The following is a 114,572-nucleotide window of genomic DNA, read 5'->3' on the forward strand; positions in this document are numbered from 1 at the left end:
ATTGTCGCCAGCGTCACTGGTTTGCCAGATTCCGCCGAAAGTCGGTCGTTGTTTCACGAAGTCTGCACATGGTTGACTTGACGATGGCTCTTTTTGCCAGGTTTCATGTGAATGGAACTCTGGATGATATTAAAACGTTATTTAGTTAATAGTCTATTTGGGCGTTGCGCCGGAGATTGTGCGGATTGAACCGGGGGATGGCGCTACGGAAGTCGTCGGCAGCGAATCTTGACGCTTTCGTGAAGCGGCCCGCGAGCATCCCTTTTCCGAGCGGGCTGAAGGGCACGAAGCCGATGCCCGGATCGGCGGCTGGCATCCCCCGCCCCTGCGCGAACCGTGCGTGGGCGGGATGCGTCGTTCGGGCGGCGCTACCTGGCGGCGGGCGTATTGTGCTTGTCGCGCAGCTCGACGGGCACGGCCTCCAGCAGCACGCGCTCCGCGATCATATCCTTTGTAGTGTGGAAATACTTCTGGAAATGAGGTGTATCGCGGTGGGTTTGATAGGCGGCCTCATCCACATACATCTCAAAGAAGGTCCATTTTGTGGGATCGTCCTTTTCCGCTACGGCATAGAGGGCCACTACGCCGGGCTCAAGGCGCAGGGCCGCCTCCATCTCTTCCTTCACGGCGGCGGTGAACGCCTCCAGCTGGTCGGGCTTGATGCGCAGATGGGCCATGCGGATGGAGGTTGCGTCGGCGGCGTGGGCCGTTCCCAGGGCGGGGAAGGCTGCAAGAGCCGCCAACAGGGCGGAGCAAAGGAAATGACGGATGGTCATGGGGGTCTCCTTTGGGCGCAAAAATTGTTTTTCCGCGCCGTTTTTTATGTTTTTCCGCTGCAAAAAGCGCGGGCTACAGGCTCTCTCCCAGGGCCTTCGCCGCCCGGGGATAGGCCGTGCCTTCGATGTCCTTGCGGGCGAAGACGTTCCTGGCGAGCACCACGCCCTGATCCTCCCACGGGAGGTAGCGCAGCAGTACCTTGTAATGGGCCATGATCGCGTCCATGTTCCAGTCCGTATCGCTCCCGCAGGTGACGAGCATGGCGGATTTCACGGGGCGCCTGCGCAGGGCCTCGCGCTGCGGCATCAGGCGGTCCAGAACGGTTTTCAGTTGGGCCGTCATGCCGAAGTAATAGAGCGGCGTGACCAGCACGATCATATCCGCCGACAGGATTTCCGGCAGAATCTTTTGCATGGCGTCTTTCTGGACACATTCCCCGTTGTGCTTGTCGCAATAATAGCAGGCGCGGCAGGGGCCGACCTGCTCAAAGGCCGTATCGAAACGGACGATGGTATGTCCCCTGGACGTCGCCCCGGCGATGAATTCGTCGGCCAGCAGCGCCGACGTTCCCTGACGGTGGGGGCTGCCGGTGAGAACGATGATTTTCATGGGTATTCCTCCAGTGTCGCCCGCCAGAACGTCGGCGGGGGAAATCAGGCGGGGCAGAAGGTTCAGGGCCAGCGCGCCCCCGGCCATTTTCAGCAGGCAGCGGCGCGTCATCATGCTGGCTTTCGTATTTCTCGCACTGTCCATGCGCGGTTCCTCATCTGGTGATCCATGCTCGTTTTCATAAACGGCATTTCAGGGAAGTTGGCTGTAGTCCGCCTCGCTGACGGTTTCGAGCCATTCGTTCCGGGCGTTTTCTCCCGGAACCTCCACGGCCAGATGGACGAACCAGCTGTCCCTGGCCGCGCCGTGCCAATGCTTGACCCCGGCGGGAATGTTCACCACGTCGCCGGGGCGCAGTTCCCGGGCGGGCCTGCCCCATTCCTGATACCAGCCGCGCCCGGCGGTGCAGAGCAGAATCTGCCCGCCGCCCCTGGCGGCATGGTGGATGTGCCAGTTGTTGCGGCAGCCGGGCTCGAAGGTCACGTTGCCGATGACCACGCCTTCCGTGGACAGCATGTTCAGATAGCTGTTGCCCACGAAGTATTGGGCATAGGCCGTATTCGCCCCGCCCCGCGGGAAGAGTTCCTTGATTTCGTTCATGCTTGCCTCCTTGCGTGTTGCATCGTTCATGGGGCGGGCATCCCCGAACGCCTTTTTGACTTCCCCGGCCACAGCCTTGCCCAGCGCGGCGTGGTTTTCCGGCGTGAGATGGATTTCATCCGGTTCTTCGGCGAAGGGGACCACGCTTGCCGCATCGAAAAAGGCGGCTCCGGCGGCTTCGGCCAGCGGGCGGAGGAGGCCGGGGAGGGCTTCGCTTTTGGCGAGGGAACCTTCAAAAAAGGTTTTATAGGCGCTTTGTTGAATATCCAGCTTTGGCGGGCAGATTACGAGCGCCCGGGGAGCGGGAAAGCGCGTGCGCTGCTGCCACTCGCCCCCGGTGACGATGGCGGCGAGCGCCGCCACGCCTGACGCGATGTCCGCGGCGCTGCGATTGCGATCCTTGCGCAGGTCATTGGTCCCCAACATGATGATGACCATATCAAGCGGCATATGCGAAGAGAGCGCCGCCGGAAGATATGCGGCCCCGTTCATGCCCGCGCCCGGAATGACGCCCGTGCCGGATCGCGCGGGGCTGTCGAGGGCGGTGGTGCGCCCGCTCAGCCCCTCGACCACCACCTCGTACTCAGGCCCCAGCCGTTCGGCCATCCTGCCGGGCCAGGTCACATGCAGAGGCAAACGCCCCACCACTCCCTGCGCGTCCTCGAAATAGAGCATTTTGCTTTTGAAATTATTCAATTTCAAAAGCGGCGCTGCCATCATTTCGCCTGAAAAACGCGGTTTTCAGGCTCATTCGGCGCGGGCGTCCGCTCCCGCGGCCGCCAGAGCGGTTGCCGTTTCCAACAGCAAACCGCTCTAGCCGAACGTGTTGGAATCGCCGAATACCAGAATGCGCTTCTTCGCGTCGGCGGCGACGGCGACGGCGGCGGCGCATCCTGCAAAGAGGACAAGCCACATTGCGGCCATCAGTTTTGCCCGTGTTATCATCTCTCCCCGTCATATCGTTGAAAGTTGCCTGAATCTGCATCCCCGCCTTGCTTCAGGAGATGGATATTTTCAATCAAAAAATGCTCCAGGGACGATGCTCACTTCATCCGATATGGTTTGAGCTCAGGAATCCTGCAGGACGGCGTTGACGCAGCCGAGGGCGTTCAGGGTGCGGGGGAAGCCGATGTAGGGCAGCATCTGGGCCAGCGCATCAATGAGGTTCTGTTTGCTGTTGCCCATATTCACATTGCCCTGCACATGGGCCTTGACCTGCGCCTCGCAGCCGCCCAATGCGCTGATGATGGAAAAGGTCAGCAGTTCGCGGGTTTTCAGATCAAGCGCCTTGCGCGTGTAGATGTCCCCGAAGCAGAAGGCGGAAAGGTAATTCACCTTGATGTCCTTCTGTCCTGCGGGAGCCGTTGCGTGCATCTTGTCGATAACGTCTCCGAAGATGGCTTTCTGAGTGGCCAGCCCGTCCTGAAAGCGGCTCGCTTCCGTCACCGTGGCCTGGCTCTCCACCGGAAGGGTGATGCCTTTTTCGCTAAAAACGTCATTGACCAGACGCACCGCGCTTTCCGTTTTGGGAAAACCGACGTAGGGCGCGCACTGATAGAGCGCCTCCTTGATTTCCGCCGGGCTGACGCCGACGCGAAGCGCGGCCTCCGTGTGCGCCCTGATGTCGGCAAGGGTCTGGCTGGCGGTCAGCGTCACCAGAGTGATGAGCATCCGCTGCCGGTCGTCGAGCGTGCCGCGTTCCGCGATTTCGCCATAGACGAAACGGTCGCGCATGGCGGCGAGATCGGGATCGCTCTTCGTCAGAGCGGACGGCGTGTTACCCAAAAATTTTTGCCTGTTTTTTTCCGCCGTCAGCGATCTGTCCATAGCCTGAACTCCCTTTTCGGGCTGGGATTGGGCGGCCCACGCCGAAGGCGCGTTCCCCAGGAAAGAAAGCGCCGTCAGGGCCGCAAGGAAAAAAACTGAAAACGTAAGATGTGATCACCCTTCGCCATGAAACACCTCCCGAATCGCGGGGAATTCCTTTAGAGCGGTTTGCTGTTGAAAACGGCAACCGCTCTGGCGGCCGCGGGAGCGGACGCCCGCGCCGAATGAGCCTGAAAACCACGCTTTTCAGGCGAAATGATGGCAGCGCCGCTTTTGAAATTGAATAATTTCAAAAGCAAAATGCTCTATTCCGGTTTGGAAATGGAAAACGGCCACGCCGCATAAATGCAGAATAAGCCGGGCACGTCATGGATGACAGATATGTTTCTCGCAATTTATTGCCCAAAATTCCCAAAGGGCTTCCCGAAGAAAAAAGTTGTGGCAGGGTTTTCCCAAACAGAGATTGTATTCCAGCAGACAGGCAGGAGGTCAGACACGATGACGGCTGTTGCTGACGACGAAAGGGAACGAATACGCGAGGAACTGAAAGAAATGTTTGAAGGCTTGACACTCTCGCGGCGTCAGGAGATCAACAAGGCCGACAGTTGCTTCGGCAAACCGTCAGTGGCGTTGGTTGTACAGGGAAGCAAATGCGCCGTGATCGGAGAGCGGGAATATCGGTACGCGGAAGGGCAGTATTGCAGGGGTGGATTTGCCGAGCGCGTTCCAGAGCGTTTTGCTCATGAAATGAGCTGAACGCTCTGGCGACAGCGTTAGAGCATTTTTTCTTTGAAAATGCTCTGCTGACGCGAAAGCGGCAGCCGCCGCAACGCGGCGTACATTCAGGCGAAAACCGCGTTTTTCGCCTGAATGCCACCTTTGACTTTCATAAAAAGTCAAAGGTAATCTGCTCTAGGTAACTTCATAAGCAAAACGCTCTAAAACATGTCCTGCATGCCGTAAAGCCTGCCGGGTTTGCGCGTCGCCAACCAGGCGGCGGCCCGCAGAGCGCCCTGGGCAAAGGTTTCGCGCGAGTGGGCCTGATGGCTGACCTCAATGCGCTCGCCCGGCCCCATGAAGTAGACGGTATGCACGCCCACCACGTCCCCGCCGCGCACAGCCTGGATGCCGATCTGCGCCCTGGGGCGTTCGCCGATAATGCCATCCCGGCCGGAGCAGCGCACATCCCCAAGCTCCCAGCCTCGCGCCCTGGCCAGACATTCGCCCAGGGTCAGAGCCGTGCCGCTGGGCGCATCCTTTTTGCGGTTATGGTGCAGCTCAACCATTTCAATATCATAGCTCTCGCCCAGGGCGCGCGTCAGCTCCGGCAGAATTTTCAGGAGCACATTGACGCCGATGCTCATGTTGGAAGACCAGAAAAGCGGCGATTTGGCAGCTAAGGCGCGCAATTCTCCCATCTGGGCTTCAGTGAAACCGGTCGTGCCGATGACCAAAGCATGACCGGCGCGGGCCGCGCTGCGGGCCGACTCCAGGCTCACGGCAGGAGCTGTAAAGTCGATGATCACCGCGCCCGGAGCCTGCGGAAGAATTTCCTCCAGCGTGGCGGCAACAGGACAATCCGCCCCGGCCAGACCAGCCAGATGATCCTTGTCGTCCACCAGACCGGCCAGCCTGTAAGCCGGATCTGCGGCCGCCAGAGTGCTGATGGTCCTGCCCATGCGTCCGGCGGCCCCCACCACGATGATGGCTGTGCTCATTGTCTTACTCGCTTGTGTCCAATGTTATTCCCGAAGCGGCCAGCAGTTCGGCGAAGGCAGCCTCGTCCAGAACCGTAATGCCCAGAGCCTGCGCCCTGGCCAGTTTGCTGCCCGGCTTGTCCCCCGCCACCAGATAATCCAGTTTCCTGTTGACGCTGCCCGCCGGGATTGCCCCGGCAGCCTCGGCCAGCCGCTGGGCCTGAGCGCGCGGCATGGAAAGGGAACCGGTAAAAAGCACGTTTTTGCCGGCCAGCGGCCCGCGCGCGACTTCCGTACCGCTCATTGCAGAAGAACGGGCGGATACTTCCTCGGACGAGGACACGATTTCGCGGGAGACAGGCCAAAGCCCCAGTTCGCGAAAGCGGGCCAGCAAGGCCCGGTTGGCCGGGCTTTCAAAAAAGTTGTGGATGGAAGCCGCCACCTCCGGCCCCACATCCGGCAGGGCCTGCAAGGTTGCAACATCAGCCTGGCCCAGCGCGTCAAGATCGTGAAAGCGGCCTGCCAGCAGGCGCGCAGTCTGCTCGCCCACATGGCGGATGCCCAGGGCGCTGATCAGACGCCCCAGGGGGGCGGTATGCCGGGCCTGATCCAGCGCGTCCACGAATTTTTGCGCCAGCACTTCGCCCATGCGCTCAAAGCCCAGCAGATCCGCAATGTTGAGCGTAAACAGATCCGCCGGGGATTGCACGCGGCCCGAACCCACCAGTTGCGTAATCCATTTCTGGCCCACGCCCTGAATATCCAGCCCCGCCTTGGAGACAAAATGGCTGATGGCGCGCAGACGCACCGCCGGGCAGGAAAGGTTGCCGCAACGCCAGGCAGCCTCGCCGGGCTCGCGGCGCGCAGGTTCGCCGCAGGCCGGGCAGACATGCGGGAAAACAAATTCCACGGCCTCGGCCGGCCGCCGGGCAAGCACCGGCCCCACCACTTCGGGAATCACATCCCCGGCGCGTTGCACAATGACCGTGTCGCCCACGCGCACGTCGCGGGCCCGGATTTCATCCTCATTATGCAGGGTGGCCCGCGAAACCATCACCCCGCCCACGGCCACGGGCCGCAGAACAGCCACAGGCGTGAGCACGCCGGTGCGGCCCACCTGAATGTCAATGCCCGTGAGCAGGGTTTGGGCCTGCATGGCCGGAAACTTGAAGGCCACGGCGAATCGCGGCGCGCGGGCCGTGAAACCCAAAGCCTCCTGGGCTTCCAGATTATCCTGCTTGGCTACAGCCCCGTCGATTTCCATGGGAAAATCCTGACGCTGCCCGCGCACCCCTTGCACATAGTTTTCCACTTCCGCGGGATCACGGCACAACTTGCCCTGCGGCGGAGTCAGAAAGCCATAGGCCCGCAGGCGTTCCATCAAAACATGCTGAAAACCGCACGGCGGGGCCGGCGGCCAATGCGCCTGACCCAGGCTGTAGGCCAGAAAACGCAGGGGCCGGGATTCGGTCACTGAAAGATCCAACTGGCGCAGGGTTCCGGCCGCGGCATTGCGCGGGTTGGCAAAGGTCTTCTGCCCCAAGGCCTCCTGCCTGGCATTGAGCGCAAGAAAATCCTCTTTGAACAGAACCACTTCGCCGCGCACTTCGAGCAAGGCGGGAAACGGCCCATCCCCCAGCAGGCGCAGGGGCACGGTGCGGATGGTGCGCACGGCCTCGGTGACCACTTCGCCCACCTCGCCGTCGCCCCTGGTCAAAGCTTCCTTCAGCACGCCGTTTTCGTAGATGATTTCCAGGGCCAGACCGTCCAGCTTGGGATCACACCAAAAAGCGCGCGGCAGCGGGCCATTGGCCTCCTCATCCCAGGCGCGCTGCATGCGCTCCACAAAATCGCGCCACTCCTCGCCGGAAAAAACATTGTCCAGGCCGTACATCCGGCGGCTGTGTCTTTTTTTGGCCAGGCCGTCCAGCAGCCTGCCGCCCACGCGCAAGGTCGGGGAATGCGGGCTGCGCAACTGGGGCCAGCGTTCCTCCAGATCCGCCAGTTCGCGGAACAGGGCGTCGTAGTGATCGTCGCTGATTTCCGGGGCGTCCAAACTGTGATACAGGTAATTGTGGCGCTCAAGCTCGGCGGCCAGCCATTGCGCGCGGCTCCGCTCCCCGGCAGTGGGCTGCGGGGAGAGAAGCGAATGTTGATCCGCAGTGTCTGCGGGTTTGCGGTGCTGGGACATGAAGAGCCTTTAGAGAGTGTAGAAAAAACCTTGACCAGAATTTCTTATTCGGGCAGGGCCATGAGCCGGGCGCGCAGGCTGCGGATGCGATCGCGCAGCTCCGCGGCTTGCTCAAACTCCAGATCGCGCGCGGCCTGACGCATTTCCTTTTCCAGTTTGAGCACCAGGGCAGCGGCAGCCTCGGCCGTCAGGGGCATGGCCTCCTCGCCGTCGGCTTTTGCTTTACCCTTGCCGCGGCCTTTGCCGCGGCCATGACCGGCCTCATTCTCCACATACAGCGTATCCAGCGGAGATTCAAGGCTTTTCCGCGTGCTGCGGGGCGTGATGCCATGCTCTTGATTAAAGGCCGACTGTTTGGCCCTGCGGCGGGCCGTCTCGTCCATGGCCGCCTTCATGGAAGCCGTGATCGTGTCCGCATACAGAATCACCTTGCCCTGGACATTGCGCGCCGCCCTGCCAAAGGTCTGGATCAGCGAGCCCGTGGAGCGCAAAAAGCCCTCCTTGTCCGCGTCCAGGATGCAGACCAGGGAGACTTCAGGAATATCCAGACCTTCCCGCAAGAGGTTGATGCCAACCAGCACGTCAAATTCGCCCAGACGCAGGGCGCGGATGATCTGCAGGCGTTCCAGCGTGTCAATATCCGAATGCAGGTAGCGGGCCTTGACGCCCATGTTGCAGCAATATTCGGTCAAATCCTCGGCCATGCGCTTGGTCAGGGTGGTCACGAGCACGCGCTCGCCGCGCGTGATCCGGGCCCGGCATTCGCCCAGAAGATCTTCCATCTGGCCTTTTGTGGGGCGCACTTCCACTTCCGGATCCACCAGGCCCGTGGGCCGGATGATCTGCTCGGCCACGACGCCCTGGGCCTGATCCAGCTCATAGCGGCCGGGCGTGGCCGAAACATAGACCACCTGATTGAGCAGGGCCGTAAACTCGTTGAACTGCAAAGGGCGGTTGTCCAGCGCCGAGGGCAGGCGGAAGCCGTACTCCACGAGGGTCAGCTTGCGCGAGCGATCTCCTTTGTACATGCCGCCTATCTGCGGCACGGTGATGTGCGACTCATCCACAAACAAAATAAAATCACGCGGGAAATAGTTGAGCAGGCAGGAGGGCGGCTGGCCCGGCTTGCGGCCGTCCAGATGGCGCGTGTAGTTCTCAATACCGTTGCAGTAGCCCAGTTCCTCAATCATCTCCAGGTCAAGCTGGGTGCGTTGCTCCAGGCGCTGGGCCTCCACAAGCTTGCCGTGCTCTTTAAAGTATGTGAGCCGTTGGGCCAGCTCGCTGCGGATGTCCGAGGCCGCGCGCTTCAGATTGTCCTGTGCCGAGACAAAGTGACTGGCCGGATACAGCACGGTTTTGCTCATCTCGGCCAGCACTTCGCCGGTGAGCGGGTCCACGTCGCGGATGGCGTCAATGTCGTCCCCGAAAAAGTCCACGCGCAGGGCGCGCTCATGGCGGTAGGCCGGAATGATTTCCAGAGCGTCGCCGCGTACCCGGAACGTGCCGCGATGAAAGTCATAGTCATTGCGCTCATAGTGCACCTCCACCAGGCGGCTGATCAGCTCGTCCATGGGCAGGCGCTGCCCCACCTCCACGGGAATGACCATTTTGGCGTAGAATTCCGGCGAGCCGAGACCGTAAATGCAGGATACCGAAGCCACAATGATCACGTCGCGCCGCGTCAACAGGGCGTGCGTGGCCGCATGGCGCAATTTGTCAATATTGTCGTTGATGGCGGAATCTTTTTCAATATATGTGTCCGAGGCAGGCACATAGGCCTCAGGCTGGTAGTAATCATAATAGCTCACGAAGTACTCAACGGCATTGCGCGGGAACAACTCGCGAAATTCGTTGTAGAGCTGCGCTGCCAGGGTTTTATTGGGCGCGAGCACCAGGGCCGGACGATTGCAGCGGGCGATCACGTTGGCCATGCTGAAGGTTTTTCCCGATCCGGTCACGCCGAGCAGCACCTGGGCGGGCACCCCCGCCCGGAGGTTCTCGGTCAGGGCGGCAATGGCGGCGGGCTGATCGCCCGTGGGCGTATAGCCGGTCTGGAGAAGAAAAGGAGAGCTTTCGAGGTCTTCCATAGGTTCTGCTTTTCGGTTATAAAGCGGTAAATCCGTCAACTGTCGTCAACAGGAAAAAACATGGAAAAAAACTTTCTTGCCGCGCCGCCGGATGCCCCTCTGCAAAGAATTTACATCATGGTCGCTACCCTGCGGGCCTTTAAAGGCCGCCGCCATGTGGACGTGCATATCTTCCGCCACGGGGCAACGGAAGAGGAGCTGGCCGCGCTTGAAAGCCTGGCTCCGGTAGGCGCGCCCGACCCCTCCGTGCCGCCGGAGGCCTTGCAGGGCGCGACGCGGGAAGCCGCGCTGCGCTGCGTGCTGGAAGCCTTTACCGCTGAAGAAAGCCGGGCCTTGCTGGACTATCTTGAGCAACGCTACGCCGGGCACATTGAAAAGATCACGGTCTGCCCCCTGGATCTGCCCGTGCCTCTGGGCGTGGCGCCCCTGGGAGACATACCCGAAGGCAAGAGCACGGGATTCATCCGCTTTGACGCGGCGCCCGGTTATCCGCTTGCTTTCACGGCACGGGGCTTTTACGATCTGGCCGTCCACGAGCCCTTGCTCACGGAGTAGACGTAAGCCGTTTCCCAGGGCCTCCACGGAAAAGCCGCAGCGTCCGACCCGTGCGGATCCCTGCCCGCAAACGCGCGCGCAGGCTCCAGAGCGTGCGCGAGCTGCGCGAGAAAGACCGCGCGCGGCAACAACAGACCGCCCATGCGCATGATGTGCGGCGTTTCCTGCTGGCAATCCAGCAACAGAGCGCCGCGCAGACGCAAAAGGGCCACCAGACCGGCCAGGGCCGCGCGCGAGGCCTCGGCCCGCACATGAAACATGGACTCGCCGAAAAAGGCCCGCCCCAGCGCCACGCCGTACAGGCCGCCTGCCAGACGCCCGTCTTGCCAGGCCTCCACGGAATGGGCAAAGCCCAGCACATGCAGTTTTTCGTAAGCCGCGATCATTTCCGGGCTGAGCCATGTGCCGGGCCCTGTGCTGCGGGGTGCGGCACAAGCCCGTATCACCTCATTGAAAGCCGCGTCCAGCGTGAGCTCAAAGGGATGCCGGCGCAGGGCGCGGGCGCTGCGCCGCGGCAGCCTGAAACCGTCCAGCGGCAACACGCAACGCGGGTCCGGCGACCACCAGAGGATGGGCAGGCCCTGCTCATACCAGGGGAAAATGCCCCGGCTGTAGGCAGCCAAAAGGCGCTCTGGCCGCAAATCCCCGCCCATGCAGAGCAGCCCGTCGGCACGCGCCGCCTGTGGCGGCGGAAATTGCGCGGCCAGGCTTGTGAATGTCCGGAGCATCCCGGCTCTGCCGTTCACACCCGCGCAAGTTCCGGCGCGGCTTTGGCCGGGGCGCGCGGGGAAAGCACGGGCCCCGCCGGCTCAAGGGCCAGGGCGTCGCCCTTGAGCGTCAGGCGCGCCGCGCCGCCTTTTTTCAATGAGCCGAACAAGAGCTCATGGGCCAGGCGATCCTCCAGCTCGTTGCGCAGCAGGCGGCGCAACGGCCGCGCGCCCATGGCCGGATCAAAGCCCTTGTCGGCCAGCCATTGCCGCGCCTTGTCGCTCACGCTCAGTCTGACGTTGCGTTGCGCAAGGGTTTTCCGGATTTGCGCCGTGAACTTGTCCACAATGCGCAGCATCATTTCCCGCGACAGGCTCTGGAAGGGCACCAGCGCGTCCAGACGGTTGCGGAACTCGGGGGTGAAAAGGTTTTCCACGGCCCTGAGGCCCTTGCGGGCCGCGTCCTGAGGCGCGGCGTCGGCAAAGCCCATAGCTTGACGGGACATTTCAAAGGCCCCGGCATTGGAGGTCATGATCAGGATGACATGCGAAAAGTCGGTTTTGCGCCCGGTGTTGTCCGTCAGGGTCGCGTAATCCATGACTTGCAGCAGCACATTGAAGATGTCCGGGTGGGCTTTTTCCACCTCGTCGAGCAAGACCACGGAATAGGGAGCCTTGCGCACGGCCTCGGTGAGCAGACCGCCCTGATCAAAGCCCACATAGCCCGGAGGCGCGCCGATCAGCCGGGAAACCGCGTGCTTTTCCATGTATTCGCTCATGTCGTAGCGCAGAAATTCCACCCCCAGGCTCTGCGCCAGGCTGCGCGCCACCTCTGTTTTGCCAACGCCTGTGGGGCCGTAGAATAAAAAGGCCCCGGCCGGGCGCTGTTCCTGCCCAAGCCCTGCCCTGGCGCGCAGAATGGCCCGCACGGTCAGCTCAATGGCCTGATCCTGGCCAAAGACCATGTTTTTCAATTCCTTTTCCAGACCGGCCAGCCTGGTCCGCTCCCGCCCGGAAACAGTGCGCAGCGGAATGCCCGCCATGCGGGCCACTACCCGCTCCACATCCGCCATGCTCACGGCCGGGCGCGCGTTTTTGCCGGCAGTCGGGACGCGCTTGCCGTCACTGTATCTGAGACGCACGGCCGCCCCGGCTTCATCCATGACGTCAATGGCTTTGTCCGGCAAAAGGCGATCCCGCACATGGCGGGCCGAAAGTTCCACCATGGCTTTCAGCGTCGGCTGGCTGTAGCGTACCTTGTGGTGATCGGCATAGCGCTCTTCCAGACCCTGCAGGATGGCCACACATTCGTCTATGCTCGGCTCGTGCAGATCAATGCGCTGAAAACGGCGGGCCAGGGCGCGATCTTTTTCGAGGTTATTGCGGAATTCTTCATAGGTGGTGGAGCCGATGCACCGCAGCTCGCCGCTTGCCAGCACGGGCTTGAGCAGATTGGAAGCATCCATGGAACCGCCGGAGGTGGAGCCGGCTCCCACGATGGTATGGATCTCGTCAATGAACAAAATGGCGTCCGGCAAGGCTTTCAGGGCCTGGACAATGGCCTTGAGCCGTCCTTCAAAATCGCCCCTGTAGCGGGTGCCTGCAAGCACCAGCCCCATATCCAGGGCAAAGAGCCGGGTCTTGGCAAAGAGTTCGGGCACCCGGCCCTGGGCTATGCGCAGTGCCAGGCCCTCGGCCAGAGCCGTTTTGCCCACGCCCGGATCGCCCACAAAAAGCGGGTTGTTCTTGCGGCGACGGCAGAGCACCTCAATGGCGCGATCCAGTTCCTGCTCACGCCCCACCAGAGGATCGATTTTCCCTTCCCGGGCGCGCTCCGTGAGATCAACGGCATACTGCTTCAAAGGGTCGCCCTTGGCCGCGCGTTCATCACTGTTTTCTTTTTCCACGCCGCGAGAGCCGCCGCCCTCTTCCAGGCCGTGCGAGACAAAGGTCAGCACATCCAGGCGTTCCACGCCCTGCTTGTGCAGATAAAAAACCGCGTAGCTTTCGTCCTCGTCCATGATCGAAATCAGCAGGTCTCCGAGTTCCACGGAGTCTCGGCCCGCCGAGCGAATATGGTTGAGCGCCCGTTCCAGCACGCGCTGCACGCCTTCGGTCTGGGTGACTTCAGGATTGGCCGCGCGCTCCACAGGCTCCAGCTCGGTGCGGAAAAAACCCTCCAGCTGTTCACGCAGCACGGCCACGCTGACCCCGCTGCCTTCCAGGATAATCCGCCCTTTCATGCTGTTGGTCAGCGCGTAAAGCACATGCTCCACAGTGAGCAGATCGTGCCTGCGCCGCTGCACTTCCATGAGCGCATCCCTGAGGACTCCCTGTACATTTTTACTCAGCATATCTTTTTCTCAATGGATCTTTTCCATAGTGCATTTAAGGGGAAAACCGGCAGCCCGTGCCTGCCGGTGGACCCGGCTGACCTTGGCTTCGGCTACTTCATGGGTAAAGACGCCGCACTCGCCCACGCCGCGCTGATGCACGGCCAGGGTGATGGCTGCGGCTTCCTGCGGGGATTTATGAAAAATCCCGCAGAGAACGTCGACCACAAAATCCATGCTGGTGTAGTCGTCATTATGCAGCAATACAAGATAGCGATCCGGCTCTTTGAGCTTTTTTTCGACGATGATCCGGATTTCTCCGTCGGACTCGCCCGAAGTATGCAAAGGCATGGGATGCTTCTCCTCACTGATGATCCGCGTCTTGATCAGGGCAAAGGCTCCTCTCCCGGCTGCGGGGCTGCCTTGTATGTCAGGCCCAGCCTTTGCCGCCAGAGCTGATTCTGCTCCTTGTCAAAGACAAAGGAAAGGGCCGGCGGCAGGCTGTATCGGAGGCGCCAGTCCTGATGCAACTGATGATAAGTTTTGATGCTTATTTGCGCATTGTCAAGGCCCAGTCGCTGCTGGACGCTGGAGATGCGCCCGGCCGGGCCTTCCATTTCCACTACATTTGCAAAAGGCAGGATATCCAGTTCCACTTCCACGTCTTCCAGCCGCCAGGGCTCGCGGATTTTTTCGTAGCGCGCGGCCACGCCGTAGCCCATGCCCTCCAGCAGGTTCTGCATGGCGGTCTTGTCCGCGATTTCCAGTTCATGCTCCTCACGCACCTTGAAATGCTCGCTGTGCGGCACAGGCAGCTTGAGCGTGAGCAGATGGCGGATCCTGCCCGGCCATTCCCGGGTGCGCAGGCGCAGAAGCCGGCGATTTGCACGCAACTGCCCCGCCGCGGTGTCGAAAATCAGATTGCTTTCAAAATGCGCTCCGGCACTTTCCGCCCCCTGTTCCTGAAGGCTGCGGCGCAGAAGTTCAAAATCCACATTGAGATATTTTCGCTCCACTTCCAATGGCATGACCGGCTCCGAATACTATGCGCCTCTGTGGAACAGGCGTTGCTGGAGGGCCGCAATGGCGGCAATGCCGCCCTGATCCGCGCCGGGGTGCACAATGGGCGTAAAGCCCAGCCGCCGGGCCTGGGAAAGGCGCAAATCATGCGCGGCCACATGCCGGACCTGGCCGTTGAGATCCACCTCGCCCCAGAACACGCATTTTTCCGGCAGGGGCACGTCATAGTAGGAGGAAAGCACGGCGGCAACCAGCGCCAGATCCAGGCCCGGCTCCTGCAGGCGCATGCCGCCCCCGACCTTGGCATAGATATCGACCTGCCCGAAATTGAGCTTGAGCCGTTTTTCGAGCACGGCCAGCAGCAGATGCAGGCGATTGGCGTCAAAGCCCAGGGCCGCGCGGCGCGGGATGCTCAAAAAGGTGCGCGCCACCAGGGCCTGCACTTCCACGGCCAGGGGCCGCTGCCCGTCCACAGCCATGACCACGGCCGTGCCGGAAAGCGATGCGTCGCGCGCGCCCAGAAAAAAGGTGGAGGGATCATCCACAATCTGCATGCCGCTCTCGGCCATGCGAAAGACCAGCAATTCTTCATTGGGGCCGAAACGGTTCTTGAAGACGCGCAAAAGCCGGAACATCTGGCGGCGATCCCCTTCCAGGGAAATCACCGTGTCCACCATGTGCTCCAGCAGGCGCGGCCCGGCCAGCACGCCGTCCTTGGTCACATGCCCCACCAGAATCAGGGTGCAGCCCAGCCGGCGGCAGGCCTCCAGCAGGGCCGTGGCCACGGCGCGCACCTGGCTGACGTTGCCGGGCAGGCCTTCGGCCTCAAGGCTGGTCAGGGTCTGCACCGAATCCACCACCACCAGGGCGGGCGGCGCGGCGTTCAGGGCTTCCAGCACGTCTTCCACCCGTGAGGTGGCCATTGCCAGCAAATTGGGATCGAGCATGTCAAGCCGCTCGGCGCGGGCCTTGATCTGCGGCAGGGATTCCTCGCCGCTGGCATAGAGCACGGGCCGCCCCTGGGCCGCCACCAGACCGGCCACCTGCAAAAGCAGGGTGGATTTGCCAATGCCCGGCTCGCCGCCCAGCAAAATGGCCGCGCCCGGCATCAGGCCTTTGCCCAGCACTCTGTCCAGGGCCTTGAGCCCGCTGCCGTAAGGCGTATGCCCGGCATCGGCCACGTCACGCAACGGCACAGGGCGATCGGCCGCCGCCCCGGCAACAGCCCCGGCGCGCTGCCGCCCGGCAGGTTGCCGGGCCTGGCTCACGGCCTGAAGCGTGTTCCATTCGCGGCACTTGGGGCACTGGCCGCGCCACTGGGGGGTCTGGGCCCCGCAGGCCGAGCAGATAAACACTTCACGCGCCTTTGACATGCCTGAAAACTACGGAAAAAAAAGGGCGGAAGCAAGCTTCGGCTCACTCTGTCTGACGCGAGCGGCCTTTTGCCCTGGAGGCCGGTCGCCGGGCCTGAAGCTTGCGGAAGATCGTGCTGCGATTGACTTGAAAAAAATCCGCGACCTTTTGCACGGAACCGTGCACCTGTACAGCCTTCAGCAGAAAATCCCGTTCCATGTCGGCCATGATTTCCTTCAGGGGCCGCCGGGCCGCGAAAATCTCCTCGTCATACAGGGAAACGTCACGATCCGCTCCGGAAATCTGCGCGGGCAGATCTCTTGGCGAAATCAAGGGGCCGTTGAGGGTGATCACCAGGCTGTGGATCAGGTTCTGAAGCTCGCGCACGTTGCCGGGCCAGGCATACCCGCTGAGCAACTCCAGGGTCACGTCCATGAAAGCCATACATTTTCGGTACTTGGCCGTATACTGGCGCAGAAAGTGCTCGGCCAGGGGGCGCACGTCCTCCGGGCGCTCGCGCAAAGGCGGAATCCGCACTGTGGCCACGTTCAGGCGATAATACAAATCACGTCGAAAGGTCCCGGCCTCCACGCTTTCGGCCAGATCGCGATTGGTGGCGGCAATGACACGCACGTCCACCTTGCGCGGCGCGGACGAGCCCACCCTCACTATTTCCCCGTCCTGCAGCACACGCAGCAAACGTGTCTGCATGGCCAGCGGCAACTCGCCCACTTCATCCAAAAAAATAGTGCTGCCGTCGGCGATCTCGAAGTATCCGGCCTTGCCCTTGAGCGAGGCTCCGGTGAACGCGCCGGGCATATAGCCGAACAGCTCGGATTCGGTCAGCGTCTCGGAAATGCCGCCGCAATCCACTTTGAGCAGGACTTTATCCTTGCGCGGGCTCAGGCTGTGGGTCAGGCGGGCAAAAACCTCTTTGCCCGCGCCGGTCTCTCCCAGAATCAGCACTGTGGCGTCGGTGGCGGCAAAGCGCGTCAGCAGCGACACAACCTCGTTCATGGCCTGACCGGCGAAGACCGGCTCGCCGGCACGGGCCTCATGGGCCATATACGCCAATTGATCATTGATTTGATCAATGAGGCGGCACTGCCCGGCTACCTGATCCTGAAGCTGGGCAAGCACGGTGATGTCCCGCGCGAAGGTGACCACCAGGCAGAGCTCCCCGGCCTCGTCAAAAACCGGAAAGCCCGAAAGCACCAGCTTTTTGCCGTTTTTGAGCTGCTGCACATGTGTGACCGGCCTGCCGGTGCGCACTATTTCCGGATTCAGGATGCGATCAAACACGCCCTCTTCCACCAGGGCGCGCACATTCCTGCCCTGCACGTTTTCCTGTTTCAGGCCGGTCAACTGCTCATACATGCGGTTGATGCGCAGGGCCGTGCCCGATGTGTCGGAAATGAACACCCCGTCGGAAAGGGCATCAAGAATGTGTTCAAAGTATTTGGAAAGAAGCTCCGCGGAGCGGCCGGTCATGGCAGTATCCGGATTGAAGTGTCGCCTAGCGCGGAATTTGCACCCGCTCGCCCAGAATGTCCAGTGCGACGCGTTGCAGCCGGGGCAGAACGCCTTCCGCCAATGTGACATCCCCCATGGGCGGTTGGCGATCCAGAAAATGATATTTCTGCGTGCCCAGGCGATGATACGGGAGGAGCTCGTAGGTGACCCGCTCAAAAGGCCGCAGGAAGGAAGCTATGGCGCGGATGGCTTCCTCATTATCGTTAAAGCCGGGAATCACCGGCGTGCGCGCCAGAATGGGCAGATCAGGGAACTCCCCGGCCAGGATGCGGAAATTTTCCAGAATGCGCGCATTGGGCCGGCCGGTCTGGGCCTCATGCACGGCGCTGTCCGGATGTTTGATGTCGAAAAGCGCGTAACTGAGCCAGGGCCCGGCAGCCCGCACGGTTTCCGGCGCGACCATGCCGCAGGTTTCCACCGCGGTTTTGATCCTTCTGCGACGCGCCTCGCGCAGCAGGGCCACGGCAAACTCGCCCTGCAGCAAGGGTTCGCCGCCGGAAAGAGTCATGCCGCCGCTGGAGCGAGTATAAAAGGCGGCATCCTGCTCCACCGCGGCCAGCACGTCCTCAACGCTCCGCTTTTTCCCGTACACCAGAAGGCTCTGGGCCGGACAGGCTTCGGCACAGGGCATGTCGCAGCCCTCGCAACGAGAGCGGTCAATGCGCAGTTTGCCGTCCTCTCCACACGTCAGGGCTTCGCGTGGGCAGGCCGCCAGACAACGCGTGCACTTCTCCAGCGTCAGGCAACGCCCGGCATTGTATGCCAGTTCGGGGCGCGCATTCTGGGATTCGGGATTGCTGCACCAGCGACAGGCGAGCGCGCAGCCCTTGAGAAAAACAATGGTCCGGATGCCCGGCCCGTCATGCACCGAATATTTCTGAATATTGAATACAACGCCTTGCCGTTTACCGTCTTCCTGGCACATACGCCTTCCTTTCCATATGGGGGTATGGCGCGGGAAGAGGGCTGCCCCCCTCCCGCGCCCGGGAACCTCCAGAACCTTTTCCGACTGGAATTATCGCATTGTAATCGGAATCCGCGCCGCTCGCGACCGGGTGGCGACCCGCAGAACCCCTTCAGCCGTTTGAGAGCATTTTGCCAATGAAATCAGCTAGAGCAGATTACCTTTGACTTTTTATGAAAGTCAAAGGTGGCCGCTTTCGCGTCAGCAGAGCATTTTCAAAGAGAAAATGCTCTAAAAGCAATATGCTCCAAGGATAGCTGTGCTGGCTTCATCCCTGACGGCGAAGCCGTCAGGGATGAAGCCAAGGGGCAGCGCTACGCAGGCAAAAGAACCAATGCAGAGACAGCCTCTAGAGAGATCCATGCTCGGTACGAGCGATCAGGTCATTTTGCAGATCCGGCGAAAGATCCACAAAATAGGCGCTGTACCCGGCAATACGCACAATCAGGTTGCGGTATTTCTGCGGATCTTTCTGAGCTGCGAGCAAGGTTTCACGGTTGATCACGTTGAACTGCACATGCCAGAGCTTGAGATCGCAGAACGTACGGATAAAGGAAACCAGCTTTTCCGTGCCCTGCTCCCCTTCCAGGCATTTGGGCGTAAACTTGATGTTCAACATGCGCGCCGCACGGTCGCGCATGCCCATATTCTTGGTATTGTAGTTGGAGAGCAGCACAGCCGTGGGGCCGTTGACGTCCGCGCCGTGCGAGGCGGAAGAGCCATCGGAAAGCGAAAACCACTCGGCGCGGCCGTTGGGCGTGGCGGAAACCACCTTGCCGAAAGGCACATGCGAGGTAAAGGGCACATAGCGCACGTCATTGTGCATGCCCAGATCCTTCATGGCGTATTTGCCGCCGTATTCCACGGAGATTTTGTCAATTTCGCGGCCGATGGCGTCGGCATACTCGTCGTTGTTGCCGTAGCACGGCGCCGAGCGCAACAGAGCGCGTACATCCTCATACCCTTCAAAGTTGGCGTCAAGGGCCTCGATCAACTGCGCCATGCTCAGTTTCTTTTCTTCAAATACCAGTTTTTTGACCGCGGCCAGTGAATCCACCACCGTGCCCAGGCCCATATATTCAAAGTAGCCCAGGTTGATGCCCTCGGGGATCTGCTCCTGATGCAGATCCATGCAGTGCTTCATGCAGAGATCATGCATGGCCGAGCCCATGGGCTGAGCAAAATGCTTGGCGCGCAGCTTGTTGATGATGTACTGCTGGGTGAAGGCTGTTTTCAAAAACAGCACATGCTGCTGCACATAGGCGTTCCAGAACTCTTCCCAGGTTTTGAAGGTGCAAGGGTCGCCGGTTTCCACGCCCAGCACGCGGTCGCCATACTTTTTCATGCGGCCGTTGCGCAAGACCATTTCCACAGCCGCCGCAAAGTTGATGTAGGCGCCGCCCGATGTATAGGTGTCGCGATTGGGCATGCGCGCCTCGGTGCAGCCGGACACCGCATAGTCCAGGGCTTCCTCGAACGTGGCGCCCTTGGAGACATAGAGCGGTATCACTTCCTCATCGTTGATCAGTTTGGGGAAACCGGAGCCGTCCTTGATGGTCTCGGCCACATCCCACAGATAACGCTCGGGCGCGCGGGCATGGATGCGCGCGGCCAGATCCGGATAGTGCAGGGGGAATTCGCGCTTGGACTTGAGAATCAGATAGGTCAGCTCATTGGACGCGTCGCGCCCGTCCGGGGTCTGGCCGCCCACGGTCACGGCTTCCCAATGGGCGTAGCCCTCATTGAAGGCCCCGCCGGTGGGGGAAATGTACATGTCGATGAATTCGGCCATGCCGACCCACATGCATTCCAGAAGCTCAATGGCCTGCTGGTCCGTGATTTTGCCTGCGGCGCGATCCTGTTGATAGTAAGGATAGAAATACTGGTCCATGCGGCCGTTGGAGATGGTGGTGCCGGTCTTCTGCTCCAGGCGGGAGAACATCTGGGTGAACCACTGGCTCTGGCAGGCTTCGTAAAAATCCCTGGCCGGTTCGCCGGGCACGCGTTCGGCATTCTCGGCCATGCGCAGCAATTCAGCCTTGCGTTGCGGGTTCTTTTCCGTGGCGGCCATCTCGCGGGCCAGGACAGCGTGACGCTTGGCCCAGAGCACAATGGCTTCGCAGACGATCACCACGGCTTCCAGGAAGGGCTTTTTCTCGCAAGTGTCTTTGGCGCTCAGGGGATCAAGAGCGGCCAGCTTTTCCTGAGCCTCTTTTTTTATGCCGTTAAAACCGCGTTTGAGGATCTTGGCGTAATCATGCACCCACTGGATGGAAGAGCGAAAGGATGAAGTCTCGTTAACGATGAAGCGGGAAACAAGCCCCTGGGGATCGTCATAGGTCAGCTTGTGCACTTCCGGCGGCAGGGCCGCGTTGAGCGCTTCGTGATAGGTCTTGCCTTTCCAGTACGGAGCTATTTCCTCAATGACGCGTTTGGCGTCTTCCGGCGTGATGGTGGCCGGCGAGGTCTGGCGGGTGGGCAGATCCCGCACCGCGATATCCAGAAAATCACCGTCGAGCTCAGGATACAAAATGCCATAACGGCCGTCGCAACCCGCGCGCCCCAGCAAAAGCTGGTCTTCCTGCACATACACGGTGATGTTTTTTGCGATGTGCATCAAGGCCTTCGCCCAGCGCAACACCAGGGGCTGCCCCTGGGTTTCTTTCATGGATTGGGTGAAGTACAGGGCCCGCTCAATATCAATGCGCGGCTTCTGGCCGTCAAAGCGTTCCAGCAGGCGAAAAACGCGCGCATGCGTTTTCCGAAACCTGTCTTCCTTGCCTTCAATTCTGTCATACAGGCGCTGTTCCTGGGGGGACCGACATTCGCACGTTGTCATGGTCATGGGCTTGGACTCCTCGCGCTGGAAAAGTTTATCCATCTTGCCTTGCGGCATTTCCTCACTTGCCTGCCCTGTGCATGGGCCATGCCAGAACGTGCCTGCCTGTGATTTTAAAGCGTGGTAACGTGACAATGCTCTCACGCCGCACACGCTGCGGCGCGCCGCAACACGGCGTAGATTCTACCGAAAATTGCGTTTTTCGGCAGAACGGAACATTGAGAGGCACTGCGTTTCAAAGGTAATCTGCCCCGGTGAAAAATATCCTGCTGACGGCGCTCCCATGTGTCCTTTGTAGGTTATGCGGCGCATAGTCGCAAATTTGCATCTTCGACGACGTGTTTCGCAGGCTTCAGCGCAAAAACAGGCGCAAAATTGCGACCACCAGGCAAAAACCCTCCAGGCGCAGCCTCCTGGGATGATGCAGGCTGCCTTCATCCGCCCGGCGCACCTGGTTTCTTTTTTCACAAGCATTCCCGCCAAGCACAAAAAGAATTATTCCCAGTTGGTGCAATTTTGCGACTAGCGTTTCCTGTCTTCGCGTGTGCCGCACTTCATATTCCTAATAATACATTGAAATAATACAAGTATTTTTACCATAGCCTACGAGATTTTTCCTGGCGGCATGGCATGCATCTTGAAAAAAGAAAAATATCACACGAATAGTGCAATGCTGCGATGTCGAGCAAGGCACAGTGCGCGGCAAGGAGAAGCAACTTTTACGCAAAGAGTCTGCCTGTAAAGCGCTCGACCGGAAAATACGGCGAACCTTGCCGAGAGCGTTTTGCTAATGAAATTAGCTAAACGCTCTGGCGGCCGCGGGAGCGGACGCCCGCGCCGAATGAGCGTCCAGACCGCGTTCTGGACGCGAAATGATGGCAGCGAAGTGATTGAAAATGAATATTTTCAATCAAAAATTGCCTAGGGTCAGCCGAGCGAAAAAACATACTGTGCCAGGGCTGCCGCATACGATGCGGCAGCCCTGGCGGCGATGCGCCAGCATCGCCCGACACCGCAGGCTTCGTGGGAGCGCAGTACGGCCCCGCCGCCGAAGCGGCTCTCCCAGCGTTTATGGTAACATAGCAAAATTATTGCGTTTACTATTTAGATGTGTCTGCCCTGCATACTATGCAAGTTTCGGAACCGGCCTGCCGAAGCGGGCGGAATACTCAAGGCCAGCCAGGAGAATGTCGCATGAAGATCATTGATTTCCGTTTCCGACCCAACACGCCGGAGATTGTCAACGGCATTAAAAACAGCGCCATGTTCAAGGCAGCCTGCAAGGCTATCGGCTTTGAGCAACGCAAAGCGCAAACCCTGCCGGAGATTGTGGCAGATCTGGATCGCCTCGGCGTGGAACTGGCCGTGATCACCGGCCGGGACTGCGAGACGACCTATGCCTCTCCGGCCAACAACGCCTCTGTGCTGGAATTCTGCCGGGCCTATCCCGAAAAATTTGTGGGGTTCTGGGGCATTGATCCGCACAAAAAAATGGCGGCGGTGCGTGAAATTGAGCGTGCTGTCACAGAGTACGGCATGAAAGGCATGGCCGTTGATCCCTATCTGGCGCATATCCCGGCTTCCGAGGCGCGGTTTTATCCGCTCTACGCCAAGTGCTGCGAACTGGACGTGCCTGTGTTCATTACGATGGCTCCGCCGCCGCAAGTCCCGGGCGCAATCCTGGAATATGCCCATCCGCAGGATGTGGACAAGGTGGCGCGCGACTTTCCGGAGCTGACCCTGATTATGAGCCACGGCGGCTATCCCTTCGTCAATGAAGCCATCTATACCTGCCTGCGCAATGCCAACGTGTACATGGACATCTCCGAATATGAACGCGCGCCCATGATCGACGTCTATGTGCGGGCCATGAACAGCAGCATCGGCGACAAGGTGCTTTTTGCCAGCGCGCATCCTTTCATTGAGCTGGCTGACGCGCTTGAGGCCTATGCGGATTTTGAACTCGGCCCGGATGTCCGCAATAAAATCATGTACGAAAACGCGCGGCGCGTCTTGCGCCTGGCCTGAAAGGACAGGGCTGACGCAGAAGATGCGTCAGCCCTGCCTGAAAAGAGAAGCCGCAGTCAGCGCGTGGAGAGCCTTCCAGAGCAATTTCACTTGAAATTGTTCCAGGGGCTGTCGCCAGAGCGTGTAGCTATTTCCATTAGCAAAACGCTCTAAAGCAAGAACCAATGCAGAGCCAGCCCCTGGCGACACGCAGCCAGGGCCCGACAGCTCCCGCGTGGCCGCGTGAGCGAGCGCAGCCTGAAACTGAATCCCGGCAGTCCGGCAGGTCGGTGCGGCATGATCAAGAAGCGCAACGCCTGCCAAGCAGACGCTGCGCCGGGAAAAGCCCAACCAGACGCCCAAAGCGCCCCCGGTGCGAGCATGCTGCCGCGCTGGGGGCGCGCTTTTCAAGGCAGGAGTAAAAACTATTCTTTTGGAGACGGTATGTCTTGCACATCCGCAATTTTCACGCCGAATTCAGCCACACCCTCAGGCGGCGCATAAAAGAGCACCATAAAGGGCACTTCGCCGCCGTGCGGCACATTGGTATTGTTGGAAAGAATTTCCACCTTGTTATTCAGGAAGGATTCCATCTCCTTCTCACTCAGCACCTGCAACTGAAAAAGCGAAAGCTGGGTGCCGGCCAATTGCTTTTTGACGGCCAGAGGTTTTTTGTCCTTGTCATAGATGGCGGCCTCCACGGCAATCAGCTCCTTGGGCTGCGGGAACTCGTTGACCACCTGCCCTTCAATCACAAAGACCTTGCCCACCTTCTCATTGTCCACATAATACTGGCGCACGTTGCGCATGGTGAGCAATTCCACCTTCTTGGCAAGCTCCTGCTCGGTAAGCGGGCTGGCCGCTTCCCTGGCGGCAAAATACCAGTACGCGCCGCCGCCGATGCAGAGCAGCAACAGGGCCGCGAGCCAGAGTCTGGGACGGCCGGAACGCTGTTTTTTCCGGGCGGGCGGCATTTCGTCGCTTCCCGGAAGTTCGTCGCCGGATACGCGGGGTTCCGGCTGAAAAGGAAAGACAGTCTTGCAGACAGAGCAACGCAGTTTGGCGCCCGCTTTTGCAAGACCGTCGGGCAGGTTGAACCTGCTTGAACACTGAGGACATTTTACTTCCATGCCGCAACTCCACAAACAACAACCGGCCTCAGGCCGGAATGGCTATTCCGGTATAATTTCGCAGATCCCTGGCAAGCCGCGATAGCGCTCAGCGTAGTCCATGCCGTACCCCACGATAAAGCCCCTGCTCAGCTTGAACCCCGCAAAATCCACTTTTACCTCGGCCTCCCGACGCTCATGCTTGTCCACCAGAGCGGCCAGCCGCAGGCTGCGCGGCTTGCGGGCGGCAAACTGATCCAGAAGAAAACGCATGCTGTGCCCGCTGTCCACCACATCTTCCACAATGAGGACATGCTTGTCGCGGATGTCGACTTCCACATCCTTGCTGAAAATCACATGTCCCGAACCGGATGCGTTTTTGCCGTAACTGGAGAGCCGGATGAAATCCAACTCCAGATTATCATTACGCAAAAACCGTACCAGGTCGCTGAAGAAAAGAAAACCGCCTTTCAGCACGCAGACCGCGACCAGGGGTTCCCGGCCGTAAAGCCCGTTGATTTCCCTGGCCAGCGCGCGCACGCGGCTTGCAATCTGCTCCGCGCTGAATACCGGCTTGAGTTCCTTGACCGTGATGGCGTCAGACATGTTCCCCTCGGCTTTTCAAGATGCAGCGGATCGGATGGACCACATGCCGCGCTCATGCTGTGCGGGCCTCTCCCAGATGCAGGAAAACGGCGGTTTCGTCGCAGTCCGGATATTTGGGGCAATGCACGCAGTCGGCCCAGATTTTTTGCGGCAGAATGCTTTTCTCGACCACCTCAAAACCTGAACGGGTAAAAAAGCCTTCCTGATAGGTCAGGGCAAAAATTTTTTGCAGATGCAGCTCCCGGCACTCGCCGAGACAGGCCTGAACGAGACTGCGGCCAATCCCCCGGCGGCGCATATCATCGCGCACCACAAGGGAGCAGATTTCGCCCAGGTCTTCCCAGACCGGCGCAAGGGCGCAGCAGCCCGCCAGCTCGCCGCCCGGCATCTCGGCCACAAAAAAGTTGCGGATATGGCCGTAAAGATAAATCAAGGCGCGCGGCAGCAGCAATCCCTTTTGCGCACAGTGCAGCAAAAGGCCGTGCATGGCTTTGACGTCGTCCAGATGCGCCTTGCGGATCACATACTCCACGGTCATTATTTCTGGCTCAAGAGTTTGTCGATGACCATCTTCAACATGCTTTCGTCAGCCATGCCCGGCTCGGAAAGAACCAACTGGCCGTCTTTGCTGTAAAAAGCGTTATGCGGAATGCTGCTTACCCGGTAGGCCAGCGTTATATCGCGATCGGCCAGATACACGGGATACTCCATACCCATTTTTTTGACAAAAGGCGCCACGGGCCCTGCATCTTCATCCACTGCCAGGCTGATGATCAGCACGCCCTTGTCGGCGTATTCCTTGCTGGTCCTGATCAACTCCGGGATTTCCACGCGGCAGGGAGGGCACCAGGTGGCAAAGAAATTGAGCAGCACCACTTTGCCCCTGTTGCTGGCCAAAAGCTCGGTCAGCCCGGCCAGATTCAGACGAGGCAAAGACCCGGCCAGGGCGGCGCAGGGCAGAAGCAGGCACACCAGCAAGGGCAAAAGTATTTTTTTCATGGCACGATCCGAAGAAAAGTTAAGGGAAAGGGCAGGTCTGAAATAAACATTGTTATCGCGAAAACAAACAGCAGGCCCGCCGCGGAGCCGTTCCCGACAGCAGTAGAGAGCCCCCGGCGCGCAGCCCCACGCCGTTTACAAGAAATTTTTCGCGGCGCGCACCGCGCCCACGGCATCCGCGCAATAGGCATCCGCGCCTATGACATCCGCAAAAGCCTGGGTCACGGCCGCGCCGCCGACCATGACTTTAATGGGCAGCTTTTGCTCCCTGATAATCCGGATAGTGTCTTCCATGCGGATCATGGTTGTGGTCATCAGCGCCGACAGGCCAATGATACGCGCGTTATGCTTCAGGGCGCAAGCCACAATGGCTTGGGCAGGCACGTCTTTGCCCGCGTCAACCACGTCAAAGCCGTGATTGCCGAGCAAAAGGGCCACAATATTTTTGCCGATGTCATGAATATCGCCTTCAACCGTTGCCATGACCACCACCGGGCGCTTTTCCGGCCCCCGTCCGGCCTCCAGGAGCGGCTTGAGCGCGGCGAAAGCCGTCTGCATGGTCTCGGCGGCGCGGATCAACTGGGGCAGAAAGTATTCGCGCCGCTCATAGCGCGCGCCTACCTCGGTAATGGCCGGGATCAGCGTGTCCTGCACCAGGCCGAAGGGCTCGGCCCCGGCGTCCAGTTCCGCCTGCAACAGGCCCAGCACATTTTCCTTGTCCCCTGTGAGCACGGCTTCGCCGAGCGTGGCGGCGGCCCCGGCCTTGCCGCCCTGTACGCCGACGCTGCCGCCCGCGGGCTTCCATTCCGCATACGAGGCGATAAAGGATTCCGCGTGCGGATCATGATCGCAGAGCACATTGAGCGCATCCCTGGCCTCGCGCAAGCGCACGGCAGCGGGATTGGCTATGCAGGAGGTCAGGCCCGCGCCCACGGCCGCGGACAAAAACGTGGCGTTGAGCAGTTCGCGGGCAGGCAGTCCAAAAGAAATATTGGACAGCCCCAAGGTGGTGGGCAGGCCCTGGCTCCGGCACCAGCGGGCCATTTCCAGACATTGCCGGCCGCCTTCCGCCTTGGAGGAGACCGCCAGAGCCAGAATGTCGACCATCATCAGACGCCGCGGAATGCCCAGGTTTTCGGCCTGAAGCAGCAGGTTTTCCACAATGCGGATGCGCTCCGCGGCCTTTACCGGCAGCCTGGCGCCCTGCAGCGGCAGCAGAATAAAGGGCGCGCCGAAATCCCGGCAGAGCGGGCCGAGTTGCGCCATGCGCTCCGCCTCGCCGCTCACGGAATTGACCAGAAACGAGCCCGGACAATACGGCAGCGCCCGCGCAATGGCCTCGGCATTGGAAGAATCCAGGGAGAGCGGCGTTGTCAGCCGCGCCGCCAGGCGCTGCACCAGCTCGGGCAGCAACAGGGCCTCATCCACCAGCGAAGCGCCCACATTCACGTCCAGCACTGCGGCGCCGGCCTCCACCTGCCGGTCAGCCAGTTGCAGAGCCTCGTCGAAACGGCCCTCCTGCAATTCGCGGGTCAGCGTTTTTTTGCCGGTGGGATTAATGCGCTCCCCGATGATGACCAGGGGCTCTTCAGGGCCGATGCGCACCAGTTCCGCGCGGCTGGTCAGGCAGATGCCCTCACGGTGAACGGGTTTTGCGGCCGTGAAAGCCGAGCCGCGCAACACCCGGCAGAGCGCCGCCAGATGCTGCGGCGTCGTGCCGCAGCAACCGCCCAGAATGCGAGCGCCCAGGGCGGCAAAGGCCGCTGTTTTCCGCGCAAATTCCTCTGGTCCCAGGGGAAAAACCGTGGCGCTGCCGCGCAATTCCGGCAGCCCCGCATTGGGTTCGGCCATGACCGGGCAGGCGCAGACGTCAAGCAACCCCTCAACGACCGGCAACATTTGCTCCGGCCCGAGGCTGCAATTGGTGCCCACCACGTCCACGCCGAGATTTTGCATGGTTTCGGCAAAAACAGCCGGCGAGGAGCCTGTCAGGCTCACGCCCTGTTCAAAGGTCATGGAGACCATGATCGGCAGGTCGCACTCCTGGCGGGCGGCCGCCACCGCGGCGCGGGCCTCGGCCAGATCAAACTGGGTTTCAATGAAGATCAGATCCGCGCCCCCGGCCGCCAGGCCGCGGATCTGGGCGGCAAAAGCGGCTATCAGGTCTCGCGGCTCAACCGATCCCAACGGCTTGGCAAACTGGCCGCTGGGCCCCACGTTGCCGGCCACAAAGACCGGACGCCCGGCATCCTCGGCAGCCGCGCGGGCCACTTGGGCCATGCGCTTGTTGAATGCGTGGACATCCATATTTTTCGGCAGCTTGAAGGCATTGCCGCCAAAAGTGCAGGAAGTGAGGATATCCGCCCCGGCATCCACATAGGCTTTATGGATGCCCCGCAACACGTCCGGGCATTCCATGCAGTATTGTTCCGGGCTCATGCCCACCGGCAGCCCGGAGGCTTGCAGCATGGTGCCCATTGCTCCGTCCAGAAGAAGCGGCCGCTCAAGGCCGAGTGCCTGTCTGAAGGTCATCCGAGCCGTCTCCTTCGCTGTATTGTTGTTGGGTGGTCCATCGGCGCGGACCGCGTCGCCTCACGCCCTGCCCGCGCCCTTTGCTCTTGGGTCCGATACCTGTATAGTGGGGATACGGGGACAACAGCCGCCGGCTCACAGCCCTTTGGGCGCGGATACGCCCCTGAAAACGGCAGCCCGGCCGCGGCTGGATTTTTACTACTGAAAAATATTGAAAAGGACAAACCAAAACTATAGCATGACATATTGCCGCACGTTCCGAGCGGCAGTGTTTGAGTATTAATAAAATGAAAAAAAATAGCAAGATAGCGGCTTCTGCGCCGTCTAATGGCGAAAAAAAGAAAACGGCTCTGCGAAAAAGAAAACCTGAAATCGAAGTGCTGAACGTCCCGCAGGAGGCCGAAAAAGAGGAAGAAGATCACGCCCTTGAGTCGCTGGATCTTTTGGACGATGACGCCCTGACTGCCACGGCGGTTCTTGATCTGGACGAGGAAAAGGATGCCGTGCTTGCGGAGCCTGCTTTGGCTTCTGAAGACGGGAACGGCGACGCCCTGCCCGCGCCTGCGGCTCCGCGTCTTCCCTCCCCTGCCGGGAGCCGGGACAGCCTGTATCTTTATCTGCGGGAGGTGAGCCGGTTCCCCATGCTCAAGCCTGACGAAGAGCATGAACTGGCTTTGCGCGTGCGCGATCACAATGATCCCGATGCGGCTTTCCGTCTGGTTTCCTCGCATCTTCGCCTGGTGGTGCGCATTGCCATGGATTTTCAGCGCCGCTGGATGCAGAATGTGCTGGATCTTGTGCAGGAGGGCAATGTGGGCCTGATGCGCGCCGTCAACAAATTCGATCCGGACAAGGGGATCAAGTTTTCCTACTATGCGTCCTTCTGGATCAAGGCGTATATACTCAAGTTCATCATGGACAACTGGCGGATGGTCAAGATAGGCACCACCCAGGTCCAGCGCAAACTGTTCTACAATCTGAACCGCGAACGCCAGAAACTCATTGCCCAGGGCTATGATCCTGACGCGGCCATGCTTTCGGAGCGTCTGGGCGTCACGGAGGAACAAATCAATGAGATGGATCAGCGTCTGGCGTCCACGGATCTTTCGCTGAACATGCAGGTAGGGGAGGATCCGGGCGGAGCCAGCCGCATGGACTTTCTGCCCGCTCTGGGGCCGGGCATTGAAGACACGCTGGCCACAGACGAAATCGCCACTCTGCTGCGCTCACGCTTGAAAAGCATCATGCCCAAACTGAATGAGAAAGAAATCTATATCCTGCAAAACCGCCTGCTCACTGACGAGCCGGTCACCTTGCGCGAGATAGGCGAACGGTATAACGTCACGCGGGAGCGCGTCCGCCAGTTGGAGGCCCGGCTGCTGGAAAAAATCCGCCAGCATCTGTCGTTGGACATCAAGGACTTTTCAGATGCATGGATACAATCGTAAATGAAACAAAATACTATAGCGTTGCTTTGCGCTCTGGCGTTCATTGCAATCGCGTCCTTCTCTCTTCTCGGTTGCGGCGGCTGTGCCGGCGGCAAACCCGGCGCAAGGCAGGATGCCGGGAGCCCGGATGCGCCCCTGGAGGCGGTGCCCCGGAATCCGCAGCCCTCTCCCCTGCAGGACGTGGCCGTGCGCCCGGTGGAATCCGCGCTCTCGCCCGATGCCCAGTGCACCTTTGCCTATCTGATCTATATCCAGGCGCTGACCGACGAGGATGAAGACGCGCTGATCCTGGCGGCGGCACAACTCAAAAAGGCGCGCGTTCCAGCCAGGATCTGGCTTGAGGGCGGCGTCTGGCTGATGAGCCGCAAATCGCCCAAGGTTCTGGATCTTCTGGAACAGGCCCTGGCGGTCTGGCCGCAGGATCTGTCGCTCAACCTGCTCCATGCCGAAGCCCTCATGGAACACGGCATGCCCGAAAAGGGCGTCGCGCTCATGCGAGGCTATCTGCAGGCCCATCCCGAATCGCTGGACGCCCGTCTGGAGCTGGCTCTGCTGCTGGTCAAAAGCAAGCAGTTCCAGGAGGCCGAAAAACTGCTCGACACCATACCGGCCAGGCAACGTTCGCCTCTGGTGGACTATTATCACGCCAGGGCGCTGATCGGCATGCAACGTCCCGGCGAGGCCATCCCCTATCTTCAGAAGGCCATCAAGGATCTTCCCGATTTCGTGGAAGCAATGGCCGAACTGGCTTTTCTTTATGAGCAGCGCTCGGATCTGCGCCAGGCCCGGGCCGTCTATGAACGACTGCTCAAGCTCAACTTTTCCTCCCAGGATGTGGCTCTCAGGCTGATCAGCATTTCCCTGCGCCTGAAACAGCCGGAAAAGGCCCTGCAATATATGCGTCGGGCGCCTGACACCCTGCCCTTCAAGCTCACAGTGGCCAGCATGTTCATGGAGTCGCGCCATTATCTTCAAGCCGAAAGTCTGCTCAAGCAAATCGAGGCGGAAGGCGGCGCGCCCAGTCAGGTCTATCTCTTGCTGGCTGACCTGACCTACGAGCAACGCCGCGATCTCCCCATGGCCATTGCCTGGCTGGATAAAATGCCCCCCAAAAGCAAACATGCCGCCAGGGCCGAGCTGTTGCGCGCGCAACTGCTGGCCGAAGCCGGGCAGAATGAGGCCGCGCTCGCAGTCGTGCGGCAGGGCCAGCGGGACTATGCCGAAGTTCCCGACTTCTGGGAATTTGAAATTCGTTTGCAGGCGCGGCAGAAGCAAATGACGACAGCGCTCGAAAGCGCTCGAAACGCAGTGAAAAAATGGCCCGACAATACTGACCTGAGTTTTTTGCTGGGTTCCCTGCTGGATGAAAACGGCGACAAAAAGGCCGCTTTCGCGGTCATGGAAAAGATTCTGGAACGTCAGCCGGACAATTTCCAGGCCCTCAATTATGTGGGCTACACCCTGGCCGAAGAAAACCGCGACCTGGAACGTGCCGTGAAACTCCTCATCCGGGCTGACGAGCTTTCGCCAAATCAATCCTATATCGTGGACTCCCTGGCCTGGGCTCTCTTCAAATCCGGGCGTCTTGACGAGGCGCTGAAGGAAATTCGCCGGGCCGTGACTCTGGGAGAGGATGTGGATCCCTCCATCTGGGAGCATTACGGCGACATTGCTTCGCGCATGGGCCTCAAGGACGAAGCCCGCAAGGCTTACAACAATGCTCTGGAACGCAAACCCGACAATGCCGAGGCCCTGCGGCAGCGTCTCTCAAAACTATGAAAAAGATCCTGCTGTTCTGCGTGGCTGTTCTGCTCTGCGCCTGCGCCAAACAGCCGCCTGTCGAGCGCGGCCCTGAAACGCAGACGCAATTGGATAGCCGGTGGCTGAAATTCACCGCGCTCAGCGCGGCGGTTCCCGCCAGCCCCTACCGCTTGCAACTGAGCATGCGTTTCGGGGCCAAAGGCGATACCCGCCGCGTCACGGCGCTGTTCTGGGGAAACAGCGAACGGCAACTGCGCCTGGATGTCATGGCAGGCGTGGGCGCGGTGGTGGCCAAGATCCTTGAAGACGGCCAGCACTTCCTGGTCTACAGCCCAAGAGAAAACAAAGGCTATTTCTATCAGGGAGCGTCGCAGCCGCTTTTGCAGGTCGGCGTGCCGGTGCCCTTTGATCTCGGGCATCTGGCGGATCTGCTCAATGGCCGCTATGCCGCCGTATTCGGTGAGAATTTTGCCGCGGCTTCCAGTCTGAAAGACGGCCTGGCGCGTTACGAGCTTCCCGGCACGCCGGGGGGGAGCCTGGACCTCAACAGTCAGGGCTTGCCGGTCTTCTGGCGTGAATCGTCCGACGGGGGCAGAGGCTGGAGCATGGAAATCGCGTATGACGACGGCGTCCATCCCCCCCTGCCGCGTCGCCTGACCCTGATCCACAGTAACGGCAAGCGCGCGATTTTGCTGGTCAAGGAAAGGGAAAAACCGGCCACTGCCTTTACTGCGGAACAGATGAGCCTTGCCTTGCCTGAAAGCGCGCCCCTGCTGCCCTTGGCTCAGTATAAAAACCAGTAGCCTGCCGCTCCCTGAGGGCTGGCAGACGTTGCAACAGCGGGAGTTTTTATGCAACGCGTTCACTTTGCATCGGATCACGCCGGATTTGAGCTGAAAGAAGTTTTGGCCCGGGCAGTAAAGGATCTGGGGCATGAAGTCATTGATCACGGCACCTTCTCCAAAGAAAGTTGCGATTACCCGGTGTTCGCGCATAAGCTCTGCGATGCTGTGGAGCAGGACGCCTGCCCGGGGATTTTGATTTGCGGCACGGGCATCGGCATGTCCATTGCCGCCAACCGGCATCCGGGCATCCGGGCGGCGCTGTGCGGCACGGAACTGCATGCCCGCCTGGCGCGCCGCCACAATAACGCCAATGTGCTGTGCCTGGGTTCGCGCGTCACCGGCGTTGAGCTGGCGCTCGCAATCATGACCGCGTTTCTGGAAAGCAGCTTTGAGAACGGCCGCCATCAGCGCCGCCTGGATCAGCTCAATATCCCCTGCCGCGGCTTCTGAAACAGATTTTCACCAACGGCGAAACACGTTCAATTTTATTTTGTTTTAAAGGATTGCCATGCTGCTTTACAATACTCTGGGGCGTCAGAAAGAAGAATTCATTCCGGTTCGGCCGGGCAAGGTCAACATGTATGTCTGCGGCATCACAGCCTATGACTATTGTCACATCGGCCATGCGCGCTCGGCCCTGGTCTTCGACGTCCTTGTCCGCCATCTGCGCCATCGTGGTCTTGATGTTTTTTTTGTCCGCAACTTTACCGACGTGGATGACAAAATCATCAATCGCGCCAACAAGGAAGGCCGCGCCTGGCGGGAAGTGGCACAGACGTATATTGACGCCTTTCATGAAGACATGGATCGCCTGCATGTGCTGCGCGCCGACGCCGAACCCCGCGCCACGGAGTATATAGCGGAGATAGAGGCGCTCTGCGCAAAATTGATTGCCGAAGGCAAAGCCTATGCCGCGCCTTCCGGCGACGTGTATTTCAGGGTTCGTTCCTATGCGCCGTACGGCAAGCTCTCCGGGCGCGGCCTGGACGAGCTCCTGTCCGGCGCGCGCGTGGCCCCGGGCGAAGAAAAGGAAGACCCTCTGGATTTTGCGCTCTGGAAGGCGGCCAAACCCGGCGAACCCTCCTGGGAGAGCCCCTGGGGCCAGGGGCGGCCGGGCTGGCACATCGAATGCTCGGCCATGAGCGCCCCTTACCTGCCCCTGGATATCCACGGCGGCGGCCAGGATTTGATCTTTCCCCATCATGAGAATGAAATTGCGCAGTCCGAGGCTGCTTGCCGTTGTGAGCTGGCCCGTTACTGGGTGCATAACGGTTTTGTGCAGGTCAATGCCGAGAAAATGTCCAAATCCCTGGGCAATTTCAAAACCATCCGCGACATTTTGGAGAGCTATCTGCCGGAAACCCTGCGCTTTTTCCTGTTGGGAAAACACTATCGCAGCCCCATTGACTTTACCCCCGAAGGGATGGACGAGGCGGAAAAGGCCCAGCACCGGGTCTATGCGTCCATGCTGGAAGCCGAGAAAGCGCTTGCCCGGAGCACATGGAAAAAATCGCCCCTGCCCCAACAGTTGCTTCAGGAGTGGGCGGCCTTGCCGCAGGCCTTTGAGGCCTCACTGGACGACGATCTGAACACCGCGCAAGCTCTGGGGCAGATATTTTCGCAAGTGCGCATCGTCAACCGCCTGCTGGAAGAAAAAAGCCTGCGCTCGTCGGAAGGCGCGCGCGGATTGCTGGAAGAATTTCTGGAACGCAGCCGCAACTGGGAGGCGCAGCTCGGTCTTTTCGGCCGGGAGCCCGCCGCTTTTCTGGCTGATTTGCGCGCCATGCGCGGCAAACGCAAAAACCTTGATCTGCATGCCGTGGAATCGCTGCTGCACGAGCGCCAGGACGCCCGCAGCAGAAAGGATTTCGCGCGTTCCGACGCTCTCCGCGACCGCTTGCTTGCCCTGGGCGTCACTGTGCGCGATACGCCGGAAGGGCAGACCTGGGATCTTGAATAGCGTTTCCGGCTCAGCCCCTTGGGGGCAGAGGATGACTATGCTGTTCCGCCATACACGCACACGCCGCTGGGCGGCCCTGCTCGCCCTGCTCGGCTTTTTGCTGCCGCAGATCATTCCCGCTGCCGCTCAGGCCTTTTTCTTTGGCGGGGTTTCGATCAAAGATGAAAAGGATATGGGCCGCAAGTTCGACATCATGGTCCGTTCAAGCCTGTCCGTGGTCGACGACCCGGAAGTGAGCCAATATGTGAAGTATCTGCTTGATCGCCTGGTCAGTGCCCTCCCTCCCCAGCCGTTTGATTTCAAGGCTACGGCGGTTCTGCATAATTCCTTGAACGCCTTTGCCGTGCCGGGCGGCTATGTCTTCGTCTTCACGGGCCTGATCATGAATCTGGATCGGGAGGATGAGCTGGCCGGAGTGCTGGCCCACGAGCTGGCCCATGTGACCCAGCGCCATGTGGCTTCGCGCCTGGAGCGGGCCCAGTACCTGACAGTCGGCTCGCTGCTGCTGGCCATTGCCGGCGTGGCGGCGGGCGGAGCCGGCGGCGGCGCGCTGGCGATGGGCGCTTTGGGGGCCGGGCAGTCGGCTATGCTCAACTACAGCCGCGTGGATGAAAACGAGGCCGATCATATTGGCCTGCAATATCTGACGGCGGCAGGCTATCCGCCCGGCGGCATGGCAGGCGGTTTCAAGGTCTTGCGCCAGAAAAGCTGGATGAGCGGCACGAGCGTGCCCACCTATCTTTCCACCCACCCGGCCATAGGGGACCGCATAAACGGCTTGCAGGCCCGGATCAAGACCCTGCCCGCGCAGGTTCAAAACCGCAGGCTGGACAACCGGCGCTTCATCCGCGTCAAAACGCTGCTCTGGGCCCGGTACGGCGATGAGCAGGCCGCCCTGCAACGCTTTTCAGGCAAAGACGGGCTTTCGCAGATGGGGCGGGGCATCGTGCTTGCCCGCCAGAACCGAATCAATGAAGCCAGCGCCGCTTTTGACCGGGCTCTTGCCGCAGCCCCCGCCGATCCGCTGGTGCTGCGCGAAGCCGGAGCCTTTCATTACCGCAAGGGCGACATGAACCGGGCGGACGGGCTCTTGCGCCAGGCCATGCGCCTGGATCCGCGCGACTACATGGCCGCTTTTTTCTACGCCCGCATGTTGGATGAAACCGGAAACCCGGCCCAGGCGGGCAAGTATTATACGGATGTGCTGCGCTATGTGCCTGAAGATGCCGAAGTGCATCAGGCCTTTGCCCGTTCCCTGGGAAAAAGCGGAAAGACCCTGGAGGCCTATGTGCATATGACGTACAGCGCCCTCTACTCCAACAACAGAAAATTGACTGAACGTTACTTTAATCAGGCCAAAGGCCTGGCAAATCACGCTGCGGACAAGCGGCCCTTCCAACGGCTGGAAGCGGCGTACAAAGAACGCAAGGAAATATGGGACAAGAATTGATGCAAACGCACGCCACAACCATACTGGCAGTGAAAAAGGACGGGCATGTGGCCATGGCCGGCGACGGGCAGGTGACCCTGGGCCAGAATATGATCATGAAGCATTCGGCCCAAAAGGTGCGTCGTCTTCATGATGGCAGGATTCTCGCGGGTTTTGCCGGGGCCACGGCCGATGCCTTTACCCTTTTTGAGCTTTTCGAGGCCAAACTGAAAGAAGTGCGCGGCAATCTGCTGCGCGCGGCCGTGGAAATGACCAAGGAATGGCGCAAGGACAAATACCTGCGCAAGCTTGAGGCCATGCTGCTGCTGGCCGACAACGAGCATCTGCTCATTGTATCGGGCACGGGTGATGTCATTGAGCCTGACGACGACGTAGCGGCCATCGGCAGCGGCGGCCCGTTTGCTCTGGCCGCGGCCAGGGCCTTGCGGCGGCACAGCGGGCTGGACGCCGAGGCTGTTGTGCGTGAATCCATGCGCATTGCTTCCGAAATTTGCGTATACACCAACGATCATCTGACGGTTGAGCTTTTATAGCTTGCCTCATGACGTGAAAAGGCCAGCGCGCACCATCTTCCGTCCGGGCAACAGGGGCGGCCGCCTGCGTTGCCCCGGCCGCATTTAGAGCGTTTTGCTAATGAAATTAGCTAAACGCTCTGGCGACAGCGTTAGCTGGCGCCCGCGCCGAATGAGCGTCCAGACCGCGTTCTGGACGCGAAATGATGGCAGCGAAGTGATTGAAAATGGATATTTTCAATCAAAAAAAATACTCTAAGGAATCAGCCCATGATCCACATCACAGCGGGTTGCAAAGTCAATCTGGGTCTGCGCGTCACGGGCGTGCGGGCTGACGGCTATCACGAGCTGGACTCCTTTTTCTATCCCCTGCCAAGCCCCTGCGATCATCTCGGCATCAGCCTTTTGGAGAAGCCGGGGCTCATTCTTCGCTGCAACGCCCCGGGCATTGATCTCACATGCAATACCCTGACCAGGGCGTACGCGGCTTTTGCCGAAGCAGCGGGCGGCGCTCCCGGCATTGAGCTGGAACTGAAAAAGGGCATTCCGGTGGGGGCCGGCCTCGGCGGGGGAAGCAGCGATGCGGCCGCTCTGCTGCTCTGGCTCAACAGTCGGCTCACCAGGCCTTTCAATCAGGCGGGCTTGATTGAAATCGCTCTGCGGGTGGGCGCGGATACCCCCTTTTTCCTGCAACATTCTCCCTGCCGGGTGCGCGGCATAGGCGAAAGGCTGACGCCCCTTGCCCATGATTTTTCAGGCTACCGTCTGGTGCTGGTCTGCCCGGATATCTCTGTCAGCACCTCCTGGGCTTTTGCCCGCTATGACGAGCTTTGCGCGGCTCCGACAGCGACTGCCGCGCAAAAGAGCTTGACAAAGCGCCCCTGCAAGGCTAATGGAACTTCTCTCCCGGGACCGGGGGGCAGCGAAGCCGCGGACGCCTGGTCCCTCCGGGAGATCGGCAACGATCTGGAGGCCGCCGTGTTTCCCCGGTATCCGCAGCTGGCGGCCATCAAGGCGGATCTGTTGCGTCTGGGGGCTGACGCGGCCTGCATGAGCGGCAGCGGATCCAGCATCGTTGGCGTGTTCGGTCGCGCTGAAGCCGCGCTGGCCGCCAAGGCTGCGGAAGCGTTGCGGAAAGAGAAAAGACGCGTTTTTCTGCTGCAGTTGTGACGTACTGGGATGTAGCCAAGTGGTAAGGCAACGGGTTTTGGCTCCGTCATTCGAAGGTTCGAACCCTTCCATCCCAGCCATACCTTGCTCCTGCGACAGTGCCGTGCTAACGGCGAAAACGCCCGGCACAGAGGCTTGCCCCGGCCGGGCTCTTCCGGCCATGACAGACGGAGCTTTTCGGTTTTAATCGCCCTTTGGCGCACAAGCAAGGCGGCCCCATGTTCAGCGACCTGAAAATCGTCACCGGCTCGTCCAATCCGGATCTGGCAAAGGCCATTTGCGATCATCTGGGCTGCCAGCTTACTCCCACGCTCGCCACCACGTTCAGCGATGGGGAGCTGCGCATTGAGATCGGCGACAATGTGCGCGGGGACGACGTTTTTGTGGTCCAGCCCACCTGCCCGCCGGCGGTCAACCGCAATCTTGTGCAGCTCTGTCTGATGCTGGACGCGCTCAAACGGGCAAGCGCCGGGCGGATCACGGCAGTGATTCCCTATTACGCCTATGCCCGCCAGGATCGCAAAGTCAGCCCCCGCGCGCCTATCAGCGCAAAAGTAGTCTCGGATTTCATCAGTGTGGCCGGCGCTGAACGCGTTGTCACCATTGATCTGCACGCGGGCCAGATCCAGGGCTTTTTCAACTGCCCTGTGGACAATCTCTTTGCCGTGCCGGTTATGCTTGACGCTTTGCGCCAGCTCAATGAGGACAAGCTCGTCATTGTCTCACCGGACGCCGGAGGCGTGGAACGCGCGCGCGCCTATGCAAAAAGGCTCAACGCGCCCCTGGCGATTGTCGATAAACGCCGCGACCGGCCCAATCAGGCCCAGGCCATGCATGTCATCGGCGACGTGGAAGGTCGCCTGGCCATTGTGGTGGACGACATGATCGATACCGCGGGCACGCTTTGCGCCGGTGCTGAGGTGCTGCTCAAATACGGCGCCACGAAAATCGTGGCCTGCGCGACGCATCCGGTTCTTTCCGGGCCGGCCATTGATCGCATTAATGCCACCGAAGCGCTCTCCCAGGTTTTTGTCACGGACACCATTCCCCTGGGCGACAAACTGGAGCGCTGCCCCAAGCTGCGGATTATTTCCGTGGCGGCGCTTCTGGGCAAAACCATTCACAACATCCATACCGGCTCATCCGTAAGCGTGTTGTTTGTGTAGCGGATGTGAATTGTGAACAGGCACGCCCTGCCTGGCCGTCATTGCGGCCCAAAACGGCACGACGCGCTTTTCCACGGATTCGGACAACGTACCGTCCCGCAAGGGAACGGCAACTGCGCATCAGAACTTTTTCCGCACGTTTCAGGCGGCGGTAAGCCAAGGAGTGGACCATGAACATTGAAAAAACGTTGAGCGTGCAAAAGCGCGAGGGTTGCGGCAAAGGCCCCAGCGGCCGCTTGCGCGCCAAAAAATTGATCCCCGGCGTGTTTTACACAGGCAAGGGCGAAAACATCGCTGTGCAGGCGCCTGCGCTGCCGCTGGAAAAAATGTATGACGAAATGGGTCACACGACGGTGTTTAACCTTGAAATCGACGAAAACGGGCAAAAAAGCACATACCCCGTGCTGATCTGGCAGGTGCAACGCCATCCTTACAAAAAATGCTTCACGCACATAGATTTTTACGGGGTGGATCTGCATAAGGACGTCAAGGTGGATGTGCCCCTCGAATTCATCGGCGTTTCGCGCGGCGTCAAGTTGGGCGGCGTTCTGGAAACCTACCATGAAAGCATCCGCTTGAGCAGCAAGCCCATGGATATGCCCCAGAAAATCACCATTGACGTGTCCGACATGGATATCAATGATACCCTCACTGTGGAAGATCTGCAGTTGCCTGCCAATGTGTCGGCCGTGTATGATCACAACTTTGCCGTGGTCAGCGTGCTGGCAAAATCCAAGGATGATGCGGAAGAAGGCGCTGCGGAAGGAGCCGCTGCCGCGGCCGAGTAATGCGGCTTTCCCCCATTTTGCGCAGGCCGGTTCCTTTTTGGGAACCGGCCTCCTTTTTGGAGCAGATTACCTTTGAGATTGTATAATCTTAGAGCATTTTTTGATTGAACATATTCATTTTCAATCAAAAAATGCTCTAGGGTAGTATGCATTGCCATGCGGGAACGTGAAATCAGCTATACCACATTGAAGCGCGATGGGCGTTGCGTGACCATTGAGCTCTGGCCCAATGCCGAAGCCGGGCTGATGCTCTTTTATCCCGGCACCATGCTCTCGCCCATTCAATACCGGCCCATGCTTGCCGCCTTGCACGAGGCAGGCTTTGCAGTAGCCGGACTGCATTTGACCGGCCACGGTCTCAATCCGCACTCCGTAAGATTCAGCTTTGAGGATCTCCTGCAAGACGGCCTTGATGCCGAAGAATGGCTGCGCAATGCCGGTTTTGCGCAGATTGCCGTTTGCGGCCACAGCCAGGGCGGCATTCTGACGCTGGCGCACGCCGCGGCCTCCAGGCGGCTGACAGCGGCCTTTCCCATTTGCGGCATACTGCCGCAGCGGCCCGAAGCCATTGAGCTGACTCTTTTCCGGGCGTTGGGCTCCCGACGCGACGCGCTTATGACCTGGCTCAACGCCCTGGCCCGCTGGCTGCCTCGTTTGCCTTTGCCTGTGTCTGCCTATCTTTCCTTGAGGCGGGTCAGCGCAAACGCGCGCCACATACGCATGAACAGGCAGAAAAGCCGAGTAAGTTATCCCCTGAGCTATGTGGCCAGTTTGTTCAATGCCCGTTTGTCACGGCATCTGCAATGCCCGCTGTTTTTTTTCAATGCCAGGGATGACGCCTTGTTCACTCCCGCTCTGGCCAGCTCTACATTCAGGTTTTTGCATGCGCCGCAAAAACAATTGATCTGGTTGCCCGGCGGCGGTCATCTTGCCGCGTTGAACCTTGCGCTCTGCCGCTATACGGCGCGAATCGCCGCAGCGGCCTGCGCGGGTTTGGGCCTGCCCCTGCATTTGGAAACGTCATGCCCCGCGGAAGGTGCAAAAGATGGAATATAGCGGCATAGTGGTCGGGCTGGGCAACCCCGGTCCGCGTTACCAGGGCACCCGCCACAACTGCGGCTTTGCCCTGGTCTCGGCGCTGGTGCAGGAAGCGGAACGCGAAGGTCAGGTCACGGAATGCAATGGCGGCAAATTTTCCTGTGAACTCTGGCGGCTGCGCCTGCCCCGCCTGAAAGGCGCCTGGCTTGCGGCCAGGCCGCTGACATTCATGAATCTGAGCGGGCAATGCGTGCAGCCCTTGCTGGCATGGCACAAGCTCACGCCGAATCAGCTTCTTGTGGTCCACGATGAACTTGACATCCCGGCCGGGGAACTGCGCTTCAAGCTGGGCGGCGGCAATGCGGGGCATAATGGACTCAAATCCATCACCGAACTGCTCGGCACCCCGGATTTTTACCGCCTGCGCATTGGCATCGGCCGCCCTCAGCACAAGGGAAATGTGCTTAACTGGGTACTCGGCCGGCCTGATGCCGAGGATGCCGAACATTTGCGAGAAGCCATGCCCAAAGCGCTTGAGACCCTGTTCGTTTTTGCCGACAAAGGCCTGGAGGCCGCAATGCGACAGGCGCGCGGCGCTGCGCCCCGCAAAAAAGCGGAACAGCCGGGCAAGAGCAAATAGAGCATTTTGCTTTTGAAATTATTCAATTTCAAAAGCGGCGCTGCCATCATTTCGCGTCCAGGCTTCAGCCGTTGCGACGAAGGAAGCTACGGATGGAGACAGCAATTAGTTACCACAAAAAACATGCAACGAAACCGCTGTCGCCATCCGTAAGGCTCGCAGACTCGCCAACGGCTGGCGCAAGCAAGCAAAGCTTGCTAACGGCTACCGCAACGCGGTCTGGACGCTCATTCGGCGCGGGCGTCCGCTCCCGCGGCCGCCAGAGCAATTTCAAAGTGAAATTGCTCTAGGGCCTGTTCACGCTTATCAGAAAAAACCTTGTTTTTTCGGAACACTGCCTCGTAATTCTGCCGGGGAAAGGATTCTCGTTGAACTCTTTAAAATAGTTGAGAATGCGCAGGATAGTGCTAACAGGCCCTAGAAGCCCTTGTTGCGGGACGCATGCGCATACGTTTTTTTCTCTGGACTCCCGGCCGCGGTTGGGATATGTTTTCTGAAGAGTGGATATTTGTATCCATAACTTCCCAAACATGACTTTCAACTCCCTTTGCGTATTGCTGATTTTTCCATGAGTCAGCAACTGTCGAACTTCAGGCCCGTTCGTCGCTGCACGCGTCATCAGGCGCCGACATACTCCCCGGCGGCAAAGTCGATAAACGCTTATGCACCAAGGCTGAGCCGCACGCGCGCCGCAGGCGTCGCCGGCAGTCAACTCTCGCTTATCGGCGTCCGGATCTGTGCATAGAGCGGCTTCACGTTGAAACTGCCTGCTGGCGTGAAAGCGGCGTCGCCGCGTAGCGGCATGCAAACAGCGACAGCGGTTTCCTTGGGCAAAGCCCGGTGCAAGCCAAGTGCTGCCTTTATCCGTGCCGCTCGCCAGCTCGCCTGCGGCTACAGCAAGGACCAATGTAGAGAGACCCCTGGCGTGGCTCGCTGCCGCAAGGGCAGACCGGGCTTTCTCAGGGCGAAAAGGCCGGGAGTCAGCAAGAGAGTATTTTGCCGTTTTTACGAATGCCTTATCCCCGGAGGTTTGGAAGGAGTCTTTCAGGCCTGAAGCAACGGCAGCACTTTGCTGTCGTCGCCGTCCGGGAAGGTTGCCCGCTTGAGAAAAAATCTTCTCAAGGAGGACAGGCATCCAAGATGCGCAGCCGTTACCTGCGCCAGCTCAGCAGCGGCGTCCCTTTGGGGCGTGTGGTGAAATCATGTTTACACCGGATGATCTCGTCGTTTACCCGGCACAGGGGCTTGGAAAAATTGAACGCATTGACCGGCAGAATATCGGCGGCATTGCATGTCAATTCTACATTGTGCGTATTCGCGCCAATAACATTACGCTGATGGTCCCGGTGAATAATGCCGCCAATGTGGGACTGCGCAAACTTACTTCACCGGAGGAAGCCAGGCGGATCCTTGATTCTTTATATGCCGAGACGGACAAGATCATCTATACCGGCCAGAATTGGAACCGGCGTTTTCGGGAGTATTCCGAACGCCTGAAAAGTCCGGAACTTGCGGTGGTCAGTGAAGTTTTGCGTGAACTGCTGCTCATCGGGCGCGTCAAAGAGCTTTCTTTCGGCGAGCGACGCCTGCAGGAGCAGGCTATGTGCCTTGTGACCGGGGAACTGGCGGAAGTGCTGCAACTCAGCGAAGAAGCCTTGCGCGAGGAACTGCTTGAAATCTATGCGCCGCCGCTTGCGTCCGAGGCTGTAGCCAACTGACGCTCGAATCGTCACCCGGAGCATGGGCGCTGCAATGCCTGAGCGTTGGTTTGGTCGGCGCTCTATTTTTTTCTTGCCATAATGACAAAGATGCGCTAATCGCTTTGCACACGTCTTCTTTGTCCCCTTACCATCCGCCCCCAGTATTACAATGCCATTCGGCATTGTGCATGTTGTATTATCTATTCTCTTCAAAAAAACCGGATTGTTATGCGCAAAAAGAAAACTACCACCGCACTGTTGACAGACAGCGTCATGAGCCTCACAGTTCTGAAAACCCGCAGCATGCAAGAGCTCATGGAGTTGGCGGAACAGTTTGAAATTGAAAATGCCAGTTCCATGCGCAAGCAGGAGATCATTTTTGCCCTGCTTTCCACCTGTGCTTCACAAAACGGCTCAATTTACGGCGACGGCGTGCTGGAAATCCTGCCGGACGGCTTCGGCTTTTTGCGCTCGCCTCTTTGCAGTTACATGCCCGGCCCGGACGATATTTACGTTTCCCCATCCCAGATTCGCCGCTTTGCTCTTCGCAAGGGCGACATTGTCGCCGGGCAAATCAGGCCGCCCAAGGAGGGGGAACGCTACTTCGCTCTGCTCAAAGTGACCGAAATCGGCTTTGAGCCGCCGGAACACGCCAAAAACCTGGTTCTCTTCGACAATCTCACGCCTATCTATCCCAATCAGCAACTCGTCATGGAAAACGGCGAGAAAAATCTTTCCAACCGGGTCATCGACCTCATGGCCCCCATCGGCTGCGGACAGCGCGGCCTGATTGTCGCGCCGCCGCGCACCGGCAAAACCATCCTGCTCCAGTCCCTGGCCAACGCCATCAATGCCAACAACCCCGACGTCTACCTCATTGTTCTGCTCATTGACGAGCGCCCGGAAGAAGTCACGGACATGGAGCGCACGGTCAAAAAAGCGGAAGTGATCAGTTCAACCTTTGACGAGCCGCCGCAGCGCCATGTGCAGGTCTGCGAGATGGTGCTGGAAAAGGCCAAACGGCTGGTGGAACGCAAGCGCGACGTGGTCATCCTGCTTGATTCCATTACCCGCCTGAGCCGCGCTTACAACGCGGTCACGCCCTCGTCGGGCCGCGTGCTTTCAGGCGGCCTGGACGCCAACGCCCTGCAGCGTCCCAAGCGCTTTTTCGGCGCGGCCCGGAACATCGAGGAAGGCGGCAGCCTGACCATCATTGCCACAGCGCTGATCGACACCGGCTCACGCATGGATGAAGTGATTTTTGAAGAATTCAAGGGCACCGGCAATATGGAAATTTACCTTGACCGGCATCTTTCAGAGAAGCGTGTATTCCCGGCCATCGACATCAACCGTACCGGTACCCGCAAGGAAGATCTGCTCCTGGCCGACGACGTGCTCAACCGCGTGTGGATATTGCGCAAAATTCTGGCGCCCATGTCTTCCATCGACAGCATGGAATTCTTGCTGGACAAAATGCGTGCCACCAAATCCAATAAGGATTTCATGAACGCCATGGGCAAGTAGGATTTCATATATGGCGTTTATGATAACATAACAAAATTATTGCACTTACTAGTTAGAGCGTTTTGCTAATGGAATTAGCAAAACGCTCTACTATCGTAAAATGCCGATTGTTCTGCCGTGCAGCGGCAAAACAATCGGCAAGGGAACCAGTCAGGCCGGCTTTACACCAGTTTTTTGACGGCCGCCAGGGCCGCGTCATAATCAGGCTCGTCAGTCACTTCCGGAACAATCTGGCTGTAAGCCAGCGTTCCGTCAGGCCCCACCACGAAGATGGCGCGGGCCAGCAGACGCAATTCCTCGATCAGCACGCCGTAGTTTTTGCCGAACTCCGTGTCTTTGTAATCGGAAAGCGTTTCCACGGCCTGGACTCCGGCTGCGCCGCACCAGCGGGCCTGGGCAAAAGGCAGATCACAACTCACAGCCACAATGCGCACCTTATCGGAAAGCCTGGCGGCCTCGGTGTTGAAACGGCGCACCTCCATGTCGCACACCGGCGTGTCCAGAGAAGGCACACTGAGCAGCACAAGCACCTTTCCGGCATAGTCTTTGAGTCCGCGCGGGCTTAAATCATTGGCGGCCGCAGTGAAGTCAGGGGCTTTGCGCCCCTGGTCGGGCTGCCTGCCTTCAAGATGCAGCGGCTTGCCCTGAAATGTGACAGTATTCATATCTGAAACTCCTTCTACTTATGCAAATTTTTACTCAGCCTGCCTCAGCGGGCTTTATTTGTCAACAATGATTCCTGACAAGAGCAGGGCTGGCGCATGCGATGCGCCTGCCCTGCTGCCAAGACTGGTGGCGAGCTTTGCCCGCAGCCTGCGCCTGTTTCACAGCTGCTGCCAGACCAGGGCGCACCATTCGCCCTGGCGGGCACGGCGCGCAACCGGCAAGCCCTGGGCCTGATAGGCGGCTTCCACCCCGTCCGCCTGAATCTCCAGCAGGCCGGAAAGAATCAGGCTGCCGCCCGGTTTGCAGGCTGCGGCAATGGCCGGCGCAAGCTCAATAAGGGGCCGGGCCAGAATATTGGCCACTACCAGATCAAAAGTCCGCCCGGCGACAGCCTCCATGCTTCCAAGGCTCGGCTCAAAGCCGTCGGCGGCATTCAGCAGGCGGTTTTCCAGGGCATTGTCCACGGCCAGAGGATCAATATCCAGGCCCAGACCGGCAAGACCGCTTTTGCAGCAGGCAATGCCCAGCACGCCGGAGCCGGTGCCCAGATCCAGAAAACTCTGCCCGGGCAGCAAGCGCCCCTGATCCAGAAGGTCGCTCAGCACCTTCAGGCAAAGCGCCGTGGTGGCGTGATGCCCGGTGCCGAAAGCGCTTTTGGGTTCAATGAGCAGATGCGTGCGGCCCGGAAAATCCGGGCTTTGAGCCAGCCACGGAGGCAAGACCACAAAGCGCGATCCGCAGCATACCGGCGTGAAAAATTGCCGCCAGGCTGCCAGCCAATCCTGTTCTTCCAGCTCTTCCAGCAGGCATTGGGCCTCAGGCGCGCAGCCCGTGATCCGGCTCTGCAAATCCCGCATAAAGCCGGGCTGATCGCAATGAACACGAAATCGCGTTTCGCCGGTGGGCAGGCTTTCCTCTTCCCAGCCGAACGTAACGCACAAGGTCAGTACGCCGGTGATTCTGTCGATATCTTCTTCCCGCGCCAGAATATCCAGGCGCAATGTATTTTTCATCCGCCCTGCTCCTTCCTTATCCAGTACAGTGTAAGCCTGAAAAAAGTTCACATCCTCCGGCCGCGGGGCAGGGGCGTCCGATTCGGGGTAGCCGGATCAGCTGCTTGCAGCACATCAGAGATTTTTTGCCGTACCAAGGAGAGAGTACACGCCGTCTCCCCTGAAGACAAGAACGGCCCAAAGCCGCGGGGGAACGCACAGGGGCGGCGCAAAAAGCGAAAGGCCCTGAAATCCCTGCCCGCACAAGAAATGAAGCATTGATCTGCCTTGAAAACCCGGATATGAATAAAAATTCAACTGCACGACATATTCCGGCTTTTTTAGAGCGGTTTGCTAATGAAATCAGCTAAACCGCTCTGGCGGCCGCGGGAGCGGACGCCCGCGCCGAGTGAGCGTCCAGACCGCGTTCTGGACGCGAAATGATGGCAGCGCAGTGATTGAAAATGGATATTTTCAATCAAAAAATGCTCTAAGGAAGCACCATGGCGCAGACGGAAGATCTCGACACACTTCTCGCCGCTATCCGGCGCACCTTTGACGTGGATTTCGAGCCCTTGCAGGTGGATGGCGACACGTTGCAGGTTCTGACCATCCACAATATGCAGGCGCATCTGGACAAGCTGCTGCATAGACGCGCCATACGCAATCCGCTTAAGGATTTGCCGCTCTGGGCCAAGGTCTGGCCCGCTTCTTTCGTGCTCGGCCGGCTGCTGCGCAACTATGAGCCGGAGGGGAAAAGCCTGCTGGAGCTGGGAGCGGGCTGCGGCATTTTGAGCCTGATCGCCGCGCGCTACGGATTTTCGCGCATTGTTCTCAGCGATGTGCAGGAAGACGCGTTGCGTTTTGCCAGGGCCAATGTGTTGCGCAATCATCTGGATGATCGCGTGGACGTCTGCCATGTGGATGTGACCGCGCCCGGCAGGGACCCGCGCTTCAGCCCGATGTTTGATCGGATCGCCGCTTCCGAGATCCTTTACCTGGACGAGCTTCACGGGCCTTTGCTGAAATTCACGGCCCGTCACCTGGCCCCCGGCGGCAAGGCTCTGTTCTGCACGGACATGGCCCGCGCCAAACCGCATTTCGCCAAACTGGCGGCCAAATCCTTCAGGGTCACGGAAGGCCGCGTGGGCGTCAAAAGCCGGGACGAGGAAGGCCGGGAGCAACGCCGCCTGTACACTGTTTTGATCCTGGAGCGTCCATGAGCCGGAATACGCCAAAAATTCGCCTCCGTTCCTGTCCCAAAGCGTACACCAGGGATCTGGACAAAGCCGTCAGCCCGGTGCAAACCATCAGCCGAGTGCAACAACGGCTGGCAGCCGCGGATCTGGACATTCTGGCGCAAACCCGCCGCGTGGACGCGGGACGGCTGGGCATTCCCGTCTATCTGAGCGTTTGCGGCGCGGACGCGCGCGCGATCATGCCCACCCGCAAACAGATGGGCAAGGGCTCCTCGCCGGAACAGGCCCAGGCCTCGGCGCTCATGGAGCTGATGGAGCGCTTTGCGTTTTTCAGCTTCTGGCAGGAGCGGCCGCATATGATCCGCGCCACCTGGAGCCAGGCCGAAGCCCGCTTCGGCAAGGATCTGCTGCCCCTGGAGGCCATGCTGCGCTCGGTGGACGATCCGCTTGGCCTGCCACAGGCCCGGCGGGTGCTCGATCTCGCGTCCTGGCTTTTTTATCCGGCCACCCACCTGCAAAGCGGCCGCACCGTATGGCTGCCCCTGGACTGGTTCAAGCTGCTCAGCGAGTTCAACGGCACCTCGGCGGGCAACAGCGCGGAAGAATCGCTTTTGCAGGGCTTGAGCGAACTGGTTGAGCGGCATGTGTGCTGCCGGGTGGATCGCGAGCGCCTGCGCACGCCGACCATTGACACGGCAAGCGTGACGGATCCCGCGCTGGGGGATTTGCTGCGGGCATTTGAACGTGAAGGCATCCGGCTGATTCTCAAGGATTTTTCCCTGGGCATGCCCCTGCCCACAGTGGCGGCTCTGGCCTGGGATCCGGCCACCTTCCCTCAAAGCTCGGAAATCGTCTTTACCGCGGGCACGGCCTCCTCTCCGGCCAAAGCCGCCATCCGCGCTGTCACCGAAGTGGCCCAGCTGGCCGGGGATTTCTGCACCAATGCCTGTTACGAGGCCTCCGGGCTTCCCAAGTTCAGCCGCCTGGAAGAAACCGCCTGGCTTCTGGACGGGCCGAAAGCAGCGCTGACGGATCTGCCCGGCGTGGAAGACGAGGATATCTGCCGCGAGTTGCAGGCCGCCCTGCGCGGCCTTGCGCCTCTGGAAGTCTATGCCGTGGAAACCACGCATCCGCGTCTGGGCATACCGGCCCATTATTGCATGGCTCCCGGCCTGGCCTTCCGGGAACGGGACCGCAACCAGAGCCTGGGGCTTTTCGTGGGCCGAAAACTGGCTGAAGAGGCGGATGCCAGGGAAGCCGCGGCCGGCCTGAACGTCCTGGAAGAATGTTATCCGCAGGCGCATTTTCTGCCCTTTTTCCGGGGCATGCTGGCCTTGCGGGCCCAACAGTGGGACGCCGCGCGCGAGCTGTTCAACACGGCCCTGCCCTTGCAGCCCGATGCCGACTCCGCGGCTCTGGCCGCTTTTTACGCCGGCTATGTCGACACCCTGCAAGAGCGCTGGCAGGAAGCGTTGCCCGCCCTGGCCCATGCCGTCGAACTCTGCCCTGAGATGAAAGAATACGGCAATCTGCTGGGCGTGGCGCGCTTCAAGACCGGGCGCTACGCCGAGGCGGCCGAGGCCTTTGCGGCTGTGCTCAAAGTGGATAAGGGCTCGGCCCTGGATCTGGCCAATCTGGGCCTCTGCCATAAATTCCTGGGGCAGAAAGAGGAAGCCGCGCGGCACTTGCAGGCCGCGCTGGAGATTGATCCCTCCCTGGACTTTGCCCGCCGCCACCTGCAGGAATTAGAGCGTTCTGCTGATGAAATCAGCTAAACCGCTCTAAGCCCGGAGCAGGCGTTTCAAAAGCACTATGCCTCTGTGAGAGGCGTGGCGGCCCAATGCCCCGGCAGGCAAAGCTGCTCAAAAACCGCTGAAGCCGAAAATGCTGCGCGTTTTCACCACGCAGGAAGCCGGACTGCCCGGCATGGGGGGATCCGCGGGCAGATCGGCAAGGGTTATGCGGGCAGGCAAAAAAAGCGTTGCCCCGGTGAATGTCGTTTTGTCCGCCTGTGCCGTGGCTTTGGCCGATTGCCCGGCGGGCAGGGGCTGCGGCGCAAGCACTTCGGCCACCTGGCCGCGCACCGTCTCGCCCCCGGCAGTCAGCCGCACGTCGCAGGTCTGCCCCACCTTGATATTCTGCTGCGACTCCAAAGGAAAACAGGCCAAGACCCAAAAAGCCTGCGTCCGATCCGAACCCTCAGGCAGAATCAGCATAACCGGATCGCCGCGTTGCAGTATTTGCCCGGACGCGGCAAGCGCGCGCAGCACACGTCCGCTTACAGGCGCGTAGAGCCTGTCGTCCACCTGCGCGGGCAGGGGTTCCGTGGATGGCCCGGCAACGGCGGCAGGGGCATAGCGGTTGCGGGAGGCCCATTGCCTGGCCCTGAGTATTTCATCGCGAACCCGGCCCAATTCCTGATCCAGAGCCGCGCGCACCCTGCTGGCCTGCTCAAATTCGTCCTTTGCGCTCTGCATGCGGGCGCGGGCTTCTGCTTCAGCGCGACGGGCCGTTGCGTAGCGGGATTTTCCCACCATGCGCTCGCCGCCCTGACTGTCCAGCGAACGCAAAGCGAGCTGGGCGCGGACATGCTCGGTCACGCGCTCATCGCGCCGCGCGCGCATGGCTTCTTCTTCATGACGGGCCTGGGCAAGCCGCAGAACCATGTCTTTTTCCGCTTCCTGAGCCTGCTTGACACGGGCCGCGGTTTCCTGCATGTCCGGCGGCCTCAGCCCGGCAGCCTCCTGCCCGGCCCGGCGCAACTGCCGGGCAAAAGCGTCGGCGTCCATGCGCGCCACAGGCTGACGCGCCTCCACACGCTCCCCCTCGCGCACATTGATTTCCGCAAGGTGGCCTGAAAAATCCGGGGAAACCGTGTAAATCATGCCGTCCAGCATGCCCCAGACGCTGTCGACGCGGCCGCTTGCCAGCCACCACCAGGAGAGGCCCAGCAAAAGCGCCGCCAACGCGCTCATGAGCACGGACAGCCGCAACAAACGCGCCGCAAGGGATTTTTTCCGCGCCGGCATTTCCAGATAGAGTAATTCCGCCATAAAAACCTCGCTGCATCAAGCCGCCAAAAGATCCCGCGCTCAAGTATGCAGATATTGTACCAGCTACGCAGGCAGGGCAGCCTTTACAAGTCGCCCGCGGACGCATACAAAGGCAGGGCTTGCGAGACCGTTCGGCCGGATAAAGCCCGGCGGAACTCGCCACAGGAGAAACTATGTTCCGCATGCGCCTTGCCGCTCTGCTCTGTCTGGGCGGCCTGCTTTTCGGTTGTGCCACCAGGCCCGTGGTCGTGGTGGAAAAAGATCAATTCATCCGCATGGCCCGGCAGATGCGGCACGAACTTCAGGCTCGCGGACTGCTGGACAATGACGGCTCCTATCTGGCCTCCTTTTCTCTGGCGGGCTTCAGCGATTACGGCGAGACGCTTTTCCGCCGTCTTTCGCCCGCATTTATGCTCGGCGATGCCGGAGACGTCTTTCCGGGGGAAAGTTTTGCCGCGCTCCAGCCGCAAGGCCGGGTCAAACACTGGCCCAACGGCTTCAGCATAGACCAGCCCGCCCGGAAACTCACGCTCAATATGATTGCCATTGCCGATTGGAACAACGACGGCCAGGACGAATGGATCGTCTCTTGCCTGGCGGAACCCAAAAACGGCGGCCGCACCCGCACCTATTATCTGCTGGTGCCCCCGCCGCGCCATGAGCGCGAGCCGCTCAAGGGCACGGTTGCCGCTGTGTACGAATGCTTCGGCCTGGCCTGCAACCTGTATGTGCGCGACAGCAAAGTCATTGAGCGCGCCGCGGCGGATCCTCTGGCTCCGCCCACTGTGGTGCAGGACGTGGTGCCCGGCTTGCAGCCCGTTACAGCGCCGCCAAGCAAAAAAGCTCCGGCAGCCCGAAGCGGGATTGAAGAACGCAATCTTTGAGGCGGGACGCCCTGAAAAAAGTCCCGTTTGCCCGGCACGAAAAGAGACTTCGGCAAAGCCATCCGGCTGTTGGAACGTGTCCCGCGCGGTTTTTTTCAGGTTGATCCCGATTGAAACCGGCTCTCCTCCACCGGAAAATGTTCCGGAGTGCATTGTAGTGCAAGGCTGCTAAAAAAATTCGGATCTGTTTCCAGCACAAGCCCTTTCCTGATAAGAGTACGATGAAATTTATTTCCTCACAAATCGCTCTTTTCATGCAGCAGCGCAGCACACGCCGCAACATAGAATTTCTGCTGCGTTTTTTTGCCATGCTGCTGGGGCTTATCGTCCTGTACAGCATTCTTTTTCACTTCATCATGCAGTATGAGGGCCGCAGCTATACCTGGGTGACCGGCGTTTACTGGACACTTACGGTCATGTCCACCCTGGGCTTCGGCGATATTACCTTCACCTCGGATCTGGGGCGCATATTTTCCATTGTGGTGCTCATGTCCGGCGTTTTTCTGCTGCTGGTCATGCTGCCGTTCACCTTTATCCAGTTTTTTTACGCGCCGTGGCTGGAAGCGCAAAAAAAAGGGCACACGCCCCGCTCCATTCCGCAGGAGGCCAAGGGGCATATCATTGTGGTCAACGCCAGCCCCATTGCGCTCAATCTGGTGGACGATCTGAAAAATTACGGCGCGCGCTGCGTGCTGCTCTGCCACGACAGCCCCACCACCCTGGAACTGCTGGATCAGGGCTACGACGCGGTGGTGGGCGAGCATGATCACAGCGAAGTTTACCGCAATCTGCGGCTGCCCCAGGCCGCCATGCTGGTGGCCCTGGACAACGACATGCGCAATACCAGCATTGTTTTCACGGCCCGCGACGTGGACGCGCAGGTGCCCATCGTGGTCGGCGCCCAGAGCGATGACGCCATTGATATTTTGCTTCTGGCGGGCAGCACGCATGTGTATCAGTTTCACAAACTGCTGGGCGAGGCGCTGGCGCGCCGCGTGCTCAACGCCAGGGCGCGCTCCAGCGTGATCAGCCGCTATAACAAGCTGGTGGTGGCCGAGGCCCCGGTCATGCGCACGCCTTTGGTGGGGAAATCCCTGCGTGAGTGCGGCCTGCGCAAAGCCACAGGGGCCAACGTGGTCGGGCTGTGGGAGCGGGGCAAGTTTGTCCTTCCCGCGCCGGATACCGTGTTCACGGACACAATGGTCATGGTGATTGCGGGAACCAGACGGCAGATCACGGCCGTGGATCTTCTGCTCGGCCCCTGCGCTTCAGGAACGGAAGACGCCAACGACGCCCCTGTAGTGATCCTGGGCTGCGGGAGGGTTGGTCAGGCCGCGGCCCGGCAGTTGGCGGCCAGTAAACGCGAATACCGCATCGTGGACAAAAAGTTCAAAAGCGGCGTTGCCCGAAATCATCTCATTGTCGGGGACGCGGCGGATCTGGGGGTGCTGGAGCAGGCGGGCATCCGCACCGCGCCTTCGGTGCTGATCACCACGCACGACGATGACACCAATATCTATCTGACCCTGTACTGCCGCCGCCTGCGCCCGGATATCCAGATCATCAGCCGCGCCACCCTGGATCGCAATGTGAACATTCTGCACGCGGCCGGAGCGGATCTGGTCCTGTCGCTGGCTTCTATGGTCACCAACAGCATCATCAACCTGCTCTCGCCGGGCAAAGTGCTGATGGTCAATGAAGGATTGAACATCTTCCGCAGCACCGTGGGCAAAAGCCTGGCCGGAAAGGCGCTCATGGGCAGCGGCATCCGCAGCGGCACGCATTGCAGCGTGCTGGCGCTGCGCGACGCCAGCGGCACGATGCACATCAACCCGGATCCGGATCAGGTCTTTGAGGAAGGCGATGAAATGTATCTCATCGGCGACTCTCAGGCGGAAAAGGCCTTTTACGAAACCTTCGGGCGCGACGCGGATCTCACGGAGTAAGGCAGGGCGCGCCTGCCGCGCCCAAAGCCTGAGCGTGCAACCTCGCGCGCAAAGCAGGCCGACGGCTTTGCGCCCTGGGGTTAGCCCTCATTAGAGCGTTTTGCTAATGAAATTAGCAAAACGCTCTAAAACGCTCTAACACAGTTCCGCGTTGGCGCGCATGCTCCAGATGCCGCAGGGGCAGACACCCGCGCAGATGCCGCAGCCGATGCAGCGACCGGGATCCGAGACATACTCAAAAGCGCCTGAGGCCAATTCCCTGCGGTCAATGGCCTTTTCCGGGCAGGATGCCAGGCACATTTTACAATCCCGGCAGGCGCCGCAACTGAGGCAACGCGTGAAATCCTCCCGTGGCGCGGGCAGGTCCGCCCTATGGCATGTGGTGAAATAGGCCGTGTGCAGGCGGGCGGCAGGCACAGGCTGCCTTTGCGCGGGCGGCCGCCTTTCGCCGCGCAGCCAGGCATCCGCGGCCAGCGCGGCCTGACGGCCCGTGCCGATGGCGTGAGCCAGCAAGCCCGGCCTGATCACGTCGCCCGCCGCGAACACGCCGTCCATGACGCTCAGATCCGCTCCGGGCGCAAGCCAGTCGCGAAATTTTTCCACCCCCTCCGGCAGATAGGAAAGATCCGGCGACTCGCCCACGGCGACGATCACCATCTGGCCGGGGATCAGCCTGCCGTCCTGGGCGATCACCCCCTTGTCCGTGATTTCTCTGGTCTGCACGGGCCAGATCAGCTTGCCGCCCAGGCTTTCGATATGGGCGATCTCATGGGCAAAGGCCGCGGGCTTTTGCACGTCGATGCAGGTCACCTGGCGCGCGCCCAGGGCAAAGGCCGCGGCAGCCGCGTCCATGCCCGCGTTGCCGCAGCCGATGACCACCACGCTTTGCGGCACGGGGGGCCGTTCGCCGCGGTTCACGGCCTTCAGAAAATCCAGGCAGCCGATGCTCCTTTCATGGCCCGGCCAGGGGAAAATGCGCGGCAGATGGCCGCCCGTGGCCAGGATCAGGGCGTCATGCTTCTGACGCAGCTCTGTGAAGCGCGCGGCGTCCACGCGGTAATTGGTCACAAAATGCACGCCCATGTCCTCAATGCGCCTGAGTTCCCTGAGCAGCAGATCATGATCCAGACGCTGGCGTGGAATGACCTGCTCAAGCTTGCCGCCCATGCGGGCGTCAGCTTCGTAGACCGTGACCTCGTGCCCCAGGCGGGCCAGTTGCCAGGCGGCCGTAAGACCGCCCACGCCGCCGCCGATCACGCCCGGATGCCTGTTGCCGCGCTTTTGGGGCCGGGGCAGTTGCACATCCGCGGAACAGGCGCCCAGTTTGTTGATCTGCACCGGGCTGTCCAGGCTGCCGCGCGTGCAGCCCTGCATACAGGGATTGGGGCAGACGCTGCCGCAGACCGAGCCCGGAAAGGGCGTATAGTCAAGCACCAGGCGGTATGCCTCTTCAATCCTGCCGTCACGCAGCAGGTTGAAACGGCGCTGGCTGGGGATGGCGGCCGGGCAATGAAACTCGCAGGGCGCGGCAAAGCGCGCATTTTCCCAGACAGGCACGCGCAGGCGGCCGTCGCCGCGGGCAACCAGACCGTTGACCGCAAAGTCGTCGGCGCAGACATCGCTGAAAATGCCGCCTTTGACCCATTCCTCGGCGCGATAGCGGGCAAGGCCCGGCGTCTCATTGGTTTCGCGCTCCTGGAACGGCAGGGGCGTGATTTTTTGCCAGTGCTGCCAGACCGCCAGATCTTTGCGCAATTCGGGCCGGTCAATGGCGATCAGAAAATCATCCAGCCCGGCATTGAGATATTCCCTGTCCGCCTCGTCCAGCGGGCTGACGCGCACTTCCGGCGGCAGAGAGCCCACAGGCCCGCGAAAATAGATCACGCCGCCCACCATGCCCACGCAGGATCGCTCGCCCAGCACCGAAGGCAGCGTCTCACACTCCCAGCCGCAGACCACGGCCCTGCCGCCGCCCATGAACTCAAAGGAAAAACTGCCCACGCTCTTGAGCACCCAGAGTTCGGGCGGCTCATAGAGCGGATCGTGCTTCATCAGCGAGCCGGAGCGCGTGCCCGCGCGGCCGCCGATGAGGATCTTGCCGGCCGCGGCGCAATGGGCGGCCGTGTCCCCGGCGTCGCCGCGCACCACAATGCGCCCCCCGGCGTTCAACCAGCCCACATCGGCAGGGGCCGGGCCCTGCACCAGCACTTCCGTGCCGGGCAGGCACATGGAGCCCACGCGCTGGCCCGGATTGCTGACCGTGAAGGTCAGCTTTTTGCCGTCCCTGTTCCAAAGCGGGCCGCCGATGTCGTGCTGGCCCGAAGCCTCAATGTAAAATTCCGTCTCGCCCCGCTCCACCGCCGCCTCAACGGACAAGAGCAGATCCTGGGTGGACATGCGTTCGTGATTGTGCACCGTGCTTACGCGCAGCATGGTTTTCTCCTTCTTCGTATCTGCATCCACGCAATGATGCCGCGTACCAATACTCTCCGCGCCCCGGCGGGAAGCCGGGCCCGCATGGAGAGACGGGCGCTAGCAGGCATAGGCAATGCCCAGCTTGTCCGCCACGGCCTTGTCTGTGGAGACCAGGGCGTCGGACCGCCCCACCGGCAGCGAACTGTTGCCCGCCGGGGCGAGCAGTTTGCGCAGCTCCGCGTCAAAGGTCAGCATATAGTCAACAATGTTCTGCGCGCCCCGGTCCACGTCCAGGCGTTTGACCAGGCGCGGATCCTGGGTGCAGATGCCCGTAGGGCATTTGCCGCTGTTGCAGGCGTTGCAGCGGCCATGCTCGTTGCCCACGCAGCCCAGCAACTGGATCAGGATCTTGCCCATGATCACGCCGTTGGCGCCCAGACAGATCATTTTAAAGGCGTCGGCCGCCGCATTGCCGCTCATGCCGATGCCGCCGCCCGCCCAGAGCGGGATCTGCCCCTGCAAGCCCTGGGACACGGCGGCCTGATAGCAGTCGCGCAGCTTGGAGACAATGGGATGGCCGGTATGCTCCAGCGAGATCTCATTGGCCGCGCCCGTGCCGCCCTGGATGCCGTCCAGAAAAAAGCCGCCGCAAATCCTGTAGGGATCGCGCAGCAGATTGTTGTAGACCGAGACCGACGTTGCCGAGGCCGCGCACTTGATGGCCACGGGCACACGGAAGCCAAAGGCCGCGTTGAGCGAGAGGTGCATTTTCTGCACCGACTCCTCAATGGAATAAAGCCCCTGATGGTTGGGCGGCGAATGCAGGGTGGCCCTGGGCACGCCCCGGATGGCCTGGATATGCGGCGCAACCTTGGCCGCGGGCAGCAGACCGCCGTCGCCGGGCTTGGCCCCCTGGCCGATCTTGATCAGCACCCCGGCCGGGTCGGTTTTCATTCTGGGCAGGGCCTTCACAATCCGGTTCCAGCCAAAATGCCCGGAAGCGATCTGCAAGATCATGTACTTGAGCTGCTCGGATTCCAGCAGCTTGCCGGGCATGCCGCCCTCGCCCGAACTCATGCGCACGGGCAGGCCGCATTTTTCATTAAGATACGCCGTGGCCAGGGCCAGAGCCTCCCAGGCCCTGGCGGACAATGCGCCGATGCTCATATCGCTGAAAATGACCGGATAGATCCAGCGCACCGGCGGCGTGCGCCCGCTGAGCACCAGACTGTGGCCGTCCACGCGCAGGGGCAGCTCCCGGGCCAGCATCACCCGGCCCAGAGGCGCGCGGATGTCGAAGGTATGCCGCTCCGAATCCAGGGCCGGATCGGTCATCTGGCTGATGCGCCCCACCACGATGGCGTCCAGGGTGCGCGGCATGGCCAGATTGCTGCGGCCGCCCCGCTTGATGGGCCCCTGCGCGCGGGCCAGCAGGGAAAAGCGGTTATCGGGGTTGCGTACCGGCCGGATGGCGCCATTGGGGCAGATTTTCTCACACATGCCGCACCCCACGCAGGCGTGCCCGATGTCGGCCTTCTGCCGGATCACGGGCCGGGCCAGATGTTCGGGCGCGGGATCGGGAAAAGCCTTGCGCGAGACAGTCACGCTGCGGCGCGAGACGTGGACCTCAATGGCATTGAAGGTGCAGGCCGCCACGCAACTGCCGCACATGGTGCAGCGTTGCGCATGATACTCGATCTTCCAGGGCAGATCGTTGATGCCCAAATCCTGGGTTTTTACTGATTCCATCGCCGCACCGCCAGATCGTTGTCAATGACCAGCATTTCCCGCTCATGCGGGTAGATGTCGCGCGCCGCGTCGCGGCGCGGCAAAACGGCGTTCAGGCCGCAAACCTCCGAGGATACGGCCAGCATGCCGTCGTCGCCGCCCAGCACCAGGGGCCGCAGTTTTTTGGAGTCGCAACAGGCGATCATCCGCCCGTCGGGCAGCAGGCCGATGATCGCGTTGGGGCCGTTGATTTCCAGATGCGTCAGGGATTCGCGGATAAGCTCAAGCACCTTGCGATCCGGGCGCTTTTCGACCTCCACAAAAGGCAGGGGCGTGATCACATGCTTATAATAGCTGATGGGCCAGTGCAGTTCATGCAGCACATAATGCAGGGTATAGAGGAAATTCTGCGAGTCTGACTCAAAGCCGATGTAGCCCCTGTGCAGGGATTTCTGAAATTCCTTGTTCCTGGTGAAAAAGGTGTTCTCGCCGTTGGCGCAGAGCGTATAGCCCTGCAAAAAGAAAGGATGCGCCGCGTAGCGCACAATGTCGTAATTGGTGTTCTGGCGGCACTGGGCCAGAATATTGCGGGCCGTAAGGCGGCCGTCGTCGTTCCAGAGCCGGAAATAGGCCGCGATATCCGCCGGGTCCCCGATTTCCTTGAGGGTCAGCACGTCGGGCCAGAACGAATAGACAAAGCCGTTGTTGCCCTCGTCCAGCAGGCCGCGCAGGGCCAGGCGCGTGTCCAAAAGCAGATCCTCGCGCTCCTCCGGGCTGCGGTAGCGGTAAATTTCAGGGTACTCGTAATTGCGAAAGACATAACGCGGCATGGCTTCAATCTTCAGGCCGGGCTGCCTGTCCACGTCCGGAACCCATTGCGCCACCTGCACGAAACCCTTTTCCTCCATATAATCGTTGACCAGCTGCACGCCCTGGGGCGTGCAGGCCAGCGAAAGCAGGGGCTTGTCCTTGTAGTGGCCGAACACGCCGTCCAGATCCTGCATGACCAGGGCAAAGCCCGAATTGTCGTGCCCTTCCTGCTGCGGCAGCATGAGATTGAGCGCCACGGAAGGATGCACCGGGCTTTTGCTCTTGATGGAACCTATTCTGCACATACGCTTTCTCCCTCACTGTTTCTGAAATGCTCCCCCTGCGGAGGGGGGGCAGGCTTGCCGCGTCCCGGCACAGGCCCGGCGGCCGCCGCGGCGGCAAAGCAACGCGCATAACAGGCACAGGCCTGCGCTTGCCTGCAAAACAGCCGACCGTCACAACAACGGCACAGATTTCAGGATAAGAATGAGCGTACGTTTCAGACTTGCCAGCGTTCCGAAACGGAACGCCGCGCTCTACAGTACAGGACCGGCAGGATTTTGCCGCTCAGGACGGCTGCGGGCCACTCTACTGGGGGGGGTGAAAAAATTCTGCAATAAATCATGAGGATAGGCAAGAAAAAAATTTTGCCCCGCGCAACAAAAGAGAGACATGAGCAATGAGCCTGGCACGCGGGTACATGCCGGCAGCGGCGCGTGCTTGACAAGGGGCCGGGCGGCTTGCAAAGTCTGCGTCCTGGCCGGTTTTTTTCAGGGCAATTTCCCTTTGAACCGGAGCGGGCGTTTCGCAAATGACAAGCGTATCCGCCCAATTTGAATAAAAAATAGCTTCTGGACTTAAGATAATAAACGAAGTACCGATAAGTACTTCCATCTCCGCATGATCGGGCGGCGCGACACATTTTGCCGCTTTTTGGCCCCGCGCTTGCGCCGGGAATTTTTTCAGGGAAAAGCCATGCACTCGCACTACTCTATGTTTTCTACGCCTTCTTTGCAGCAGGTTCCCGGTCCGGCCGGCCTGGAGGGCCGTTGCGGCAGGGCTTTGCGCGCCGCGCGCGAGAGAGAGTGGCGGCGTATTCCCTGTTCTTCTTGCGTTGTGCCCAGGCTGCGCGATTGCCCCAGGTCTCCGGGCTGAGCGCGCGGCTTTTTTCGTGATGCGCAAAAGATATCTTAACCTTGCGGCATAGCCCGCATTCAGAAAGGAGATTGTTCATGAAGCTGTCGACACAACTTACGTTGAGCATGGGGGTTCTGGTTATCCTGATCGCAGGCTTGGGCATCTATCTGCTTCAGCAGATGGCCAAACTCAACGATGTGTCCGCGGAACTGATCGAGCGCCAGATTCCCCTGGAAGAGCAGGTGGGCATCCTCAACAACGCGGCCTCGGAATACCGCCTGGCGGAAAACCGGCATATCTACGCCACCCAGCCGGCGGATATGCGGGAGCATGAAGCAAATATGCAGGCCCTGGCAAAGGAGATCGCGGAAAGCATCAAAATCATTGAAGGCCTGATCATCAGGCCGCAAGTCAGGAAAGTCTTCCAGAGCTATCTGGCGGCCCGGGAGGCGTACAGGGAAGAATCCAAAGAGGTGGTCGCCCTTTCGACCCAGTTGCGCACCGAGGAAGCCATTACGGCCCTGAAGGGCGAATCAATGGCGCAGTATGTAAGAATGAGCACGGCTCTGGATGAGATGGTCAAAACGCTCCAGGACGTCACCCAACAGATCGACGCCCAAACCGACGCCATGTACGATTCTTCGCGTATGACCAGCATTGTTCTGATCGTCGGGGCCATATTGATCGCCGTGGCCCTGACCTGGTTTATCGTGCGCACGACCATGCGCCAGCTGGGCAAGGATCCCGGCGCGCTCAACTCCGTTGCGCACCGCGTGGTGGAAGGCGATTACGACATTGACGACGGCAGCAAAAAAGTGGGCGTTTACGGTTCCATTGTGGAAATGGTCACTGCCCTGAAGACGAACATTGAAAACGCCCAGCGCGAGTCGGAAAACGCCAGGGAGCAGTCGGCCAAGGCTCAGGAAGCCATGGAGAAGGCCGAGGCCGCCAGCAGGCAGGCCCAGGCCAAGACCGAAGCCATGCTCGTAGCGGCCGACAAGCTGGAGCAGGTGGGCAGCGTGGTCTCCTCGGCCTCCACCCAGCTTTCGGCCCAGATTGAGCAGTCGGATCGCGGCGCGGCGGAATCGGCGCAGCGCCTTTCCGAAGCGGCCACAGCCATGAACGAAATGAACGCCACGGTGCAGGAAGTGGCCAAAAACGCGGGTTCGGCCTCCCAGGCTTCAGCCGAAACCAAGCAGAAGGCCGAAGCCGGGGCCCAGGTGGTGGAACAGGCCGTGCACAGCATTGAGCAGGTGCATCAGCTCTCTCTGGAACTCAAGGAAGACATGTCCCAGCTCAATGAGCATGCCCAGGACATCACCCGTATCATGGGCGTTATCTCGGATATTGCGGATCAGACCAACCTGCTGGCCCTGAACGCGGCCATTGAAGCCGCCCGCGCGGGCGAAGCCGGACGAGGCTTTGCTGTGGTGGCCGACGAAGTGCGCAAGCTGGCTGAAAAGACCATGGCCTCCACCAACGATGTGGGCAACGCCATCAAGGCCATCCAGGAAAGCACATCCAAGAGCATGACCGGCATGGACAACGCGGTGCAGCGCATTGGCGAGGCCACGGAACTGGCCGGACAGTCTGGCGCGGCCCTGCAGGAAATCGTGGCCACCGTGGAAGCCACGGCGGATCAGGTCAATGCCATTGCCGCGGCCAGCGAGGAACAGTCCGCGGCCAGCGAGGAGATCAACCAGTCCATCGTGCAGGTCAATGACATGTCCCGCCAGACCGCCGAAGCCATGGCCGAAGCAGCCAAGGCCGTCTCGGATCTGGCCGCCCAGGCTCAGGGCCTGACCGCGCTCATTCAGGATTTGAAGGCCGACTAGTACGCTCGCGCCGGGCTTTCGCCCGGCAACCGGTACCCTTCTAAAAAGCCGGGCGGCAACGCCCGGCTTTTTTGCAGGAAAAGGAACCCCCCGGCTATGCCGGGGGGGCCTTTTTTCGCGGGGCGTCAAAGCGCCTCAGACGTTTTCAGCCGTTGGGGCCTCCGGCGGAGTTTTTTCATGCCCGGCAGGGGCGCTTCCCGCGGGCTTGTCTTCTGCGAGCGCGGCCAGCGGCTCGCCATAATAGGCCTTGCGATACAGTTCCTTCAGCTCGGCAATCAGAGGATAGCGCGGGCTTGCGCCGGTGCACTGATCGTCAAAAGCCTGCTCGGCCATTTCATCCAGCTTTTGCAGAAAGTCGGCCTCCGGGATGCCGGCTTCGCGCAACGAGGCCGGTATCCCCAGATCCCGCTTGAGAGATTCAATGGCCCGCACCAGACGCGCGGTTTTTTCCGCCCGCGTTGCGGCGTCGTCGCCTTCCAGATCATCGGCCAGATGCAGCATGTCCGCCATGCGGGCATAGCGCCCCTTGACCCAGGGATATTTATACTGCGGCAGCATGCCCTGCTTGGTGGGCGTGTCCGTGGCGTTGTATTCGATCACATAGGAAAGCATGATCGCGTTGGCCAGACCGTGCGGCACATGAAAGCAGGAGCCCAGGGTGTGCGCCAGGGAATGGCAGATGCCCAGAAAGGCGTTGGCAAAGGCCATGCCCGCCATGGTCGCGGCATAGTGCATTTTTTCGCGCGGCACCAGCCTCTCCTCGCCGCCCTGATAGGAACGGCGCAGATACTTGAAAACCAGGCGCACGGCCTCCATTGCCTGCCCGTCCGTGAAATTGGTGGCCAGCGTGGAGGTATAGGCCTCTATGGCGTGCGTCAGCACATCAAGGCCCGCGTTGGCGATCAGGGAGGGCGGCAGATCCATGACAAATTCAGGGTCCACAATGGCCATGTCCGGGGTCAGGGCATAGTCCGTAACCGGGTATTTGACGCCGGTAGCGGTATCGGTGATCACGGCGAAGGGCGTCACTTCCGAGCCTGTGCCCGAAGTGGTGGGAATGGCGACCATGACCGCCTTTTTGCCCAGATCCGGGAAGGACACCACCCGCTTGCGGATGTCCATGAAGCGCAGGGCAACATCCTCAAACCTGATGTCCGGCACTTCATAGAGCAGCCAGATGATCTTGGCCGCGTCCATGGGTGAGCCGCCGCCCAGGGCAATGAACATGTCCGGCTGAAAGGCATTGACCATGTCCAGGGCCTTCCGGGCCGTGGCAATGTCCGGGTCGGGCTGCACGCCGGCAAAAATGCGGAACTCCATACCCATGCTTTCCAGAACGTCCGTCACTTTCTGCACATGCCCGAGCTTTTCCATGGTGGCATCGGTAATGATGCAGGCCCGGCGGCGATCCGCATACTCTTCCAGCGCAGGGCGCAGGGCTCCGAGCTTGAAATAGATTTTGGGCGGCACACGGTACCAGAGCATGTTTTCACGGCGGCAGGCCACGGTTTTGACGTTCATGAGATGTTTCACCCCGATGTTTTCACTCACGGAATTGCCGCCCCAACTGCCACAGCCCAGGGTCAGGGAAGGCGCAATGCGAAAGTTGTACACATCCCCTATGGCCCCTTGCGAGGCAGGCATATTGATCAAGGTCCGGCCGGTGGTCATGGTATCCTGAAAAAGCTCAATGTGCGCCGTGTTTGACTCGCGCGTGTAGAGCACCGAAGTGTGCCCGGCCCCGCCCAATTGCACAAGGCTCTGGGCCATATCCACCGCGGCCGCGAAATCCGGCGCCCGGTAAAAACCGAGCACCGGCGAAAGCTTTTCATGCGCAAAGGGATCGTCGGCCCTGATGGCCGCGCGCTCGGCAATCAGCACCTTGGTGTTTTCCGGCACGTCGATACCGGCCATTGCCGCAATGCGCGCAGCGGGCTGCCCGACTATGGCGCTGTTCAGCGCGCCGTTGACGAACAGGGTCCCGGCCAGGGCCTCGCTTTGCTTTTTGTCGGCAAACCAGGCCCCGCGTTTGAGAAATTCCTCGCGCACAGCGTCGGCAATGCTCTCTTCGGCGATCACAGTCTGTTCCGAAGCGCAGATCATGCCGTTGTCAAAGGTTTTGCTGAGCAGAATGGAATTGACCGCCATTTTGATGTCCGCCGTGGCGTCGATGATCACCGGCGTGTTGCCCGCGCCCACGCCGATGGCGGGCGTGCCGGAGCTGTAGGCGGCATGCACCATGCCCGGACCGCCGGTGGCCAGAATCAGGTTGACGTCCTTGTGGCTCATCAGATGCTGGGAGAGCTCGGCGCTGGGTTCTTCCAGGCAGTCAATGATATTTTCCGGCGCTCCGGCCTGTACCGCGGCCTCCAGAATAATCATGGCCGCGGCCCTGGTGCTGCGCCTGGCGCGCGGATGCGGGGAAATAATGATGCCGTTGCGCGTCTTGAGGCAGAGCAGGGTCTTGAAAATGGCCGTGGACGTGGGGTTGGTGGTGGGCACGATGCCGGCCACCAGACCCAGGGGCGCGGCGATCTCCCGGTAGCCGGAAACCGGGTCGTCTTCAATGATCCCGCAGGTTTTGGCATCTTTGTACTTGTTATAGATGTATTCCGAGGCAAAGTGATTTTTGATCACCTTGTCTTCCAGGACGCCCATGCCGGTTTCCTCCACAGCCATTTTCGCCAGCTCAATACGCTTGGCTGTGGCCACGGCAGCGGCATGGTGAAAAATCCTGTCCACCTGCTCCTGCGTGTAATGCGCAAAGATTGCCTGCGCCGCACGCACACGCTCGATCATGGCGTCCAATTGTTCCGTTGCTTTGCTCATATCCGCTCCTCTGCCGGGTTTGCGTTGCTCTTCATCATGTCTGAGGTCTTGCGGGCACTTGTGAGCCCTGCCGGACTGGCCCGAACCTTGCGTGGTCACGGCGCGCATGCGGCGACATTCAGCCATGCGCGGAAACATGAAAAGGCAAAGTCTCCAAGACCTGTATATATCCTATATATAGAATACGATTTAGGCAACACAACCCCTTGATATAGAAATGGTTGCTTATTGCACGATGGGCAGATCCTGCCCTGCCCTGTACGCAAAAAGGGAGGTTGCCCTCCCCTTTTTACATTCATCCAATTCGATCACGGGTTCAATTCAGTGTGCGCAAGCGGCGGATGGCTTCTTCCGTATCTTCCGGCGAGCCAAAGGCCGTGAGGCGCACATAGCCTTCGCCGCTAAGCCCGAAACCCGCGCCCGGCGTGCAGACCAGGGCGGCCTGATGCAGGAGGCGATCAAAAAAGCCCCAAGAATCCATGCCGTTGGGCACGCCGACCCAGATATACGGGGCATTGACGCCGCCAAAGACCTCCAGGCCCATTTCCTTCACAGCGGCGCTGAGCAGGGCGGCGTTGCTCTGGTAGCCCCTGATCACGCCCATGATTTCTTCCCGGCCCTTCTCGCTGTAGGCAGCGGCCGCGGCGCGCTGCACAATATAGGCGCAACCGTTGTATTTTGTGCTTTGGCGGCGGTTCCAGAGCGCGTTCAGGCTGGCCGCGCCGCCCTTGCCGTCGCTGATCCGCAGGGCTTTGGGCACCACGGTGTAGGCGCAGCGCAGGCCGGTAAAGCCGGCTGTTTTGGAAAAACTGCGAAATTCCACGGCCACTTCCTGCGCGCCGTCCAGCTCGTAAATGCTGTGCGGCACATCCGGGTCGCGGATAAAGGCTTCATAGGCGGAGTCATAAAGAATGACGCAGCCCTCGCGCCGGGCGTAGTCCACCCAGCCTTGCAGGGCCGCGCGCGAAAGCACTGTGCCCGTGGGATTGTTGGGGTAGCAGAGATAGATCATATCCGGCCGGGTTTTGGGAAAGTCCGGCACAAAGTCATTGGCTTTGACGCAGGGCAGATACACAATCCTGCTCCACTGCCCGTTGGCCATGTCCCCGGCGCGGCCCGCCATGACGTTGGAATCCACATAGACCGGATACACCGGGTCGGTCACGGCCACCACGCTGTCCGGGGCGAAGAGTTCCTGAAAATTGCCCACATCGGACTTGGCCCCGTCGCTGACGAAAATTTCATCCGGGCTCAGATCCACGCCGCGCGCCTTGTAATCGTACTCCATGATCAGATCGCGCAGAAAGGCATAGCCCTGCTCCGGGCCGTAGCCGTGAAAGCGGGCGGGGTCGCCCATGTCGTCCACGCCTTTGTGCAGGGCCTGAATCACGGCCGGAACCAGCGGGCGGGTCACGTCGCCGATGCCCAGGCTGATCACCCGGGCGTCGGGGTTGCGGTCTTTAAAATCCGCCACCTTGCGCGCAATGTCCGAAAAAAGGTAATTGCTTTGCAGCTTGAGAAAATCGGGGTTGATTGCAGCCATATATCCCTCAATGGTTTTCAGATGAAATACACGCCTTCAAAAACAGTTGTTGCGCCGCCGGTCATGTAGACGTGATCGTCGCTTTTGTCCCAGTCGATATGCAGCACGCCGCCCCTGAGCTCCACATCCGGCGAACGGCCGGTATAACCGTTGAGCGCGCAGGCCACCGCCGCGGCGCAGGCTCCGGTGCCGCAGGCTAGGGTTTCCCCTGCCCCGCGCTCCCAGACGCGCATGCGGATTCTGGTGGAAGAAAGCACTTCCACAAATTCCGTATTGGTGCGCTGGGGAAACAGGGGGTGATGCTCAAAAAGCGGGCCCAGCTTCGGAAGATCCAGATCGTCTATGCCCTGCATGAAGACCACGGCGTGCGGGTTGCCCATGGACACGGCGGTAATCGCATAGGTGGTCCCGCCCACTTCCACGGGTCGGGAGATAAAGCGCTGCGCGTCCTCGCCCGCAGCGGGCGCGGACGAAAGCCGCAGGGGAATGCGCTCCGGCGCGAGCACGGGCTCGCCCATGTCCACGGTGGCGCCGCAGACCTGGCCCGCCTCGAAGAGCAGGCGCACGATCTTGATGCCCGCGGCTGTTTCCAGCCGGATGACATCTTTTTTGACGATGCCGTGATCGTGCGCGAATTTGCCCACGCAGCGGGTGGCGTTGCCGCACATTTCCGCTTCCGAGCCGTCGGCGTTGAACATGCGCATGCGCACGTCGGCCGTGGCCGAGGGCAGGATCAGCACCAGGCCGTCGGAACCCACGCCAAAATGGCGGTCGCTGATCCGCGCGGCAAGCTCATGGGGATTGTCCACGCGCTCTTCAAAACCGTTGATGTACACATAATCGTTGCCGATGCCCTGCATCTTGGTAAAACGCACTCCCGCGCTCATGACAGCTCCTTTCTCCTGGGTAAAACGGGCCCGCGCCCGTTGCCGCCCGCAGCGCCCTTGCAGTGAACTGAGTTTGCCAGCATACCTGCGAAAAGCCTGAAAGTAAAGGCGGCCGCCCGAAGGAAGGATTCACTGTTGGAGTGAAATTTTTTTCTCAACCATGTAACATTATAATGAATTTTTTACGGAAATCATCGCAAAGGCGAATCCCTCATGCGCGGCCACGGCCGCTCTCTGCGGCGCGCTTTGAGAGCGGGAAGCTCTTCAGCTTCCCGCTCCCGCGTTGCTCCTGCCTTGTCCGTTGCGGCGGAAAAGGCGTGAGAATCCCTGTTGCGGCGTGCGGTTCCGCAACCGGCCGGCAGCCGAGGAACCCATCTTCCCCCCCGGGATGCGGCTCCCCCGGCTCCCGACAATAAAACGTACGCTCTTGTCTGCTAATCTTTACCTCTTTTGTTTACCGCATGTTATCATTAGAGAATATTGCTTTGAGAGCGTTTAGCTCATTTCATGAGCAAAATGCTCTAATGCGCCCAAAGCAGTTCCGAATACTTGGGCAAGACCCACAGGCTGTCCTCCACCAGCCTTTCCAAAGTGTCCGCATGCGCGCGGCATTGGCTCATGGCGGCCAGAATGTCGTCGCGCGCCTGCCTGGCCTGTTCCAGGGCGTCCTGGCCCTGCCGGGTTTCTTCCACGGCCTTTTCCAGCCTGTGCACGCCGCCCTGCAGGGCCGTGATATGCGTTCGCAGCAGATTGAAGTACTCCTCCTCGCTGCTGGCGGCTTTTTCACCCAGAACCGCGCGGGTCTTGAGCACCGCGTCAGCGGCTTTGGCCTGGGCCTCCAGGCATTGCGGCAGGATCAGGGAGCGCAGCATATTGGCCATCAACTGCCCCTCAATGCACAGGGTCTTGGCGTAGTTTTCCAGCAGGATTTCCTGACGCGCCAGAATTTCGCGCTCGCTCAGGATGCCGTGACGCAAAAAGACGTTCATGACGTCAGGATCGCTGTAATGCTCCAGGGCCGTCACCGTATTGTTGTAATTGGGCAAATTGCGTCTGGCCGCCTCCTCGGGCCAGGACGCGGCATAGCCGTTGCCGTTGAAGACCACGGGCAGATGCTCCTTGAACAGCCGCGGCAGCAGTTCCTGAAGAGCCGCGTTCAACGTGCTTCCCGCGTTGAGCGCGGCTTCCAGTTCCGTGGCGATGTCGTCCAGGGCGCAGGCCACGGCCGCGTTGAGCGCAATGTTCACCGGCGCCACGGATTGCGAGGAGCCCACGGCCCGGAATTCAAATTTATTGCCGGTAAAGGCAAAGGGGCTGGTGCGATTGCGGTCCGAAAGATCCACGGGCAAGGGCGGCAGCGTGGAAACGCCCACCTCCATGACCGGATTTTTTTTGCTTTTGGAAGCCTTGCCGCTGATAATGCCTTCCAGCACTGCCGTGAGCTGCTCGCCCAGATAGACCGAAAGGATGGCGGGCGGCGCCTCGTTGGCCCCCAGGCGGTGATCGTTCCCCGCGCCCACCGTGCCCAGGCGCAGGGCCGTGCCGTGCTTGTGCACCGCGCGCAGCACCGCAGCCAGAAAGACCAGAAACTGCGCGTTGTCCTGCGGCGTAGTGCCCGGATTGAGCAGATTCCGGCCGTGGGAATCGCACATGGACCAGTTGTTGTGCTTGCCGCTGCCGTTGACCCCGGCAAAGGGCTTTTCGTGCAGCAGGCAGACAAAGCCGTGCCGGGCCGCCATGTGCCGCAGCATGTTCATGGTCAGCATATTGTGATCGCAGGCCATATTGGCCTGCTCATAGACCGGGGCGATTTCAAACTGGCCCGGCGCAACCTCGTTGTGCCGGGTTTTGGCCGGTATGCCCAGGGCCAGCAGCTCGTTTTCCACATCCTGCATGAAGCTCATAACCCTGGCGGGAATGGCCCCGAAATAGTGATCCTCCATTTCCTGCCCCTTGGGCGAAGGCGCGCCCAGCAGGGTGCGACCGGCGAGCATAATGTCCGGGCGCAGCGCGGCAAGGTTTTTATCCACCAGAAAATATTCCTGCTCCGGCCCGACCATGGCCTGAACGGAAGTTGCCGAGGCATTGCCGAAAATGCGCAAAATGCGCAAGGCCTGGTCGGAGAGCGCTGCCGTGGAGCGCAGGAGCGGGATTTTGCGGTCCAGGGCCTCCCCGGAATAGGAATAAAAAAACGTGGGGATGTGCAGGGTCGCGCCGTAGGGCGCCGGGATAATGAACACGGGCACCGAGGGATCCCAGGCCGTGTACCCGCGCGCCTCAAAGGTGGAGCGGATGCCCCCGGACGGGAAGGAGGAGGCGTCCGGCTCCCCGCTGATCAGCATTTTGCCGGAAAATTCGCTGATCACCTGGCCCTCGGCCGTGGGGGACAAAAAGGCGTCGTGCTTTTCGGCGGTCAGGCCGGTCATGGGGTGAAACCAGTGCGTATAATGCGTAGCGCCGCGCTCAATGGCCCAATCCTTCATGGCGTTGGCCACCACATCGGCAATTTCCGGATTGAGCCGCTCGCCGTTGCGTATCGTATTGGCCAGCTCCCGGTAGACATCTTTGGGCAGGCGCTTGCGCATCACGCTCAGGCCGAACACGTTGCGGCCGAACACGGAACCCGCCTCATGGGATTTTTCCTCCTGGCAGGAGGGCCGGAGCGGCGCCGCGTCAATGGCTTTGAAGATTGCCTGTTTGCGGGGGGAAGTCATACTCTTGTCTCCTTTTCTCGTCTGATTCTGACGTGTTACACTGCCTGGTTGCCGCGCTCGCCCGTGCGGATGCGCACCGCGTCCAGCATTTCGCTGATAAAGATCTTGCCGTCGCCCACCCGGCCGGTGCGGGCCGTGGCGATCACAGCCTCCACCACTTTTTCCAGGGCTTCGTCATGCACTACCAGCTCCAGCTTGAGCTTGGGCAGGCAATCCACCTGCATGGTCGTGCCCCGGTAGACTTCAGTATGCCCGCGCTGGCGGCCGAAGCCCTTGATTTCCGTATAATTCAGGCCGTGGATCTCCAGCTCGGAGAGCGCCTTCTTGACCTTCTCAAACATGCCGGGCCTGATGATAATCTCCAGCTTTTTCATGACTCGCTCCTTGTTGCCGTGTTCCGTGATTGCGCCCAGGGCGCTACAGCGTATAAGCGCGTTCGTTATGCTCGCTCAGATCCAGGCCCGTGGATTCCGCTTCGGGCGTCACGCGCAGGCCGACAAGAGCATCCACGAAACTGAGCAGGACGCGGCTGACGACATAAACAAAAATCCATGTGCCCAAGACCGAGACGAACTGCACCCAAAGCTGATGCGGGTTGCCGTAAAACAGGCCGTCCACGTTGTTGATGGCGGCGCTGGCGAACAGGCCCGTGGCCAGCGCGCCCCAGGTGCCGCCCAGGCCATGGATGCCCACTACGTCCAGGGCGTCGTCATAGCCGAATCTGTTTTTGAGCAGCACGCCGCCATAGCAGATCATGCCGCCCATGAAGCCGATCAGCATGGAAGGCAGCAGATCCACAAAACCCGCGCCCGGCGTGATGGCCACCAGACCGGCCAGTGCCCCGGAAACGGCCCCCAGGGTGGTGGGCTTGCCAACGCGCTTCCATTCCACGAGCATCCAGCCCAAAATGCCGCCGGCCGAGGCCAGATGCGTGGTCAGCAGAGCCTGACCGGCCAGCGGGCCCGCGGTCAGGGCGCTGCCTGCGTTAAAACCGAACCAGCCGAACCAGAGCAGACCGCCGCCCAGCAGGGTCAACGGCAGATTGTTGGGCGTACCGCCCTGCGGCCCGGCGGCCTGCCGCGGCCTGAGAGCCTGGGCGCAGGCCAGCGCAGCCGCGCCGGACGCCATATGCACCACGGCCCCGCCCGCAAAGTCCACGGCACCCATCCGGGCCATCCAGCCGCCGCCCCAGACCCAATGGGCCATGGGCGAGTAGACGAAAATCAACCAGAGCCCGGAAAAGAGCAGCATGGCCGAAAAACGGATGCGTTCCGCATACGCGCCTGAGATCAGGGCCACGGTGAGCACGGCGAACATGCACTGAAAGGCCATGAACACGGTATGCGGCAGTTGCGGCGCTGCCGGAGCGGCCACGCCCGCCACGCCACGCAGAAAGAGGTAGGAAAAATTGCCGATCAGGCCGCCCACGTCCGGCCCGAAGGCCAGCGTATAGCCCACCACGGCCCAGAGCACGGTAGTCAGGCCCAAAGAGGCGTAACTGTGCATATGGGTGGAAAGCACATTGCGGGCGCGCACCAGGCCGCCGTAAAACAGGGCCAAAGCCGGGGTCATCAGCATGACCAGCGTGGCGCAGACGATCACAAAAGCAGTGTCCGAGGCATTCATGCCCATCTCCCTCATGGCCTGGGCGGCTTGTGGATACTGCGCGGATCGCGGCAGGGCGCAAAAGCCTGCCGGAGCGCAGCAACAGCCGCCCGTACCGGTTGAAAAACCTTTCAGGCAATGGAGCCGGCGCCTTGCCCCCTGCCCGCGCGGTCTAGAGCATTTTTTGATTGAAAATATTCATTTTCAATCACTTCGCCGCCATCATTTCGCGTCCAGGCTTCAGCCGTTGCGACGAAGGAAGCTACGGATGAAGACAGCAACTGGTTACTGCGGCAGCCAGCCAACGCAACCGCTGTCGCTATCCGTAAGCAAGCAAAGCTTGCTAACGGCTACCGCAACGCGGTCTGGACGCTCATTCGGCGCGGGCGCCAGCTAACGCTGTCGCCAGAGCGGTTTAGCTCATTTCATGAGCAAAACGCTCTATGCCGCGTCCTCGTTTGCCGGGGGAGAGCATGAAGCGTACCAGGACGTGAAGCGTGGCGGGATTGATGTATAACACTGTAATTTTACATGATATTTTTTCTACTCCGCCCTGCCGTTTTCAAACGTGTGCCCTAGTTGGCAATAAAAAATCCACATTTCTGTAGAAAAACAAAAAAGCTCAGGCCCGCGCAAAACGCAGACCTGAGCAGATCCCCAAAATAGTATATAAAATGAAAAGGTTATCGTACTATCTTAAAATACACATTTTTGTAGATATTTTGCACGGCTTTTTTGCCTGAACAGACAAAGAGAGGGCAATAAAACGCCTGGCGTCACGCTGCCTGCGGTTGTGGCAACAGAAAAAACCGCCAGGAAAATCTACATTCAGGTAGATTTATCCCGTTCAAGCGCAACGAGCTACGGGCGCGGTAGCAAAAATGCGACCGGATGGCGGCCCGCAGGGCCCCTTCAGCGGGCACTGTGCAGCGCTTATTGCCCGATGTTTTGAGGCGGGTTGGCGTTTTCAGGCGCGTCCTGATCTGCCATCCGCCCCTGGCCCGCCACAGCCGCGGCCCGGAAGTCTTTGTAGTCCAGCCCGTATTTCTTGAGGCGCAGGGCCATGATTCGCTCCGTAAGGCCAAGGCGCGCCGCGGCTTTGCCCATCCGGCCGCGGCTCCATTCCAGGGCTTCCACAATGCAGGCGCGTTCCAGCTCATCCAGGCGTTCCTGCAGCCCGCCGGAAATTCCGGGCAGCGCGCAGCAGGCGCTGCCGCCCTGCCTGCCGGCGCACTGGACGCTGTGCAGGCCCGGCGGCAAATGCTGGGGCAAAATCAGCCCTTCCCGCCCCACCAGAAGCACGGCCCGCTCCATGACGTTTTCCAGCTCGCGGATATTTCCGGGCCAGGCGTAACGTTGCAGCATATCCATGACGGCCAGGGAAAGGCGCGCGTTTTTGCGGTCCCCGGCCTGCGCGTAGCGGCGGATAAAGTGATCGGCAAGCGGCAGAATATCTTCCGGACGCCGGCGCAAAGGCGGCAGAAAAATGGGGAAGACATTCAGCCGGTAGAATAAATCCCGGCGAAAGCCGCCCTGCTCCACCATTTCTTCCAGATTGCGGTTGGTGGCGGTGATGATCCGCACATCCACATGCTTTGTTTCCATGCCGCCCAGGCGCTCAAAGCTGCGTTCCTGCAAGACGCGCAACAGCTTGGCCTGGGTCATCAGCGACAGCTCGCCCACTTCATCCAAAAACAATGTGCCGCCGTCAGCCAACTCAAAGCGGCCCTTGCGCATGGCATTGGCCCCGGTAAACGCGCCGCGTTCGTGCCCGAAGAGCTCGCTTTCAATGAGGTTTTCCGGCAGGGCCGCGCAGTTCAGCGATATAAACGGCCTGGCCGCGCGCGGGCCGGACGCGTGGATGGCCCGTGCCGCCAATTCCTTGCCCGTGCCGGATTCCCCCTGCAAAAAAACCGTTGTGGCGGAAGAAGCCACCTGGGCAATCTGGGCATAGACCTTCTGCATGATTTCCGAGCTGCCCACAAAACCTTTGGGCCGCAAGGAGGGCCGCCCCTCTTCGCTCATTCTGCCCTGCGTTTCCAGAGCCGTATGCCCCAGAAGCGAGGCAATGATCAGGAGCAGGCGCACGTCGTCTTCCAGCGTGGCGGTGTCGGCCAGAAGGCGATCCACGGAAAGCGCGCCCACCACCTGACCATTGAGCCGGATGGGCACGCAGATGAAGGAAATATCCTCTTTGCTCAGATCGCGCGAGCGCGTGCGGTTCAGAAAAAGCGGCTCCCTGGAAACATGGGTGATGTACATGGGCCGCCCGCTCTCAATAACCCGGCCGGTAATGCCTTCGCCGCGCACATAATGGCCGCGGCGTCGCTCCGCCGGTTTGAGGCCGTAGGACGATTCAATGCGGATCTCGCCTGTCCGGGGGGAAACCAGAGTGATGGCCCCGCGCATCATGTGCAGATGTTCCGCGATCAGGGCCAGGGCTTTATCCAGGACGCTGGCCACGTCTGTGACCGTATTCATGACCTGAACCAGCTCCAGCAAAAGCGTAAGCTGGCTTTCGCAATGGCCGGGGGTGGGCATGGAGGGGAAAGCCGGGCTGCCTGCCCTGGTTGCGCGCAACGTGGATTTGATCCTGGGCATCTGCCGCCTATATCCCAATCGGCCGCGCCGCGCAATGCGCGGCGCAAGGCCCGAAAGCGCGGGGCTGACCCTAGGCCGCGCACATTTTTCCGCAGGGCGAAAGAGTGCGCAGCAGGTTGAGCAGATCCGTCACCCCATGTCGGCGGCACGCCAGATAACAGCTTGTATATTCGCGATGCGTGAGCCGGGCGGCGAAAACAGGGTAGCGTCGTTCCCGGGCGGCAAAGGGCAGGCCCAGCAGCGGCCCCAGGGCCGGATGGATGGGCAGCCAGAAATCCTCTTGCGGATGAACGTAGGTTCGGCGCGCGTCTTCCGGCAGACGGCCCAGGCCAAGCAGACGCAAGAGGCAGTCCGCCACATGAAAGAGTAAGGTTTTGCCCGGATGGTTGACTGTGATGAACAATTGCTCGTCTCGCCAGCGCTCGCGCAAAAGCGACGCGCAGCGAATAGGGGCATGCGCTTCCTTGGCCTCCTCGCGCGTCAGCGAATCCTCGGCCACGGCCGCCACATCGCCCAGCAATGCGGGATCGCCCCGCAGATAGAGATGCAGAACCTCCTCCGGGGCCAGCCCCTGGGCCAATAAACGCTCCAGCAAACTGTCCGCGAAGTTGACGGCTTTTATGGCGTTGGTCCAGAAGGGCCAGTATCCCTTGAAAAAAAGATTGGGAATTTCCACAACCTGACAGGAAGGTGAAAGACGCGGCAGGAGCTGCTCGGTGGAAAGCGCGCCCCAACGCGGGGCAAGACGCTGATACAGAAAAAGCGCGCACTGTTTCAGATCCGCTTCGGCAATGCTTTGGCGGGTGTAGTTGACATACTGCCGGATGCGGAAAAAGCGGCTGAAGGCCGGGCTGTTTTCCAGCAGCGGGCGCAAGGCGTCACCCTGGCAGTTGGCGTGCAGAAGACAAAGGGCCGATGGCATGGGATGTCCGTCAAAAAAACATTTTTGCCGGAATATTGCACAGATTATGCCAGAAAACGACAGGTGGGCTGAATGTGTCCCACGACGCCGACGGGCGCTCTGTGGGCCGCCCCCTGGCGGCATTTTCAGGCGTCCGGCATTTCCAGATAGGTGGCAGTCTGGCTGCCTTTTTCCGAAACGCTCACGCTGAAGAGGCGCACGGCCCGCGCCTGGGGATCAGCGCTGCGAGCCAGCCGATGGGCCATATTTTGCCAGATGTGGCGAGCGAGATTCTCCGAAGAGGGATTGATGCGCTCAAAGGGCGGCGTTTCGTTGAGAACCCGGTGGTCCAGCTCCCGCAGGGTCTCCTTGAGCGCGCTTTTGAGCGTTTTGAAATCCAGCAGCAGCTCGGTATCCGGTGTCAGGCGCTCGCCCTCCACCGTCAATTCCACGGCGAAATTGTGGCCGTGCAGGCGTTCGCATTTGCCCTGGTAGCAGCGCAGGGCATGCCCGGCCGAAAATTCGTCGCGCACCGTAAGACGCCAGAATTGCCGCGCCATCAGGACAAAATCCAGTAGACTATCAGGGCCGAGATGAAAACAATGATGATGGCCAGGACAATACGGGCGTTCTGGTTCCATTCAAAGCCGGGAGTCTCGTCATCCAGTTCGGCATCACTGACGGATGTGGACGGCGGGCTGAAGATGCGTTGCAGCCAGGAGGAAAAGGACATGGTTCTCCAGAAAAAGATTTTTGCGCGATTACGATGCTGTTCGCGTCATACTACTGAGAGGCTGTTTTTTTGTCAAAAGGTGCGAGGGGGCCGAAAATCATCAGCCCCCAGTACCAGGCAACACCTGAAATGAAGTGTTCAGTCCCACAGCGCCCCTTTCGCTTGCGCCTTGCGCCTGCATTCCGTACATTGGACTGGAGCCTTTGCAGGCTTCATACCGCACGCAAGGAGAAAGCCATGAAAGTTCTTTTGCTCAACGGCAGTCCGCACCCCAAGGGCTGTACATATACGGCCCTGTCAACCGTGGCCGGCCAGCTGGAAAAAAACGGTCTGGCCACGGATATTTTGCAAATGGGCAACAAAGCCGTGCGCGGCTGCATTGCCTGCGGCAAGTGCGCAAAAACCGGCCACTGCGTGTTCACCGACGATGCGGTCAACACGGCCATTGACAAGCTGCGCGAGGCCGATGCGTTCGTGGTGGGTTCGCCGGTCTATTATGCCGGGCCCAACGGCTCCATCTGCGCCTTTCTGGATCGGATGTTCTACCTGAAAGCCGCGCCCTACGCCTTCAAACCCGCAGCCGCGGTGGTCAGTTGCCGCCGGGGCGGGGCCAGCGCCTCCTTTGACCGACTCAATAAATATTTCACCATCGCGCGCATGCCCGTAGTTTCCTCCCAGTACTGGAACTCCGTACACGGGAATACCCCGCAGGAAGTGCTTCAGGACAAGGAAGGCCTGCAGATCATGCGCACGCTGGGCGACAATATGGCCTGGCTGCTCAAGTGCATTGCCGCAGGCAAGGCCGCGGGCGTGGCCTGTCCGACGCCGGAACCCTGGGAGCCTACCAACTTCATCCACTGAGGATTGCCTGCAAAGCAGGATTTTTTTTCGCTGCCGGGCAAAAAATCCGGGCTGAGGGCGCAGCTCCGAAGCCGGGCCCGGCATCAGGACACATCCGGCCCTTGCACGGGATAAAGGCGGCCGGCGCCCTGCGCTTTATGCGGTACAGGGTGCCGGCTGTGCCGTCTTTGAGCCGCACAGGCGGTTCTGCCGCAAGAACAGGGGCGAAAGCGCGGCGCTGTGCCAGGCAGTCTGAAAAACCTTCTGGCGCAACAGCACGCACCCTTGCATATTTTCCAAAAATACGTACTCTTACATAAACAGTCCGGCATGCCTGCGGTATACGCGCGCCCACATGGCGCTGCGTCCGTCTTTGCTCTTGCAGGTTTCGGCATGCCTGCCGCAAATTTTTCGCGGTGGTTCCTTCGGACCACCCCACAAAAGGATTTTCATGACCACTGACCAGGATTTTTCCGTGGCCGCGTCTGACGCTTCCGCCCCCAATGCGCCGGACAGCGCAAGCCAGGACGCCCCCAAGCCCAAACGCCGCACTTCTTCCCGCAGATCTTCAAAAAAACCTTCCGATGCAGTCACGTCCCAGAAGTCAGCCGAGGTCGGCAACAGTGCCGCCGATGCCGAGGAAGTGGCTTCCCAAAGGCCCAAAACTTCCAAATCACGCGGCAGCCGGGCACGCACCGCCGCGACGCCCGAAGAAAATACAGCAGAGCCTGCGGCCAGGCCCCGGCGTTCCACAGCGCGGAGCGCCCAACGCCCCAAAACCGCGGCAAAAACCGACACAGAGACAGCGCCGGCCGCAATGCCCCTGCCCGAACAAGCCCCAGAGGGCGATACCCAACAAATTCCCCCCCTTGCGCCGGATGGCAAAGCCAGGCCCACGGCTCCGAAACGCGCCCGCGCAAGCGCGGCCCGCGGCGCTCGTGGCAGCCGCTCCAAGCAATCGGAAAATGAGCAGTCGGCCCCGCCCGAAGCCGCAGCATTGCAGGAAGGCGAATCCGGGACAGTGGAAAGCCGCCGCAGCGAAGCGCCTTTGCCTCCCGTGGAAAACGCGCCCCCTGCGCAGGATGCGCCTCCGTCCCAGGCTGTGACGGCAGACGATGCAAGTGCCGCAACGCCGGACGAGGCGGCTGTCATTGATGCGATTGATGCGTCGGAAGCATCCGCCGCAACGGACGAAAACGGCGAGTCGCCCCGGCGCAAAAGCCGCCGGGGCCGCCGGGGCGGCCGCGGGCGCAGCCGCAAGACCAGGCCGGCTGACGCGGATGAGGCCGCAGCAGATGCCGTGAGCGAAGCTGTTGCCCACAGTGCGGAGGATGACGCGGCTATGACGGCGGAAGAGGCCGCCAGCCCCGACGACGGGGCACAAACGGCTCAAGCCCGCGCCAAAGCGACAAAAAGCCGTGAAACCCGGAGCGTTGACGACGAGAGCGAGACGAACGCCACAGCGCGGGCTGCCACGGCCAGAACCAGGGCGGACGCCGCTCCCGGAAAACGGCGCATGTTCATCAGCGTGCTGCCCGGCGAGCAGGTGGAGGTGGCCCTGGCCGAAGAAGGTCAGGTGCTGGAATACTACCTTGACATGCTCCACCAACGCAAAATCAAGGGCAATATTTACAAGGGCGTCATTCACAATATTGACACCAACCTGCAAGCCGCCTTTGTGAGTTACGGATCGGGCAAAAACGGCTTTTTGCAGATTGACGAGATTCATCCCGAATACTGGCTTGCGCATCACGAGCCGGCCAAAGGCAAAAAATTTCCGCCCATCCAGAAGGTGCTCAAGGCCGGGCAGGAAGTGCTTGTGCAGGTGGTCAAGGAGCCCACAGGCAACAAGGGCGCGTTTCTGACCACCTGGCTTTCGCTGGCAGGACGCTTTCTGGTGCTCACGCCGGGTCAGGAACAGATCGGCGTTTCGCGCAAGGTGGATAACGACGAGGAACGCAGCCGCCTGCGTGATCTGATGACCGGCATTGATCCCGGTCAGGGTCTGGGTGTCATCGTGCGCACGGTCAGCGCCGGCACGCCCAAGACCACGCTGAAAAACGATCTGCAATATCTCAAACGCCTCTGGCGCGACATCCGCAAAAAAGCCACCGAAGTTTCGGCCCCGGCCCTGGTGTACCAGGAACCCGGCCTTTCCGAGCGCGCGGTGCGCGACTACCTCACGGACGATGTGTGCGAAATCTGGGTGGACAATGAAGAGGTCGCCCAGTCTATCCGCGATACCGTCAGCCTGCTTTTCCCGCGCAAAAAGGATCTGGTACGGCTGCACGACGACGTGCGCCAACCCATGTGGGAACGTTTCAACCTTCGCCGTCAACTCGATCAAATCTATTCCCGCGAAGTGCTCTTGCCTTCGGGCGGTCGCCTGGTCTTTGACCAGACCGAAGCGCTGATGGCCATTGATATCAATTCCGGCAAAATTTCCGGCAAGGGCAATTTTGAAGCCATGGCCCACAAGACCAATATGGAAGCCGCGGAAACCATTGCCCGTCACCTCAAATTGCGGGATGTGGGCGGGCAGGTGGTCATTGACTTCATCGAAATGCGCGAAAAAAAACATGTGCTGGAAGTGGAGAAGACCCTGCGCGCGGCCATGAAAAACGATCGCGCGCGGCACGACGTAGGCCGGATGAGCTCCTTCGGCCTGCTGGAACTGGTGCGCCAGCGCACCGGCTCCTCGGCCCTGGCCATCACTATGGAGCCCTGCCCGGCCTGCGGCGGCACGGGCCAGCGCCGCAACCTGGAATGGCAGGCCCTGCAGGCCCTGCGTGAACTGCGCCGCACGTTGCGCGCCGGCTCCAATCCGAAATGCGTTTTTCAGACCAGCCCGGAACTGGGCCTTTATCTGCTCAACCACAAGCGCGACAGTCTGCGCGAAATGGAGCAGGATTACGGAAAATGCCTGGAAATAGCGATCCGCGCCTGAACGACGCGGCCTTGCCGGATCAGACCGCAGGCGCGTCCTGCCCCAGGCCCTCCGGGCATGGTGTGCGCTCGGATCAGCGCGGCCCCAAGAGCCTGCTCCTGCATGTCTGCTGCGGCCCCTGCGCGATCATGCCTCTCAGCCGCCTGCTGGACGAGGGTTTTGCGCTCACGGCCTGGTTCATGAATCCCAATATCCACCCCCTGACCGAATACCTGCGCCGCCGCGAGGCAGCCGGGGAATGCGCCGCGCGGCTGGGCGTGGATATCCTTTACGCGGACGAAACCTGGGATATTACGGCCTGGCTGCGCGCCGTGGCCGGCCGGGACGTGCCGCCGTCGCGTTGCGCCTTCTGCTGTGAAAGCCGCCTTGCGGCCGCTTTTGCCAAAGCGCGGGAGCTGGGCTTTGCCTGGGTGAGCACCAGCCTGCTCTACTCCCGTTACCAGCCGCATGAGACCATCGCTGCGGCGGGCCAGCGCCTGACGCAGGCGTATGCGGCCAGGCCGGAGAACAGTGGGGATTGCGGCCGGGGCGGACCTGCCTTTCTCTATCGGGATTTCCGCGCGGACTGGCAGGCAGGCATTGACCGTTCCAAGGCCTGGGGCCTTTACCGCCAGCCCTATTGCGGGTGTGTGTACAGCGAAGCGGATCGCTACCGCAAACGGCTTGTCCGTTTGACGCAGCACGCTGCCAAGGAGTAATTGTTATGCCAGGATAACTTTTTGCTTGACCTGGCGCGCGCTTTTCCGTAAGAAATGTTCTGTCTTCACCATTCCCCGATAGCTCAATCGGCAGAGCGGGTGACTGTTAATCACTAGGTTGGCGGTTCAAGTCCGTCTCGGGGAGCCAATTCCAAATCCAAGGAAGCCCCACAAAGCCCAAAAGGCCTTGTGGGGCTTCACTTTTCTCCTTTTTGACGCTCGGCCATCCGGTAACGTCTATCGACATACCGACCGTCAGGTCGGTATAATGTTCGGTATCCGATGTGAGCTGTCGCGTAAAATGAGAACGTGCCGGGGCAGATTTTCCGCTCTGGCACGTTTTTTGTATAGTTCTCGCGCTGTGTTGCCCGCGTGTGTCAGAGCATACACAAATCTAGCCCTCAATTATCCATCCCACAAAGTCCCCGAAGCGGAAGACTTCCACCGCGTCCTCGCCAAGTTCGCCGGGGTACAGCGGGCGGAAAATGGCGTCCTCGCCAAAATTTTTGAGCGGCTTCAGCGCGAGCGGCTCATTGCCGTCAAAATCAAGGTTCTTTCTCTTGACAGCACTATCATCAAGGTTCACCCCGATGGAACAGGGGCTTAAAAAAACAGGCCCCCAATCCATCGGCAAATCCAGAGGCGGATGGACAACCAAACTTCATTTGGTTGCCGCGTCCCCTGAATGTGCCCTGATATTCAGTCTTTCCCCCGGCAATGCGGGAGATGCAAGAAGGGAACGTCCGCCAGCGGCGGCCTGTGCAGGGTCAGCAGCGCGCTTTCCAACTGCGCCAGAAGACTTTTCAGCCCTTCGCCGCTTTTGGCCGAAACCGGCAGGGCAGTTGGAAAAGCATCGGCCAGCTCGGCTCTGGCCGGGGCTTCCAGCTGATCCCATTTGTTGAGCAGCAGCAGGCGCGGCACGCGATTCAGTTCCATTTCGGCAAGAATTGTTTCCACGGCCGCAATCTGCTGCAACAGGTCGGGATGCGAAGCGTCCGCCACATGCAGCAGCAAATCCGCCGCGTCCAGCTCTTCCAGAGTGGCGCGGAAGGCGTCGGTCAGCTCTTGGGGCAGATTGCGGATAAAGCCCACGGTATCGGCCAGAATGATTTCTTTTTCAGCAGGAAAGCGCAGCCGCCGGGTGGTCGGATCCAATGTGGCGAAGAGCTTGTTTTCAGCCCGCACTTCCGAGCGGGTCAACGTGTTCAGAAGGGTAGACTTGCCTGCATTGGTATAGCCCACCAGCGCGGCCAGGGGAATGCCCTGGCGCGAGCGGCGGCTTCGGGTGAAGGCGCGTTGTCGCCGCAGCTGATCCAGCTCTTTGCGCAGCCGCGTCATGCGCTCGCGGCTTTTGCGGCGATCCGTTTCCAGCTTGGTTTCACCGGGCCCGCGGCCGCCGATGCCGCCCATCAGCCGATCCATGGCCCGGTTTTTGCCCACCAGCCGCGGCAGGGTATACCGCAACTGAGCCAGCTCTACCTGGAGCTTGCCTGCTCTGCTTACGGCATGCTGCGCAAAAATGTCCAGAATAAGCTGGGTGCGGTCAATGACCTTGCGCTCGGTGATGTCAGCCAGATTATGCAGCTGCGTGGGCGAGAGCTCGCCGTCGAAAACCAGCATGCCCGCGCGGCCCTGCAGGGCCAGCACTTCCAGTTCCGCCACTTTGCCTTTGCCCAGGATCAGGCGGGGATTGATCTGCGCCACGCGCTGCACCATGCGCCCGGCTACAATCAACCCGGCTGTGCGGGCCAGTTCGGCCAGCTCGTCCAGGTTGCGCTCCTGCAAAACCCGCGGCAGGGTCGCCACGGAAACCAGCAGAGCGCGCGGCGCGGCGCCGGCCTGCCGGGCATCCTCGGCGCTGCGGCCCAGTTCCGCTTCCAGCGCCTCGGCTGTGGCCGAAAACTGCGCGGCCGTATGATCCCAGGGGCGCGGCGCTTCCAGATGGTAAGGCTTGTCTGCCGCGCCCGATGGCAGCAGATGCGCGGCCTGCCATTGTACAGGCTCGCCTGTCGGGTTCACGCTGAGCGTGATGATCGCGTCCAGCCGCAGGAAGAGCATATCCATGAGGTCTTCCTGGCTCACGCCGTCAGGCGAAAGGTGGGTATGCAGGAATCGCAGGCCGCGCAGACGATCCGCGCCGGAACGGCCGCGCGGCAGTTCGGGAATCAGAATGCTTGCAGGCTCGCCCACCAGAACCATGTTCACCCGGCCCTTGCGATCGATAAGCAAACCCACCTGCCGCCCCACGGCGCGCGAAAGCAGCGCGAGCTCGCGGGCCTGCTCAATGGTATAAACGTCTTCGGCCGGAAAACGGCGGTTGAAAAGCCGGTTCAGCGCGTTGATCTGACTTGGCTTGAGGCCTTGCAGGTTGCCTTCGGGTTTAGAGATGGGGAACTCCTGGGGTTAGGGCCGCAGATAGGACGTGATCAGCGCGTCATAGCGCGAGGTGGCCTCAAAAGCCCGCGAAGCCATAATCTGCCGGAACTCCAGGCCCACGGTCATTTCATTCTTGCGCATTTCATCCATTGCCGCACCGTACCATTGCGGCGAGGGCAGCACCAGGACGCTGTGAAAGTTTTTGGCCGCAGCGCGCAGCATGCAGGGGCCGCCGATATCGATTTCCTCCACGGCTTCTTCCAGAGAAAGGCGACGCTCCACAGCGCCGGCAAAGTCGTAGAGGTTGACGCAGACCAGGTCAAAAGGCCGGATGCCCTTTTCCGCCAGGGTCTGCAAATGGAAGGGATCGTCCTTATTGGCCAGGATGCCCGCGTGGATTTTGGGATGCAGCGTTTTGACGCGGCCGTCCAGAATTTCCGGAAAACCCGTCACCGTGCTTACGGCAGTGACGGGCAGCCCGGCCGCGCAGAGCACTTTCTGGGTGCCCCCCGTGGAGATCAGCTCCACGCCGCGCGCAACAAGAAATGTGGCGAAATCCACAAGCCCGCTCTTGTCTGTGACGCTCAAAATAGCGCGACGGATGGGCAATCTTTCCATGAGGGCACTCCTTGCAGACGAAACGTATACCTGCCGGCGAGCGAATTCAGTGTCAGATCCGACGCTCACAAACACTTTTCCTGTACCGGAAAAAAAAACTCTTCGCAACGGCCTGCGCGCAGGCAGGTTTTTCGGATGCCGCGCCTTGTGGGAGACCTTTTCGCACTGCTTGCTCTCCTGCGCGGGCCAGGGTATTTTGCCGCCAGTGGAGGGAGTATGCTGATCAAACTTGTTTCCTGGAATGTAAACGGCCTGCGGGCCCTGGCCGCCAAAAGCGATTGGCGCTGGTTCGCGGAAACGGACGCGCAGATTGTGGCCCTGCAGGAAACCAAGGCCCATCCCGATCAGCTCAGGCCGGAAGTGGCCGAGCCCGCCGGTTGGCAGGCGCACTGGGATTCAAGCCATGTCAGGAAAGGCTATTCGGGCGTAGCCGTATTCAGCAAGATCGCCCCTCTGGCCGCGCGGGCGGAACTGCCCGATCCCGCCTACCAGGGCGAGGGGCGTTTGCTGCATCTCGAATTTGCGGATTTTCATTTTTTCAACGGGTACTTCCCCAATGGCGGGGCCGAGGAGTTGGATGAAAACGGCAAGCCCACAGGGCGATTCAGGCGCGTGCCCTATAAAATGGGTTTTTTCGAGGCGTTTCTGAGCTATGCCGAAGAGTGCCGCCAAAGCAAACCTGTTGTGGTCTGCGGGGATTTCAACATTGCCCACAAAGCCATTGATCTGGCACGCCCCAGGCAAAATGTGAAAAATACCGGTTTTCTGCCCGAAGAACGCGCCTTTTTGGATCGTTTCACAGCAATGGGCTATGTGGATACCTTCCGCCAGGTGCATGGCGACAAAACCGGCTGCTATTCCTGGTGGTCGTACAAAACGCGCGCGCGGGCAAAGAACATCGGCTGGCGCATTGATTATTTTTTTGTTTCCGAAGAACTGGAGCCGGCCATCCGCGACGCCTGGATTGAAGACCAGGTCTACGGCTCGGATCATTGCCCGGTGGGCCTTGCCCTGGAACTGTAGCGCCTGCCCGCATTTCTGCCGCCACAGCAGCGCGATGACGGCACGATGCGGCGCGGGTTCTGCCCAAGCGAGCGGAGGCAGCCCGCAGGGCTGTTGCCGTTGACGAGTACAATGAGCCTTGCGGCAATCGACAGCAGCGATAAGCGCTTTTTCCGTCAGAACGAAACTTTGAAACGCACGGCGGCTCAAAAGCAATATGCTCTAGAGCATTTTGCTTTTGAAATTATTCAATTTCAAAAGCGGCGCTGCCATCATTTCGCGTCCAGAGCGCGGTCTGGACGCTCATTCGGCGCGGGCGCCAGCTAACGCTGTCGCCAGAGCGGTTTAGCTAATTTTATTAGCAAACCGCTCTAGCTCTTCCCCGTCCGAAGAGCCGGAGGCACACAGGAGGCAGTCCGATCTCCGCAAGGCACTTTCCCGTCCGTGGATTTCAGCGTGATTTCGCCGATGGGATCTCAGGCGTTCGGGTCACCAGATCGCTCAGGGCCAGGATGGTGTTGGCATAGGTTTGTGAATGGTTGTAGGCCATCAGGATCTTGTGCTGCCGGTCGCGCGCGAGCCCCGGCTTCCAGCCGTGTCTGGCCAGATAGTTGGCCAGGCTGGCCACCGCGTCGGGCACGCTGAAAAGATCCACCTTTCCGTCGCCGTCGCCGTCAGCGCCATAGACGGCAATATTGGAGGGCATAAACTGGCACAGACCCACGGCCCCGTAAATAGAACCGGGGAGCGTGCGCGGATCGGCCTTCTCGCGCAGCAGATGCTGCAGCAAGGCGCGCACTTCCTTGTACGCCCAGTCTGCGCGCCTGGGCATGGTTGCTGCAAACCAGTCCAGATGCTGCTCATAGCCGGGCATGCGCGGCAGCCATTGGCTGATGCTTTGGGGCTCCCGGCTCACCGCCATGCTGGCCAGGGTGTAAAAGGCATTTTCAGGCACGTCGGCCAGCACCTTGCCGAGGCGCGTCTCCACAAAAAGCAGGGATGCGGCAATGGCCGGGGGCACGCCGTAGCACGCCTCGGCACTGGCAAAAGCCTGCGCGTTGGCCGCGATAAACTCCCGGCACAAGCGGGCGTTGCGCTCTGTGGCCACGCCCTTGTAATACAAGGGCGCGGGCTTGCCCGAAGGCGGCCTGGGGAAAAAACGCCGCAGATAGAGCTCGCGCATCTTGCGGCCCATGGGCGACTGGCTGGGCGTATTCCCCAGCGTGGCCAGCAGCCTGTCCACCTCGGGGCCGGCCAGACCGTCCGCGGCCAGGCGGCGGGCCAGGGGCTGCCACACAGGCGCAATGCCCGCAGCCGGGCCGGGCGGCGCGGCCTGCGTATGGCCGCCCGGCGCCGACACGCTTGCAGAGTCGCTTGAGGCTGGCGCGCCCCGGTTTGGGGAAAGCGGCGGAACAGGATCTGAAATTGTGTCGCCCGTCGCGCCTGCGGCGGGCGGCGGTGAAGCCGTTTGGGCCCCGCCGCAGGCAGCGAGCAACAAACAAATGGTCAAAAAGCAGCCCGGCAAAAAAACCCGGCAAAAGCATACGGTTTTGTGCCGCGGCCGCCAAGGGCGCATGCTTACAGCTCCTGCAGAATCCAGACGACCCGGCCCAACAGGCGCTTGGCCAGCAGTTCGGGCGTCAATGCGGTTTCGGGAAAATCCGGACTCTCCGAGCGCAGCAGATAGCCGTCCTGCGCGCTGTTCAAAAACACGCGGCGCAGCATAAGCCCTTCATTGGGCGCAAAAATGGCGTATATCTGGCCGGAAACCACGGTATTGTCCAGAGTATCCACACCCAAATGCGCTCCGGGAAGGATCAGGGGGCTCATGTTGGCCCCGCGCATGCGCAGCACCAGAAGCCCTTCCCGTCCCAGAGAAAGCGGCAAGGCGATTTTGCCCACCGGCGTCAGCTCCGGCCGGGAGGCCTTGTCGTTATACGCGCACTGCATGTCGAAAATCGTGGAAACGGAATGCTTGGCCAGGGCATCACCGTAATGGGCCGCGCTTTCGGCCAGAGCGGCCGGCGCGTCCTGCGGCATGTAGCCGTGCTCGGTGCGCAGATACATGGGCCCTACTCCCTGCTTGAGCCAGTCAGGGTTAAGACCGAACTTTTCAAACAACTTCATATACCAGTCGCCCGGCACGGAATTGCGCCGTTTGGCGTCTGAAATGCTCGACTGGCGAATATCCAGCACTTCGGCCAGTTCCACTTGGGTGCGGCTGCTGGTGGCCAGCTTGATGCGTTCGTATATCTCTGCAAAGGCAGGCATGAGGCGACTCCATAACGCGGCTCAGGGCCGCGTTGTCATTGTTGCAGATTAAGAAGCGGCGCTTGATTGGTAAGCACCATTTTACTGTTGTCTTTGAAGGATTTGCGCATGGCCTCCAGCCAACGCTGGTAGGCATAAAATTCCGGCGACTTGTTGTAGGCCTCCGCATAGATGGACGCAGCCCTGGCGTCGCCCGCGCCACGCACGATCTGCGCCTCACGGGCGGCTTCGGCGAGGATCACGGCGCTCTGGCGATCCGCGTCCGAGCGGATGCGCGTGGATTCCTCCTCGCCCTCCGAACGGTACTGCTTGGCCTGGCGCTCGCGCTCGGCGCGCATGCGTCCGAAAATGGCCCGTTGGTTTTCCGCCGGCAAATCCGTGCGCTTGATGCGCACGTCCAGCACTTCCACGCCGAAAGGCTTCATCAGCTCCGAGACCTTGTTGGTCACTTCCTTCATGATCGCCGCGCGCTGGGAAGACACCACCTCGGTGAGGGTGTACGCGCCGATCAAAGCCCGCAACTGTGAATAGACCACATCGTCCAGGCGCGCCTGCGCTCCGGGTATGGTGCGCATGGTGCGGTAAAACTGGAGCGGATTGATGATCTTCCAGCGGGCGTAGTTATCAAGCACGATGGCCTTCTTGTCCACGGTGAAGGCTTCTCGCGAGCGTGCCTCGTAATCCAGCACGCGGGAATCAAAATAGACCACGTTCTGAATAAAGGGCAGCTTGAAATGCAGGCCCGGCCCGTACACCCGCGAAAGCGGCTCGCCCAGTTGCAGCACCAGGGCTTTCTGGGTCTGGTGTACGGTGAAGAAACACTGGCTGGCAAAAATCACGACGACAAGTGCCAGAACAGTCAGAAGCAGCGGATTTTTACGCATTACTTTTTCTCCGGGCCCCTAGGGGCCTGAGGCTGGTCCAGGCCGGGCAGCGGCAGATAGGGCAACACGCGGCCGGCGGCTGCGCCGTCCATCAGCACCTTGTCTTTCGCGCCGGACAGAATTCCTTCCATTGCTTCATAATACAGCCGCTGCTCCGTGACCTTGGGGGCTTTGGCATGTTCCTGGCGCAGGGCATCGAAACGGGAGGCATCGCCCTCGGCAGTGCGCACCCGGGTGGCATTGTAGGCTTCGGCCTGGTTGCGCAGGGCCGCCGCCTGCCCGCGCGCCTTGGGCAAAAGCTCGTTGCGGTAGGCTTCGGCTTCATTGATGATCCGGCTCTTGTCCTCGCGGGCGCTGGCCACATCCTTGAAGGCGTCGATGACGTCCTGCGGGGGATGCACGTCCTGCAACTGCACGGCTATGACCTGAATGCCCGCTCCATAGCGATTGAGAATCTGCTGCAGAAGCTGCGTGGCCTCGCTCTGGATCTTGAGCTTGCCGTCAGTGATCGCGGAGTCGATCTGGCTGTTGCCGATGACTTCGCGCATGGCGGCCTCGGCCGCGTTGCGCACAAGTGCGGTAGGCGCGCTCACATTGAAAAGATATTGCACGGGATCGCTGATCTTGTACTGCACGCTGAACTGGACATTGACGATATTTTCGTCGCCCGTCAGCATGGAGGCTTCTTCGGGTATTGTCCGCAACTGGCCCTGCTGGAAGGTGGCGCTCTGCCCCACGGAGCGGAACCCCACCTCGCTGCGCAACACCTGGGTGACATGCGGCTTGTAGACCGACTCAATGGGCACAGGCCAGGCATAATGCGGCCCGGGGCCTTCCGTGCGGTCATACTTGCCGAAGCGCAGCACCACGCCCTGCTCATCGGGGTTGACGATGTAAATGCCCGACAACAGCCATAGAACCACAACGGCAAGCACGACCAGAATCACCGCTCGCCCTTTGGGCACGCGCATTTGGGAAAGGCGATTGAACGGATTGCCGTCCGGCTGCCTGCCCTTGCCAAAGGGAGTGCGCCTGGCGCGGGGCTCGCCGCGCTCCGACGCCTCATCATCCTGATCGCGGGGGGGGCGGGGGGGCGGATTCTGCCCCTGCTGTCTCTGCCGTTTTTCCTGTAATTTGTCCCAATCCCAATTCATGGTGGAGGCAATACCTTTGCTTCAGATGTGCGGGCGGCCATAGACAATGCATACAGATGGTACGCCCTGAGGGTGAGGGGTAGTGTTTATAAATAGGACACGATTCCATCCTGGTCAAGACGGGCGACAGCACAATAACAGGCCGGGGCGCGGCGCGCCGGTTGGCAAAACGCGAGGAAGAATCTCCGCAAGTTTAAGATGGGAAAGACTTTTCGACTGATGCTTTTTTAGAAAGAGCGGCGTTGAGAACGTATTCTGAAAGGGCATAAAAAGCCATCGGACCATACACTGCCGCATTTGCTTCCCACAGAACACATAAAAAACACCATGGCCCCGCCTTTGCAAACTGCGATGCCGGAAAGCGGGCTTTCGCCCTGGCTTGTACAAATTATTTTTCTATAATAGGACTTTTTATTTTTTCGGCAAGGACTCACGGCAGATGCTCCGGCAGCCGCCAGAGAATTTCAAAATGAAATTGCCCTACTCCGCCATGCCAGCCACATACTCCTTTCCGGCGCGCACACTGGGGCTGCGCAGGCTTGCGCCTGCCAGCGGCACCACGCGCACAACGCGCACCACGTCGGCCTCCACCGCGAAGCCGGGCGCATACTCGCTCAGGCCGCGGCGCGGGTCCTGGGCCGTGCCGCCTTGCCAGAGCAGAAAAGCGAAAAAGAATGCGCTGCCCAGCAGCACCGTGCTTAACAGGGCATAAGGAGCCGTATACGCTTTGCTCAAGGTAATGATCCGCTGTGCCATGCTTCCTCCGGGAGAGTCCTTTTGGGGCAAAGCGCCCGTGCCGCGCAGGGGGCCACGGCACTTTTTTCCGCCTGTCTCTCCTTACAGGGGGAAGGAAGCAAAAAGCATACCGCCCGGCAGAGAGCAGAACCGCTGCCCTTTGCCGGGCGTCTGAAAAGAAATTCGCGCCAGGGCCGTTTGGCTGTTTTGCGGACGGCCGCGCCCGTGCTGCCGGGGTATTCGGCAGATCCTTTTGAACAGGTTGAACAGGCTCTACACTTCGCTGATGATCGGCACCACCACCGGGTCGCGTTCCAGCACGCGGCGGAAAAAACGCCGCAGGGAAGAGCGGATGCCCTCCTGCATGCGCGTAAGCTGCCCGGGCCGGGCCGCCTCGATCTCATCCAGCACAAGGCATTTGGCGTCTTCCAGCAAGTGGCTGTAATGCTGCTCGAAAACAAAGCCCTTGGAAATCATTTCCGGACCGTGCAGCACGCTGCCTGTCTCCGAATCCACCACCAGAACCACAATGACCATGCCTTCGTCGCCCAGTATGCGCCGTTCCTTGAGCACGGCAAAACCCACGTCGCCCACGCCCTTGCCGTCCACCAGAGTGCATTCCACGGGCACGCGATCTTCCAGGCGGAAGGCGTCGGGCAAAAGCGTCAGAGGCTGGCCGTCTTCCAGAAGGATGATATTTTCCTGCGCCACGCCGCACGCGGCGGCCAGCCGGCCGTGCTTGACCAGATGCTGATACTCGCCATGCACCGGCACAAAAAGCTCTGGCTGCACCGCCAGGAGCATTTCGCGCAATTCCTCGCTGTGGGCATGGCCGGAAGCGTGGATGGCGTGCACGCTCTCATAGAGCACTTCCGCGCCCAGGCGGTACATCTCATTGATCAGGCGGGAAATGGCCTTGGCGTTGCCCGGAATCATCCGCGAGCTCATGACCACCGTATCGCCCTTGCGGATGCAGAGCTGGCGGTGGCCGCCCAGAACCATACGCGAGAGCGCCGAGAGCGGCTCGCCCTGCGCGCCGGTGACCACCAGCACGAGCCGGTTGTCCGGCAGATCCGGCACCCCGTTGTGCGCGTTGAAAAAGGCGGGCGGCAGCCTGGCAAAGCCCAGATCCCGCGCCATTTCAATATTATTGGCCAGGGATTTGCCGCTGATCACCACCGTGCGCCCGTGCTCCCGGGCCAGATCGAAGACTTCCTGGATGCGCTGGATATGGCTGGAAAAAAGCGTGATCACAATCCGGCCTTCCGCCGAATCAAAGACCTTGCCCAGAGACTCCTTGACTTCCCGCTCCGTGAGCGAACGCCCCTCGCGCATCACATTGGTGGAATCCGAAAGCAAGAGGCGCGCGCCTTTTGGCCCGGCGAAGTCGCGAAACAACTGCAAATCCGTGCCCGATCCGCCCAGGGGGTGCGGATCGATTTTGAAATCCCCGCTGTGCACCACCCGGCCCACTGGCGTTTCCACGCCCAGGCCGAAGCCTTCGGGAATGGAATGACAGACCGGGAAAAAGTGAAACTTCAAATCGCCCAGCGGCAGCACGGTTTTGGCGTCCACCGGGCAAAGTTCCACCCAGTCCAGGATTTCGTGCTCGCGCAGCTTGTGCTCCACCAGAGCCAGGGTGAAGCGCGAGCCGTAAATGCGCGTGCCCTTGAGTTCCGGCACAAGCCAGGGCAGCGCGCCAATGTGATCCTCATGGCCGTGGGTGAGCACAATGCCCAGCAGCTTGTCTTTGATGTTCCTCACAGCGCCGAAATGCGGAATGACCACGTCCACGCCCAGATGCGCGTCGTCCGGGAACATCAGCCCGCAGTCCACCATGACCACGCCGCCCGCGCTTTCCCACAGTTGACAGTTGAGGCCGATTTCCCCAAGCCCCCCAAGAGGCGTAATGCTGAGATATGCTTCGTTCATGTCTGCCGTGCCTGTTGTTGACGCGCTGCAAAACGGGCGCGCTCCGTGATTGCGAGTTCAGGCCGAAACCGCATGACGCGGCATCGGGGTTGCGGCCACGGCGGGAGCATGATCCCGCCCCTTCCCCACGGTTCCGCATTCCGGCACGGCCTGCTGCCGTCCGCTTCCGGATGCGCTGGAGAAGATTGCTTTTGAAACGCTTTGCCTTTGCAAAGGCTCATTGAGTGGAAAAAACTGTTCGCGAGCCAATCCCGCGCCTTGCGGCGCACGATGCGCGGCATCACTGCGTTTGAGCCTTGAGATGCGCTGCCTTTCGCGAAAGCCGGGCAGCGCCTACCGTTGCATGAGGTCGGGATGAAATTCGCCCATAGCTACATAAATCTGGGCCAGGGCCGTAAGATAATCCGCCTTGGCGCCGGTCAGCGAGGCCTGGGCCGTGGTCAGCCTGGCGGAAGCGTCAAGCACGTCGAAGTTGGTGCCCACCTGCTCCTGATACCGGGCCAGGGCCACATTATACGCTTCCCTTGCCTGCTCCACGCCCTTTTCGGCCACGGAAATGCGCTTCTGCGCCTCATGCACGGCCAGCAATTTGGATTTGATCTCATAGCCTACCGTGAGCTTCAGGTTGTCCTCTTCGTAGCGCATTTTGCTGACCAGCCAGCCCGCCTGCTTATCCGCGTAATAGGTGGCGCCCCATTGAAAGACATTCCAGGTGGCGCGGGCTCCCACCTCCCAGGTGGTTCCGCGCGAGCTGCGATCGCTGCTGCCCGCCCGTTGCAGATCCGGGGTGTTGCCGGTCTGCGTGATGTTGTAATAGGCCTCCACCTCCGGGTAATAGTCGCTCTGGACCTCGCGCTGCTCCTTGCCCGCGATTTCCACGGATCTGGCGGCCATATAGAGATCGGGCCGCTGCCGGTACGCGGTTTCCAGACATTGCTCCAGAGTCCGGTTGAACGGCACATGGGCGAGCCTGCCCGCATATTCCGCCCTGGCCGTGGCAGGCAGCCCCAGCAGTGTATTGAGCATGGCCAGACTGGTGTCGCGGTTGTTTTCCGCCTGGATCAGCAGGTTTTCCGCCTGGCTCACATTGACCTCCGCCTGCAGCACGTCCAGACGCGGCCGCAGGCCCACATCGAAAAAGGCCGTGGTGATGCGCAGTTGATCGCGCAGCCGGGCCAGAGAGTCCCGCTCGCTGCGCACGTTTTCCTCAGCGCGCAGATAATTCAGAAAATAGGTCTGCACCTGTTCGGTCATGGCCAGCTCGGCATTGCGCAGGGCGGCCTTGTCGCTGTCCGCCTGCAAGGCGGCTTTCTGATACCTGGCCAGCAGCCTGAAACCCTGAAATACCGGCTGGGAGACTTCCACCCCCCAGCTGTAGGTTCCCAGTTCCGGCGGGCGCGTGGTGGAAGGGGAGGAGGTTCTCTCCTGCCTGACGGCCGTATAGCTCATGCCCAGCTTGGGGCCAAAGGCGCCGCGCGCGGATTTGCGGCCCTCTTCCGAGGAGCGGCTCTGCGATTCCTGCGCGCCCAGGCTGGGATTGAACTTCAGGGCGCGTTCAACGGCCTGGGGCATGGTTATGGCATCCGGCAGGCCCTGATGCGCATTTTCCAGAGATTGCGGGCGTTGCCCCTTGTAGAGCGGCGCGGGTGCGGATTTCATGGAACCTGCGCGGGAAGCCGCCGCGGAAGAATTCTGGGCCGCCGCCCAAACGGCATTGCAAGCGGAACAGACGCCCACAGCCCACAAAAAGGCAAAAAGCCACGGCGCAAGGCCACGGCAAAACACTATTCGCATTGGCATGCCCGCAACATACACTCAGAGCAGCGGCATTGGCAATACGACTTTTCGGGCACGCTAGGGCTGACCCTGGCCCCAAAACGCGGTTTCCAGCTCGTTTCCGGCGGATCTGCCGCCGCGTCAGGCTCTCGCCTGACGGGAGAAAGCATGTCTGAAATGACTTCCGGTACTTGTGAAGATGCGCGCCGCGCCGGACTCCTGCTCTGCGTTGGAAATCAGCCCCGAAATAACTTTAAAAAAAATCTTGAAAAAATGCCCCACTCGTTGCATCCTCCGCAGCAAAAGCCTGTGGCGCTCTTCCCGCCACGGGCACAACGTCAGCCGGGTGTATTGCGCATTGTTACGGAGAACCACATGGAATTCAGTTTTTTTTCGATAATTGCCCAGGCCAGCCTGGTGGCCAAAGCCGTCTTGACGCTTCTGCTGGTCATGTCCGTGGCCAGCTGGGGCATGATGATCCAGAAGTACATTGCGCTCAACGCCGCCAACCGCAAAGCCCTGAGCGGCACAGAGCACTTCGAGAAAGCCTCCAATCTGCGCGAGGCCGTGCAGTCTCTGGGTTCCGATCCGGCATCGCCGCTGTATTATATTGCCCATCAGGGCGTGCTGGAATTTAACCGCTCCAAGGAGCTGGGCAACAGCAGCGAAGTCGTGGTGGACAATGTGCGCCGCTCGCTGCGCCAGGGCGTGGCCAGCGAGCTGTCCCGTTTGCAGCGTTCCCTTTCGCTTCTGGCCACCACGGCGAACACCGCGCCCTTTATCGGCCTGTTCGGCACGGTCTGGGGCATCATGAGCTCCTTCCACTCCATCGGCCTGCTCAAATCCGCCTCCCTGGCCACGGTGGCTCCGGGCATTTCCGAAGCCCTGATCGCCACGGCCGTCGGCCTGGCAGTGGCCGTGCCCGCCACGGTGGGCTTCAATGTCTTCATGGGCAAGCTCTCGCAGGTGGACACCCTGCTGGTCAACTTCGCGGGCGTCTTTCTGAACCGCGTCCAGCGCGAGCTCAATGCCCATCGCCCGGTGCAGCGCATGGGCAATACGGAGCTTTGAGATGGGCGCCAACCTGGGCAACGGCAATAAATTCGTCTCGGAAATCAACGTCACGCCCTTTGTGGACGTGATGCTGGTGCTTTTGATCATCTTTATGGTGGCCACGCCCATGATGAGCCAGGGGCTGGATGTGGATCTGCCCCAGACCAAACAGGTGGAAGTGCTGCCCACCGAGAATGACCATATGATCCTGACCGTGCGTCGCGACGGCAGGATTTTTCTGGATGAATATGCCGTGGACGACATGGACGAGCTGGAAGGCCACCTGCAACGCCTGGTCAAGGAAAAAAACAAAAGCCTTTTCCTGCGGGCCGACAAGGAAGTTCCTTACGGCATTGTGGTTGAGGTCATGGGCCATATCAAGGCCGTGGGCATTGAAAAGCTGGGCGTGGTGGCCGAACAGCCCGAAGACGTCCCCGGCGGCAGGCGCGCTCCCGGCGCGTCCTCGAAGTAGGTTTACATGCGCCTGGCTTCCTATGTTCTTTCCCTCTGCCTGCATCTGGCGGCTTTTTTGCTGATCTGGTTCTGGCCCGCCAGCCCGCCGATCAGGCTTGACAGCATGCCGGTAATGATCAGCCTGGTAGAGGGCGCGCCCGGCGGCAACCGGACGCCCTCCCCGATTCTGGGGCACATGGGCGAACCCGGCGACGGGCCTCTGGCCCCCACGCCGCCTGCGCCCAAAAACGAAATCGCCGCGCGCGCGCGGGAAGAAGTCAAGGAACCGGCGCCCCTGCCCGCTCCCCCCAGGGAAGCTACGCCGATCAAGCGGCCCGAACCTTTGAAGGAACCCAAAAAACCGGCGCCCGTCAAAGAACAGGCCACCCCCATTGCGCAGAAAAAAGAGGAAAAGCCCCAGACGGAAAAGCCGAAAAAGGAAGAAAAAAAGCCTGCCGAAAAGCCGAAAAAGCAGGAAAAGAAAGCAGAGCCGAAAAAAGAAAGCCCGAAAAAGCAGGCTCCCAAAGAGGATCCTGTAGCCGCCGCCCTGAAGCAGGCCCGGCGCAAGGCTTCTTCGCGCGCGGATTCCGGCGACCGGGGCAATGCCATTGAGCAGGCCCTGGCCCAGGCCCAGCGCCAGGCCGGCGGCAACCGCGGCGGAGGCGGCGGCGAAGGCGACGGGCCGGGCGGAGGCGGGCTGAACAACCTGTATATGGGCGAGGTTATGCTGGCCGTGCGCCCCAACTGGAGCTTCAATTCCGCGCAACGGGTCAATCTGAGCTGCGTGGTCAAGGTCCGGGTGGACATGCAGGGCAACGTGCAGCAAGCGGAAGTCAGCCAGAGTTCGGGCAACGCCTTGTTTGACGCTTCGGCAGTGAACTCCGTGCTGAGCACCAGCCGCGCAGGGGAGTTCCCGCCGCCGCCCTCGCCCGAATACACGGATCTGGATCTGATCTTCAGATATGAAGAACTTATGGCGCGCTAGCCCGCAAGGAGGCCATGCCGTTTCCGCTGCGCGCATGTTTTTTGATCCCGCTGGCCGCCCTGCTGTGCATGGCCGTCCGGCTTCCGGCCCAGGCCGTGAGGCGCGCCTGCGACGCGGGGCAGTTCCCGCCTCCGCCGTCATCCGGGTATACGGAACCGGAGCTGGTGTTCACGTCGGACGAAACCGTGAAAGGCTGAAGCAAGGTCACACTTTCACGCGCCTCGTCGCCCATAAGGAGAACAATGCTATGTCATTTCCGTTGCGCGCGGGCGCGCTGATCCTGCTGGGGGCTTTGATCTTCACCCCGGGCCCTGCGTCTGGCGCGGCTTTGGCCGCGGCGGACCAGAACGACGGCTATTCCGGCAAAGTGCTTGACAAGGTGCTCGCGGTCTGGGCCCCGCCGCCCGCGCTCAAAGGCGAATTTGAAGTCAGAGTGCGCATTTCCCTGGACGGCCAGGGCAAGGTGCTGGCCTGCACGCCGACCAGGACATCGGGCATGGAGGCTCTGGACAGCTCCGCCTGCGGGGCGGTGCGCCAGATCGCCGGTTTCGGCACGCCGCCGTACGGCATGCCCCTGGATGTGCATCTGGCTTTCTGGACCGGCATGCCCAGGGGCAAGGATTCCGCTGCCAGGCCTGCCGCCAGCGCCGCGCGCCCCGGCACAGCGAAAACCGGAGTGAGCGACGAGAGCGCGGCCACAGTACCGATCAAGGATTCTCAAAAGAAAAGCGCGGCCAAAGCCGTTGCCGCCGGAACGAAAAAGCCCGCGGCATCGCAGAAGCCCTCCCCCACGGGCCTGACCGATGAAGAAATGCGGCTGACCCTGAGCGCGCCGGAACCCGCGGCCCAGGGGCGGCCCGTGCAGCCCAAGGCGCAGGACAAGTACGATCCGCGCTACCGCAAATATCTTTCCCGTGTGGTCTGGGATCTGCGCAAGGCCATGTTTATCCCGGCGGAAACCGCGCCCGGCACCTATTACGCCACTGTGCGGCTGTTGCTGGAGCCCACAGGGGCGATCAAAGACGCCACGCTGCTGGAAAGCAGCGGGGATAAACGGCTTGACAGGTTCGTGCTGCAGGGCATACGCCGGGCAAACAGAGTGTCGCCCCCCCCCGCGGGCCTCGGCACCACCCTGGAACTCACCTTTACACTGGTGCGCCACTAGGCGGCGCGCCCTTGAACGAGGATACGGACGCCATGAAAAAATACTTCCTTCTCCTGGCCATCGGGCTCTGGCTGGCTCTGGGCGGAGCGGCCCAGGCAGCCATGCGCGTGGACATCATCGGTCCGGGCCAGAATATCGTCAATCTGTCCCTGGCCGCCCCGCTTACGGCTCCCCAGGTTCAGGCCACGGGCATGGGCGCGGCATTGCAAAAACTGATCGAGCAGAATTTGAGTTTTTTGCCTTTCATGCGCCTTACGGACCCCAAAGCCGTGCTGGGCGGCATCGTGCTGGCGGGCTACGAGCCGCCTGCCCTGGATTTCAAGCGCTTCCAGCTGGCCGGCTCGGACATTGTGGTCACCACCTTCTGGCCTGACGGCGACAAGGGCACAAGGCCCGTCCAGATCCGCGCCTTTGAGACCAACACCGGCAGCCGTCTGTTCGGCAAGGAATATCCCAAAGTCGCCACCCGCGACCTGCCCGAAGTGGCGGATCGCTTTTGCGCGGATCTGCTGGAAGCCCTGACCGGCAACGGGGCCTTTTTCCGCTCCACCCTGGCCTTTGTAAAAAAGGTCGGCAAGCTGAGCGCCAATGTCTGGCTGGTCAAGCCCACCGGACGGGATCTGCGCCAGATCACCAATATGCCGGGCGAAGCCATGTCCCCGGCCTGGTCGCCGGACGGACGCTTTGTGGTCTTTACCCACATCGATCCCAAATCCCATGCCCTGGGCGTCTGGGATCGCACATCGGGCAAGGTGCAGCGCATCCGCTTTCCGGGCAATGTGGTCATCGGCCCGGCCTTCATGCCGGACAACAAGGTTGCCGTGGCGCTTTCCAACGGCAAATACCCGGTGATCTTCCTGCTCAACCACGTTTTTCAGAAGGAACGCATTCTGGAACAGAGCAATGCGATCAACGTCTCGCCCACCTTTGACAGCACCGGAACCAGGATGGCTTTCACCTCCTCCCGCATGGGCGGCCCGCAGATCTTCCTCAAGGATCTGAGCAGCGGCGCGGTGACCAGAGTGAGCAAGAACGGCACATACAACACCGAGGCCAACCTCTCCCCGGACGGCACGCTGGTGGTCTACAGCCGGATGACCGATTTCGGGCACCGCATCTTCGTGCAGGATATGCTGACCGGCATTGAGCGCCAGATAACCTTTGGCCCGGGCAGCGACGAGCAGCCTTCCTTCTGCGCGGACAGCTACTTCATCGCCTTTTCCTCCACCCGCGGGGGCGGCCGCGGCATCTACCTGACCACCCGGCACGGCGGCGACGCCAAAAAAGTGCCCACCGGAAGCGGCCCGGCATCCTTCCCGCGCTGGGGCATGCCGGTGAACGCCTCCAAATAGAACATTTTGCTTTTGAAATTATTCAATTTCAAAAGCGGCGCTGCCATCATTTCGCGTCCAGAACGCGGTCTGGACGCTCATTCGGCGCGGGCGTCCGCTCCCGCGGCCGCCAGAGCAATTTCAAAGTGAAATTGCTCTAACAGGCAGACAAGGCAGGCAACGCATTGGCCTCCCGGAGTGCGGTTTTCGCATCCGGGAGGCTTTTTTCTGCGCAAATCGCTGCCGTGGCCCGGTCCTGGAAGAGGCTGTTGCCATGCACCGCGCCATCCGGCGTTGCGAGGGATTTTGCCTGAGAAAGCCGCCTGAAGCTCTTTTTCCTCCCTCCCGCAGGGCCGGGTAAAAAAAATTTTACGAAAGTGTGCGGAATACGCCTTTCATGCCTTGACAAAAATAGAGGGGCAGATACCATCTCTTCTGCGAGGCCAATGAGGTCCCGCGTTGTGCAGAAAGGAAAGGTATTTTTTTGGAGTACGAGCTGTCAGGAGGACACCATGAAACGTTATGCTCTTCTTCTCGCCTTAGTTCTGGCCCTGGCCGCCGGTTTCGGCTGCGCCAAGAAGACCACCGCCGAACCCGGCTATGACGATGGCCTTACGCCCGAAATGCGCGCCGCCATCCAGCAGATTACCGACGCCCGCGTCTATTTCGCTTTTGACAAGTTCAACATTGATCCCCAGTACAAGGAAATGTTGAAGGCCAAAGCCGACTTGATGAAGCAGTACCCCAGCATCCGCGTGCGCATTGAAGGCAACTGCGACGAACGCGGCACCCAGGAATACAACCTGGCCCTCGGCGAACGCCGCGCCCGCGCCGCCTACGAATACATGGTCATGCTGGGCGTGAACCCCAACCAGCTTGAAATGCTCAGCTACGGCAAGGAAAATCCGGCCGTGCAGGGCAATAACGAGGCTGCCTGGGCCAAGAACCGCCGCGACGACTTCCGCGTGATCGCCCACTAGGCTTTCGCCCCGCAGGCATTGTGAGGCCGTCCCGTTCGGGGCGGCCTTTTCTTGTGCCCTTAGCCCGCTCTGCCACGCTTGCGGGCCGGCCCGGCTTCACGTTACACTGCTCTCATAACCAAGGATGTTGTCATGAAAATAGCCGTTCTGGACGGAGCCGTGCTGAACCCCGGTGATGTGGACTGGGCTCCCCTCAAGGCTCTCGGAGCACTGACCGTGTACAACGAAACCTCCGGGGAAGAACTGGCCGAACGGGCGCGCGGCGTGGACGTGCTGCTGGTCAACAAAACCGCACTGCGCCGCCAGGATCTGGACAAGCTTGACGGCGTGCGTCTGGTGGGCGTGCTGGCCACAGGCTACAATACTGTGGACATAGAGGGCCTGGCCGAGCGGAAGATCCCGGTCTGCAACGTGGTCGCCTACGGCGTGGACGATGTGGCCCAGCATGCCCTGGCCCTCTTGCTGGAGCTTTGCCGGCACACCAGTCTGCACACCCGCAGCGTCAGGAACGGCGATTGGGAAAAGTCCGGGCAATGGTGCTACTGGAAACGCACCCCGCTGTGCCTGCAGGGTCTGACCATGGGCGTGATCGGTTTTGGTTCCATCGGCCGCCGGGTGGGCGAGCTGGCGCACGCTTTCGGCATGAGCGTGCTGGCGCAGTGCCGCACGCCCAAAAATCCGCCAGCCTACACGCCCTTTGCCTTTGCCGGGCTGGAGCAGGTGCTGGCCTGCTCGGATGTCATTTCCCTGCACTGTCCGCTCACGCCCGAAACGCGCGGGCTGATCAACGCGCAAAGCCTGGCGAAAATGCGCCACGGCGTCATTTTGCTGAACACGGCGCGCGGCCCGCTGGTGGATGAAGCCGCCGCGGCTGAAGCTCTGAAAAGCGGCCGCCTCCGCGGCCTGGGCACGGATGTGCTCTCCGTGGAGCCGCCCGCGCCGGACAACCCCTTGCTCAGCGCGCCCAACACCCTGATAACGCCGCACATGGCCTGGGCCACCACCAAAGCCCGGCAGAACATCATTGATCTTATGGCCGAAAACATCCGCCGCTGGCAGCAAGGCGCTCCGATCAACGTGGTCAATGGAGTCTGCAAGGCATAGCCATGTTCATCGACATCCATACCCACGCCTTTCACCCCAAAATCGCCCATAAGGCTGTGGATCATCTCAACAGCTTTTATAATGTGGCCTGCGCCGGCGACGGCACCATCGATCACCTGCTGGCGCGGGAAAAACACGCGGGTCTGGACAAATGCGTGGTGCTCTGCGCGGCCACGGCTCCGGCCCAGGTGATCCCGGCCAACAATTACGCCGTGAGCCTGCAGAACAGCCACCCTGAAGTCATCGGCTTCGGGACGCTGCACCCCGGCTATGCAAGCTGGCAGGCCGAACTGGCGCGGATCAAGGCCGCGGGCCTGCGGGGGATCAAGCTGCATCCGGATTTTCAGGGCTTCTGGCTCAACGACGAGCGGCTGTTGCCCATCTTTGAGGCCGCGCAGGAGGATTTTATTTTTGAAATCCACATCGGGGACGCCACGCGCCCGGAGAATAATCCCTCCTGCCCCTATAAGCTGGCCCACATTCTGGATACCTTTCCCCGGCTCAGGATCATTGCCGCGCATCTGGGCGGCTACCGCATGTGGGAGCACGCGCTCAAAGCCCTGGGCGGCAGGCAGCGCGACAATCTCTGGTTCGATACCTCAAGCAGCACCCCTTTTGTCACGCCCGAACTGCTCAAAACCCTGTTCGCCGTCTTTCCGAGAGAGCGCCTGCTGTTCGGCACGGACTGGCCGCTCTATGACCCGGAGGAAGAGCTGGAGCGGCTGCAACGCATGGCGGGCCTGAGCGAGGACGAGCTGGAAGCCGTGATGAGCAATGCCACGGAGTTGTTCGCCTTGCAGGAGAAGGGATTGGGATAACGGCATATTCAGAGGACGTGCTTCTTCGCTTCCCGCACACGCGCATTGACAGACAGCCCGTTTTGCGGGTAAAGCTTTTGCCAGGCCGGACGGCGGCAGCACTGCCAACCCCGTCAGGTCCGAAAGGAAGCAGCGGCAACAGAGGTTGCCGGGTGTCCGGCCCACAAAAGCCGCAACGAGATTTCTCCGTTGCGGCTTTTGCCGTTCAGGGCCGCGCCACGAGAGAAGGCTTTAGAGCGTTTTCTCTTTGAAAATGCTCTGCTGACGCGAAAGCGGCAGCCGCCGCAACGAGGCGTACATTCAGGCGAAAACCGCGTTTTTCGCCTGAATGCCACCTTTGACTTTCATAAAAAGTCAAAGGTAATCTGCTCTAGCGCGGCCACGTCCGGCCTCAGCCGGAAATTTTCTCCGGCGTAATGGCTGTTGCTGCTGCCGCGCCGCGGCTGCTTTTCATTGCAGGAAAAGCGAGGTCTGCGCCGTTTTTCGGGGCATGGGCGAAAAGCGCGTTGTCCCACTGCGTTTCGACCATCGGATCCACCTGATAGATGGCGCGCATTTCTTCCAGGTGCAGGCGCATGGCTTGCTCGGCGCCGTCGGGATCGCGCCGGGTCAAGGCCTCAAAAACAGCCTGATGCGCCGTGCAGGATCGCTCGCTCTGGCGGCGTACCTGCATGGAAGCATAGAGGGGCGTGATCAGCCAGCCCGCAAAGCCTTCGGCCAGCAGGCCGAGAAAAGGATTGCCCAGAAATTCCACCAGCAGCCGGTGAAATGCGATATCCGCCTCGGCAAAGGAGCGGATTTCGGAATGCTCCAGAAAATGCCGCTGGCTTTCCAGAACTTCTTCCAACTGGCCCAGTTGCGCGTCCGTGATGCTGTGCGCCAGCTGCCTGGCTACCGAGGTTTCAAAAAAAAGGCGCAGATCATGCAACTGCCGCCAGCCGTCCGGCGAACTGGAATAAATTTGCAGCGTGGCGCGCATTTCCTCCAGCAGCGGCCTGAGGGTCAGCTTGCAGACCCGGGCGCGCATGCCCGGCGACAATTCGACAAGCCCCATCCGACCCAAGGCGGACAAGGCCTCCCGCACTGCCGGCCTGCCCACGCCGAACTCTTCCATGAGTTCCCGCTCGGAAGGCAATTTCTGCCCTTCCTGGTAAATGCCGGACTGAATGTCCTCCAAAAGACAGGTCAACACCTCGGTATGCACGCGCGGCCGCTGGATGTTGCGCCTTCTGGTTCCCAGTATGTCTGTAAGTTTGCTTCTCATAATAATCACTGGCACGGGTAAAAAAGTCCACTGAAAGTGACGCTGCATGCCTTGAGTTACTCTGCCGCACTGTCCGGCAATTGTAAACTCAATGCGCACATTACCCCGGACGAATTTCGGTGGCTGCCGAAATTCCTTGCACTTTTTTGGTATGACATGTTGACTTGTCAATAGCAATCTCCTATTCATAAGGAAAGCTCACAAAGTCCCGCCGACCGGAAGATCGCTCGCGCACAGCGCGAGCAGCATGAACGTCGCGCGCGGGTCCGGATCGCGCCGGCCTTGCTCCCGCGGACACTCCCGAGGAGGAGGGACGCGCCGGAATTATTTTCGTCTGGTGAAATGGTCAAGGCAATTTTGTACGACTTTTACACAGAGGAGTTTTCAAATGGCTGTCATGCGCTCCGTCTTCTATGTCCCCGGCAACAACCCCAAGTTCATCGAAAAAGCCCCCTCCATCCCGGCCGACATCATCACGCTGGACCTGGAAGACGCCGTTCCCCCGTCCGAGAAGGAAAACGCGCGCAAGATGATCGTCGAGAACATGAACAAGATCGCCAAGGCCAGCGTGAGCGGCGCTGAAATGTATGTGCGTATCAACAACTGGGAAACCGAGATGACCAACGACGACCTGGAAGCCGTGGTGCAGCCCGGCCTCAACGGCGTCACCCTGGCCAAAACCGGTCATCCCGACGACGTGAAACGCCTGGCCTGGAAGCTGGAAGAGCTGGAACGCCGCCGCGGCATGGAAGTCGGCACGGTGAAAATCTCCATGCTGCTGGAAACCGCCAAGGGCATCATGAACGCCTATGAGTGCTGCATGGCCAGCCCGCGCAACGTCAACGCCATCTTCGGCGCCGTGGACTACTGCCGCGACATGCACGTCAAAATCACCAACGAAGCCGTGGAGCAGCTCTGGGGCCGCGCCAAGGTCGCCATCGCCTGCCGCGCCTCCGGCCTCGTGGCCATTGACGCCCCCTTTGTCTCCTTCCAGGACACCGAAGCTTTTGAACGGAACGTGCGCGACGGTCTGCAGATGGGCTACGGCGGCCGCATGATCATCCATCCCAGCCAGGTGGAGCCTTCCAACCGTCTGTATGCGCCGGATCCGGCCGACGTGGAATGGGCCCGTGGCGTGGTGAAGGTCTTCGAGGAAGAGGGCCTGGCCAAGGGCAAAGCCGCCGTGTCCTACCTGGGCAAGATGGTTGACACCCCGGTATATGACAACGCCCGCGACATTCTGGCCGCTCAGGCTGAAATCGACGCCAAGAACAACAGATAAGCGCGCCGCCTCCACGGTTTCCGGGCGCGACCGCCCGGAAACCGCGTATTCAGCCGAGGCCGCCGACGGCATAGGGCTCAGTGCGGCTTTTCCGGCTCCGCCACCTGGATTCTACAGATGAAGGAGAGACTCCATGTCACGTATCAAAAATCTGCGCGAAGAAGCCCTGGCCATGCACAAGGACAACCAGGGGAAAATTGAAATCCGGGTTAAGGTGCCTGTGCGGGATGCCGATGATCTGACCCTCGCCTATTCCCCGGGCGTGGCCGAGCCCTGCATGGAAATCAACAAAAATCCGTCCGATGTGGACGTGTACACCAACCACTCCAACTTTGTCTGCGTGGTCTCCGACGGCACGGCCGTGCTGGGCCTCGGAAACATCGGCCCGGCCGCGGCCATGCCGGTTATGGAAGGCAAATCCCTGCTGTTCAAGACCTTCGGCGACGTGGATGCCTTCCCCCTGTGCGTGAACACCAGGGACACCGCCAAAATCGTGGAGCTCGTCGAGCTTCTCGCCCCCACCTTCGGCGGGGTGAACCTTGAGGACATCAAGGCGCCCGAATGTTTTGTGATTGAAGACAGCCTGAAGAAAAACGGCGTCTTCAAGGGCCCCATCTTCCATGACGATCAGCACGGCACGGCGGTGGTCACCCTGGCCGGTCTGATCAATGCCCTGAAAGTGGTGGGCAAAAAGCTGGAAGACATCAAGGTTGTCACCAGCGGCGCGGGCGCGGCCGGCATTGCGATCATCAAGCTGCTGATGGCCGTGGGCCTCAAGAACGTGATCATGTGCGACTCCAGGGGCGCCATCTGGGACGGACGCGCCGAGGGCATGAATCCCTATAAGGTCGAGATCGCAAAGCACACCAATCCGGACAAGGTCAAGGGCGGTCTGGCCGAGGCCATCAAGGGCGCGGATGTCTTCATCGGCGTGTCGGCTCCCAATTCTCTGGACGAAGCCATGATCAAAAGCATGGCCAAAGATCCCATTGTCTTTGCCCAGGCCAATCCCATTCCGGAAATCTGGCCCTTGCAGCGCGCCCATGACGCCGGGGCCAGGGTTGTGGCCACGGGGCGCTCGGACTGCCCCAACCAGATCAACAATGTTCTCGCCTTTCCGGGCATTTTCCGGGGCGCCATCGACGTGCGCGCCACGGACATCAACGACGCCATGAAGATTGCCGCGGCCCGGGCCATCGCGGAACTGGTTCCGGCCGCAGAACTGAGCCCGACCCTGATTATTCCTTCCACCCTGAACCCCGACGTGGCGCCTATGGTTGCGGCGGCAACGGCGAAAGCGGCTATGGACAGCGGCATTGCCCGCGTGAACATCGATCCCGCCGTGGTGGCGGAAAATCTACGGCAGCGCCTGGCCAAGCAAGTGCGCGCCTGAGCATGTCGCTCGCAAAATCCTCTAACCCTGTTGGGGAAAAGACATGTTGAGTGATTCCCTTGCCAAGGAATTTGAGGCTATTGTCGGTAAGGAAAACGTCTTTACCAGCGAAGCTGACCGCCAGAACTACGCCTATGACTCGTGCGTGTGGGCTCCCTGCATTCCCGGCGGCGTCGTGCGACCCACCAGCACCGAGCAGCTGGGCCCGATCATCGAGCTCTGCTACAAGGAAGGCCTGCCCATGACCGTGCGCGGCGCGGGCACCAACCTTTCCGGCGGCACCATTCCGGACAGCAGCGACACCATCGTCATTCTGACCACCGCGCTGAACCGCATCCTTGAAATCAATACCGAAGACCTCTACGCCATTGTGGAACCCGGCGTGATCACCGCTCCTATGGCGGCCAAAATCGCTTCCCTGGGCGTCTTCTATCCCCCGGATCCGGGCTCCATGTCCGTATCCACCATCGGCGGCAACGTGGCCGAGAACTCCGGCGGCCTGCGCGGTCTGAAATACGGCACCACCAAAGACTACGTCATGGGCATGGAAGTCTATGCCAACACCGGCGATCTGGTGCGTTGCGGCTCGCGTTGCGTGAAATGCGCCACGGGGTACGCCATTGCTCCCCTTCTGGTGGGCAGCGAAGGCACCCTGGCCGTCACCAGCCAGGTCACCCTGAAACTTGTGCCCCCGCCCAAGGCCTCCAAAGCCATGATGGCCCTGTTCTCGGACATGCAGTCCGCCTCCAGGGCCGTGGCCGCGATCATCTCCGCGCATGTGGTGCCCTGTACCCTGGAATTTCTGGATCACGCCACCATCAACTATGTGGAAGATTATGTGAAGATCGGCCTGCCCCGCGACGCCGGCGCCATGCTGCTTGTGGAAGTGGACGGCCATCCCGCCCAGGTCCAGGACGAAGCCGCCATCGTGGAAAAGGTGCTCAAGGACTGCGGCTCCACGGAAGTGGTGGTGGCCAAGGACGCCGAGCAGAAAAAGAATATCTGGGAAGCCCGCCGCGTGGCCATTCCGGCTCTCGCCCGCGCCCGTCCCACGTTCATGATGGAAGACGTCACCGTGCCGCGCTCCCAGATTCCGGCCATGATCGCGGGTCTGGAAAAGATCGCCAAGGATCGCAACGTGACCATTGCCACCTTTGGCCACGCCGGCGACGGCAACCTGCACCCCGGCATCCTCTGCGACAAGCGCGACAAGCAGGAATGGGCGCGCGTGGAACTGGCCGTGGACGACCTCTTCAACCTCGGCCTTGAGCTCAAGGGCACGCTTTCCGGCGAGCACGGCATCGGCCTTGCCAAGAAGCAGTGGCTTGAGAAAGAGACGTCGAGAGGCTCCATCATGTTCTCGCGCCGCCTGCGCAACGCATTTGACCCCAAGGGCCTGTTCAATCCGGAAAAAATCGTCGGCGCCCGTGGGTAGAAAATCCGCCGGGGCGGCATCGCCGCCCCGGAACCATCAATCTCAAGCAGCCGGATGGACGACGGCAAACAGCTTTCCGTCCGGCACAGGGGCTGGAGCATGAACGATCTTACCAGGCTTGCCAATTCGTTGATGGCTCTGGACGACAAGTTGGTCTCCTGCATGAAATGCGGCTTTTGCCAGGCCTTCTGCCCGGTTTTTGACGAAACCGGCCAGGAAGGCGACGTGACCCGAGGCAAAATCGCCCTTGTGGAAAACCTGGCCCACCTTGTCCTCCAGGATCCTGAAGCGGTTCACGAGCGGCTTTCCCGCTGTCTCCTTTGCGGCGGCTGCAATTTCAGCTGCCCGGCAGGCGCGCCCACTATGGACATTTTCCTTGAAGCGCGCGCCATTGTGGTCGGCTATCTGGGGCTTTCGCCCATCAAGAAGGCCATCTTCCGCACGTTGCTTCCCAATCCGAAACTTTTCAGCACCCTCTTGAAATTGAGCTCGCCCTTCCAGGGCCTGTTCATCAGAAAGGACAACTCGCCCCAGAACACGGCCTGCGTGCCAATGTTCAAGGCTTTTATCGGCGAGCGGCATATCCCCATGCTGGCTAAGCAGACCCTGGCCGCCAAAGTGGGCAAGCGCGATACCCCGGCCGGCAAAAGCGGGCTCAGGGTGGCCTTCTTCCCCGGCTGCATGGGCGACAAGATCTATGTGGACATGAGCATGGCCTGTCTGAAGGTCTTCGAGCATCACGGCGTAGGCGTCTTTTTGCCCGACAACCTTGCCTGTTGCGGCATTCCCGCGCTGGTTTCCGGCGACAAGCAGAGTTTTTCCAAGATGGCGAAATACAATCTGGACGTGTTCAAAAAGGGCAATTTCGACTATATTGTCACGCCCTGCTCGTCCTGCACGGCCACCATCAAGGAACACTGGCAGAACGCCGACGATCTTTCGGCCCAGGACAAGGAATTTGCCCGTCAACTGGGCGAAAAAGCCATGGATATCAACGCCTTTGTGGTGGATGTGCTCAAAGTGACGCCGCCCGAGGGCGCGGGCAAAGGCCGGACCAAGGTCACATATCATGAATCCTGCCATCTGATGAAATCTCTGCGGGTCAGCAAACAACCCAAGGATCTCATCAAGATGAACAAAGACTATGAATATGTGCCCCTGAAGGAAGCGGATCACTGCTGCGGCTGCGGCGGCACCTTCACCCTCACCCAGCCGGAGCTTTCCGCCAAGATCGGCCAGCGCAAGCGCGACAATATCGTGGCCAGCGGCGCCGAGGTCGTGGCCATGGGCTGCCCGGCCTGCATGATGCAGATATCCGACATGCTGGCCCGCAATCATGACCCGATCAAAGTCAAGCACACCATTGAGATCTACGCGGATTCCCTGCACTGAGCAAACGCGGGCCGCACGGCATCCGGCATGCGACCCGCGGCAAAAAACGCCGCCGGCCGGCGGGATGTGAATCAATGCGAAGCAAATGGGCAGGACCGTTGAGGCCCTGCCCATTGCGGAACAGTCGCTTATTTTTTGCAAAACCTGTGGCCGCAAAGTAGAGCATTTTGCCCTTGAAAATGCTCTCATACCGTACACTGTGCGGCATGGGAGCATTTCAAAATTGAAGTGCTCCAGGGGGCTGAAAAGCGCGACCAACGTCCTTTTGCCGGAAAAAGCATCAGGGACGGCGCGCAATCAGACCGGCCTGCCCCAGGGCCTGTTTATTGCCTTTTCCCAGGTTGAAAATGCCAAAACCACAAGGAGACCAGCACCATGCACCTCAGCAAAATCGGCGAAGCCGGAGCGGCTGAAAGCGGCGATATTCTTGTGACTGTGACACCCGCCCAGGAAACGGGCATTCAGGTGGAACTGACCGGAAAGCCGGTTATCCTCAAACAGTTCGGACGCCAGATTAAAGAGTTGATTGCCGAAACTGCCGCCAAAAGCGGCGTGCAGCATGCCCTGATCAGCGCCAAAGACGGCGGCGCGCTTGATTGCACCATCAAAGCCAGAGTCCGCGCGGCCATCCAGCGGGCTGTGTAAGGGAGCGTCACCATGAGAAGCGTACTGTTCATTAACGGCAACGACCCCAAAGCCCTGCTCAACTCCACGCTCTACGGCGCGGACGCGCTGGCCTATGATCTGCATGACGCGGTGGACGCGGCCAATAAAGACGCGGCTCGCCTGCTGCTGCAAGAGGCTCTGGCCTTTTTTGAATTCGGGCAGGCCAAGGTTTTCGTGCGGATAAATCCCATGAGCGAGTGCGGCGCCGAGGATATCGCGGTGGCGGGCAAAGGCAGACCGCAGGCTTTTATTCTTCCCCAGGCCGATGCGGCTTGCGTGCGCAAGGCCGATACGGCCATTGCCGCACTGGAAGCGGAAAACGGCTTTGCTGCGGGCTCGATCAAGCTGATTCCCGTGGCGGAAAGCGCCCTGGCCATTGCAAACACCGCCGAGTTGCTGGCAAGCTGCCCCAGAATCATAGCCGCTGTTTTCAACGCCAAGGGTTTTCTGAAAGATATGGGAGTGCCCGACACCGGCGAGAGCGAACAAGTGCTTTATGCCCGCAGCAGGCTGGCCGTTGCCTGCCGCGTGGCCGGCATTCCGGCCATTGACGGGGCCTTTCTCCAGGCCAAGGATGCGGACGGCCTTGCAGCGGACGCGGCCAGAGCCAGATCTCTCGGCTTCAGCGGCAAAGTGGCTGTGAGCGGCAATCAGGTTCCGATTATCAATGAAATTTTCGCCTGACCGCAGCCGCACGATCCTCTCAGACAGGAGAGCGTTTTGCTCATGAAATCAGCTCAACGCTCTGGCAGGGCGAAGCCATGCCCGCCGCAAATCTGCATGTGGGAGCAGGCATCTTCCATACTTTGAAAGTATCTCATCTCAAAGGTAATCTGCTCTCGATAACTGAAGAAGGGAAAGCAGCATGAAAAATATTCTGGGCCGTGATATCCCCGACTATATTGAAGGGTACGGGCAGGTGAAGCCGTTTATCGGCGCATACGCCAGCCTTGACGACAGATCGAGAACCATTGTCAAACGCCGCACCGTTAAACCCGGCAACAAGCTTGAGGCCGGCGATCAAAAGCTGCTCGGCTCCATTGAGGAAGTGCTGGACAAGGTGGGCCTGCGCGACGGCATGACCGTGTCTTTTCACCATCATCTGCGCAACGGCGACTATGTCACCAATATGGTCATGAAAGCCATTGCCGACAGGGGGATTAAAGACATTCATGTGGCTGCCACCGGCATTTTCGCCTGCCATGAGCCCCTGGTGGAATACATCAAATCCGGCGTGATCACCGGCATTTCCGTCAACTACATCTCGCCCGGCCCGGTGGCCAAGGCCATCACCAGGGGCCTTCTGGCCAAACCGGCGGTGTTCCGCAGCCACGGCGGCCGCCCCAGAGCCGTGGAGGCCGGAGATCTGCATGTGGACGTGGCTTTCATTGCCGCGCCCTGCTGCGATGTTTACGGCAACCTCAACGGCACGCAGGGCAAGTCGGCCTGCGGCGTGCTCTCCTATATCTATCCTGATGCTCAGTATGCGGATCAGGTGGTGGCCGTCACGGACAATCTTGTGGATTATCCGGCCTGCCCCATTGAAATCAGCCAGGATTTCGTGGATTATGTCGTGGTTGTGGATTCCATCGGCGATCCCAACGGCATTGTGTCCGGCACCACCAGGGTCACTTCGGATCCCATCGGCCTGAAAATCGCGGCCGCGGCTGCCGAGCTGCTCGACGAGACCGGCTACATCAAGGAAGGCATGTCCTGCCAGACCGGCGCGGGCGGCACCTCCCTGGCCGTGGCCGCCGAGATCAAAAAGCGCATGCTCGCCAAAAATGTTGTCGGTTCTTTCGGCGCGGGCGGCATTACCGCCTATTTTGTGGAAATGCTCAATGAAGGCCTTTTCCGCGCGCTTTTCGACGTGCAGGATTTTGATCTGGTATCCGTGGCCTCGGCCGGGAGCAATCCCAAACACATGGCCATGAGCGGCTCCTTGTACGGCAACCCGCACAACTGCGGACCGGTGGTCAACAACCTGGACATCATGATCCTGGGCGCCACGGAAATAGATACGGACTTTAACGTCAATGTGGTCACCGGCTCGGACGGCACGATCATGGGCGCTTCCGGCGGGCATAACGACACGGCCGCCGGGAGTAAAATCTCCATTGTGGTCACCAATCTGCTCAAGGGCCGCCTCTGCGTGCTGCGCGACAAGGTCACCACCGTGACTTCGCCGGGCGAAACAATTGATGTGCTGGTGACGGACAGGGGCATTGCCGTCAACCCGCGGCGCACCGATCTGCTGGAAAAACTGAAAGACTCCGCGCTGCCGATCATGGACATCCATAAACTCAAGGATATCGGCGAAAGACTGGCCGGAAAGCCGGACCCCATTGCATTTACGGATAAGGTGGTGGCCGTGGTGGAATACCGCGACGGCACCGTCATTGATGTGGTCCGGCAGCCCAAATAAGCCGGGATTCAAGCCGCCGGGGACGTGGAACCCTTGCAACGGCTTGCTGCGACAGGACGCGCGAAATGCTTCGCGCGTCCTGTTTTTTTATTGAAAAGCGGCCGCCTTACGGATGACGACAGCAGAGACAAGCGCAGGCGCAATTTACTTGCGCCGTTAAGCGCCGGAGCGAGCGTTTCAAAAACAATATGCTCTAATGGCCCGTGATGGCGTATTTCTTCAGCTTATACTGCAGCAAGCTCTTGGAAATTCCCAGATATTCCGCTGCCTTGACTTGTATCAGATCGGCGCGCACCAAGGCCCGGCGGATCAATGCGGCCTCGATCTTTTCCAGCGTGTCCGCCAGATCCAGTTGCACGGGCAGCAGATCCACGGCGCTTTTGAACTGCGATTCCTCATCGCGGATTTCCGGGGGCAGATTGTCCACCTCTATGACGGGTCCCGGAACCAGCACCAGGCAGCTTTCCACCACGTTTTCCAACTGCCGGATATTGCCGGGCCACTCGTAGCCTGTGAGGTAATTGAGGGCCTCGGTGCTGAAGGTCTTGGGCGGCATATTGTTGTCCGCCGTGACCTTTTCCACAAAATGCGCCACCAGCAGGGGGATGTCCTCGCGCCGCTCGCGCAGAGGCGGCAGAGGAATCTGCACCACGTTCAGCCGGTAATACAAATCATCGCGAAAGGTCCCCTTTTCCACCAGGGCGGTCAGATCCTTGTTGGTGGCGGCCACGACGCGAATATCCACCTCAATTTCCTCGCCGCCGCCCACGCGCTCGAACCTGCGCTCCTGTAAAACGCGCAGCAGTTTGACCTGAAGATCAGGCGTCAGTTCCGCGATCTCATCCAAAAAGAGCGTGCCCCCGTCCGCCTGCTCGAAACGCCCCCTGCGCATGGCCACCGCGCCGGTGAAGGAGCCTTTTTCATGCCCGAAAAGCTCGCTTTCCAGCACGCCGGGATTCAGGGCCATGCAATTCACGGAAATAAAGGGCTTGTCCTTGCGCGGGCTGGTGTAATGAATGGCCCGGGCCACCAGCTCCTTGCCGGTGCCTGACTCGCCGGTGATCAACACGGTGGAGCGGCTCGGCGCGGCACGATCGACCATCACCAGCACATCGCGGATGCCCCGGCTGCGGCCCACAATCTTGTGCACGCCATAGCGCTCGGCCATGGCTTCCTGCAAGAGCCGATACTGGCGATGGGTGCGCGAGAGCTCGGCCGCATTATGAATGGAAAGCAGGAGCTCGTCATTGGAAAAGGGCTTGGTAATATAATCAAAGGCCCCGTACTTCATCACTTCCACCGCGCTTTCGATGGAGCCGAAAGCCGTCATGATCAGCACGGGGATATGCGGCCAGTTTTTCTTGACCCGCTCCAGAACCTCACGGCCCGTGACCTTGGGCATTTTCATGTCCGTCACCACCACGTCCACTTCGCTTTCGTTCAGAAAAGCCAGCGCGGTTTCAGGATCGCTGATGGCCGTGACCGTGTAGCCCTCGTCTTCCAGCAGGGTTTGCAGGACCAGCAGGTAATTTTTTTCGTCGTCAATAACCAGAATATGGGATTTTTCACTCATCGTGCCTTCCTTATGCGGGGGGATCGGCCGCGGGCAGCAGCACGCGCACCAGCGCCCCGCCCTCAGGGCCGTTCTCAAGTTCGATCACGCCGCCGTGGCTGACGATAATCGACTGGACAATGGGCAGGCCCAGGCCTGTGCCCCCGTCCTTGGTGGTAAAAAAGGGATCCAGCAGATTGGGCAGCGTGCCCGGATCAAAGCCCGGCCCGGAATCCAGAAATTCAAGACGCACGCGGCCTTGCCCGTTCTCGCGCTCAAGATCGCCGCGAATCCGCACAATGCCCGGCCCGTCCATGGCCTGCTGGCCGTTAACAAAAATATTGTAAAAAGCCCGATACAGCAAATCCTTGTCCCCGCGCACAAAAAGCCCGGCTTCAGTCTCCCGCTCCACGGCAATGCCGTGGCGGCCCATTTCCCCTTCCAGAAAAGCCAGCACCTGATCAAGCACCAGATTCACGTCCGCCAGATCCTGCCTGGGTCGGCGCGGCCGGGCATAATCCAGAAAATCATTGACCGTCTGGGAAAGGCGCACGGATTCATCATAAATGGCGCCCAAAATACGCGCCGTGCCCGCGTCGGCCTTGTCTGTGCGCCGTTGCAGCAACTCGGCGCTGGAGCGGATAATACCCAGAGGATTGCGGATTTCATGCGCAATGCTGGCGATCACCCGGCCCATGCCGGCCAGTTTTTCATTGCTGTGCAGCTCGTTTTCCAAGAGGCGGTTTTTGTGCATGCGCTCGGCCAGCACGCGCTCGGCGCGGTGAATGAGCATCAGCAGCAGCCCGAAGAGAATCACCGAAGACAAGAGGCACATGACCACGATGATGCCCTGAAAAGCCAGCACCTGCTCGTAGTCGCCGGTGATGTCCTGGGTCAGCTCCAGCGCGCCCATGACCGGCGCTTCCTGCCCGGGCCGCAGGGGCTCGCCGCGCAGAGGATAGAGCACGCGCAGCACAAAGGTGCCCTCGTGCAAGGGCACCCGGAAAGGGGCTTGCCAGGCCGGAATGCTGGAAATAATTTCGGATTTGGGAGCCGCGCCGTGCAGCACCTCGTCCAGATTGGGCGGGGAGAGACCGGCCCGGCCCACGTCTTCCTTTCTGGTGGAATAAGCCACCAGACGCGAAAAATCATAGATCCGCAGCCGTTCCACCGGCAGCCCATGAATCACGGATTGCACGACCCGATCCAGGTGTTCGTACTGCGTGGGCTGACGCAGGGCAATGCGCCCGCTGGCCAGAATAGTGGGCAGAGCGAAACGGCGGAAGATCTGACTGTTGAGATTCTCCACCAGCAGGCGCGCAAAATCCTCCTGACGGGTCAACAGGGTTTGGCGCGCCGAATTGGAAATGAAAAAGGACAGCGCAAGGCTGGTCAGCAAAATGAGCACCAGAGACAGCCAGGACAAGGTGCGCGCATAGCTCAGGGGCAAATCCGTGTCAGCCGCGGGAGCCTGTCTGGAGGTTTCCTCAGCCCCCGGCAGCCCGGAACCGGCAGAGGATCCCGAAGCCGGCCCGGAAGCGGAATGCGACTCATTCATGCAAACGGTCCTCAGGGCATTCCGTTTTGAAATGCCCGGTTAATGCCTGATGCAAAACATCAGAGGCGCGAACCCCAGAGGGTTTCGCGGCGGCGCGGCCGCTTTAGAGCGTTTTGCTAATGAAATTAGCTAAACGCTCTGGTGGTCGCGGGAGCGGACGCCCGCGCCGAATGAGCCTGAAAACCACGCTTTTCAGGCGCTTGTCCCGCTTGCGGGGAAATGATGGCAACGCCGCTTTTGAAATTGAATAATTTCAAAAGCAAAATGCTCCAGGGCTGAAGACGGCAGAGATCCGGCACTCGACCGAACAACAGATGGAATCCGGCTTCAGCCCTTGCGAGGCGGGAGCGCCAGCGCAGGCGAACGTGCGAGCCGTACAGCTCAAAGACTCGCCTGCGCCTGGCGCACGTTCTTCGGGCAAAGGCTGTCGCACGCAGCAGGCGGGCCAAAAGGCAGCGCGGTAAGGGCCCTCGGGCACAGCGCCAAGGGCCCGGACAGATCTGCGGGGAGCCGCGGCCTTGCTTGTTACAACGACGTTAAAAAACCTGCGTCTGTTGCGGAGCCGACAAATAGGCCGCCAAATCCGCCTCTTCCTGCGGATAACCGCCCGCGCCGAGGCGGGCGTTGGCCAGACGCTTGCCCAATTCCACGGCGGGCTGATCCAGGGGGTTGATCCCCATCAGCCATCCGGTGAAAAGCGTGGCCGCTTCCAGAAGCATCATCAGGGAGCCCGCCGCCCTGGGGCCGGTATCGCTCATTTCAATGTGCACAAGAGGCACGCCGCTTTTGCCCAGCGCCATGCGCGTGCCCAGGGCCTCGGCTTCCAGCAGGCTTCCAAAAGGCTTGGCGCGCAGCCAGGCCCATTGTTCGGGCACGTCCATGCCGAAATTGCGGCCCTGGGGCTGGTTGCCGCTGGTCAGGAAAATGCAGCCCTTGTTGCGCGGGCCGTCCAGGAACATCTGATTAATGGAGTGCTGATCCGTCACCCCCGTGGCGGGCACGGGCATGCTGCCTTTGCCCTCCTTGCCCAGACTTTCGGCCCAGAGCTGGGCGAACCAGGGGCCAAAGGTGGCCCACTGCGGGATGTAGCAGAAAAAGATCAACTGGCTGTAGTCGTGATCTTCCAGGGCCTTGGCCCAGCAAGCCAGGGAAAAGGAAGGGTGTTGGCCCAGGGCCGCCGGATTTTTTGCCAAAGGCCGCGCCACGTCTGCCGCGCCATCCAGCAGAGCCTGCCAGTCAATGCCCAGAAAGGCCGCGGGCAACAAACCCACTGCCGAAAGCGCGGAGTAACGGCCGCCCAGATAATCGGGGACTTCCAGAGCCGTAAGGCCGTATCGCTGCGCCTCTTGGCGCAAATAGCCCTTGCTTTCGTCGGTGACCACAATCATCTGTTCCTGCCAGCGCGCGCCCAGCGCGGCCTTGAGCCAATCACGCACCAGAAAATACTGGGCAATGGTCTCAATGGTACCGCCGGATTTACTGATGCAAACCACCACGGTGTCGGCGGGCCTGAGCCTGGAGAGCCAGGCTTCAAAGGTTTCGGCGCAGACATTGTCCGCGATCCAGAGCCAGGGTCCGGTATGTCCGGGCCCGTCCTGACCCGGCGCAAAAGCCCGCTGCATGGCGCGCGCGCCCAGGGCCGAACCGCCGATGCCGAG

At 60.6% G+C, this 114,572-nt stretch carries 94 protein-coding genes, 2 tRNA genes, 1 other RNA gene and 2 pseudogenes (1 of these 99 running past the window's edge); 47 read left to right on the forward strand and 52 right to left on the reverse strand.

All coding sequences use genetic code 11. The features are described from left to right. Positions 1-145: 145 nt before the first annotated feature. The 6 genes and pseudogenes from G7Y51_RS00005 to G7Y51_RS00025 form a co-directional block, all read right to left on the reverse strand. Complete coding sequence (locus tag G7Y51_RS00005; RefSeq protein WP_206214215.1) at positions 146-316, reverse strand: hypothetical protein; 171 nt, start codon at positions 314-316, stop codon at positions 146-148. Positions 317-368: 52 nt separating this feature from the next. Further along, entirely contained in the window at positions 369-776 is a 408-nt protein-coding gene (locus G7Y51_RS00010) for a putative quinol monooxygenase (protein WP_165174388.1), read from the reverse strand. 73 nt (positions 777-849) lie between these two features. Beyond that, complete coding sequence (locus tag G7Y51_RS00015; protein ID WP_206214216.1) at positions 850-1,530, reverse strand: flavodoxin family protein; 681 nt, start codon at positions 1,528-1,530, stop codon at positions 850-852. A gap of 48 nt (positions 1,531-1,578) precedes the next feature. Continuing rightward, positions 1,579-1,986, reverse strand: coding sequence for a cupin domain-containing protein (locus G7Y51_RS13645; protein WP_241160082.1), 408 nt, complete (start codon positions 1,984-1,986; stop codon positions 1,579-1,581). 81 nt (positions 1,987-2,067) lie between these two features. After that, a pseudogene (locus G7Y51_RS13650) lies at positions 2,068-2,706 on the reverse strand (GDSL-type esterase/lipase family protein); the annotation flags it as partial. A 348-nt stretch (positions 2,707-3,054) separates the two neighbouring features. Then, on the reverse strand, positions 3,055-3,813 hold the full coding sequence (locus tag G7Y51_RS00025; protein WP_165174391.1) for a carboxymuconolactone decarboxylase family protein: 759 nt from the start codon (positions 3,811-3,813) through the stop codon (positions 3,055-3,057). Between the two features lie 381 nt (positions 3,814-4,194). Between G7Y51_RS00025 and G7Y51_RS00035 the strand changes: the two genes are divergently transcribed. Next, positions 4,195-4,569 carry an AraC family transcriptional regulator N-terminal domain-containing protein gene (locus G7Y51_RS00035; protein WP_206214218.1) on the forward strand — a complete coding sequence of 125 codons (375 nt, stop codon included), beginning with the start codon at positions 4,195-4,197 and terminating at the stop codon, positions 4,567-4,569. 182 nt (positions 4,570-4,751) lie between these two features. Here G7Y51_RS00035 and dapB read toward each other — a convergent pair whose 3' ends face one another. From dapB to uvrB, 3 genes are read right to left on the reverse strand one after another with little or no spacing between them, the layout of a single operon-like run. Then, positions 4,752-5,531: a 4-hydroxy-tetrahydrodipicolinate reductase gene (gene dapB, locus G7Y51_RS00040; RefSeq protein ID WP_165174394.1), complete on the reverse strand. Its 780-nt coding sequence runs from the start codon at positions 5,529-5,531 to the stop codon at positions 4,752-4,754. Positions 5,532-5,535: 4 nt separating this feature from the next. Continuing rightward, positions 5,536-7,701, reverse strand: coding sequence for an NAD-dependent DNA ligase LigA (ligA, locus tag G7Y51_RS00045; RefSeq protein WP_165174395.1), 2,166 nt, complete (start codon positions 7,699-7,701; stop codon positions 5,536-5,538). 44 nt (positions 7,702-7,745) lie between these two features. Beyond that, complete coding sequence (gene uvrB / locus G7Y51_RS00050) at positions 7,746-9,788, reverse strand: excinuclease ABC subunit UvrB (protein ID WP_165174396.1); 2,043 nt, start codon at positions 9,786-9,788, stop codon at positions 7,746-7,748. Positions 9,789-9,848: 60 nt separating this feature from the next. On the opposite strand from uvrB, the gene G7Y51_RS00055 reads away from it, so the two are divergent. After that, the gene (locus G7Y51_RS00055) at positions 9,849-10,343 is read left to right on the forward strand and encodes a hypothetical protein (protein WP_165174397.1); all 495 of its coding nucleotides are present in this window, start codon (positions 9,849-9,851) and stop codon (positions 10,341-10,343) included. Here the strand turns inward: G7Y51_RS00055 and aat are convergent. The 8 genes from aat to G7Y51_RS00095 form a co-directional block, all read right to left on the reverse strand. Beyond that, complete coding sequence (aat, locus tag G7Y51_RS00060; protein ID WP_165174398.1) at positions 10,304-11,071, reverse strand: leucyl/phenylalanyl-tRNA--protein transferase; 768 nt, start codon at positions 11,069-11,071, stop codon at positions 10,304-10,306. The two genes, G7Y51_RS00055 and aat, sit on opposite strands and share 40 nt — an antisense overlap. 14 nt (positions 11,072-11,085) lie before the next feature. After that, complete coding sequence (clpA, locus tag G7Y51_RS00065; RefSeq protein WP_165174399.1) at positions 11,086-13,404, reverse strand: ATP-dependent Clp protease ATP-binding subunit ClpA; 2,319 nt, start codon at positions 13,402-13,404, stop codon at positions 11,086-11,088. Positions 13,405-13,413: 9 nt separating this feature from the next. Then, positions 13,414-13,734: an ATP-dependent Clp protease adaptor ClpS gene (locus tag G7Y51_RS00070; protein WP_165174400.1), complete on the reverse strand. Its 321-nt coding sequence runs from the start codon at positions 13,732-13,734 to the stop codon at positions 13,414-13,416. A gap of 35 nt (positions 13,735-13,769) precedes the next feature. Next, on the reverse strand, positions 13,770-14,411 hold the full coding sequence (locus G7Y51_RS00075) for a class IV adenylate cyclase (protein ID WP_165174401.1): 642 nt from the start codon (positions 14,409-14,411) through the stop codon (positions 13,770-13,772). Between the two features lie 15 nt (positions 14,412-14,426). Further along, complete coding sequence (radA, locus tag G7Y51_RS00080; RefSeq protein WP_165174402.1) at positions 14,427-15,776, reverse strand: DNA repair protein RadA; 1,350 nt, start codon at positions 15,774-15,776, stop codon at positions 14,427-14,429. 43 nt (positions 15,777-15,819) lie between these two features. Further along, positions 15,820-17,247: a sigma 54-interacting transcriptional regulator gene (locus G7Y51_RS00085; RefSeq protein WP_165174403.1), complete on the reverse strand. Its 1,428-nt coding sequence runs from the start codon at positions 17,245-17,247 to the stop codon at positions 15,820-15,822. 25 nt (positions 17,248-17,272) lie between these two features. Further along, positions 17,273-18,214 carry a glycyl-radical enzyme activating protein gene (locus G7Y51_RS00090; protein WP_165174404.1) on the reverse strand — a complete coding sequence of 314 codons (942 nt, stop codon included), beginning with the start codon at positions 18,212-18,214 and terminating at the stop codon, positions 17,273-17,275. Positions 18,215-18,602: 388 nt separating this feature from the next. Beyond that, positions 18,603-21,098, reverse strand: coding sequence for a glycyl radical protein (locus tag G7Y51_RS00095; RefSeq protein WP_165174495.1), 2,496 nt, complete (start codon positions 21,096-21,098; stop codon positions 18,603-18,605). A gap of 1,188 nt (positions 21,099-22,286) precedes the next feature. Between G7Y51_RS00095 and G7Y51_RS00100 the strand changes: the two genes are divergently transcribed. Then, positions 22,287-23,120, forward strand: a complete 834-nt coding sequence (locus G7Y51_RS00100; protein ID WP_165174405.1) for an amidohydrolase family protein — start codon at positions 22,287-22,289, stop codon at positions 23,118-23,120. A 404-nt stretch (positions 23,121-23,524) separates the two neighbouring features. Here G7Y51_RS00100 and G7Y51_RS00105 read toward each other — a convergent pair whose 3' ends face one another. From G7Y51_RS00105 to G7Y51_RS00125, 5 genes are all read right to left on the reverse strand, one after another. Beyond that, positions 23,525-24,229, reverse strand: coding sequence for a zinc-ribbon and DUF3426 domain-containing protein (locus G7Y51_RS00105; RefSeq protein WP_165174406.1), 705 nt, complete (start codon positions 24,227-24,229; stop codon positions 23,525-23,527). Positions 24,230-24,271: 42 nt separating this feature from the next. After that, a complete protein-coding gene (gene hpt, locus G7Y51_RS00110; RefSeq protein WP_165174407.1) occupies positions 24,272-24,814 on the reverse strand; it encodes a hypoxanthine phosphoribosyltransferase in 543 nt (180 codons plus the stop codon). A 52-nt stretch (positions 24,815-24,866) separates the two neighbouring features. Continuing rightward, positions 24,867-25,352 carry an N-acetyltransferase gene (locus G7Y51_RS00115; protein ID WP_165174408.1) on the reverse strand — a complete coding sequence of 162 codons (486 nt, stop codon included), beginning with the start codon at positions 25,350-25,352 and terminating at the stop codon, positions 24,867-24,869. Beyond that, complete coding sequence (locus tag G7Y51_RS00120; protein ID WP_165174409.1) at positions 25,352-25,813, reverse strand: TlpA disulfide reductase family protein; 462 nt, start codon at positions 25,811-25,813, stop codon at positions 25,352-25,354. The genes G7Y51_RS00115 and G7Y51_RS00120 overlap by 1 nt, the downstream gene beginning before the upstream one ends. A 135-nt stretch (positions 25,814-25,948) precedes the next feature. After that, positions 25,949-28,345, reverse strand: a complete 2,397-nt coding sequence (locus G7Y51_RS00125; RefSeq protein ID WP_165174410.1) for a homocysteine S-methyltransferase family protein — start codon at positions 28,343-28,345, stop codon at positions 25,949-25,951. Between the two features lie 377 nt (positions 28,346-28,722). On the opposite strand from G7Y51_RS00125, the gene G7Y51_RS00130 reads away from it, so the two are divergent. From G7Y51_RS00130 to rho, 15 genes are all read left to right on the forward strand, one after another. Beyond that, positions 28,723-29,793 carry an RNA polymerase factor sigma-32 gene (locus G7Y51_RS00130; protein ID WP_241160075.1) on the forward strand — a complete coding sequence of 357 codons (1,071 nt, stop codon included), beginning with the start codon at positions 28,723-28,725 and terminating at the stop codon, positions 29,791-29,793. Then, positions 29,794-31,572, forward strand: a complete 1,779-nt coding sequence (locus G7Y51_RS00135; RefSeq protein WP_165174412.1) for a tetratricopeptide repeat protein — start codon at positions 29,794-29,796, stop codon at positions 31,570-31,572. It begins immediately after the preceding gene. Further along, entirely contained in the window at positions 31,569-32,357 is a 789-nt protein-coding gene (locus tag G7Y51_RS00140) for a hypothetical protein (RefSeq protein WP_165174413.1), read from the forward strand. Before G7Y51_RS00135 ends, G7Y51_RS00140 begins: the two co-directional genes overlap by 4 nt. 48 nt (positions 32,358-32,405) lie before the next feature. Further along, positions 32,406-32,849 carry a ribose 5-phosphate isomerase B gene (rpiB, locus tag G7Y51_RS00145; RefSeq protein WP_165174414.1) on the forward strand — a complete coding sequence of 148 codons (444 nt, stop codon included), beginning with the start codon at positions 32,406-32,408 and terminating at the stop codon, positions 32,847-32,849. Positions 32,850-32,907: 58 nt separating this feature from the next. Continuing rightward, on the forward strand, positions 32,908-34,359 hold the full coding sequence (gene cysS / locus G7Y51_RS00150; protein ID WP_165174415.1) for a cysteine--tRNA ligase: 1,452 nt from the start codon (positions 32,908-32,910) through the stop codon (positions 34,357-34,359). Between the two features lie 37 nt (positions 34,360-34,396). Next, positions 34,397-35,809 carry a M48 family metallopeptidase gene (locus G7Y51_RS00155; RefSeq protein ID WP_165174496.1) on the forward strand — a complete coding sequence of 471 codons (1,413 nt, stop codon included), beginning with the start codon at positions 34,397-34,399 and terminating at the stop codon, positions 35,807-35,809. Continuing rightward, a complete protein-coding gene (hslV, locus tag G7Y51_RS00160) occupies positions 35,809-36,342 on the forward strand; it encodes an ATP-dependent protease subunit HslV (protein ID WP_165069896.1) in 534 nt (177 codons plus the stop codon). The genes G7Y51_RS00155 and hslV overlap by 1 nt, the downstream gene beginning before the upstream one ends. 249 nt (positions 36,343-36,591) lie before the next feature. After that, entirely contained in the window at positions 36,592-37,491 is a 900-nt protein-coding gene (ispE, locus tag G7Y51_RS00165; RefSeq protein ID WP_165174416.1) for a 4-(cytidine 5'-diphospho)-2-C-methyl-D-erythritol kinase, read from the forward strand. Between the two features lie 5 nt (positions 37,492-37,496). Beyond that, positions 37,497-37,571, forward strand: a tRNA-Gln gene (locus tag G7Y51_RS00170). 138 nt (positions 37,572-37,709) lie between these two features. Further along, complete coding sequence (locus G7Y51_RS00175; protein ID WP_165174417.1) at positions 37,710-38,657, forward strand: ribose-phosphate pyrophosphokinase; 948 nt, start codon at positions 37,710-37,712, stop codon at positions 38,655-38,657. Positions 38,658-38,827: 170 nt separating this feature from the next. Beyond that, a complete protein-coding gene (locus G7Y51_RS00180) occupies positions 38,828-39,445 on the forward strand; it encodes a 50S ribosomal protein L25/general stress protein Ctc (protein WP_165174418.1) in 618 nt (205 codons plus the stop codon). 156 nt (positions 39,446-39,601) lie between these two features. Then, positions 39,602-40,501: an alpha/beta fold hydrolase gene (locus tag G7Y51_RS00185; protein ID WP_165174419.1), complete on the forward strand. Its 900-nt coding sequence runs from the start codon at positions 39,602-39,604 to the stop codon at positions 40,499-40,501. Next, positions 40,491-41,123: an aminoacyl-tRNA hydrolase gene (gene pth, locus G7Y51_RS00190; protein ID WP_165174420.1), complete on the forward strand. Its 633-nt coding sequence runs from the start codon at positions 40,491-40,493 to the stop codon at positions 41,121-41,123. Before G7Y51_RS00185 ends, pth begins: the two co-directional genes overlap by 11 nt. Positions 41,124-42,325: 1,202 nt before the next feature. After that, positions 42,326-42,841, forward strand: a complete 516-nt coding sequence (locus tag G7Y51_RS00195; RefSeq protein WP_165174421.1) for a CarD family transcriptional regulator — start codon at positions 42,326-42,328, stop codon at positions 42,839-42,841. A 255-nt stretch (positions 42,842-43,096) separates the two neighbouring features. Next, positions 43,097-44,347 carry a transcription termination factor Rho gene (gene rho / locus G7Y51_RS00200; protein WP_165174422.1) on the forward strand — a complete coding sequence of 417 codons (1,251 nt, stop codon included), beginning with the start codon at positions 43,097-43,099 and terminating at the stop codon, positions 44,345-44,347. A 161-nt stretch (positions 44,348-44,508) separates the two neighbouring features. Here the strand turns inward: rho and tpx are convergent, their stop codons facing one another. Both tpx and G7Y51_RS00210 read right to left on the reverse strand, forming a co-directional pair. Then, positions 44,509-45,012, reverse strand: coding sequence for a thiol peroxidase (gene tpx / locus G7Y51_RS00205; protein WP_165174423.1), 504 nt, complete (start codon positions 45,010-45,012; stop codon positions 44,509-44,511). A gap of 159 nt (positions 45,013-45,171) precedes the next feature. Further along, positions 45,172-46,026: a 50S ribosomal protein L11 methyltransferase gene (locus tag G7Y51_RS00210; protein ID WP_165174424.1), complete on the reverse strand. Its 855-nt coding sequence runs from the start codon at positions 46,024-46,026 to the stop codon at positions 45,172-45,174. Between the two features lie 482 nt (positions 46,027-46,508). On the opposite strand from G7Y51_RS00210, the gene G7Y51_RS00215 reads away from it, so the two are divergent. Next, on the forward strand, positions 46,509-47,228 hold the full coding sequence (locus G7Y51_RS00215) for a 50S ribosomal protein L11 methyltransferase (RefSeq protein ID WP_165174425.1): 720 nt from the start codon (positions 46,509-46,511) through the stop codon (positions 47,226-47,228). Then, on the forward strand, positions 47,225-48,979 hold the full coding sequence (locus G7Y51_RS00220) for a YcaO-like family protein (protein ID WP_165174426.1): 1,755 nt from the start codon (positions 47,225-47,227) through the stop codon (positions 48,977-48,979). Before G7Y51_RS00215 ends, G7Y51_RS00220 begins: the two co-directional genes overlap by 4 nt. Positions 48,980-49,066: 87 nt before the next feature. On the opposite strand, the gene G7Y51_RS00225 is transcribed toward G7Y51_RS00220, so the two are convergent. After that, complete coding sequence (locus G7Y51_RS00225; RefSeq protein WP_165174427.1) at positions 49,067-50,257, reverse strand: HlyD family efflux transporter periplasmic adaptor subunit; 1,191 nt, start codon at positions 50,255-50,257, stop codon at positions 49,067-49,069. 173 nt (positions 50,258-50,430) lie between these two features. Here G7Y51_RS00225 and G7Y51_RS00230 point away from each other — a divergent pair, with 173 nt between their 5' ends. Both G7Y51_RS00230 and G7Y51_RS00235 read left to right on the forward strand, forming a co-directional pair. Beyond that, a complete protein-coding gene (locus tag G7Y51_RS00230; protein ID WP_165174428.1) occupies positions 50,431-51,141 on the forward strand; it encodes a hypothetical protein in 711 nt (236 codons plus the stop codon). A gap of 221 nt (positions 51,142-51,362) precedes the next feature. Beyond that, positions 51,363-53,087 (forward strand): NAD-binding protein, encoded by a 1,725-nt coding sequence (locus G7Y51_RS00235; RefSeq protein WP_165174429.1) that lies wholly within the window; start codon positions 51,363-51,365, stop codon positions 53,085-53,087. A gap of 135 nt (positions 53,088-53,222) precedes the next feature. Here G7Y51_RS00235 and G7Y51_RS00240 read toward each other — a convergent pair whose 3' ends face one another. The 4 genes from G7Y51_RS00240 to G7Y51_RS00255 all read right to left on the reverse strand — a co-directional run bounded on the left by G7Y51_RS00240 (position 53,223) and on the right by G7Y51_RS00255 (position 58,934). Then, complete coding sequence (locus tag G7Y51_RS00240; protein WP_165174430.1) at positions 53,223-55,520, reverse strand: FAD-dependent oxidoreductase; 2,298 nt, start codon at positions 55,518-55,520, stop codon at positions 53,223-53,225. Between the two features lie 99 nt (positions 55,521-55,619). Then, the gene (locus G7Y51_RS00245; protein ID WP_165174431.1) at positions 55,620-57,251 is read right to left on the reverse strand and encodes a glutamate synthase-related protein; all 1,632 of its coding nucleotides are present in this window, start codon (positions 57,249-57,251) and stop codon (positions 55,620-55,622) included. After that, positions 57,239-58,345, reverse strand: a complete 1,107-nt coding sequence (locus tag G7Y51_RS00250; protein WP_165174432.1) for a glutamate synthase — start codon at positions 58,343-58,345, stop codon at positions 57,239-57,241. The genes G7Y51_RS00245 and G7Y51_RS00250 overlap by 13 nt, the downstream gene beginning before the upstream one ends. Positions 58,346-58,661: 316 nt before the next feature. Next, positions 58,662-58,934 carry a hypothetical protein gene (locus G7Y51_RS00255; protein WP_165174433.1) on the reverse strand — a complete coding sequence of 91 codons (273 nt, stop codon included), beginning with the start codon at positions 58,932-58,934 and terminating at the stop codon, positions 58,662-58,664. Between the two features lie 338 nt (positions 58,935-59,272). Here G7Y51_RS00255 and G7Y51_RS00260 point away from each other — a divergent pair, with 338 nt between their 5' ends. Further along, positions 59,273-61,012 (forward strand): methyl-accepting chemotaxis protein, encoded by a 1,740-nt coding sequence (locus G7Y51_RS00260; RefSeq protein ID WP_165174434.1) that lies wholly within the window; start codon positions 59,273-59,275, stop codon positions 61,010-61,012. A gap of 135 nt (positions 61,013-61,147) precedes the next feature. Here G7Y51_RS00260 and adhE read toward each other — a convergent pair whose 3' ends face one another. From adhE to G7Y51_RS00310, 10 genes are all read right to left on the reverse strand, one after another. Continuing rightward, a complete protein-coding gene (adhE, locus tag G7Y51_RS00265) occupies positions 61,148-63,841 on the reverse strand; it encodes a bifunctional acetaldehyde-CoA/alcohol dehydrogenase (protein WP_165174435.1) in 2,694 nt (897 codons plus the stop codon). A gap of 316 nt (positions 63,842-64,157) precedes the next feature. After that, complete coding sequence (locus tag G7Y51_RS00270) at positions 64,158-65,384, reverse strand: LL-diaminopimelate aminotransferase (RefSeq protein WP_165174436.1); 1,227 nt, start codon at positions 65,382-65,384, stop codon at positions 64,158-64,160. A gap of 17 nt (positions 65,385-65,401) precedes the next feature. Beyond that, complete coding sequence (gene dapF, locus G7Y51_RS00275; RefSeq protein ID WP_165174437.1) at positions 65,402-66,271, reverse strand: diaminopimelate epimerase; 870 nt, start codon at positions 66,269-66,271, stop codon at positions 65,402-65,404. 521 nt (positions 66,272-66,792) lie between these two features. After that, entirely contained in the window at positions 66,793-68,985 is a 2,193-nt protein-coding gene (locus tag G7Y51_RS00280; RefSeq protein WP_165174438.1) for a glutamine synthetase III, read from the reverse strand. 35 nt (positions 68,986-69,020) lie between these two features. Next, on the reverse strand, positions 69,021-69,359 hold the full coding sequence (locus tag G7Y51_RS00285; RefSeq protein ID WP_165067412.1) for a P-II family nitrogen regulator: 339 nt from the start codon (positions 69,357-69,359) through the stop codon (positions 69,021-69,023). Positions 69,360-69,402: 43 nt separating this feature from the next. Further along, positions 69,403-70,611: an ammonium transporter gene (locus G7Y51_RS00290; RefSeq protein ID WP_165174439.1), complete on the reverse strand. Its 1,209-nt coding sequence runs from the start codon at positions 70,609-70,611 to the stop codon at positions 69,403-69,405. A 912-nt stretch (positions 70,612-71,523) separates the two neighbouring features. Beyond that, complete coding sequence (locus G7Y51_RS00295) at positions 71,524-73,191, reverse strand: sigma 54-interacting transcriptional regulator (protein WP_206214219.1); 1,668 nt, start codon at positions 73,189-73,191, stop codon at positions 71,524-71,526. Positions 73,192-73,261: 70 nt separating this feature from the next. Continuing rightward, positions 73,262-74,113, reverse strand: a complete 852-nt coding sequence (locus G7Y51_RS00300) for a WcbI family polysaccharide biosynthesis putative acetyltransferase (RefSeq protein ID WP_165174440.1) — start codon at positions 74,111-74,113, stop codon at positions 73,262-73,264. Between the two features lie 125 nt (positions 74,114-74,238). Next, positions 74,239-74,652, reverse strand: a complete 414-nt coding sequence (queD, locus tag G7Y51_RS00305; protein ID WP_165174441.1) for a 6-carboxytetrahydropterin synthase QueD — start codon at positions 74,650-74,652, stop codon at positions 74,239-74,241. After that, the gene (locus G7Y51_RS00310; RefSeq protein WP_165071923.1) at positions 74,652-74,825 is read right to left on the reverse strand and encodes a hypothetical protein; all 174 of its coding nucleotides are present in this window, start codon (positions 74,823-74,825) and stop codon (positions 74,652-74,654) included. Before G7Y51_RS00310 ends, queD begins: the two co-directional genes overlap by 1 nt. A 237-nt stretch (positions 74,826-75,062) precedes the next feature. On the opposite strand from G7Y51_RS00310, the gene G7Y51_RS00315 reads away from it, so the two are divergent. The 5 genes and pseudogenes from G7Y51_RS00315 to G7Y51_RS13655 all read left to right on the forward strand — a co-directional run. Next, positions 75,063-75,686, forward strand: coding sequence for a flavodoxin family protein (locus G7Y51_RS00315; protein WP_165174442.1), 624 nt, complete (start codon positions 75,063-75,065; stop codon positions 75,684-75,686). 430 nt (positions 75,687-76,116) lie between these two features. Further along, on the forward strand, positions 76,117-78,612 hold the full coding sequence (locus tag G7Y51_RS00320; protein WP_165174443.1) for an Rne/Rng family ribonuclease: 2,496 nt from the start codon (positions 76,117-76,119) through the stop codon (positions 78,610-78,612). Further along, entirely contained in the window at positions 78,585-79,310 is a 726-nt protein-coding gene (locus G7Y51_RS00325) for an epoxyqueuosine reductase QueH (RefSeq protein ID WP_165174444.1), read from the forward strand. Before G7Y51_RS00320 ends, G7Y51_RS00325 begins: the two co-directional genes overlap by 28 nt. A gap of 72 nt (positions 79,311-79,382) precedes the next feature. Beyond that, positions 79,383-79,458 (forward strand) — tRNA-Asn (locus tag G7Y51_RS00330). A 324-nt stretch (positions 79,459-79,782) separates the two neighbouring features. Beyond that, positions 79,783-80,038, forward strand: a pseudogene (locus G7Y51_RS13655) (IS5/IS1182 family transposase); the annotation flags it as partial. Here the strand turns inward: G7Y51_RS13655 and hflX are convergent. Continuing rightward, the gene (gene hflX / locus G7Y51_RS00340; RefSeq protein ID WP_241160076.1) at positions 80,010-81,557 is read right to left on the reverse strand and encodes a GTPase HflX; all 1,548 of its coding nucleotides are present in this window, start codon (positions 81,555-81,557) and stop codon (positions 80,010-80,012) included. The pseudogene G7Y51_RS13655 and the gene hflX overlap by 29 nt on opposite strands. A 156-nt stretch (positions 81,558-81,713) precedes the next feature. After that, the gene (locus tag G7Y51_RS00345; protein ID WP_165174445.1) at positions 81,714-82,304 is read right to left on the reverse strand and encodes an IMP cyclohydrolase; all 591 of its coding nucleotides are present in this window, start codon (positions 82,302-82,304) and stop codon (positions 81,714-81,716) included. A gap of 216 nt (positions 82,305-82,520) precedes the next feature. Between G7Y51_RS00345 and G7Y51_RS00350 the strand changes: the two genes are divergently transcribed. Next, positions 82,521-83,327, forward strand: coding sequence for an exodeoxyribonuclease III (locus tag G7Y51_RS00350; RefSeq protein WP_165174446.1), 807 nt, complete (start codon positions 82,521-82,523; stop codon positions 83,325-83,327). A 111-nt stretch (positions 83,328-83,438) separates the two neighbouring features. Next, positions 83,439-83,633 carry a hypothetical protein gene (locus tag G7Y51_RS00355; protein WP_165174447.1) on the forward strand — a complete coding sequence of 65 codons (195 nt, stop codon included), beginning with the start codon at positions 83,439-83,441 and terminating at the stop codon, positions 83,631-83,633. Positions 83,634-83,757: 124 nt separating this feature from the next. Here the strand turns inward: G7Y51_RS00355 and G7Y51_RS00360 are convergent, their stop codons facing one another. The 7 genes from G7Y51_RS00360 to G7Y51_RS00390 all read right to left on the reverse strand — a co-directional run bounded on the left by G7Y51_RS00360 (position 83,758) and on the right by G7Y51_RS00390 (position 91,941). Next, positions 83,758-84,666 (reverse strand): lytic murein transglycosylase, encoded by a 909-nt coding sequence (locus G7Y51_RS00360; protein ID WP_241160077.1) that lies wholly within the window; start codon positions 84,664-84,666, stop codon positions 83,758-83,760. 218 nt (positions 84,667-84,884) lie between these two features. Further along, entirely contained in the window at positions 84,885-85,577 is a 693-nt protein-coding gene (locus tag G7Y51_RS00365; protein ID WP_165174449.1) for a helix-turn-helix domain-containing protein, read from the reverse strand. Between the two features lie 35 nt (positions 85,578-85,612). Next, complete coding sequence (locus G7Y51_RS00370) at positions 85,613-86,461, reverse strand: protease modulator HflC (protein WP_165067128.1); 849 nt, start codon at positions 86,459-86,461, stop codon at positions 85,613-85,615. Beyond that, entirely contained in the window at positions 86,461-87,615 is a 1,155-nt protein-coding gene (gene hflK, locus G7Y51_RS00375) for an FtsH protease activity modulator HflK (RefSeq protein ID WP_165174450.1), read from the reverse strand. The genes G7Y51_RS00370 and hflK overlap by 1 nt, the downstream gene beginning before the upstream one ends. A 480-nt stretch (positions 87,616-88,095) precedes the next feature. Continuing rightward, positions 88,096-88,371 carry a hypothetical protein gene (locus tag G7Y51_RS00380; protein ID WP_165174451.1) on the reverse strand — a complete coding sequence of 92 codons (276 nt, stop codon included), beginning with the start codon at positions 88,369-88,371 and terminating at the stop codon, positions 88,096-88,098. A gap of 252 nt (positions 88,372-88,623) precedes the next feature. Beyond that, entirely contained in the window at positions 88,624-90,282 is a 1,659-nt protein-coding gene (locus G7Y51_RS00385; protein WP_165174452.1) for a ribonuclease J, read from the reverse strand. Positions 90,283-90,615: 333 nt separating this feature from the next. Beyond that, a complete protein-coding gene (locus tag G7Y51_RS00390) occupies positions 90,616-91,941 on the reverse strand; it encodes a TolC family protein (protein ID WP_241160078.1) in 1,326 nt (441 codons plus the stop codon). Positions 91,942-92,433: 492 nt separating this feature from the next. Between G7Y51_RS00390 and G7Y51_RS00395 the strand changes: the two genes are divergently transcribed. From G7Y51_RS00395 to ffs, 10 genes are all read left to right on the forward strand, one after another. After that, entirely contained in the window at positions 92,434-93,129 is a 696-nt protein-coding gene (locus tag G7Y51_RS00395; protein WP_165174454.1) for a MotA/TolQ/ExbB proton channel family protein, read from the forward strand. Between the two features lies 1 nt (position 93,130). Beyond that, a complete protein-coding gene (gene tolR / locus G7Y51_RS00400; protein ID WP_165174455.1) occupies positions 93,131-93,583 on the forward strand; it encodes a protein TolR in 453 nt (150 codons plus the stop codon). A gap of 6 nt (positions 93,584-93,589) precedes the next feature. Then, on the forward strand, positions 93,590-94,549 hold the full coding sequence (locus tag G7Y51_RS00405; RefSeq protein ID WP_165174456.1) for a TonB family protein: 960 nt from the start codon (positions 93,590-93,592) through the stop codon (positions 94,547-94,549). Between the two features lie 14 nt (positions 94,550-94,563). Further along, complete coding sequence (locus G7Y51_RS00410) at positions 94,564-94,746, forward strand: hypothetical protein (RefSeq protein ID WP_165174457.1); 183 nt, start codon at positions 94,564-94,566, stop codon at positions 94,744-94,746. A 50-nt stretch (positions 94,747-94,796) separates the two neighbouring features. Beyond that, the gene (locus tag G7Y51_RS00415; RefSeq protein ID WP_165174458.1) at positions 94,797-95,714 is read left to right on the forward strand and encodes a TonB family protein; all 918 of its coding nucleotides are present in this window, start codon (positions 94,797-94,799) and stop codon (positions 95,712-95,714) included. Positions 95,715-95,746: 32 nt separating this feature from the next. Further along, a complete protein-coding gene (locus G7Y51_RS00420) occupies positions 95,747-97,066 on the forward strand; it encodes a PD40 domain-containing protein (RefSeq protein WP_165174499.1) in 1,320 nt (439 codons plus the stop codon). 491 nt (positions 97,067-97,557) lie between these two features. Beyond that, positions 97,558-98,025: a peptidoglycan-associated lipoprotein Pal gene (gene pal / locus G7Y51_RS00425; RefSeq protein WP_165067098.1), complete on the forward strand. Its 468-nt coding sequence runs from the start codon at positions 97,558-97,560 to the stop codon at positions 98,023-98,025. A gap of 132 nt (positions 98,026-98,157) precedes the next feature. Beyond that, positions 98,158-99,129 carry a D-2-hydroxyacid dehydrogenase gene (locus tag G7Y51_RS00430; RefSeq protein ID WP_165174459.1) on the forward strand — a complete coding sequence of 324 codons (972 nt, stop codon included), beginning with the start codon at positions 98,158-98,160 and terminating at the stop codon, positions 99,127-99,129. 2 nt (positions 99,130-99,131) lie between these two features. After that, a complete protein-coding gene (locus G7Y51_RS00435; RefSeq protein ID WP_165174460.1) occupies positions 99,132-99,947 on the forward strand; it encodes an amidohydrolase family protein in 816 nt (271 codons plus the stop codon). Between the two features lie 81 nt (positions 99,948-100,028). Continuing rightward, positions 100,029-100,114, forward strand: an RNA gene (gene ffs / locus G7Y51_RS00440) — signal recognition particle sRNA small type. A 224-nt stretch (positions 100,115-100,338) separates the two neighbouring features. Here the strand turns inward: ffs and G7Y51_RS00445 are convergent. Next, positions 100,339-101,211: an FCD domain-containing protein gene (locus tag G7Y51_RS00445; RefSeq protein ID WP_165174461.1), complete on the reverse strand. Its 873-nt coding sequence runs from the start codon at positions 101,209-101,211 to the stop codon at positions 100,339-100,341. Between the two features lie 388 nt (positions 101,212-101,599). On the opposite strand from G7Y51_RS00445, the gene G7Y51_RS00450 reads away from it, so the two are divergent. The 7 genes from G7Y51_RS00450 (at position 101,600) to citF (ending at position 109,804) form a co-directional block, all read left to right on the forward strand. Continuing rightward, on the forward strand, positions 101,600-102,493 hold the full coding sequence (locus tag G7Y51_RS00450; RefSeq protein WP_165174462.1) for a CoA ester lyase: 894 nt from the start codon (positions 101,600-101,602) through the stop codon (positions 102,491-102,493). A gap of 142 nt (positions 102,494-102,635) precedes the next feature. Beyond that, positions 102,636-103,886 carry a malic enzyme-like NAD(P)-binding protein gene (locus G7Y51_RS00455; protein ID WP_346773687.1) on the forward strand — a complete coding sequence of 417 codons (1,251 nt, stop codon included), beginning with the start codon at positions 102,636-102,638 and terminating at the stop codon, positions 103,884-103,886. A gap of 43 nt (positions 103,887-103,929) precedes the next feature. Next, entirely contained in the window at positions 103,930-105,321 is a 1,392-nt protein-coding gene (locus G7Y51_RS00460) for an FAD-linked oxidase C-terminal domain-containing protein (protein WP_165174464.1), read from the forward strand. A 99-nt stretch (positions 105,322-105,420) separates the two neighbouring features. Continuing rightward, entirely contained in the window at positions 105,421-106,713 is a 1,293-nt protein-coding gene (locus G7Y51_RS00465; protein ID WP_165174500.1) for a (Fe-S)-binding protein, read from the forward strand. Between the two features lie 375 nt (positions 106,714-107,088). Further along, positions 107,089-107,358, forward strand: coding sequence for a citrate lyase acyl carrier protein (gene citD / locus G7Y51_RS00470; RefSeq protein WP_165174465.1), 270 nt, complete (start codon positions 107,089-107,091; stop codon positions 107,356-107,358). A gap of 12 nt (positions 107,359-107,370) precedes the next feature. After that, positions 107,371-108,063 (forward strand): aldolase/citrate lyase family protein, encoded by a 693-nt coding sequence (locus G7Y51_RS00475; protein WP_165174466.1) that lies wholly within the window; start codon positions 107,371-107,373, stop codon positions 108,061-108,063. A 181-nt stretch (positions 108,064-108,244) separates the two neighbouring features. Next, complete coding sequence (gene citF, locus G7Y51_RS00480) at positions 108,245-109,804, forward strand: citrate lyase subunit alpha (protein ID WP_165174467.1); 1,560 nt, start codon at positions 108,245-108,247, stop codon at positions 109,802-109,804. Positions 109,805-109,997: 193 nt separating this feature from the next. Here the strand turns inward: citF and G7Y51_RS00485 are convergent, their stop codons facing one another. From G7Y51_RS00485 to G7Y51_RS00495, 3 genes are all read right to left on the reverse strand, one after another. Beyond that, positions 109,998-111,377 carry a sigma-54 dependent transcriptional regulator gene (locus G7Y51_RS00485; RefSeq protein ID WP_165174468.1) on the reverse strand — a complete coding sequence of 460 codons (1,380 nt, stop codon included), beginning with the start codon at positions 111,375-111,377 and terminating at the stop codon, positions 109,998-110,000. Between the two features lie 10 nt (positions 111,378-111,387). Beyond that, complete coding sequence (locus G7Y51_RS00490) at positions 111,388-112,914, reverse strand: ATP-binding protein (RefSeq protein ID WP_241160079.1); 1,527 nt, start codon at positions 112,912-112,914, stop codon at positions 111,388-111,390. A gap of 536 nt (positions 112,915-113,450) precedes the next feature. After that, on the reverse strand, positions 113,451-114,572 hold the 3' portion of the coding sequence (locus tag G7Y51_RS00495; protein WP_165067058.1) for a glucose-6-phosphate isomerase. Its footprint extends 219 nt past the window's final position; only the last 1,122 of its 1,341 coding nucleotides appear in the window; its start codon lies off the right edge, out of view; its stop codon occupies positions 113,451-113,453.

It is taken from the genome of Desulfovibrio sp. ZJ369 (genome assembly GCF_011039085.1).
In the GTDB taxonomy this organism is placed as follows: Bacteria; Desulfobacterota; Desulfovibrionia; order Desulfovibrionales; family Desulfovibrionaceae; genus Desulfovibrio.

What these genes read in the sequence shown, in the direction of transcription:
- G7Y51_RS00005 (WP_206214215.1), bottom strand. Translation starts at nt 316, where the DNA reads ATGCCAGCCGCCGATCCGGGCATCGGCTTCGTGCCCTTCAGCCCGCTC.
- G7Y51_RS00010 (WP_165174388.1), bottom strand. Translation starts at nt 776, where the DNA reads ATGACCATCCGTCATTTCCTTTGCTCCGCCCTGTTGGCGGCTCTTGCA.
- G7Y51_RS00015 (WP_206214216.1), bottom strand. Translation starts at nt 1,530, where the DNA reads ATGGACAGTGCGAGAAATACGAAAGCCAGCATGATGACGCGCCGCTGC.
- G7Y51_RS13645 (WP_241160082.1), bottom strand. Translation starts at nt 1,986, where the DNA reads ATGAACGAAATCAAGGAACTCTTCCCGCGGGGCGGGGCGAATACGGCC.
- G7Y51_RS00025 (WP_165174391.1), bottom strand. Translation starts at nt 3,813, where the DNA reads ATGGACAGATCGCTGACGGCGGAAAAAAACAGGCAAAAATTTTTGGGT.
- G7Y51_RS00035 (WP_206214218.1), top strand. Translation starts at nt 4,195, where the DNA reads ATGTTTCTCGCAATTTATTGCCCAAAATTCCCAAAGGGCTTCCCGAAG.
- dapB (WP_165174394.1), bottom strand. Translation starts at nt 5,531, where the DNA reads ATGAGCACAGCCATCATCGTGGTGGGGGCCGCCGGACGCATGGGCAGG.
- ligA (WP_165174395.1), bottom strand. Translation starts at nt 7,701, where the DNA reads ATGTCCCAGCACCGCAAACCCGCAGACACTGCGGATCAACATTCGCTT.
- uvrB (WP_165174396.1), bottom strand. Translation starts at nt 9,788, where the DNA reads ATGGAAGACCTCGAAAGCTCTCCTTTTCTTCTCCAGACCGGCTATACG.
- G7Y51_RS00055 (WP_165174397.1), top strand. Translation starts at nt 9,849, where the DNA reads ATGGAAAAAAACTTTCTTGCCGCGCCGCCGGATGCCCCTCTGCAAAGA.
- aat (WP_165174398.1), bottom strand. Translation starts at nt 11,071, where the DNA reads ATGCTCCGGACATTCACAAGCCTGGCCGCGCAATTTCCGCCGCCACAG.
- clpA (WP_165174399.1), bottom strand. Translation starts at nt 13,404, where the DNA reads ATGCTGAGTAAAAATGTACAGGGAGTCCTCAGGGATGCGCTCATGGAA.
- G7Y51_RS00070 (WP_165174400.1), bottom strand. Translation starts at nt 13,734, where the DNA reads ATGCCTTTGCATACTTCGGGCGAGTCCGACGGAGAAATCCGGATCATC.
- G7Y51_RS00075 (WP_165174401.1), bottom strand. Translation starts at nt 14,411, where the DNA reads ATGCCATTGGAAGTGGAGCGAAAATATCTCAATGTGGATTTTGAACTT.
- radA (WP_165174402.1), bottom strand. Translation starts at nt 15,776, where the DNA reads ATGTCAAAGGCGCGTGAAGTGTTTATCTGCTCGGCCTGCGGGGCCCAG.
- G7Y51_RS00085 (WP_165174403.1), bottom strand. Translation starts at nt 17,247, where the DNA reads ATGACCGGCCGCTCCGCGGAGCTTCTTTCCAAATACTTTGAACACATT.
- G7Y51_RS00090 (WP_165174404.1), bottom strand. Translation starts at nt 18,214, where the DNA reads ATGTGCCAGGAAGACGGTAAACGGCAAGGCGTTGTATTCAATATTCAG.
- G7Y51_RS00095 (WP_165174495.1), bottom strand. Translation starts at nt 21,098, where the DNA reads ATGACCATGACAACGTGCGAATGTCGGTCCCCCCAGGAACAGCGCCTG.
- G7Y51_RS00100 (WP_165174405.1), top strand. Translation starts at nt 22,287, where the DNA reads ATGAAGATCATTGATTTCCGTTTCCGACCCAACACGCCGGAGATTGTC.
- G7Y51_RS00105 (WP_165174406.1), bottom strand. Translation starts at nt 24,229, where the DNA reads ATGGAAGTAAAATGTCCTCAGTGTTCAAGCAGGTTCAACCTGCCCGAC.
- hpt (WP_165174407.1), bottom strand. Translation starts at nt 24,814, where the DNA reads ATGTCTGACGCCATCACGGTCAAGGAACTCAAGCCGGTATTCAGCGCG.
- G7Y51_RS00115 (WP_165174408.1), bottom strand. Translation starts at nt 25,352, where the DNA reads ATGACCGTGGAGTATGTGATCCGCAAGGCGCATCTGGACGACGTCAAA.
- G7Y51_RS00120 (WP_165174409.1), bottom strand. Translation starts at nt 25,813, where the DNA reads ATGAAAAAAATACTTTTGCCCTTGCTGGTGTGCCTGCTTCTGCCCTGC.
- G7Y51_RS00125 (WP_165174410.1), bottom strand. Translation starts at nt 28,345, where the DNA reads ATGACCTTCAGACAGGCACTCGGCCTTGAGCGGCCGCTTCTTCTGGAC.
- G7Y51_RS00135 (WP_165174412.1), top strand. Translation starts at nt 29,794, where the DNA reads ATGAAACAAAATACTATAGCGTTGCTTTGCGCTCTGGCGTTCATTGCA.
- G7Y51_RS00140 (WP_165174413.1), top strand. Translation starts at nt 31,569, where the DNA reads ATGAAAAAGATCCTGCTGTTCTGCGTGGCTGTTCTGCTCTGCGCCTGC.
- rpiB (WP_165174414.1), top strand. Translation starts at nt 32,406, where the DNA reads ATGCAACGCGTTCACTTTGCATCGGATCACGCCGGATTTGAGCTGAAA.
- cysS (WP_165174415.1), top strand. Translation starts at nt 32,908, where the DNA reads ATGCTGCTTTACAATACTCTGGGGCGTCAGAAAGAAGAATTCATTCCG.
- G7Y51_RS00155 (WP_165174496.1), top strand. Translation starts at nt 34,397, where the DNA reads ATGCTGTTCCGCCATACACGCACACGCCGCTGGGCGGCCCTGCTCGCC.
- hslV (WP_165069896.1), top strand. Translation starts at nt 35,809, where the DNA reads ATGCAAACGCACGCCACAACCATACTGGCAGTGAAAAAGGACGGGCAT.
- ispE (WP_165174416.1), top strand. Translation starts at nt 36,592, where the DNA reads ATGATCCACATCACAGCGGGTTGCAAAGTCAATCTGGGTCTGCGCGTC.
- G7Y51_RS00175 (WP_165174417.1), top strand. Translation starts at nt 37,710, where the DNA reads ATGTTCAGCGACCTGAAAATCGTCACCGGCTCGTCCAATCCGGATCTG.
- G7Y51_RS00180 (WP_165174418.1), top strand. Translation starts at nt 38,828, where the DNA reads ATGAACATTGAAAAAACGTTGAGCGTGCAAAAGCGCGAGGGTTGCGGC.
- G7Y51_RS00185 (WP_165174419.1), top strand. Translation starts at nt 39,602, where the DNA reads ATGCGGGAACGTGAAATCAGCTATACCACATTGAAGCGCGATGGGCGT.
- pth (WP_165174420.1), top strand. Translation starts at nt 40,491, where the DNA reads ATGGAATATAGCGGCATAGTGGTCGGGCTGGGCAACCCCGGTCCGCGT.
- G7Y51_RS00195 (WP_165174421.1), top strand. Translation starts at nt 42,326, where the DNA reads ATGTTTACACCGGATGATCTCGTCGTTTACCCGGCACAGGGGCTTGGA.
- rho (WP_165174422.1), top strand. Translation starts at nt 43,097, where the DNA reads ATGAGCCTCACAGTTCTGAAAACCCGCAGCATGCAAGAGCTCATGGAG.
- tpx (WP_165174423.1), bottom strand. Translation starts at nt 45,012, where the DNA reads ATGAATACTGTCACATTTCAGGGCAAGCCGCTGCATCTTGAAGGCAGG.
- G7Y51_RS00210 (WP_165174424.1), bottom strand. Translation starts at nt 46,026, where the DNA reads ATGAAAAATACATTGCGCCTGGATATTCTGGCGCGGGAAGAAGATATC.
- G7Y51_RS00215 (WP_165174425.1), top strand. Translation starts at nt 46,509, where the DNA reads ATGGCGCAGACGGAAGATCTCGACACACTTCTCGCCGCTATCCGGCGC.
- G7Y51_RS00220 (WP_165174426.1), top strand. Translation starts at nt 47,225, where the DNA reads ATGAGCCGGAATACGCCAAAAATTCGCCTCCGTTCCTGTCCCAAAGCG.
- G7Y51_RS00225 (WP_165174427.1), bottom strand. Translation starts at nt 50,257, where the DNA reads ATGGCGGAATTACTCTATCTGGAAATGCCGGCGCGGAAAAAATCCCTT.
- G7Y51_RS00230 (WP_165174428.1), top strand. Translation starts at nt 50,431, where the DNA reads ATGTTCCGCATGCGCCTTGCCGCTCTGCTCTGTCTGGGCGGCCTGCTT.
- G7Y51_RS00235 (WP_165174429.1), top strand. Translation starts at nt 51,363, where the DNA reads ATGAAATTTATTTCCTCACAAATCGCTCTTTTCATGCAGCAGCGCAGC.
- G7Y51_RS00240 (WP_165174430.1), bottom strand. Translation starts at nt 55,520, where the DNA reads ATGCTGCGCGTAAGCACGGTGCACAATCACGAACGCATGTCCACCCAG.
- G7Y51_RS00245 (WP_165174431.1), bottom strand. Translation starts at nt 57,251, where the DNA reads ATGGAATCAGTAAAAACCCAGGATTTGGGCATCAACGATCTGCCCTGG.
- G7Y51_RS00250 (WP_165174432.1), bottom strand. Translation starts at nt 58,345, where the DNA reads ATGTGCAGAATAGGTTCCATCAAGAGCAAAAGCCCGGTGCATCCTTCC.
- G7Y51_RS00255 (WP_165174433.1), bottom strand. Translation starts at nt 58,934, where the DNA reads ATGGAAGTACTTATCGGTACTTCGTTTATTATCTTAAGTCCAGAAGCT.
- G7Y51_RS00260 (WP_165174434.1), top strand. Translation starts at nt 59,273, where the DNA reads ATGAAGCTGTCGACACAACTTACGTTGAGCATGGGGGTTCTGGTTATC.
- adhE (WP_165174435.1), bottom strand. Translation starts at nt 63,841, where the DNA reads ATGAGCAAAGCAACGGAACAATTGGACGCCATGATCGAGCGTGTGCGT.
- G7Y51_RS00270 (WP_165174436.1), bottom strand. Translation starts at nt 65,384, where the DNA reads ATGGCTGCAATCAACCCCGATTTTCTCAAGCTGCAAAGCAATTACCTT.
- dapF (WP_165174437.1), bottom strand. Translation starts at nt 66,271, where the DNA reads ATGAGCGCGGGAGTGCGTTTTACCAAGATGCAGGGCATCGGCAACGAT.
- G7Y51_RS00280 (WP_165174438.1), bottom strand. Translation starts at nt 68,985, where the DNA reads ATGACTTCCCCCCGCAAACAGGCAATCTTCAAAGCCATTGACGCGGCG.
- G7Y51_RS00285 (WP_165067412.1), bottom strand. Translation starts at nt 69,359, where the DNA reads ATGAAAAAGCTGGAGATTATCATCAGGCCCGGCATGTTTGAGAAGGTC.
- G7Y51_RS00290 (WP_165174439.1), bottom strand. Translation starts at nt 70,611, where the DNA reads ATGAATGCCTCGGACACTGCTTTTGTGATCGTCTGCGCCACGCTGGTC.
- G7Y51_RS00295 (WP_206214219.1), bottom strand. Translation starts at nt 73,191, where the DNA reads ATGCCCAGGATCAAATCCACGTTGCGCGCAACCAGGGCAGGCAGCCCG.
- G7Y51_RS00300 (WP_165174440.1), bottom strand. Translation starts at nt 74,113, where the DNA reads ATGCCATCGGCCCTTTGTCTTCTGCACGCCAACTGCCAGGGTGACGCC.
- queD (WP_165174441.1), bottom strand. Translation starts at nt 74,652, where the DNA reads ATGGCGCGGCAATTCTGGCGTCTTACGGTGCGCGACGAATTTTCGGCC.
- G7Y51_RS00310 (WP_165071923.1), bottom strand. Translation starts at nt 74,825, where the DNA reads ATGTCCTTTTCCTCCTGGCTGCAACGCATCTTCAGCCCGCCGTCCACA.
- G7Y51_RS00315 (WP_165174442.1), top strand. Translation starts at nt 75,063, where the DNA reads ATGAAAGTTCTTTTGCTCAACGGCAGTCCGCACCCCAAGGGCTGTACA.
- G7Y51_RS00320 (WP_165174443.1), top strand. Translation starts at nt 76,117, where the DNA reads ATGACCACTGACCAGGATTTTTCCGTGGCCGCGTCTGACGCTTCCGCC.
- G7Y51_RS00325 (WP_165174444.1), top strand. Translation starts at nt 78,585, where the DNA reads ATGCCTGGAAATAGCGATCCGCGCCTGAACGACGCGGCCTTGCCGGAT.
- G7Y51_RS00345 (WP_165174445.1), bottom strand. Translation starts at nt 82,304, where the DNA reads ATGGAAAGATTGCCCATCCGTCGCGCTATTTTGAGCGTCACAGACAAG.
- G7Y51_RS00350 (WP_165174446.1), top strand. Translation starts at nt 82,521, where the DNA reads ATGCTGATCAAACTTGTTTCCTGGAATGTAAACGGCCTGCGGGCCCTG.
- G7Y51_RS00355 (WP_165174447.1), top strand. Translation starts at nt 83,439, where the DNA reads ATGAGCCTTGCGGCAATCGACAGCAGCGATAAGCGCTTTTTCCGTCAG.
- G7Y51_RS00365 (WP_165174449.1), bottom strand. Translation starts at nt 85,577, where the DNA reads ATGCCTGCCTTTGCAGAGATATACGAACGCATCAAGCTGGCCACCAGC.
- G7Y51_RS00370 (WP_165067128.1), bottom strand. Translation starts at nt 86,461, where the DNA reads ATGCGTAAAAATCCGCTGCTTCTGACTGTTCTGGCACTTGTCGTCGTG.
- hflK (WP_165174450.1), bottom strand. Translation starts at nt 87,615, where the DNA reads ATGAATTGGGATTGGGACAAATTACAGGAAAAACGGCAGAGACAGCAG.
- G7Y51_RS00380 (WP_165174451.1), bottom strand. Translation starts at nt 88,371, where the DNA reads ATGGCACAGCGGATCATTACCTTGAGCAAAGCGTATACGGCTCCTTAT.
- G7Y51_RS00385 (WP_165174452.1), bottom strand. Translation starts at nt 90,282, where the DNA reads ATGAACGAAGCATATCTCAGCATTACGCCTCTTGGGGGGCTTGGGGAA.
- G7Y51_RS00390 (WP_241160078.1), bottom strand. Translation starts at nt 91,941, where the DNA reads ATGAAATCCGCACCCGCGCCGCTCTACAAGGGGCAACGCCCGCAATCT.
- G7Y51_RS00395 (WP_165174454.1), top strand. Translation starts at nt 92,434, where the DNA reads ATGGAATTCAGTTTTTTTTCGATAATTGCCCAGGCCAGCCTGGTGGCC.
- tolR (WP_165174455.1), top strand. Translation starts at nt 93,131, where the DNA reads ATGGGCGCCAACCTGGGCAACGGCAATAAATTCGTCTCGGAAATCAAC.
- G7Y51_RS00405 (WP_165174456.1), top strand. Translation starts at nt 93,590, where the DNA reads ATGCGCCTGGCTTCCTATGTTCTTTCCCTCTGCCTGCATCTGGCGGCT.
- G7Y51_RS00410 (WP_165174457.1), top strand. Translation starts at nt 94,564, where the DNA reads ATGCCGTTTCCGCTGCGCGCATGTTTTTTGATCCCGCTGGCCGCCCTG.
- G7Y51_RS00415 (WP_165174458.1), top strand. Translation starts at nt 94,797, where the DNA reads ATGTCATTTCCGTTGCGCGCGGGCGCGCTGATCCTGCTGGGGGCTTTG.
- G7Y51_RS00420 (WP_165174499.1), top strand. Translation starts at nt 95,747, where the DNA reads ATGAAAAAATACTTCCTTCTCCTGGCCATCGGGCTCTGGCTGGCTCTG.
- pal (WP_165067098.1), top strand. Translation starts at nt 97,558, where the DNA reads ATGAAACGTTATGCTCTTCTTCTCGCCTTAGTTCTGGCCCTGGCCGCC.
- G7Y51_RS00430 (WP_165174459.1), top strand. Translation starts at nt 98,158, where the DNA reads ATGAAAATAGCCGTTCTGGACGGAGCCGTGCTGAACCCCGGTGATGTG.
- G7Y51_RS00435 (WP_165174460.1), top strand. Translation starts at nt 99,132, where the DNA reads ATGTTCATCGACATCCATACCCACGCCTTTCACCCCAAAATCGCCCAT.
- G7Y51_RS00445 (WP_165174461.1), bottom strand. Translation starts at nt 101,211, where the DNA reads ATGAGAAGCAAACTTACAGACATACTGGGAACCAGAAGGCGCAACATC.
- G7Y51_RS00450 (WP_165174462.1), top strand. Translation starts at nt 101,600, where the DNA reads ATGGCTGTCATGCGCTCCGTCTTCTATGTCCCCGGCAACAACCCCAAG.
- G7Y51_RS00460 (WP_165174464.1), top strand. Translation starts at nt 103,930, where the DNA reads ATGTTGAGTGATTCCCTTGCCAAGGAATTTGAGGCTATTGTCGGTAAG.
- G7Y51_RS00465 (WP_165174500.1), top strand. Translation starts at nt 105,421, where the DNA reads ATGAACGATCTTACCAGGCTTGCCAATTCGTTGATGGCTCTGGACGAC.
- citD (WP_165174465.1), top strand. Translation starts at nt 107,089, where the DNA reads ATGCACCTCAGCAAAATCGGCGAAGCCGGAGCGGCTGAAAGCGGCGAT.
- G7Y51_RS00475 (WP_165174466.1), top strand. Translation starts at nt 107,371, where the DNA reads ATGAGAAGCGTACTGTTCATTAACGGCAACGACCCCAAAGCCCTGCTC.
- citF (WP_165174467.1), top strand. Translation starts at nt 108,245, where the DNA reads ATGAAAAATATTCTGGGCCGTGATATCCCCGACTATATTGAAGGGTAC.
- G7Y51_RS00485 (WP_165174468.1), bottom strand. Translation starts at nt 111,377, where the DNA reads ATGAGTGAAAAATCCCATATTCTGGTTATTGACGACGAAAAAAATTAC.
- G7Y51_RS00490 (WP_241160079.1), bottom strand. Translation starts at nt 112,914, where the DNA reads ATGAATGAGTCGCATTCCGCTTCCGGGCCGGCTTCGGGATCCTCTGCC.